The 115343-nt window shown below is 49.8% G+C and carries 103 protein-coding genes (2 of these 103 only partly in view); 49 read left to right on the top strand and 54 right to left on the bottom strand.

The genetic code is table 11. The features are described from left to right. A protein-coding gene (locus tag B2Q61_RS12790; RefSeq protein ID WP_290620372.1) for a carbamoyltransferase family protein crosses the window boundary here: on the bottom strand, nt 1–1260 show its 5' portion. 579 nt of this gene lie to the left of the window's left edge; the window shows 1260 of its 1839 coding nt (coding positions 1–1260); its start codon is at nt 1258–1260; its stop codon lies off the left edge, out of view. 148 nt (nt 1261–1408) lie between these two features. Here B2Q61_RS12790 and B2Q61_RS12785 point away from each other — a divergent pair, with 148 nt between their 5' ends. Together B2Q61_RS12785 and B2Q61_RS12780 are read left to right on the top strand one after the other, a co-directional pair. Continuing rightward, complete coding sequence (locus B2Q61_RS12785) at nt 1409–3220, top strand: tetratricopeptide repeat protein (protein WP_290620374.1); 1812 nt, start codon at nt 1409–1411, stop codon at nt 3218–3220. Between the two features lie 5 nt (nt 3221–3225). Beyond that, complete coding sequence (locus tag B2Q61_RS12780; protein WP_290620376.1) at nt 3226–4956, top strand: SGNH/GDSL hydrolase family protein; 1731 nt, start codon at nt 3226–3228, stop codon at nt 4954–4956. A 13-nt stretch (nt 4957–4969) separates the two neighbouring features. Here B2Q61_RS12780 and B2Q61_RS12775 read toward each other — a convergent pair whose 3' ends face one another. Then, a complete protein-coding gene (locus B2Q61_RS12775) occupies nt 4970–5311 on the bottom strand; it encodes a hypothetical protein (protein ID WP_290620377.1) in 342 nt (113 codons plus the stop codon). A 183-nt stretch (nt 5312–5494) separates the two neighbouring features. Here B2Q61_RS12775 and B2Q61_RS12770 point away from each other — a divergent pair, with 183 nt between their 5' ends. Then, nucleotides 5495–6523, top strand: a complete 1029-nt coding sequence (locus tag B2Q61_RS12770) for a tetratricopeptide repeat protein (protein ID WP_290620378.1) — start codon at nt 5495–5497, stop codon at nt 6521–6523. 45 nt (nt 6524–6568) lie between these two features. Here the strand turns inward: B2Q61_RS12770 and pulA are convergent, their stop codons facing one another. Then, nucleotides 6569–10555, bottom strand: coding sequence for a pullulanase-type alpha-1,6-glucosidase (pulA, locus tag B2Q61_RS12765; protein WP_290620380.1), 3987 nt, complete (start codon nt 10553–10555; stop codon nt 6569–6571). A 70-nt stretch (nt 10556–10625) separates the two neighbouring features. Then, a complete protein-coding gene (locus tag B2Q61_RS12760; RefSeq protein WP_290620382.1) occupies nt 10626–13484 on the bottom strand; it encodes a TonB-dependent receptor in 2859 nt (952 codons plus the stop codon). A gap of 330 nt (nt 13485–13814) precedes the next feature. Here B2Q61_RS12760 and B2Q61_RS12755 point away from each other — a divergent pair, with 330 nt between their 5' ends. Continuing rightward, a complete protein-coding gene (locus B2Q61_RS12755) occupies nt 13815–15242 on the top strand; it encodes a hypothetical protein (RefSeq protein ID WP_290620384.1) in 1428 nt (475 codons plus the stop codon). 28 nt (nt 15243–15270) lie between these two features. Here B2Q61_RS12755 and B2Q61_RS12750 read toward each other — a convergent pair whose 3' ends face one another. Together B2Q61_RS12750 and B2Q61_RS12745 are read right to left on the bottom strand one after the other, a co-directional pair. Further along, nucleotides 15271–16599: an APC family permease gene (locus B2Q61_RS12750; RefSeq protein WP_290620386.1), complete on the bottom strand. Its 1329-nt coding sequence runs from the start codon at nt 16597–16599 to the stop codon at nt 15271–15273. 77 nt (nt 16600–16676) lie between these two features. Beyond that, nucleotides 16677–17114, bottom strand: coding sequence for an OsmC family protein (locus B2Q61_RS12745; RefSeq protein WP_290620388.1), 438 nt, complete (start codon nt 17112–17114; stop codon nt 16677–16679). 326 nt (nt 17115–17440) lie between these two features. Between B2Q61_RS12745 and B2Q61_RS12740 the strand changes: the two genes are divergently transcribed. Next, entirely contained in the window at nt 17441–18724 is a 1284-nt protein-coding gene (locus B2Q61_RS12740) for a pectin acetylesterase-family hydrolase (RefSeq protein ID WP_290620390.1), read from the top strand. 58 nt (nt 18725–18782) lie between these two features. On the opposite strand, the gene B2Q61_RS12735 is transcribed toward B2Q61_RS12740, so the two are convergent. Together B2Q61_RS12735 and B2Q61_RS12730 are read right to left on the bottom strand one after the other, a co-directional pair. Next, on the bottom strand, nt 18783–20297 hold the full coding sequence (locus B2Q61_RS12735; protein ID WP_290620392.1) for a tryptophan halogenase family protein: 1515 nt from the start codon (nt 20295–20297) through the stop codon (nt 18783–18785). 160 nt (nt 20298–20457) lie between these two features. Beyond that, nucleotides 20458–23322: a TonB-dependent receptor gene (locus tag B2Q61_RS12730; RefSeq protein ID WP_290620394.1), complete on the bottom strand. Its 2865-nt coding sequence runs from the start codon at nt 23320–23322 to the stop codon at nt 20458–20460. A gap of 364 nt (nt 23323–23686) precedes the next feature. On the opposite strand from B2Q61_RS12730, the gene B2Q61_RS12725 reads away from it, so the two are divergent. Together B2Q61_RS12725 and malQ are read left to right on the top strand one after the other, a co-directional pair. Continuing rightward, a complete protein-coding gene (locus tag B2Q61_RS12725) occupies nt 23687–24208 on the top strand; it encodes a helix-turn-helix transcriptional regulator (protein WP_290620396.1) in 522 nt (173 codons plus the stop codon). Then, nucleotides 24195–26357 (top strand): 4-alpha-glucanotransferase, encoded by a 2163-nt coding sequence (gene malQ, locus B2Q61_RS12720; RefSeq protein WP_290620398.1) that lies wholly within the window; start codon nt 24195–24197, stop codon nt 26355–26357. Before B2Q61_RS12725 ends, malQ begins: the two co-directional genes overlap by 14 nt. Nucleotides 26358–26521: 164 nt before the next feature. Here the strand turns inward: malQ and B2Q61_RS12715 are convergent, their stop codons facing one another. The 5 genes from B2Q61_RS12715 to B2Q61_RS12695 form a co-directional block, all read right to left on the bottom strand. Continuing rightward, nucleotides 26522–26887: a DUF4870 domain-containing protein gene (locus B2Q61_RS12715; RefSeq protein ID WP_290620400.1), complete on the bottom strand. Its 366-nt coding sequence runs from the start codon at nt 26885–26887 to the stop codon at nt 26522–26524. Between the two features lie 127 nt (nt 26888–27014). Continuing rightward, nucleotides 27015–27419, bottom strand: a complete 405-nt coding sequence (locus tag B2Q61_RS12710) for a hypothetical protein (RefSeq protein ID WP_290620402.1) — start codon at nt 27417–27419, stop codon at nt 27015–27017. Nucleotides 27420–27608: 189 nt separating this feature from the next. Next, on the bottom strand, nt 27609–28100 hold the full coding sequence (locus B2Q61_RS12705) for a hypothetical protein (RefSeq protein ID WP_290620404.1): 492 nt from the start codon (nt 28098–28100) through the stop codon (nt 27609–27611). 735 nt (nt 28101–28835) lie between these two features. Further along, nucleotides 28836–31262 (bottom strand): alpha/beta hydrolase family protein, encoded by a 2427-nt coding sequence (locus tag B2Q61_RS12700; protein WP_290620406.1) that lies wholly within the window; start codon nt 31260–31262, stop codon nt 28836–28838. 107 nt (nt 31263–31369) lie between these two features. Beyond that, nucleotides 31370–33439, bottom strand: a complete 2070-nt coding sequence (locus tag B2Q61_RS12695) for a M13 family metallopeptidase (protein WP_290620408.1) — start codon at nt 33437–33439, stop codon at nt 31370–31372. 199 nt (nt 33440–33638) lie between these two features. Between B2Q61_RS12695 and B2Q61_RS12690 the strand changes: the two genes are divergently transcribed. The 4 genes from B2Q61_RS12690 to argA all read left to right on the top strand — a co-directional run bounded on the left by B2Q61_RS12690 (nt 33639) and on the right by argA (nt 37372). Continuing rightward, entirely contained in the window at nt 33639–34067 is a 429-nt protein-coding gene (locus B2Q61_RS12690; protein ID WP_290620410.1) for a DUF350 domain-containing protein, read from the top strand. Nucleotides 34068–34077: 10 nt separating this feature from the next. Continuing rightward, nucleotides 34078–34692 (top strand): DUF1190 domain-containing protein, encoded by a 615-nt coding sequence (locus tag B2Q61_RS12685; RefSeq protein ID WP_290620412.1) that lies wholly within the window; start codon nt 34078–34080, stop codon nt 34690–34692. 5 nt (nt 34693–34697) lie between these two features. Then, nucleotides 34698–35846 carry a glutathionylspermidine synthase family protein gene (locus tag B2Q61_RS12680; RefSeq protein ID WP_290620414.1) on the top strand — a complete coding sequence of 383 codons (1149 nt, stop codon included), beginning with the start codon at nt 34698–34700 and terminating at the stop codon, nt 35844–35846. 206 nt (nt 35847–36052) lie between these two features. Next, complete coding sequence (argA, locus tag B2Q61_RS12675) at nt 36053–37372, top strand: amino-acid N-acetyltransferase (RefSeq protein ID WP_290620416.1); 1320 nt, start codon at nt 36053–36055, stop codon at nt 37370–37372. Nucleotides 37373–37403: 31 nt separating this feature from the next. On the opposite strand, the gene B2Q61_RS12670 is transcribed toward argA, so the two are convergent. From B2Q61_RS12670 to B2Q61_RS12655, 4 genes are all read right to left on the bottom strand, one after another. Further along, the gene (locus B2Q61_RS12670; protein WP_290620418.1) at nt 37404–39314 is read right to left on the bottom strand and encodes a methyl-accepting chemotaxis protein; all 1911 of its coding nucleotides are present in this window, start codon (nt 39312–39314) and stop codon (nt 37404–37406) included. 89 nt (nt 39315–39403) lie between these two features. Beyond that, the gene (locus tag B2Q61_RS12665; protein ID WP_290620420.1) at nt 39404–40480 is read right to left on the bottom strand and encodes a glycerol-3-phosphate dehydrogenase/oxidase; all 1077 of its coding nucleotides are present in this window, start codon (nt 40478–40480) and stop codon (nt 39404–39406) included. 44 nt (nt 40481–40524) lie between these two features. Beyond that, a complete protein-coding gene (gene proB / locus B2Q61_RS12660) occupies nt 40525–41631 on the bottom strand; it encodes a glutamate 5-kinase (protein WP_290620422.1) in 1107 nt (368 codons plus the stop codon). 63 nt (nt 41632–41694) lie between these two features. After that, on the bottom strand, nt 41695–42207 hold the full coding sequence (locus B2Q61_RS12655) for a DUF4124 domain-containing protein (protein WP_290620867.1): 513 nt from the start codon (nt 42205–42207) through the stop codon (nt 41695–41697). A 224-nt stretch (nt 42208–42431) separates the two neighbouring features. On the opposite strand from B2Q61_RS12655, the gene B2Q61_RS12650 reads away from it, so the two are divergent. Continuing rightward, on the top strand, nt 42432–43064 hold the full coding sequence (locus B2Q61_RS12650) for an OmpA family protein (protein WP_290620424.1): 633 nt from the start codon (nt 42432–42434) through the stop codon (nt 43062–43064). 88 nt (nt 43065–43152) lie between these two features. Here the strand turns inward: B2Q61_RS12650 and B2Q61_RS12645 are convergent, their stop codons facing one another. From B2Q61_RS12645 to speE, 3 genes are all read right to left on the bottom strand, one after another. Beyond that, on the bottom strand, nt 43153–45738 hold the full coding sequence (locus B2Q61_RS12645; RefSeq protein ID WP_290620426.1) for a TonB-dependent receptor: 2586 nt from the start codon (nt 45736–45738) through the stop codon (nt 43153–43155). 313 nt (nt 45739–46051) lie between these two features. Continuing rightward, nucleotides 46052–46501 carry a DUF4124 domain-containing protein gene (locus B2Q61_RS12640; RefSeq protein ID WP_290620427.1) on the bottom strand — a complete coding sequence of 150 codons (450 nt, stop codon included), beginning with the start codon at nt 46499–46501 and terminating at the stop codon, nt 46052–46054. 124 nt (nt 46502–46625) lie between these two features. Then, the gene (speE, locus tag B2Q61_RS12635; protein WP_290620429.1) at nt 46626–47489 is read right to left on the bottom strand and encodes a polyamine aminopropyltransferase; all 864 of its coding nucleotides are present in this window, start codon (nt 47487–47489) and stop codon (nt 46626–46628) included. Between the two features lie 135 nt (nt 47490–47624). Between speE and speA the strand changes: the two genes are divergently transcribed. The 3 genes from speA to B2Q61_RS12620 all read left to right on the top strand — a co-directional run bounded on the left by speA (nt 47625) and on the right by B2Q61_RS12620 (nt 51464). Beyond that, on the top strand, nt 47625–49511 hold the full coding sequence (gene speA, locus B2Q61_RS12630; protein WP_290620431.1) for a biosynthetic arginine decarboxylase: 1887 nt from the start codon (nt 47625–47627) through the stop codon (nt 49509–49511). A 112-nt stretch (nt 49512–49623) separates the two neighbouring features. Next, nucleotides 49624–50517, top strand: coding sequence for an acyltransferase (locus tag B2Q61_RS12625; protein ID WP_290620433.1), 894 nt, complete (start codon nt 49624–49626; stop codon nt 50515–50517). Continuing rightward, nucleotides 50517–51464: an acyltransferase gene (locus B2Q61_RS12620; protein ID WP_290620435.1), complete on the top strand. Its 948-nt coding sequence runs from the start codon at nt 50517–50519 to the stop codon at nt 51462–51464. Before B2Q61_RS12625 ends, B2Q61_RS12620 begins: the two co-directional genes overlap by 1 nt. Here the strand turns inward: B2Q61_RS12620 and B2Q61_RS12615 are convergent. Next, nucleotides 51461–52663 carry a methyltransferase gene (locus tag B2Q61_RS12615; protein ID WP_290620436.1) on the bottom strand — a complete coding sequence of 401 codons (1203 nt, stop codon included), beginning with the start codon at nt 52661–52663 and terminating at the stop codon, nt 51461–51463. The two genes, B2Q61_RS12620 and B2Q61_RS12615, sit on opposite strands and share 4 nt — an antisense overlap. Further along, nucleotides 52663–53508 (bottom strand): tetratricopeptide repeat protein, encoded by an 846-nt coding sequence (locus tag B2Q61_RS12610; RefSeq protein ID WP_290620438.1) that lies wholly within the window; start codon nt 53506–53508, stop codon nt 52663–52665. Before B2Q61_RS12610 ends, B2Q61_RS12615 begins: the two co-directional genes overlap by 1 nt. Before the next feature lie 304 nt (nt 53509–53812). Between B2Q61_RS12610 and B2Q61_RS12605 the strand changes: the two genes are divergently transcribed. Next, entirely contained in the window at nt 53813–55552 is a 1740-nt protein-coding gene (locus B2Q61_RS12605) for an acetolactate synthase 3 large subunit (protein WP_290620440.1), read from the top strand. Between the two features lie 2 nt (nt 55553–55554). Then, nucleotides 55555–56046: an acetolactate synthase small subunit gene (gene ilvN, locus B2Q61_RS12600; RefSeq protein WP_290620442.1), complete on the top strand. Its 492-nt coding sequence runs from the start codon at nt 55555–55557 to the stop codon at nt 56044–56046. Nucleotides 56047–56051: 5 nt separating this feature from the next. Here ilvN and B2Q61_RS12595 read toward each other — a convergent pair whose 3' ends face one another. Further along, complete coding sequence (locus B2Q61_RS12595; protein WP_290620444.1) at nt 56052–57296, bottom strand: NRAMP family divalent metal transporter; 1245 nt, start codon at nt 57294–57296, stop codon at nt 56052–56054. A gap of 54 nt (nt 57297–57350) precedes the next feature. Here B2Q61_RS12595 and B2Q61_RS12590 point away from each other — a divergent pair, with 54 nt between their 5' ends. From B2Q61_RS12590 to B2Q61_RS12580, 3 genes are all read left to right on the top strand, one after another. Further along, nucleotides 57351–57665 carry a hypothetical protein gene (locus B2Q61_RS12590; protein WP_290620446.1) on the top strand — a complete coding sequence of 105 codons (315 nt, stop codon included), beginning with the start codon at nt 57351–57353 and terminating at the stop codon, nt 57663–57665. Nucleotides 57666–57667: 2 nt separating this feature from the next. Further along, nucleotides 57668–57916, top strand: coding sequence for a GNAT family N-acetyltransferase (locus B2Q61_RS12585; protein WP_290620448.1), 249 nt, complete (start codon nt 57668–57670; stop codon nt 57914–57916). 85 nt (nt 57917–58001) lie between these two features. Further along, nucleotides 58002–59930 carry an alpha/beta fold hydrolase gene (locus tag B2Q61_RS12580; protein WP_290620450.1) on the top strand — a complete coding sequence of 643 codons (1929 nt, stop codon included), beginning with the start codon at nt 58002–58004 and terminating at the stop codon, nt 59928–59930. A 75-nt stretch (nt 59931–60005) separates the two neighbouring features. Here the strand turns inward: B2Q61_RS12580 and B2Q61_RS12575 are convergent, their stop codons facing one another. Next, nucleotides 60006–60152, bottom strand: coding sequence for a lmo0937 family membrane protein (locus B2Q61_RS12575; protein WP_290620452.1), 147 nt, complete (start codon nt 60150–60152; stop codon nt 60006–60008). Between the two features lie 186 nt (nt 60153–60338). Here B2Q61_RS12575 and B2Q61_RS12570 point away from each other — a divergent pair, with 186 nt between their 5' ends. Continuing rightward, nucleotides 60339–61097, top strand: a complete 759-nt coding sequence (locus B2Q61_RS12570) for a Crp/Fnr family transcriptional regulator (RefSeq protein ID WP_414631483.1) — start codon at nt 60339–60341, stop codon at nt 61095–61097. 46 nt (nt 61098–61143) lie between these two features. Here the strand turns inward: B2Q61_RS12570 and B2Q61_RS12565 are convergent, their stop codons facing one another. The 6 genes from B2Q61_RS12565 to B2Q61_RS12540 form a co-directional block, all read right to left on the bottom strand. Then, complete coding sequence (locus B2Q61_RS12565) at nt 61144–61869, bottom strand: GGDEF domain-containing protein (protein WP_290620453.1); 726 nt, start codon at nt 61867–61869, stop codon at nt 61144–61146. Nucleotides 61870–61987: 118 nt separating this feature from the next. Further along, nucleotides 61988–62353 (bottom strand): hypothetical protein, encoded by a 366-nt coding sequence (locus tag B2Q61_RS12560; protein ID WP_290620455.1) that lies wholly within the window; start codon nt 62351–62353, stop codon nt 61988–61990. Between the two features lie 110 nt (nt 62354–62463). After that, nucleotides 62464–63426: an OmpA family protein gene (locus B2Q61_RS12555; RefSeq protein ID WP_290620457.1), complete on the bottom strand. Its 963-nt coding sequence runs from the start codon at nt 63424–63426 to the stop codon at nt 62464–62466. Next, a complete protein-coding gene (locus B2Q61_RS12550; protein ID WP_290620458.1) occupies nt 63423–63839 on the bottom strand; it encodes a DUF4398 domain-containing protein in 417 nt (138 codons plus the stop codon). Before B2Q61_RS12550 ends, B2Q61_RS12555 begins: the two co-directional genes overlap by 4 nt. A 117-nt stretch (nt 63840–63956) precedes the next feature. Further along, nucleotides 63957–64796 carry a BON domain-containing protein gene (locus B2Q61_RS12545; protein WP_290620460.1) on the bottom strand — a complete coding sequence of 280 codons (840 nt, stop codon included), beginning with the start codon at nt 64794–64796 and terminating at the stop codon, nt 63957–63959. An 11-nt stretch (nt 64797–64807) separates the two neighbouring features. Next, nucleotides 64808–64963 (bottom strand): hypothetical protein, encoded by a 156-nt coding sequence (locus tag B2Q61_RS12540; RefSeq protein ID WP_290620462.1) that lies wholly within the window; start codon nt 64961–64963, stop codon nt 64808–64810. A 12-nt stretch (nt 64964–64975) separates the two neighbouring features. Between B2Q61_RS12540 and B2Q61_RS12535 the strand changes: the two genes are divergently transcribed. From B2Q61_RS12535 to B2Q61_RS12515, 5 genes are all read left to right on the top strand, one after another. After that, a complete protein-coding gene (locus tag B2Q61_RS12535; protein WP_290620464.1) occupies nt 64976–66292 on the top strand; it encodes an APC family permease in 1317 nt (438 codons plus the stop codon). A 76-nt stretch (nt 66293–66368) separates the two neighbouring features. Then, nucleotides 66369–66941 (top strand): diguanylate cyclase, encoded by a 573-nt coding sequence (locus tag B2Q61_RS12530; RefSeq protein ID WP_290620466.1) that lies wholly within the window; start codon nt 66369–66371, stop codon nt 66939–66941. Continuing rightward, nucleotides 66938–68044, top strand: a complete 1107-nt coding sequence (locus B2Q61_RS12525; RefSeq protein WP_290620468.1) for a beta-ketoacyl-ACP synthase III — start codon at nt 66938–66940, stop codon at nt 68042–68044. Before B2Q61_RS12530 ends, B2Q61_RS12525 begins: the two co-directional genes overlap by 4 nt. Beyond that, nucleotides 68045–68731: an iron-containing redox enzyme family protein gene (locus B2Q61_RS12520; protein ID WP_290620470.1), complete on the top strand. Its 687-nt coding sequence runs from the start codon at nt 68045–68047 to the stop codon at nt 68729–68731. Beyond that, nucleotides 68721–69602 carry a DUF6999 family protein gene (locus tag B2Q61_RS12515; protein ID WP_290620472.1) on the top strand — a complete coding sequence of 294 codons (882 nt, stop codon included), beginning with the start codon at nt 68721–68723 and terminating at the stop codon, nt 69600–69602. The genes B2Q61_RS12520 and B2Q61_RS12515 overlap by 11 nt, the downstream gene beginning before the upstream one ends. Here the strand turns inward: B2Q61_RS12515 and yjjX are convergent. Next, nucleotides 69599–70111, bottom strand: coding sequence for an inosine/xanthosine triphosphatase (gene yjjX / locus B2Q61_RS12510; protein ID WP_290620474.1), 513 nt, complete (start codon nt 70109–70111; stop codon nt 69599–69601). The two genes, B2Q61_RS12515 and yjjX, sit on opposite strands and share 4 nt — an antisense overlap. A gap of 80 nt (nt 70112–70191) precedes the next feature. Next, the gene (locus tag B2Q61_RS12505; protein ID WP_290620476.1) at nt 70192–70815 is read right to left on the bottom strand and encodes a hypothetical protein; all 624 of its coding nucleotides are present in this window, start codon (nt 70813–70815) and stop codon (nt 70192–70194) included. Nucleotides 70816–71142: 327 nt separating this feature from the next. On the opposite strand from B2Q61_RS12505, the gene B2Q61_RS12500 reads away from it, so the two are divergent. The 7 genes from B2Q61_RS12500 to B2Q61_RS12470 all read left to right on the top strand — a co-directional run bounded on the left by B2Q61_RS12500 (nt 71143) and on the right by B2Q61_RS12470 (nt 76328). After that, nucleotides 71143–72183: an alpha/beta fold hydrolase gene (locus tag B2Q61_RS12500; protein WP_290620478.1), complete on the top strand. Its 1041-nt coding sequence runs from the start codon at nt 71143–71145 to the stop codon at nt 72181–72183. A 129-nt stretch (nt 72184–72312) separates the two neighbouring features. Then, on the top strand, nt 72313–73032 hold the full coding sequence (locus B2Q61_RS12495) for a HipA family kinase (protein WP_290620480.1): 720 nt from the start codon (nt 72313–72315) through the stop codon (nt 73030–73032). After that, the gene (locus tag B2Q61_RS12490; protein ID WP_290620482.1) at nt 73029–73865 is read left to right on the top strand and encodes a DUF3037 domain-containing protein; all 837 of its coding nucleotides are present in this window, start codon (nt 73029–73031) and stop codon (nt 73863–73865) included. The genes B2Q61_RS12495 and B2Q61_RS12490 overlap by 4 nt, the downstream gene beginning before the upstream one ends. A gap of 148 nt (nt 73866–74013) precedes the next feature. Then, nucleotides 74014–74547, top strand: coding sequence for a HEPN domain-containing protein (locus tag B2Q61_RS12485; protein ID WP_290620484.1), 534 nt, complete (start codon nt 74014–74016; stop codon nt 74545–74547). A gap of 48 nt (nt 74548–74595) precedes the next feature. Then, nucleotides 74596–75333, top strand: coding sequence for an Abi-alpha family protein (locus B2Q61_RS12480; protein WP_290620486.1), 738 nt, complete (start codon nt 74596–74598; stop codon nt 75331–75333). A 393-nt stretch (nt 75334–75726) separates the two neighbouring features. Next, nucleotides 75727–76152, top strand: a complete 426-nt coding sequence (locus tag B2Q61_RS12475; protein ID WP_290620488.1) for a hypothetical protein — start codon at nt 75727–75729, stop codon at nt 76150–76152. Between the two features lie 2 nt (nt 76153–76154). Beyond that, on the top strand, nt 76155–76328 hold the full coding sequence (locus B2Q61_RS12470; RefSeq protein WP_290620490.1) for a hypothetical protein: 174 nt from the start codon (nt 76155–76157) through the stop codon (nt 76326–76328). Here B2Q61_RS12470 and B2Q61_RS12465 read toward each other — a convergent pair. Beyond that, entirely contained in the window at nt 76278–76523 is a 246-nt protein-coding gene (locus B2Q61_RS12465) for a ribosome alternative rescue factor ArfA (RefSeq protein WP_290620492.1), read from the bottom strand. The genes B2Q61_RS12470 and B2Q61_RS12465 overlap by 51 nt on opposite strands. 119 nt (nt 76524–76642) lie before the next feature. On the opposite strand from B2Q61_RS12465, the gene B2Q61_RS12460 reads away from it, so the two are divergent. Both B2Q61_RS12460 and B2Q61_RS12455 read left to right on the top strand, forming a co-directional pair. After that, nucleotides 76643–77059: a nucleotidyltransferase substrate binding protein gene (locus B2Q61_RS12460; protein WP_290620494.1), complete on the top strand. Its 417-nt coding sequence runs from the start codon at nt 76643–76645 to the stop codon at nt 77057–77059. Next, nucleotides 77037–77375 (top strand): nucleotidyltransferase domain-containing protein, encoded by a 339-nt coding sequence (locus B2Q61_RS12455; RefSeq protein WP_290620496.1) that lies wholly within the window; start codon nt 77037–77039, stop codon nt 77373–77375. Before B2Q61_RS12460 ends, B2Q61_RS12455 begins: the two co-directional genes overlap by 23 nt. Here B2Q61_RS12455 and ilvA read toward each other — a convergent pair. The 4 genes from ilvA to ilvG form a co-directional block, all read right to left on the bottom strand. Continuing rightward, nucleotides 77351–78919: a threonine ammonia-lyase, biosynthetic gene (gene ilvA / locus B2Q61_RS12450; protein ID WP_290620498.1), complete on the bottom strand. Its 1569-nt coding sequence runs from the start codon at nt 78917–78919 to the stop codon at nt 77351–77353. The two genes, B2Q61_RS12455 and ilvA, sit on opposite strands and share 25 nt — an antisense overlap. 304 nt (nt 78920–79223) lie before the next feature. Continuing rightward, complete coding sequence (gene ilvD / locus B2Q61_RS12445) at nt 79224–81074, bottom strand: dihydroxy-acid dehydratase (protein ID WP_290620500.1); 1851 nt, start codon at nt 81072–81074, stop codon at nt 79224–79226. A 67-nt stretch (nt 81075–81141) separates the two neighbouring features. After that, entirely contained in the window at nt 81142–81396 is a 255-nt protein-coding gene (gene ilvM / locus B2Q61_RS12440; RefSeq protein ID WP_290620502.1) for an acetolactate synthase 2 small subunit, read from the bottom strand. Further along, nucleotides 81396–83045, bottom strand: coding sequence for an acetolactate synthase 2 catalytic subunit (gene ilvG, locus B2Q61_RS12435; RefSeq protein ID WP_290620504.1), 1650 nt, complete (start codon nt 83043–83045; stop codon nt 81396–81398). Before ilvG ends, ilvM begins: the two co-directional genes overlap by 1 nt. Before the next feature lie 542 nt (nt 83046–83587). Between ilvG and B2Q61_RS12430 the strand changes: the two genes are divergently transcribed. Then, the gene (locus tag B2Q61_RS12430; RefSeq protein WP_290620506.1) at nt 83588–83830 is read left to right on the top strand and encodes a DUF1289 domain-containing protein; all 243 of its coding nucleotides are present in this window, start codon (nt 83588–83590) and stop codon (nt 83828–83830) included. A 1-nt stretch (nt 83831) separates the two neighbouring features. Here B2Q61_RS12430 and B2Q61_RS12425 read toward each other — a convergent pair whose 3' ends face one another. Next, entirely contained in the window at nt 83832–84074 is a 243-nt protein-coding gene (locus B2Q61_RS12425; protein WP_290620508.1) for a GlsB/YeaQ/YmgE family stress response membrane protein, read from the bottom strand. A gap of 245 nt (nt 84075–84319) precedes the next feature. Between B2Q61_RS12425 and B2Q61_RS12420 the strand changes: the two genes are divergently transcribed. Together B2Q61_RS12420 and B2Q61_RS12415 are read left to right on the top strand one after the other, a co-directional pair. Beyond that, complete coding sequence (locus tag B2Q61_RS12420; RefSeq protein WP_290620510.1) at nt 84320–84802, top strand: DUF3015 family protein; 483 nt, start codon at nt 84320–84322, stop codon at nt 84800–84802. A gap of 50 nt (nt 84803–84852) precedes the next feature. Next, on the top strand, nt 84853–86712 hold the full coding sequence (locus B2Q61_RS12415) for a DUF4105 domain-containing protein (RefSeq protein ID WP_290620512.1): 1860 nt from the start codon (nt 84853–84855) through the stop codon (nt 86710–86712). A gap of 76 nt (nt 86713–86788) precedes the next feature. Here B2Q61_RS12415 and B2Q61_RS12410 read toward each other — a convergent pair whose 3' ends face one another. The 10 genes from B2Q61_RS12410 to B2Q61_RS12365 form a co-directional block, all read right to left on the bottom strand. Further along, nucleotides 86789–87409: an START domain-containing protein gene (locus B2Q61_RS12410; RefSeq protein WP_290620514.1), complete on the bottom strand. Its 621-nt coding sequence runs from the start codon at nt 87407–87409 to the stop codon at nt 86789–86791. Nucleotides 87410–87413: 4 nt separating this feature from the next. Beyond that, nucleotides 87414–88109, bottom strand: coding sequence for a 16S rRNA pseudouridine(516) synthase RsuA (rsuA, locus tag B2Q61_RS12405; RefSeq protein WP_290620516.1), 696 nt, complete (start codon nt 88107–88109; stop codon nt 87414–87416). Nucleotides 88110–88159: 50 nt separating this feature from the next. Then, complete coding sequence (gene cysQ / locus B2Q61_RS12400) at nt 88160–88945, bottom strand: 3'(2'),5'-bisphosphate nucleotidase CysQ (RefSeq protein WP_290620518.1); 786 nt, start codon at nt 88943–88945, stop codon at nt 88160–88162. 64 nt (nt 88946–89009) lie between these two features. Further along, nucleotides 89010–90431, bottom strand: a complete 1422-nt coding sequence (cysG, locus tag B2Q61_RS12395; protein WP_290620520.1) for a siroheme synthase CysG — start codon at nt 90429–90431, stop codon at nt 89010–89012. Between the two features lie 267 nt (nt 90432–90698). Further along, nucleotides 90699–92243, bottom strand: coding sequence for an alkyl hydroperoxide reductase subunit F (gene ahpF / locus B2Q61_RS12390; RefSeq protein ID WP_290620522.1), 1545 nt, complete (start codon nt 92241–92243; stop codon nt 90699–90701). Nucleotides 92244–92454: 211 nt separating this feature from the next. Further along, nucleotides 92455–93021: an alkyl hydroperoxide reductase subunit C gene (gene ahpC / locus B2Q61_RS12385; protein WP_290620524.1), complete on the bottom strand. Its 567-nt coding sequence runs from the start codon at nt 93019–93021 to the stop codon at nt 92455–92457. Nucleotides 93022–93277: 256 nt separating this feature from the next. Next, complete coding sequence (locus tag B2Q61_RS12380) at nt 93278–94528, bottom strand: mechanosensitive ion channel family protein (protein WP_290620526.1); 1251 nt, start codon at nt 94526–94528, stop codon at nt 93278–93280. Nucleotides 94529–94639: 111 nt separating this feature from the next. After that, nucleotides 94640–95407, bottom strand: a complete 768-nt coding sequence (locus tag B2Q61_RS12375; RefSeq protein ID WP_290620528.1) for a phosphoadenylyl-sulfate reductase — start codon at nt 95405–95407, stop codon at nt 94640–94642. A gap of 72 nt (nt 95408–95479) precedes the next feature. Next, complete coding sequence (gene cysI, locus B2Q61_RS12370; protein WP_290620530.1) at nt 95480–97198, bottom strand: assimilatory sulfite reductase (NADPH) hemoprotein subunit; 1719 nt, start codon at nt 97196–97198, stop codon at nt 95480–95482. Further along, on the bottom strand, nt 97198–99009 hold the full coding sequence (locus B2Q61_RS12365; RefSeq protein WP_290620532.1) for an assimilatory sulfite reductase (NADPH) flavoprotein subunit: 1812 nt from the start codon (nt 99007–99009) through the stop codon (nt 97198–97200). Before B2Q61_RS12365 ends, cysI begins: the two co-directional genes overlap by 1 nt. 321 nt (nt 99010–99330) lie before the next feature. Between B2Q61_RS12365 and B2Q61_RS12360 the strand changes: the two genes are divergently transcribed. Beyond that, nucleotides 99331–100137, top strand: a complete 807-nt coding sequence (locus B2Q61_RS12360) for a DUF2884 family protein (RefSeq protein ID WP_290620534.1) — start codon at nt 99331–99333, stop codon at nt 100135–100137. A gap of 69 nt (nt 100138–100206) precedes the next feature. Here the strand turns inward: B2Q61_RS12360 and B2Q61_RS12355 are convergent, their stop codons facing one another. The 4 genes from B2Q61_RS12355 to B2Q61_RS12340 are packed head-to-tail and all read right to left on the bottom strand — an operon-like array spanning nt 100207 to nt 105753. Then, nucleotides 100207–101178 (bottom strand): L-threonylcarbamoyladenylate synthase, encoded by a 972-nt coding sequence (locus tag B2Q61_RS12355; protein WP_290620536.1) that lies wholly within the window; start codon nt 101176–101178, stop codon nt 100207–100209. Then, the gene (locus tag B2Q61_RS12350) at nt 101175–101969 is read right to left on the bottom strand and encodes a DUF6671 family protein (protein WP_290620537.1); all 795 of its coding nucleotides are present in this window, start codon (nt 101967–101969) and stop codon (nt 101175–101177) included. Before B2Q61_RS12350 ends, B2Q61_RS12355 begins: the two co-directional genes overlap by 4 nt. Then, nucleotides 101966–104386 carry a DUF2309 domain-containing protein gene (locus B2Q61_RS12345; protein WP_290620539.1) on the bottom strand — a complete coding sequence of 807 codons (2421 nt, stop codon included), beginning with the start codon at nt 104384–104386 and terminating at the stop codon, nt 101966–101968. Before B2Q61_RS12345 ends, B2Q61_RS12350 begins: the two co-directional genes overlap by 4 nt. Then, nucleotides 104383–105753 (bottom strand): NADH-quinone oxidoreductase subunit L, encoded by a 1371-nt coding sequence (locus B2Q61_RS12340; protein WP_290620541.1) that lies wholly within the window; start codon nt 105751–105753, stop codon nt 104383–104385. The genes B2Q61_RS12345 and B2Q61_RS12340 overlap by 4 nt, the downstream gene beginning before the upstream one ends. Before the next feature lie 100 nt (nt 105754–105853). On the opposite strand from B2Q61_RS12340, the gene B2Q61_RS12335 reads away from it, so the two are divergent. The 4 genes from B2Q61_RS12335 to B2Q61_RS12320 all read left to right on the top strand — a co-directional run bounded on the left by B2Q61_RS12335 (nt 105854) and on the right by B2Q61_RS12320 (nt 109865). Continuing rightward, nucleotides 105854–106729 (top strand): LysR family transcriptional regulator, encoded by an 876-nt coding sequence (locus B2Q61_RS12335; protein ID WP_290620543.1) that lies wholly within the window; start codon nt 105854–105856, stop codon nt 106727–106729. 116 nt (nt 106730–106845) lie between these two features. Next, complete coding sequence (locus B2Q61_RS12330) at nt 106846–107907, top strand: M28 family peptidase (protein WP_290620546.1); 1062 nt, start codon at nt 106846–106848, stop codon at nt 107905–107907. Nucleotides 107908–108093: 186 nt separating this feature from the next. Next, nucleotides 108094–108918 (top strand): ABC transporter permease, encoded by an 825-nt coding sequence (locus B2Q61_RS12325; RefSeq protein ID WP_290620548.1) that lies wholly within the window; start codon nt 108094–108096, stop codon nt 108916–108918. Continuing rightward, nucleotides 108918–109865, top strand: coding sequence for an ABC transporter ATP-binding protein (locus B2Q61_RS12320; RefSeq protein ID WP_290620550.1), 948 nt, complete (start codon nt 108918–108920; stop codon nt 109863–109865). The genes B2Q61_RS12325 and B2Q61_RS12320 overlap by 1 nt, the downstream gene beginning before the upstream one ends. Nucleotides 109866–109867: 2 nt before the next feature. On the opposite strand, the gene B2Q61_RS12315 is transcribed toward B2Q61_RS12320, so the two are convergent. Next, on the bottom strand, nt 109868–111148 hold the full coding sequence (locus tag B2Q61_RS12315; RefSeq protein WP_290620552.1) for an MFS transporter: 1281 nt from the start codon (nt 111146–111148) through the stop codon (nt 109868–109870). A 145-nt stretch (nt 111149–111293) separates the two neighbouring features. Between B2Q61_RS12315 and B2Q61_RS12310 the strand changes: the two genes are divergently transcribed. The 6 genes from B2Q61_RS12310 to B2Q61_RS12285 all read left to right on the top strand — a co-directional run bounded on the left by B2Q61_RS12310 (nt 111294) and on the right by B2Q61_RS12285 (nt 114887). After that, nucleotides 111294–111740, top strand: a complete 447-nt coding sequence (locus tag B2Q61_RS12310) for an NfeD family protein (RefSeq protein WP_290620554.1) — start codon at nt 111294–111296, stop codon at nt 111738–111740. A gap of 27 nt (nt 111741–111767) precedes the next feature. Beyond that, nucleotides 111768–112706 carry an SPFH domain-containing protein gene (locus tag B2Q61_RS12305; RefSeq protein ID WP_290620556.1) on the top strand — a complete coding sequence of 313 codons (939 nt, stop codon included), beginning with the start codon at nt 111768–111770 and terminating at the stop codon, nt 112704–112706. A 23-nt stretch (nt 112707–112729) separates the two neighbouring features. Continuing rightward, entirely contained in the window at nt 112730–113083 is a 354-nt protein-coding gene (locus B2Q61_RS12300; protein ID WP_290620558.1) for a hypothetical protein, read from the top strand. 405 nt (nt 113084–113488) lie between these two features. Next, nucleotides 113489–114001, top strand: coding sequence for a hypothetical protein (locus B2Q61_RS12295; protein ID WP_290620560.1), 513 nt, complete (start codon nt 113489–113491; stop codon nt 113999–114001). Between the two features lie 3 nt (nt 114002–114004). Continuing rightward, on the top strand, nt 114005–114451 hold the full coding sequence (locus B2Q61_RS12290; RefSeq protein ID WP_290620562.1) for a hypothetical protein: 447 nt from the start codon (nt 114005–114007) through the stop codon (nt 114449–114451). 61 nt (nt 114452–114512) lie between these two features. Continuing rightward, on the top strand, nt 114513–114887 hold the full coding sequence (locus B2Q61_RS12285; protein WP_290620564.1) for an aspartate/glutamate racemase family protein: 375 nt from the start codon (nt 114513–114515) through the stop codon (nt 114885–114887). A 121-nt stretch (nt 114888–115008) separates the two neighbouring features. On the opposite strand, the gene B2Q61_RS12280 is transcribed toward B2Q61_RS12285, so the two are convergent. Beyond that, nucleotides 115009–115343, bottom strand: partial view of a helix-turn-helix domain-containing protein gene (locus B2Q61_RS12280; RefSeq protein ID WP_290620566.1) — the 3' portion only. 286 nt of this gene lie beyond the right edge of the window; only the last 335 of its 621 coding nucleotides appear in the window; its start codon lies off the right edge, out of view; the stop codon is at nt 115009–115011.

Genomic DNA, 115343 nt, shown 5'->3' with positions numbered 1-115343 from the left:
CTGAAACCAGCCCACTACCTGGCCTGCTGCCAGTAAACCCGCGGTGGTGTGATACAGCATATTGTCACTTAATTGCTGATATGGCACTTGTTGACTTGCAAGTAATCGACCTATTTCGGTATCGCTATAAGCCGGTCCCAAATAGCTACCCTGCATCTGATCATGCTGCTCATCTGCCGCTCTGCTCTGCTGAAAATACTGATGCCAGGCCAGCAGCGCAGCGCCCAATGCGCCACCAGCATCACCGGCTGCCGGCTGCACCCATATATCACTAAAGGGTCCATCCCGTAACAAGCGACCATTGGCCACACAATTCAGCGCCACGCCACCAGCCAGACACAGCTTTGTTGCTCCGGTTAAACGATGGGCATGATGGGCAATTTTCAGCACAATTTCTTCGGTAACCTGCTGCACCGAACGGGCTAAATCCAGATAAAACTGGCTGGGCGTTGCCTCAGCGCTTAAGGGCGGCACACCAAATAACTGTTCAAACTTGCGGTTTACCATGCGCGAGCCCACCGGATAGCTAAAATAGGCCATATTCAGGGCAAAGCTGCCGTCAGGTTTTACCTTAATCAGCTCTCGATAAATGGTTTCTACAAAACGTGGTTCGCCGTAAGGCGCCAGGCCCATTAGCTTATATTCACCGGAGTTAACTTTAAAACCACAGTAGTAAGTAAAGGCAGAATAGAGCAACCCCAGCGAATGCGGAAACTGCAATTCGAACAATGGAGTTAAGCTGGTGTCTTTACCGTGCCAGATAGTAGAGGTAGCCCACTCGCCAACCCCATCCAGACAGATAACAGCCGCGTTCTGATAGGGGCTGGGATAAAAGGCTGAGGCAGCATGTGCCTGATGATGCTGACTAAACAACAACTGTGGCAGTGTGGTTTTTCTATCCATACCTGCCAAAGTGCGAAGCTCGCGGCGCAGCACGGTTTTCAGATACAACTTTTCTTTTAACCATACCGGCATAGCGGTCAGAAAGGAGCGAAAACCCCGGGGCACATGGGCCAGATAGGTTTCCAGTAAACGCTCGAACTTTAACAGCGGTTTATCGTAAAACACTACGGCGCTTAAATCAGTCACCCCGATCCCGGCCTCGGCTAAACAATAGCGGATGGCATCGGCGGGAAACCCTGCATCGTGCTTTAACCGGCTAAAACGCTCCTGCTGGGCCGCAGCCACAATAACTCCGTCGGCCAGTAAACACGCCGCACTATCGTGGTAAAAACAGGAAATACCCAGAATATATTGCATAAGCCGGCTGTCGAGCAGCACCCATTATAAAATACTTATCTAAAGTAACCTTAATTGACAATTGCCGGTAGTTCAAATGCGCCAAAACTTGCTGCGCTTAAAAACATCGGTTACCGTCGTTGATATCCTGCCGCTGATTACTTAAGCAATGACCGATTATCCGCCCGTAACAGCTAACAAGACACTCACCCGTAAAAAAGTAGTGTTTTACAGTATTGCCCTGGCGTTACCCCTTATATTACTGCTGCTGGCAGAGTTACTGCTACGCCAGACCAGCCTGTATCAACGCTATCCGTTAGTGGTACCGGTACCAGCGATGGCAGGGTACCAGCAAGCCAACCCGGCCCTGATTAACCGCTATTTTGCCGCGCCTGAGCTGGCGCCGCAGGTTAGCCCCGACACCCAGTATTTTCAGGCCAGAAAAGCGCCGAACCAGCAGCGGATCATTTTTATTGGCGGCTCTTCAGCTGCCGGCTTTCCTTATGGCCGCTGGGGCGCACCGGCGGCCATGTTGCAACAACGCTTAAAACGATTGTATCCCGAACAGAATATTGAAGTTATTAACCTGGCTATGGCGGCAATAAACTCCTATACCCTGCTGGATATCAGTGATGAAGTCATTGCGCTTAAGCCTGATCTGGTGCTGGTATATGCTGGCCACAATGAGTTTTTAGGGGTAATGGGGGTAGGGTCTGCCTTTGCCGGTGAGTATAATCACGGCACTAAACTGCTGTATTTAAAGCTGCGTAAACTGGCATTATTTCAGGCGCTGCAACGTGTTTATATCAGCGTCAGCCCGCCTGCAAGCCTGCAACCAAACCGCACCATGATGGCCCAAATTGCCCGCCATACTGAAATTGGTAAAGACACGGCCCTGTTTAATGCTGGCATTGAACAGTTTCATGCCAACATGGGCCTGTTGCTGACAAAATATCAGGCTGCTGGCATTCCTGTTCTGCTTAGCACCGTTGCCAGTAACGAAGCCGACCAGCCGCCTTTTGTCTCGGCAAAGCCCGCACTGCCAAACCCGACTATCCCGCAACTGCAACAGGCACTGAATGCGGAATCCGATATTGCCAGCTGGCACTTTCAACTGGCCGGATTGTACCAGCAACGTGGTGACAAACAGCAGGCACTGGCCCACTATCAGCTGGCGCGCGAGCATGATTTGCTGCGCTTTCGGGCACCCGCGACCATCAACATAACCCTGAAGAAGTTAAGTAGCGATTTTAATCTCCCTTTGATAGACAGTGAGGCACTGCTGCGCCGGCACAGCCCTGATGGCATAATTGACAAGCAACTGATGCTGGAGCATCTGCACCCTAACCAGCTGGGCTATTTTTATCTGGCTGAAGCGTTTTTGCCCGAGTTGCAGCAACAACTGGGGCTGAACCAGGTTGAAACCGGTGTGATACCGCCCGCGCAAGCGCTGGCCGACATTCCCTTAACCGAAGTGGATCTGGCACTGGCACAATTTAAGGTGCGCCAGCTGACCGCCGATTATCCTTTTGTCGCATCACCACAACCGGTCAGCTTTGCACCTGACAGCAACCCCTTTATTGCACTGGCACGCGAGCGCAGCAATGGCTTAAGCTGGCTTAAGGCCAGTCAGCGGCTGGTTACCCTGTATCAGCAGCAGGGCCGGATTAGCGATGCCGCCAAAGTTGCGGCGTTATTAGCGGATGCGTTGCCTACCGAGAGTCATATGGCTTTTGTGGCTGGCCAATTGTATTTCGATAGCCAGCAACTGCCTCTGGCAGCCCATTATCAGCGCAAAGCCGTGGCCATCGCACCAGAGAATACCGACTATCGCTTAATGCTGGCCCGCAGTTATTATTACCAGCAACAGCTTAGGCGGGCGCTGGCAGAAGTAGAGCGGGTCCTGGCACAGCAGCCGCAGCACAAGGTGGCGTTGCGTCAGCAACAGCAATTACTTCAACAATTGGCAGCAGGAGACTAAGCCCGATGCGAATCTGGATATTTCGGGCCATTGCCCTGGCCTTACCACTACTGGTGGTAGTACTGGCAGAACTGGCGTTACGGGCAACCGGTGCCGGCAATAACTGGCCTTTATTTAAAACCAACCCGGCCAATCCGGCCTATCTGGTTAGCGAAACCGATATTGTTAAACGTTATTTTGCCAATAATACTCAGCTGCCTAGCGTTAAAATGGAGCCGGCATTTGTGCTGGCAGACAAGCCTGCTAACGCCATCCGGGTAGTGGTGCAAGGCGGTTCAACCGCTGCCGGTTATCCGTATGGCGCCGGAGCCTCACTGGCGGCGATGCTGGAGCAACGGCTAAGCCGCACTTTTAGCGGCCAACGGGTAGAAGTGGTTAATACTGCCTTAGCTGCTGTTAACAGCTATACCTTGCTGGACCTGGCCGATGAAATTATTGCCATTAAACCGGATGCGGTACTCATTTATGCTGGCCATAACGAATATCTGGGATTGCTCGGGGTGGGTTCACATTATCTGGCCGGACAAAGCCCTGGCGCTACCCGGCTGATGATCAGCTTGCGTAAATTACACAGCTTTCAGCTGATGGAGCAGTTGTATCAGCAGCTGAACCAACCGCTGCAGGGCGCCGATGAAAGCAGCCGCACCTTTATGGCCAGAGTGGCGCGGGATAAAGACATTGCGCTTGGCTCAGCACAGTTTCAGGCTGGCCTTAAGCAGTTTGACAGCAACCTCAGCCGGTTGCTGGCTAAGTATCAGCGGGCAGGCATTCCGGTGTATATCAGCACGCTGGTCAGCAATTTGGCCGGCCAGCCACCCTTTAACAGCAAACCGATCCCAGCCACAGCAAAACTACAGCTACAACAATTGGCAGAGGCCAATACCGAGGCGGGTACAGCAGACAGTAACGATGCCGCTTTGCTCTCGACGCTCAGCTCGCAGGCAGATGCAGAGCATTCAGCCGATTTTCATTATCAGCTGGCTCTGGTGCATCAGCAGCGCAACCAGCATCGGCAAGCTAACGCTCAGTTTTTGCTGGCAAAAGAACACGATCTATTGCGCTTTCGGGCACCCGAAGCCATTAACCAGCAGATCAGGCAGCTGGCAAGGCGCTACAACGCTACCCTGGTTGACAACGAAGCGGCTTTTATCGCTAATTCGCCTGACGGTGTAACCGGCAACAACCTGCTGTTGGAGCATGTGCATCCTAACGTGCAGGGTTATTTTTTACTGGCAGACAGTTTTTATAACGCGCTGGGTCGCAACCAGGCATTGGGCAGCTGGCACAAGCCGGTCCCCCCAGAAATTGCCTGGCAGGAAAGACCCATTACCCCAGCCGAAGAGCATGCAGGCTATTTGCGTATTTTACAGCTGAAAGCCGACTATCCGTTTAGCCCGCAGCCGCAGCAAGTGCAGTTCCCGCCAGCACAAACAGTACAGCAGCAGTGGGGCCAGGCATATGTCGCGGGCAAACTGGACTGGCTCAGCCTGCAAAATCGCAATGCACAGTATTATCACCAGCAGGGCGATGGCGATATGCTATTAAAAACCTTAAAAATCATCGCCGATGCACTACCACACGACGCCAACGCCAATCTGCAGGCCGCCCAAATATTACTAAAAGCTGGCCGGCACGGCGAAGCACAAAGTTACTTGCAGCGGGTTATGCTAACCCCAGCGCTGGCAGCTGACATCCAGCACCAGGTGCAGCAACTGCTAATAAGCATCGCCCAATAATAACCGGTATCAATTATTGCCTGCTTTTACTGTCATTGCTGTCAGCGTTTTCATTGGCAGAGGGCATGGCCACACATTCAAAGCCCCAGCCCCGCTGTTTTTCAACAAAGTTTGCGGCCTGCTGTTCACAGTATCCGGCCTCATTGCTGGCCCGCCACAGCACAGTGCCGGTACCGTCTTTGGTGTAATGCACTTCGCACGGCAGCTCACCGCCGTCAGGGTATACCACTTCAATCACCCGTACTGCATCACCCAGCTGGCAATGCATACTTTGCCCGGCTTGCTGTTGCGCCAGCAACTGCTGACTGGTTAACAACAACATCGTTACCACGCCACCCACTAACACCTGCTTCATTCAGCTTCTCCTAGTACAGTAAAACCTGCATTAGTATAGACCAGCTTTTTAATCAGTTAGAAAAATGTGAAGAGCGACACGCCGTCACTCGCTTAGTATTGCTGACATTGTAAGGCTGGGTTTTGAAAATCGGTAGTGGGAGTTGTATAGTACTAATCTGTGCATACCATTGCGGTGTTAATCTTGCCGAAGCGTCGCGTATTTATTTTCACCCTAATAACGATGCTATCTTCTTTTTATCTGACGGCAGATGCCAGTATTACAGCGACACTGGATGAAGCAGAAGATTATCTGACGGTAAACCCGGCTCAAACACTGCTGCTACTGGACAGCATCACAAAGCCTGCTGCCCTGGCACCTGAGCTGTTTATTCGCCATCAGGTATTAGTACTCAGAGCTGCAGTGCCGACCAATAAGATGGATCGGTTAATCAGAGCGCTGGACGACATTTTTGAGCATCACCAGCACCCTTACTTTAAAGAACAACTTACACCAATAACCAGTGCACTAGGCATTTGGCTCAGGCGCAACAACTACCTGAATGAAGCAATAAGCAGTTTAGAATGCTCTTACAAACATGCTAGTACTGACCGGCAGCGGTTAACGTTAGGCAACAGTATGGCACTGGTAGCCCGTCAGTTAAATGAAACCGAAAAGGCCCGCCTTTTATTTACCAGAGCCCGACTTTTAGCAGAGCAGACCGGTCAGATCAAGATACTGGCAATGACAGAAAATAATCTTGGTTTGCTTGCTCTCGAACAGGCTAATATCGCCCTCGCTGAGTCCCATTTTCGCACAGCATTAGGCCACTATCAGTCTAGCAGTGTGCGTGCCGGTCAAATATCGGCAGGTATCAACCTGTTATTTACATTCTTGGTTCAGGACGATTTAACCAGTTTTCAACGCCTATACAGCCCTACTGCCGCATTGACCCTTAGCTTTCCTAATAAAGAAAAACAGGCTTTGTTGTTTTGGCTGCATACCCGGTTTGAGCAACTGCAACAACAGCCGGTTAGTGACCAAATCCGGCAGCAATTGCTCGACTCATATCAGCAGATAGAAGATGCAAAAGTACAGATTTTGCTTCACCGTTACATGGCAACACCATTACAGGTAAATATTAGCATTGCAGAGCCAGCAGCCCGTCCAATCTTTGACCGACCCTGGTTCGGCAATGTTGTTCAATGTGTGTGGCCTCTGCCCGAAGCATAAAAAAAGCTGCAGACGGGCTGCAGCTTTTTTCATCAGTTTAGCAGTTTATTTCCTGGTCACCGTCAGCTCGGGTGTTTCTGTTAATGTGGCATCTAACAGGAAGTTATATACCGCGTTTTCGGCAAAGTTCATATTCAGATTGTCGTTGCTGCCCTGAATACGCAGTGGGGTGCCCTCGGATACTGTGGCACCGTCCGGCCCCGCCCCCATATTTACTGTGGCCCAGTCACTGGACGCGACTTTAAACTCATAGCTGCCGGCGTTGATACTGATATCGACGCTGTACTGGTTTGCTCCCAGGTACTGGAAGGCATCCGCTTCACCCCAGTCATTCATGCCACCCCGCAAGAACACCGTAGTGGCGCCGTAAGGCACATACTCGCTAACCGTTAGCGTAGGTGCTGCCGGATTTACTGCATTTAAGGTAAATACGTAAGCAGAGGTGCTTGGAATATTTAACAGCAGGTTATCGTTGCTTGGTGCAATGACGATAGGCGTATCAACTACAACCTGATTGCCCGCCGCACCCGCGCCCAGATTAACCGCAGACCAATCCCCTGAAGCCACCTTAAACTCATAACTACCGGCATTAATATTCAGGGTGGCACTATAAATACCCGCGCCAGCATAGTTAAAGGCATCGTTTTCGCCCCAGTCATTCATTCCACCGCGGACAAATATGGTTGTGGCTTCATACGGTGGAATATCCGGTGCACCTAAGGTGGCATCCGCGGCTAAGCCCGGGCCTTGCTCACCCATTTGCGCTTTAACAAATACCGCCATGCTGTAGGCCGGCACAGTAAAGGTTCCTTCATCGGTACCCGCGGTAAAGCTGGCCATACTGACATTAGTATCAACTGACGCCTGCTGTAGCGGGTGCAAGTCAAAACCGGTAGCAGTAGGCACAGTGTGTGACTGCTCCTGCGCGGTGCCGTTAACCATTACCACTAAGGCGTCATGCATCGGGTCTAAATCAGTCAGGCCGCTGCCATCATCAATCGACATCACAATCACACCCTGGGTCTGGTTGCTGCCAATATTATGAAAGCCTACCCGATCCATTACATCCTGGCCGGTGGTTAAGCGAAATAACGGGCTGCCACTGCGGATCGCCAGAAATTCAGCGAACACATCAGACGCAAACATAATGTCGGTGCTGCTAACCTGAGTTTGCGGGTTCAGGAATAACGTAGCAATACTGTCCCAGCTATCACGGTTCTTCTCGGCCAGTGGTAGGCCAACCGCCCAGTTGTTGGTTTGCATGGTGAAATCAACATAGTTAAACCAGTCGCCTGAGTCATAACTGTCGCGGTCCATCGATTTAGAGCGCAGGAAGTCACCACCCATTTGCAGGAATGGAATACCCTGGCTCATTAACGGCAAGGCTATCGCCATATTCTGCGCCCGCACCCTTTCAGTCACACTTAATGTCTGCGGTAAGCGGTTCTGCAGAATATCCCACAGGGTTTCATTATCATGTTTAGACACATAGTTGATAATATCGGCCGGGTCTTCAGCATAACCTGCAGCCTGACCATTCCAGTTGGCGCTGGACGCCGGGCCGGTAATATCCCGATAGTTTTTCAGCACATAATCTTTTAAGGTACCGGCTAAACTAATCCGGATAATATCCTGCTCGGCCAGGTTACCATCGTTATTAACGCCGCTGAAAATGGCCGCACTACGCACACCTTCCCGGATCCGGTCGTTAAAGGTGCCCACTTCGGTACCGGCCATATCCTGCTGCTTGGCCTGAGTAAATAAACGGTTATCTGCCACTTCACCAAAATTCCAGCCTTCACCATAAAAATAGGTATTGGCATCGACCGCCCGCACGGCGTCGCGCGCGGCTAACAGGTTATCTTTCGGATGATGGCCCATAATATCGAAGCGGAAGTCATTAAAGCCAAAATCGCGGGCTAAAATAACTAACGAGTCTTTAATAAACTTATCGAACATTTTGTGTTCAGTTGCGGTGTTTTCACAGCAGGTTGAGCGCTCAATCACGCCAGTGACTTCGTTATAACGGTGGTAGTAGCCCGGCACCAACTTATCAAATACCGAGTTATCAAACAGGCCAGAACTGCTGGTATGGTTATATACTACGTCCAGCGCTACCCGCAGGCCAATATCGTTTAACGCTTTAACCATCGCCCGTACTTCTTTAATCCGTACTGCACCTTCCGGATCAGAGGCATAGCTGCCTTCAACGGCAATAAAGTGATGCGGGTCATAACCCCAGTTAAAGCCGTCAATCCGGCGGATAGACTCAACCAGTGCCTGGGCATCATCACTGTAGGGCAGGTAGCCTTCCAGCAGCGATTGCAGGGTGGCGCTGTCGCTTGCCACACCACAGACCGGTGCATCTGCATTTAACGCACACAGCTGCGCAACCGTATCGGTTAAGTTAATCCGGCGGTTAGCCCGCTCTTCAATATTGGCCTGATCATTTAATGGCAGCACATGAAAATGAGTTAAACCATTGTCGGCCAGTTTTTTCAGGTGGCTTACCGGGGCAGACTCCATCTCAGTAAACGCCAGGTACTTACCACGGTTGGCGGCACTGGTACTGCTATCACGGATACTAAAATCACGGACATGCCCTTCGTAAATGACGCTATCTTCCGGGTTCGCTACCACCGGCACAGTGCGCTCGCTCCAGCCTTCAGGCGCCAGGTCAGCATCAGCCAGGTTAACGAACTGGCTGTAGCGGCCATTGGTCGACACACTGACTGAATAGGGGTCGGTGCTTTCAATGGTTTCTACTGCCCGGGTTAACGGGTGATATACCGTTATTTCATAACGATAGAATTTACGGTCTAGCGCACTTTCTGCACCACTGTAAGACCAGACACCGGTTTGTGCATCCAGGCTCATCGAATGGCTGGCGGCAACGGTTTTATCGCTGTTATACACTTTTAAGGTCATGCTGCGGGCAGTCGGGCCCCATACCGCAGCGGTGATATTGCCTTCGGCATAATGCACCCCTAAATCGGCGTTTAGCGCGCTGTTATCACCCGTGGTATACAAGGCATCCAGTACTTTAGCGACCTGCACATAACTGGCGGCAACCAGCTCACCGTCGCTGTTGTAAGCGGCCAGTGCCAGCTGATTTTTCGCCATGGCTTTCGCTTCATCTGCGGTAAAATCAGCACTAAAAGCGGCGGCGTTGGCCATATGTGGTACCAGCGCTTTTTGCTCGTCGCTCAACTCCGCCGGAGTTAACTCGATACTGCTGCCTTCCAGCTCATCATTATTATTCACAGCCAGATCAGCGTCAGCTGCATAGAAAAGTTTTATTTCGTTGGCGGTATCCGCAATTGCCGAATTCCAGATAAAGGTATTGGTGTCTAACCAGTGACCAGCGGCGCCCTGAATGCTGACGCCAAGTGATACCACCGGAAATTCGAAAACACTGTTTACACCAGAGAAAACCCAGTTCATCCGGCTAAAATCAGGGTCATCCTGTGACAACGGCATTCTCATATCTGCGCCCGGATCTTTACCGGCGTCATCAGTACCAATATGAATAATAAAATTACCGCAGGCGCCCTCAGTGCCGGCATAACCTGGTTTTAGTTCCAGTATCCAGTAAGCGCCATAATTTGTATCAACGCCGTCATGGATTAGGCCGTTAGCCCACGACTCGGCGATGGACGAGTCCTGATAAGCGTCACAGGCTTCATTGTTCCAGGTATGTAACCGGTAGCCGTTATAATTATCATCCGGTCGGTTGTAAAACAACACTGCCTGATTTTCTCCGGCAAACACCACCGGAACTGGCGCGTTGGGATCTTTACCCACGATGCAGCTGTCATTTGTCTCGTTGGGAAATTGTCCGGTAGGACATGATAGTGGTGGTGGATCGATACATTCAACGCCACTGGCATCGGGTATTTGCGGCACATTACAGGTTAATAATACTTCACCGGGCTCGGTTGAGTCGCCACAAGCAGCCAGTACACTTACCGTGATAGCAAGCGTACTTAGCCTGAGCAGACTTTTTATATTAAAAATCGTTGGCTTAAACATTATTCAGTTACTCCAGATTATTCTGTTTCCCGCCACATCAGGCTCAGCCTGCGGGTGACGTGATGCTGGGTTAAAACGAGTACACGGCGCCGACAAAGTACTGTCTGCCAAAAAACTGCAAGGTACCGGTCTGGGCCTTCTGGCCAAAATAACTTTTGGTTGGCTCGTCGGTCAGGTTATTCACCTGGAACAGCAGCTTAAGGTTGTCGTTAAACTCGTAACCAAATTGCATATCAACCACTAATTCACTGTCGAAGTTGGTGATCTGCTCATCTATACCTACCTGGCTTGAGACAAAGGGCGAACGGTAGCGGGCATTAACCCGCGCTTCCACGCCGTCATGCTCCCAGAACAGGGTGCCGTTAAAGACATTTTTTGACAGCCCTTCGAAGGTGGTGGTTATTGCTTCACCACCCAGGGTGTTGATCAGCTCTACTTCACTTTCGGTGTAGGAGTAACTGCCACTTACCCCAAGGCCCGACCAGAAATCCGGCAGGAAGTCGAACACATGGGTGTACGCCAGCTCGAGGCCACGGATATAGCCGCCACGGTCATTGTTTACCGCAGTGGAAAAGGCGCCATTAAAAGTAGTTCGCGGAATATCATCTTCATCAATAATGACGTCCGGCACGGCAAAACCAGCGCCGGCAAAATCAAACTCCTGAATGGTAAAATCATTTATAAAATTCTGAATATCTTTATAAAACAATGCTGCTACCACAGCGCCGCTGCCAAAATAATACTCGTAGGATAAATCGTACTGGTTGGCTTCAAATGGCCGCAGGAACGGGCTGTTTGAGCTGGAGCCGCTAATTTCGCCATCATCGCTGATATTAATAGAAGTATTGGACGCCAAACGGTTAATCGGTGGCCGTGAAATCACTTTCGCCGCCGCAAACCGCAGCTGGGTAGTGTCGGTCAGGCTTAAATTTAAGTTAATGCTAGGCAAATAATGAGTATATTTCTCGCCCAGAATGCCAGGGGCATACTGGTTATTGACCAGGCCGGCATCGTCGGTGATATTCTGGGCTCCGCGCAATTCGTCGCCGCCAACATGGGTTAAATCGGTGGCTGACTGATCGGTGGTTACCCGGCGTACCCCAACATTACCACTTAACGGTAAATCGAAAATTTCGGTATCGAGGTTGGCCATCAGATAGGCAGCCAGTACATCTTCATATACTTCACCACTTTGCAGCACCGACCAGCTGGTATCGACATTTGAGGTTGGGTCGCGGTTAATCACCCCAACATTACCGGCGCCCCAGGTTTGGACCGGCTGGGGCACCCCTTCCGGAAACCAGGCCGCTAATGCCTTATCCAGATCAATTGCCAGATAACTTGGATATTTGGCAAAATCACCCTTGAAATCCACTACTTTTGCCATATCTGCGGTTAAACGCAGCGGCGGTTGTGAATTTAAAAAGGCGCCATCGCTGCCATATTCAAATACGGAACGATCATTGCTGTAAGTGCGCTCTGAGTATCGCACCCCCACTTCAAACGAACGGACAATGGGTAAATCCAGGTCATAGCTTAAATCCAGTTTTACTGCACTGACTTCATCACTGTTTACAAAGGGGTAAATGCCGTATTTACTGACCATAACCCGGTCGATATCGGAGAACGCATCGGCCTGGTTAAAGCCAATACTGGGCAGGTCCATGCCGTTCAGTAAGTAGGAAATAGATACATTTGTATCCAGCTGGGGAGCTGCTACCGTCGCGTCTTCCGCCACCAGCGCCCACAACAAGCCATTTCTGAAGTCGCTGTTGGCAGTAGAGTGCGACACGTCGAACACCAGATTAGTACGATCGTTGATATCCCAGTCCGCAGCAATACCAAAACTTTTTACTTCGTCATAGTCACGGTTATCATCATTAACAATTTCTACCCGGGTAAAACTTTCCCGGCCCGGGCTGTTAGAACGGCTAACATTCGCACCAATTACTGAACGGTTATTTAGAACCGGATTAGCATAATTGGCCTGGTCGCCGCCAAATTTAACCCGTAAACCGCGGGCAAAAGATTCTTTGTCAAACTGAGAAATAAAGGCATCTGCTTTTAAACTAAAGGCATCATGCGGTTGCCACTCAATAGAGCCCAGATAGCCATTACGGGTTTCTTCACCGCCCAGATGCTGAATTTCGAAACCTTCGCTGATAAACTCGTTCTGTTCATCGCCGGCCACATCTTTCTGACCATTGTAGGCCAGGCCGATAAACTGAGTGGCAACACTGGGCTGATACAGCCGGGCATAGCCCAGTGCTAACCCTAAGGTGTTGTCCAGAAACTTACCCTGATAAGAAAAACTGAAGCGATGGCCGAAATCCTGGCCATCCGGCACTTCGTCTGCCCGGTCGTTAAACATGCCGCGCAGGTTAACGTTAAAGCTATGGTCTTTTTCATTCAGCAGTACACTGGCCGTTTTCAGCTCAACCGTACCGGCTACGCCGCCTTCAATTAACGACGCCTTTGGAGATTTATATACCGCTGCCGAATTAATTAACTCCGACGGATACTGGTCAAATTCGATATTGCGTTTACCGCTGGTCGAAACCTGCTCGCGGCCGTTTAAGGTGGAAAACACAAAACCACCCGACATACCCCGGATGTTAATTTCTGCTGCCTGTCCACCGGTACGCACTGCGGAAATACCGGGCAAGCGGGTAAGGGCATCAGCGATTGACACATCGGGCAAGGCCCCCAGATCATCGGCTGAGATGGTTTCAGATACCACATCGCCAAAGCGTTTGGTATCGAGCGAGCGGAACAAGCTGCTGGCAAAGCCCCGTACCTGTATTACTTCAACCTGCTGCTCTTCTGCAGCGGTGTCTTCGGTCGGCGGTTGTTGCTGAGCCACCGCCAACGAACTTAGCCCTGCTGTACTCACAGCAAGGCTAAGCAGACTAAGCTTAAACTTATTCATACTTTCGTCCCCGTTTTGTTTTTATTTTTAGTTGCGCTTTCCATGCTATTAAGGCCATCCGACCGGGCACGAAATAATGCAGCCATCATTGTTGTAGCTTAGTTATTAACCTATTTGGGGCAGCTGGCAATATGAATACGTATTCACAAGCGCTAAAATGGCGCAACATTGATCTGGCAATAGCCAAACTGGTGCAAGTCAGTTCTGGCTTTTCATTTTGGTTAACTCAGGCTATGTTTCAAAGCAAATGTCACGTAGCATGCGGCATAAATCTAATGTAACGTCGCAATAGATGCCCGTAACCCCTGCTGCAATAAAGGATGCTGTTCGTTGAAAAAATCCGCTAAAAGTTCGGTTATGGTGTACCGGCTGGAACGTTTACTGGAGGTATTATATTCCAGTAGCGCCAGTTGTTTTTTCCAGCGCAGCAAAGCGTTTTTCACCAGCTATCGCCAGCAACAAACGGTACTGACACAAGCTGAACAACGCTGGCAGCAGCTGCAACAAGACAGCAGCGCCAGCCAGACTCAGCGCCAGCAGGCCCGCCAGCATTACAGTGAATTACAGTATCAGGACGAAAAAGCCCGCTTAATGCGCTGGGCCGATTTACAGCTGCTTGCCGAACAGTTATTGCAATTGTCAGAAGGTGATAGCAACGGCGAGACACTGGCTTTCAGCGCGCGTTTACTCGGCTGCCTGCAAATTATGGTGCCTACCGCCAAACGCCAGCGCGAACTGGTGCAATTTGCGTACAAACCTTTATATCGGGCAGTGCTCAGCCTGCGTCTGCTTGACCATTTACTGGCCCAGCAGCTGCTGGACGAACCCGCCCTGGTTAGCCATTATCAGCTACGCAACCTGCAGGCTCCCGATGACTGCCCGTACCGGCAAAATGTGCAGTTACCCATTGTCATGGCCGTATTACTGCAGGACATTGGTTTGTTGCATCCTGAGGCGCTGGGCATTGTTCAGGGCGAACTGGCTCAGTTCGATTCTGATCGGCCATTAAATATTACAGAGCGCCAAAAGCTGCTTAAAATTAGCAGCGAAGCAAGTCTGGCATTACTGCAACAGGGCTTTGGCATAGCACCTTATATTGGCAACAACCGGACAGAGCGCGACCATTATCTGCTGGCTCAGCAGCAACGCTTGCAGTGGTTACGTCAGCTGTTGCAGTTAAATCCGGGCGACAAAACGCTGTTTGGCAGTCTGTTAAAAGTGCCGCAGGTGTATGCATCTATTGTCTTACCGGGCCGACAGCGTTTTAATTACGCGCTATTGCCAAAAGCTGCATTGTTGATGCGCGAAGGGGTAAGGCGTAATGAATATAACGGTTTGCTGGTAGACCAGTTACTGAGGATAACCGGCTTATTTCCACAAGGGTATGGTGTGGTATTTACGCCACTGGGTGACGATCAGCAACCGCAGGACCGCTACGAATTCGCGATAGTGAACGGCTTATACCCACAAAAACCTGAACAACCCAATTGCCGGGTGGTCAGCCGCCAGCAGCAGTATCGCAATACCGGTATCAACATCAGCCTGCAAACTGACTACAATCTGTACTTTAAAACCGCACGGGAACGGCTGGAGGTGCTACCCGAACACCGTTTAAAAGCCCTGCTCAACGCCCTGTATCAGGATGGTGAAGAACGCTATCTACGTAAACTGCTGCCCCGCTGCTGGCAGCCGGAGCAGTTTTTTCACGAGCCGGCGCACCAGAATTTATGGCAAAACGCCATACTGAAGCAAAATTAGTTTTTGCTTCAGTTACTTGTCATCAACACTAGGTATAATGTGGGTCATCATCATCTTTATGATGTAATTTCAGAAAATACTTTTCACCGACGAAGACTGCTGTCAGCCCGATTAGCGATGCCCAGATCACCAGCATGTCTGACTGCACCTTAACCCAGAGAAAGGCAACCAGCACTATCACATCAAGTACCATCGCTATGATCAGGACCGTCGCGTTTGCTGCAACGTCCCGGCGTAAATGTCTGAACACGCCCCAATGAATACCAATGTCCATTATGATATAGAAAATAGCACCAAGAGATGCTATGCGGCTGAGATCAAAAAAAATGGTCAGCAAAATGGCAATCACAATCGTATAAATCAAGGTATGGATCTGAATATCGCCCGGCAATTTAAAATGACGATGCGGCACCAATTGCATTTTGGTTAGCATCGCCAACATCCGTGAAACGGCGAATACGCTGGCGATCACCCCCGAGACCGTGGCAATAATTGCAAAACCTACGGTAAACCAGAGCCCATATTGACCAAAAGCTGGACGTGACGCCTCTGCCAGAGAGTAATCTTTGGCATGAACAATTTCTGCTATAGTCAGGTTTGCTCCCACTGCAAGGGACACTAGCACGTACAGTAACGTACAAATAGCGATGGCAATAATGATGGCCCGTCCCACATTTTTATGGGGGTTGCTAATCTCGCCTCCGCTATTAGTAATAGTAGTAAAGCCCTTATAACCAAGGATCCCTAACGCTACTGCGCCGAGAAAACTGCCGGCCGTTGTTTGTTCAGGAACGGCGGAGATGCTCTCAAAGCTCAGACCTGACGCCCAAAGCCCCCCAACTGCCAACACCGCCAGACCAGCAATCTTTATAAAAGCCGCAATAAACGATACCGACTGAATAAATTTATTGCTCAGCACATTAATACAGAATGCGAATACGAGCAGTGCAACGCCCAGAGCAGGCACCAACCATGGCATATCTTTAGCGTCAAACAGTTGTAGGGTATAGGTGCCAAAGGTTCGTGCTACCAAGCTTTCGTTAATAATCATCGAGAAATACATTAGCAAAGCAAGCGCGCCTGTCATCAGAGAGCGGCCATATGCCTTTTTTAAAAACATGGCAATGCCGCCCGCCGAAGGATATGCATTAGCAAGTTTGATATAAGAATAGGCACTAAAACTGGCAACGACAGCAGCCAGAATAAAGGCTAACGGAAACCAGCTACCGGCCAAATCGGCTATCTGGCCGGTCAGCGCAAATATGCCTGCGCCAATCATTACGCCGGTGCCCATCGAGACAGCCCCGATCAGGCTTAGGCTGCCTTTTTTGCTGCCATTTCCCTGCTCCTTCGTCATATCCTTGCACTCTTAATCATTTGTGTCTCGATGATATGCAAAGAGAAAATAACAGCTGGCAGGCAATCGCATCGTCGTTACTCTCCTTCGAACGACGTAATATCCAAGGTAGTATCGCAAGTTAACAGTTTAGATATCGGGCAGTTTAATTTGGCTTCTACCGCTGCCTTTTCAAAATCGCTGCCGTGCATACCTGGCACTTTAGCATCCAACTTTATTTCAGATTTAGTAATGGTAAAACCATCGCCGTCTTTTACCAGGGTAATTTCAACCTTAGACTCCAGAGTACCTTTGCTAAATCCCTTATCAGCCAAACCGAACGCCAGTGCCATGGTAAAACACGACGCGTGCGCTGCAGCAATTTGCTCCTCCGGATTGGTACCGGTTTTATTATCAAACCGGGTATTAAATCCATAGGGTTGGTCTTTTAACGCCCCTGATTGGGTTGAAACATGCCCTTTGCCGTCTTTGCCTAAGCCTTCATATTTTGCCGTTGCCCAATTGATAATGGCCATTTATTGCTCCTTCATTGTTATCGTTTGCACGCGGATGAGAAGCTAAGTTACACAATATTGCCTCTGTAATTCAGCAGGCTCATCTGTATAACGTCTCATTACTTGTTATAACCATAGGCAAGAAGCAAACATTGTTCCAGCTCATCCAGAGCCGCTGTCCATGGCAGCTTTGTGGATAAGCCGTGTGCTGAATTTATAAAGTCTTCACGCTGTGATGTAAAAATTGCCGGAAAACACAATTTATTTAACAAGTATTCTATATTTAGCCACAAGAGTGTTCTATCTTTTTTGTACTGGCAATTCTTAACATTGAAACGGACCCTCAAATGAAAAAATTACTATGGCTTGGTGCAGTACTGCTGTTAAGCACCATAACGGCTGATGCGCAAGCTAAACCTGCTGCGGCTGAATGGGAAATAATCCCGGTAGACACCCAAATGGAAATTACAGATGACCAGGGCACCATCAAAACCATTAATCCCAGCTGTGCTTTTGACACCGTGCTAAACCCAATCAACGGCGAACCCCTGGACAACGCGTTTCACTTTTACTTTAAACAAGGAAAAAGTAAAAATTTGTTAGTTTATTTTAATGGCGGAGGTGCATGCTGGAATGATGCAACCTGTGTGGCGTCACTGGCCCTGGCTGGTGTGCCCGCAGCACGCCCGGCTTATAACCCTTCGATATTAACCGATAATTCGCCGCTAAATGCCGGTGGAATATTTAACGATAGCGAGAAAGATAATCCGTTTAAAGACTGGAGTAAGGTATTTATTCCTTATTGCACCGGCGACATTCATGTCGGGTCGAGTGATGTTGTCTATCTCGATGTAGACGGCTCGATCACCGGTTATCCCGGCGCGCCGGTAACCGTTAAACACCGCGGTTCTGACAATTTTATGGCCGTTACAGCATGGTTAAAACAGCATTTTGATAAAAAAAAGCAGAAAAAGGTGAAAAAGCTATTAGTTACAGGCTCAAGCGCCGGTGGTTATGGCGCGACCTTACATTTTCCGCATTTGCAGGCCGCTTTTCCCAAAGCAGATAGCGCCTTATTTGCCGATGCGTCTTCAGCCGTTGTTACCCAGGGCTTTATCGATAGCGTGTTTGATTTTAATAAAGTGTGGAATGTTGAAGCAAACCTGCCATTGCTGTTTAGCGAAGGATTAACGACCTATTCTGCGCTGGGGTTTAACAATGAAATTTTCAGTCGATTAAGTGAAGCCTATCCAAACAGTCGATTCGCGCAATACACTACCCAACTCGATTGGGTGCAAGTACAGTTTTTAAAAATTATGGACCAAAACGATTTGGGTAACAGCAATCCGTTCACATGGGGAATAAACGAATATGACTATATGTATTTCGCCGAGTGGAATGCCAGAATGGAAGCCTCGTTAACCTTTTTGGCTGAGACAACAAACAACTATCAGCACTATATCGGTAGCGGCAATATCCACACTATTCTGACAGATGATTTTGCCACCCCAGAGGTACCACATCCGTTTTACCAGGAGCAAAGCGCCGCCAATGTGAAATTTACCAAATGGTTAGCGCGTTTTACAAAAAACGGTAAATTTAAACCACACAGCGTAAAGTATTCAGACTAAGTTGGAAAAGGCCAGCCATGCGCGGTTTCATTCCGCGCACGGTTGTTTTATTCGTTCGTTAACTGCGGCTAATCATGGTTTGAATAAAGGTATCATGATCAGGTAGTTTACCGAGCGGTTCTTGCTTAATCGCCTGAATATTGGCCAGCATATCGCGCAGCTTTTCGGCACTGAAATTATTGGCGATCGGATGATAATCTTTTGGCTCTATACCCTGGCCCAACATTACCTGCAGCCAGGAGCTTTCCAGGAATAAATCATTTTGATCCCTGAACAACTGACCATTGTCGGCAAAAATAGCCATTTTCTGGTGCAAACTGTCTGGTATCGCAAGTTGTTGCATATCACGCCAGAACTGGCTGTCATTGCGCTGATTAACGTGATAATGCAAAATCAGAAAGTCGCGAATTTGGGTATATTCCAGCTCGGATTGCCTGTTGTATTCGTTAATAGCACTCTGGCAAATGCCATTGTGCGGAAACAGCTGGATCAACCGCACCACGGCTGACTGGATCAAATGAATACTGGTCGATTCCAGTGGTTCTAGAAAACCGCTACTTAACCCCACCGCTATCACATTTCGCTGCCATTGCTGGCGACGACGGCCGGTTTTAAAACGCAGAAACTTCGGTTCGGCCAACGCTTTACGCTCTAAATTGGCCAGCAGTAAGTCACTGGCCTGCTCATCGCTATAATGGGCGCTGCTGTACACCAGGCCATTGCCGTTTCGATGCTGTAGCGGAATCCGCCACTGCCAGCCGGCACTGTGAGCAATTGCGCGGGTATAAGGTATGGTTTTTTCAAAGCGCTCTGATGGCACGGCTACCGCGCGATCGCAGGGTAAAAAGTGGCTCCAGTCATCATAGCCGGCATTCAGCTTGTCCTGAATAAGCAAACCGCGAAACCCCGAACAATCAATAAACAAATCGCCGCTAAGCTCGCGGCCATCGTCCAGCACCAGGCATTTTATATCGCCACTGGGGTGCTGAAATACCTGCTGTACTTTACCTTCATGACGCACCACCCCCATTTGCTCGCTAAGCTTTCTTAAGTAGCGAGCATAAAGACCGGCATCAAAGTGATAGGCATATGGCAGTTCTAAGATGCTGTCTTTGGCATTGATTGGCGCAAACTTACCCGCCATCGCGCACAGATAGTTTAAATCGTATTGCCATAAATCGGTTTTATCGCCTTGCTGACGGGCGCGCAGCCATAAATGATGAAAATGACAAAACGCCAGGCTTTTACCCGGCGCGCCAAAGGTATGGAAGTAGCCTTCACCCGGCACCCGCCAGTTATCAAATTTTATCGCCAGTTTAATGGTGGCTTTGGTTTCGCGTAAAAACTCGGCTTCGTTTATGCCCATCACATTATTAAACAACCGGATGGGTGGTATGGTGGCTTCTCCGACACCAACGGTGCCGATGTCTTCCGACTCCACCAATTCAATATCGACCGCAGTGGCCAGCACCTTTTTCAGCAACGCTGCAGCCATCCAGCCGGCAGTGCCGCCGCCTAAGACCACTACTTTTTTTACTGCACTTTTTACCACATCGTTTACTGCATTAATCATATTTCAGTACTCGAAAAAAAACCCGACCCTTAAACCAGGCCGGGCTTTTACCAGGGAGAACTTGCTCTGCCTGTAGCCGGCCTGTTATTAGTGTAACAGGCTCAGCCTAGCAGAATTATCAGAACTTACTTATCTGAGCTTAAGCATCAGAACTTAAGCATCAGAACTTGTAGTTCAGACCTAACATATAGTTAGTACCAAAGCTCTGGTACTCAGTAACCTGACGAACGTCAGCACCGTTGGTTTTTAAGGTTGGTTCATCAGTGATGTTCTGCACCTGGAACGTAACCCGCAGGCCGTCCAGCGCATCGATATTTGATTCACTGAAGTCGTAACCAATCTGGGCATCCCACAGCTCAGCACCGCGATCTTCTACGGTCGCCAGTGACAAACTCAGGCCACGGGTTTCACTTAAGAACTCGTCGCGCTTGGTGCCGGAAATCCGGAACTCAAAGCCTTTATACTCATAGTAAGCAGTTAAGGTATAGATTTCCTCTGACAAACCAGGTACCCGGCCACCGTCATCCAGTTTACCATCCATAAAGGTGGCGCTGGCGACAATACCAAACCCATCTAAGGCTTGATGGACAATTTCAAACGGTACACTGGCCTGGAATTCGTAACCACGAACAAAGCCCTGTAAACCATCGGTTACCTGCGATAAGCCGCCCACAAACAGCACTGGTGGTTGGTTGCCAGTCGCATCCGATGATTGGTGGAAGCCCGGAATATACACATCAGAAAAATCAGCAATTACGGTTTCATTGCGGTGCCAGTTTTTCAGATCTTTAAAGAAGAAGCTGGCAGCAAAGAAGCCATTATCGTGATAGTAATTCTCGTAAGCTAAATCAAACTGGTTTGCTTCCAGCGGTTTCAGCTTAGTGTTACCGGCATTACCACCCCATGGGCTGTTAGCAGGGTCATCACTTAAAATATTGCCATCATTGAACTGGAAGGTAACCTGCGCGTTAGGCCGTAAGTTATCCATCCGTGGCCGGCTGATAACTTTTGATACGGCAGTGCGGACGTACTGACGGTCTGCCACTTCGACACTAAGGTTTAACGATGGCAGAATATCGGTGTAATCATCGCTGTCACTAACCGGTGTGGCTACGGTAAAGCCCTGAGCATTACTGGTGGTACTGAAACCCTGGCCACTTTGCTTGGCATTAACCACCTGCACACCAAAATTACCCTGGACCATCATACCGGCTACTTCAGTGTTCATGTCAAACTTGGCAAATAAGGTGGTTAGCTCTTCACTAATCGCATAGGTATCACCAAAACGACCGTTCTCAAGTAAGGCCGCGTCGGTTTCAATGTAGTAACCGCTATTATATAAGCCTAAGCTGTCATAAGCCGTTACACCTTCAATACCGATAAAGCTTAAATCGGCCACACCCAATGGGTTAGGAATAGCCACATCGTCCGGCCAGCTCGGCGCCGTTAAAAAGGCACCATTGTTAATTTTGCTTTTGGTACGTTCCTGATACGCCACACCGGTTTCAACGCCGGTAATAATGCCCCAGTTTACAAAGCCATTAAATTGCAGCCGGATGCTGTCTAAATTTTCTTCAAACACTGGTTGGTTAACAAAACCGTCCTGCGCGGTATCAGGGCCGAAACCCGGGACACCCTGAAAGCGTGAAATTGGATTTAATGCACCACCCCAGGCTTGCGGCCCGGCTAAACGCATTAAGCTGGCATCGGTATAATCTACTGATGGCAGGGTTGGATGGTCACTGTACACGACGCCAGTGGACGTTAAATTCCACGAGCGGGCGGCTAGCGGGCGACCTGGCGTACCGGCACGACCCACACCAGAATAACTTTCTACGTCAGTAATGGTTTTTTCAACTTTACCGCTGGACATATCCAGCTGGGCAGTCCAGTCGTCGCTTAATTCATATTCCAGATTTAAGCCGAAGGTCATTAAGTCGGCTTCCTGGCTGCGCGCATCGTTACGCACTACCGAGTAAAAACCATCATAATAACCAGAGGTTACCAGGCCGTTTTCAACGCCGGTAATGGTGTAGTCACCAGTACCCCACTCAGCACCACCTTCTTCCAGACCACGACGGACGTCGTTTTCGGTAAAGTCGATATATAAAGCATCGAACTTTAAGGTCAGTTTGTCAGTCGGCGTATATTCAATGATGGCAGCGAACGAGTCGCGCTCCAGCATCGCTGAACGGGTAAATGAGTCGTGGCCACCTGAAACCACTGTGCCTTCCGGCACGGTTACGGTATCGGTAGCGCGGCGCGGATTAACAAAGCTGCCATCCGGGTTGCGGGCAAGGTTTACGTTTGCGAAACCCCATCCACGAAATTGTTCTTCCTGGCGCGGCGTTTCCATTGAGGATACGACCAGTGCAACGCCAACGGTATCGTCTAAAAACTTTTCAACAAAGTTTACTGAGAAGCGATGGCCGCTATTATCAAAATCAGGGTTACCTGATGATTTGCCGTTTTGTTCAAAGTTGGCATTAAACGTCAGGGTAGATTCAGCAGTTAATGGCCGCACTGTTTGCAAATCGATGGTACCGCCGATGCCCTGAGCCATGACGGTGGCATCCGGCGTTTTATAAACTACTGCGGTAGAGACAATTTCTGATGGGTATAAGTCGTATTCTACGCCACGGTTATCGCCCATGCCTAACAGTTCACGACCGTTTAACGAAGTGCCTACGTAGTTTTCATTAAAGCCACGTACCGACAAACCGCTGGTGCGGCCGTTACGACGCTCACCGGCCAGGCCTGGTAAGCGGGCCAGCGACTCAGCAATACTGGTGTCGGGTAGCTTACCGATGTCTTCTGCTGATAATACTTCTACCACTGAGCTTTCGCTCATTTTAATGGCTTGCGCTTTTTGCAGACTACCGCGATAACCGGTTACTGCAATAACTTCTATGCCATCTTCTTTTGCCTGTTCGCTGGCGTCAGTCGTTTGCTGAGCCACTGCGGCAGTGCTGGCGCCGGCTGCAATCAGCGCGACAGTCAGCATATTTAATTTAAAATTTTTCATTACCCTTATCCCCGGTGAGGTTGTTATTGTTCAGCAGTAAAGCATTCCAGACTTATCGCAAGCAGTGAAAACTTACTAACCAACTTTTACTATGGTCATTTATTAAACTTATTCGGGCCTAAGCTCAACATGAATACGTATTCATAAGCGACTTATTGCACAATGACAGGGCAAAGCGGTTACCGCGCGCACAAATTGGGTGCAGGCCTTGTACATAAAGCCACCAGCTAAACCGTGACTGGCTGACTTTGTTGCTGGCCACGTCAACAAACGTGCTTTCTGACACGCTTTTCCAGGCGTGCATTTCTGGCTATTTTCGCTGCATACGTATGCAGCATGTTTAACTATGGTCCAACGTTGATTTATGCTTGCACCAATTAATGGCAGCTACGAGCAAAGCCGGGTATTTTGCTTTGCTGCCAATCTGGAGCATTGCACAATGACTATCGTACACCATGGCTTGATGCGTTACCGTCTGTCAGATGAGGTTAGCAGTGGCCAGCGCCATTGTCAGTTATCGCTGTTAAAACAGCATATTTGCCGGCAGTTGCCACAGGTTCCGAGGTTAAACAACTGTGCCGGGGCACTGAATATCAGCAGCCGGTCATTGCAACGTTTTCTGCAGCGCCACCATACCTGCTTTCGTCAGCTGGTAAACGAATGCCGACACCAGTTGGCTAAGCAATACCTGCAGCAAAATATGCTAAATATTCAACAAATTGCTACCCAGCTCGGTTTTGAAGAACAAAGTAGTTTTCAAAAAGCATTTAAAAGCTGGCAAGGTTGCTCACCTGGTGTATATCGCCAGCGAAGCAGCACCACAATAAGCCGTTCTTATCCGGGGAATACCCTGGCCAGCCGACAGGTGATGTATGGAACCAATTAAGCAACTCGCAACGCTTGCGGGCCTGCAAGACCGTTATATTCATGCTCAGGGCCACACGCAACATATTGCGTTGGCCGATCAACAGGCCATTCTGACGGCTATGGGTTACGATTTAACAACTACCGAGGCGATAGCACGTCAGATCAGTGAGTTACAACAAAAGCCCTGGGCTGAGGTGGTGGCACCGGTACAGGTGATCGCGGCGCAGCAATCATTCAGCGTGCGGGTCCAGCAGCCCGCTGCCAGCGCCTGCAGCCACTGGCAGTGGCGGTTAGTTACCGAGCAGCAGCAAGAATTTTCGGGCCAGCTGCAGGTTGCCACCAGCGATATCATTGCTCGCCAACAACTGAATGAAACCACGTATCTGGCGTTTAATCTGCTGATTAATGTCGAGTTGCAACCGGGTTATCATCAGTTGACGCTAGTAACAGATGCCGCCTCCACTGCCACCCAACAACAGTATCAGCAACAACTTATTGTCAGTCCCAGTCGCTGTTTTCAGTTGCAAGACCAGGCGGTGTTACATAAAACCATGGGCCCGGCTATTCAGCTGTATGCGCTGCGGTCCAGCCGCAACTGGGGTATAGGTGATTTTGTTGATTTAAAAAACCTGGTGGCGCCATTAGCTGCCCTGGGCAACGACTTTATTGGTTTAAACCCGTTACACGCGTTGTACCCGGGCTTGCCTCAGGACTGCAGTCCTTACAGCCCCAACAGCCGCTTGTGGCTAAATACCTTGTATGTTGCGCTGGAACACAGCCCGGAATTTGCCGAAAGCGTCCAGGCGCAGCAGTTATTACAAAGTCAGCAATTTCAGAGCCGGTTACAGCGCTGTCGGGCTGCTGCCGATGTTGATTACCACGCGGTAAGCGCTCTGAAAGCAGAAATGGCCAGCTTGCTGTATCAGCATTTTAAACAGCATCATCTGAGCAGCAATAGCGAGCGGGCTCAACAGTTTCATCAATTTATTGAACAAAGTGATGCCAGCCTGGTTAATCTGGCGCGTTATCAGGTATTACAGGCCGAGCTGTTTCGCCGCAATATGCAGATGGCCTGCTGGCAAAACTTCCCGCCAGAATACCAAAATCCGCACAGCGACGCCGTGCAGCAATTTGCCACAGAACATCGCGATGCCATTGAGCAACAACTTTATTTGCAGTGGTTGGCCCAGCAACAACTGGCTGAAGTAAAAAAAGAATGTCAGCAACAAGGTATGGCCATTGGCCTGTATTGTGATGTTGCCGTAGGTGCGAACAGTAACAGTGCCGAGAGTTGGGGTGCACCGGAAGACTTTCTGATGCAACTGAGCGTAGGGGCACCGCCAGACATTATGGCACCTAAAGGCCAGAACTGGGGCTTGCTGGCGTATAATCCGGCGACATTACGCCAGAAAGCGTATCAACCTTTTATTCAGCTAATCCGCGCCAATATGCGTTATGCCGGCGCGCTGCGTCTCGACCACGTAATGGCGTTGTTGCGACTGTGGTGCTGCCCTCCTGGCGCAGACGCCACAGCCGGCGGCTATATAAGCATGCCCGCGCATGAGCTGTTTGCCATTTTGGCGCTGGAAAGCCAGCGTAATCATTGTGTGGTAATTGGCGAAGATTTAGGCACAGTGCCGGTTGAAATCAGCGCGTTAATGGCAAGCTATCAGGTTATGTCTTACCGGGTATTTATGCTGGAACAAAAAGCCGGCAGTTACCAGCATCGGGATCAAACATACCCGGCACTGGCACTGGCTACCGTTACCACTCACGATATGCCAACGCTGGTAGGCTACTGGCATGAACATGATTTGGCACTGCGCCATAAGCTGGATTTATTTCCCAGCGCAGATATTGCGGCTAATCTGGAGCAATTGCGTAAAGATGAAAAGCAGTTGCTCTGTCAGCAGCTGCAGCTGGAGCACGGCAATGTGCAGCAACTGGTGAGCAACAGTCATCTTTATCTGGCCGCCACCCCGGCCCGCTTAATGGCGTATCAGCTGGAAGATCTTATGCTGGTTGCCACCCCGGTTAATATTCCCGGCACCAGCAATGAATACCCTAACTGGCGGCGTAAACTGCCCCTTGAATTTGAGCAGGCGTTAGCCCAACACGAGGTGCGCCAACTGATAACGGCGATGGCAGAGCAGCGTCAGTCAACGTAAGGTTTAATAACAGCTCAATAAAATGAACAAGACCAGCAATCTACCCTCTGCTGGTCTTATTTTTAAATAGCACCCCGTTTAATTCGACGCCAACTATTCGGTAGTTATTGGCTGCTGCTAATTTACGTTGCAAAAAGCATGGGATGCGTAACGCTTATCCGGCACTATTTAAAGAACTTAATACTAAGCGGGTATTCCCAGGCTTCATTCTGGTTGGCTTTAACTGCACCAATAATGATGAAAATGATATTAATAATAATCAGCGCGAACAGCAGGAAAAAACCGACAATGACAAACATCAGAAAAATACTGACGACTAAATAAATTAACAGGCTCAGGATCCAATTGACAATATTCTTACCGTGCGCATCCACTTCAGCAAACTGATCTTTATTAGTCACCCACATTACAATTGGCAAAATAATGCCCGCACCCGGAATAATGAACCCGGCAAACTGCGCTAAATGCATCAGTAAACAAAACGCTTTTAAATCTACGCCCCAGGGCCGGTTAACTTGTTGATTTTCCATACTTGTGATTTCCAGTTATTTTTATATTTTAACCAGCTAGCGCTGGCCGATGGTCAGGCTTTGCTCCGCTGACTACTGCGGATTAGCAAAAATACCCTCTACTCCCTTCCTCTTTAGCCGTTCAATACTATTCAATAAATATCGCAATGCCATTTGCTGTCTGATAGTACTTAGTTACATTTCGAACATATTGCTGGGTGCCATTGCTCATCGGTACCTGGTCTGTTTCCACATCTTCTTTGAGCATGGTTAAAATAATACCATTAGCGCCAAGTGCGGCCGCCTCGGCTTTCAACGCCATTAATACGTCTGCTTTTTTATCAGTATTAGAAGGGATTGTTGAGGCGCCGCTGGTCGCCGTGACGGTAGCAATTTCTGTAAACTGTGCTGGCGGCTCGTTATATACCAGCACTTCTGCAGGGGTAATTGCGGGCCGGGCCTGGCCGGTTAATTGATGTGCAGAATTTGACGGGCTTGATGTACAACTGGTTAATAACACGCTGAGTAATATAAATGCCGATAATTTATACATAACTGATGTCTCCGGTAGTAGTGTTTAGTTGTTGCAGTTAGCTGTTTATACCTTTCACATCTGAATCCTTGTAAATGGCATTATGGTTATTGTAAATACTTTGAAGGTATCTAATAACCAAGGTTTGTTCAACTTATTTTAGGAACGCTATTGCGACATACGTTTTGCCGACGATAATTGTTTTTTGCGTTAAAACTGATAACCAACCTGCAAAAATCCATTAATTTTTTCATCGTATTTCGCGTTTGTTGCATGAGCAGAGATCCCGAAGTTAACACCAGGCTTATTGATGCCATTCATAAAATAGGTGTAACTGATGCCGGCTGCATAATATTTATTTTCATCAATCCTAAAAGTGTCGCCAGTTCTACTTACATAGGATTCATGACCGGCTTTCGTGACATACACACCTAAACCATGTTTGTTTGAACTCGCGTTAAACAGGTCGGTGACAATCCAACCGACCCCCCCGCCGCAAGTCGAACCATACCTGGAGCTATATTCCACACAGCCGACTGAGACATACTTCATATCGGTGTTCGATATAAGAGCAAAGTTTGCGCCGAGCCCACTGTAGGCCGCCCCCATTCCCACACCTACAGAATATTGTTTATCCGCTTCACTCTCGCTGGCAGCGGCTGACATAGCAATCAATGCGAGAAATAGTACTATTTTTTTCAAGATACATCCCTTAGTTAACTAATAATATAAAAGTAATCTACCCCCTATTAAGCGGGTAAAATTTTCGGCTGAAACGTTGCAGAAAGTAACAAACTAACGGGTCTAATTCTGTTTTGGTGCCTTGCTATCAAGTTACTTACCATTAAAACCCACAACGATAATTTCCAATATATACATAAATATTGCTTTTAAATTTAATTGCACAATAAGACAAATAAACCCTGATATTGGTCAGGAATGTACTCCGAAACTCCCTTTTTCTGCACTTTCCCTTCCTTATTCATAACGCTCAACTTTAGCGCAGTGGGTTGGCGTCGCAGCCAGCTCTTTTTACCGGCGATAATATTTTATTGTTATGGACGTGCTTATTGATTGCTCATTTCCCATAATGGGTGCGCTTTACCACCGACACACTTTCAAAACATGTAAATTACAATTAATGCTTGGTAAATGCGCTGAAGTTACCTTTTACGTTTCTTAAAATCAACATATTTATGTTGTGCTCTTGGGCACAACGTAGGGGAAAGCACGGCTTAAGCTTGCGATTTATTTTATTACCATTAATTAAGGTTAGACTGGTTTTATCCATTACTCATTTTGTGGCAAAAGGCAGCTTTTTAAGTTGGGGCTGCCAGCTTACAGTACGGCTTAATGCCGGGCGCGCGTAGTAAATGAAAAGGGGCTGCAATTGCAGCCCCTTTGTTAGGAGTAGTCAGTATCAGATTAATTGATGCGTTACTTTGCCTTGGCTGGCTCGGCATTTTTAACGAATTCATCTAGCCACTGCTGGGTTTCCCACAGCATATGCAGCACCGATTCGCGGGCGCGGTAGCCGTGCGATTCTAATGGCAGCATAACTAAACGGGTAGTACCGCCATGGCCTTTTACTGCCTGGTATAAGCGCTCGCTTTGCATCGGAAAAGTACCGGAGTTGTTGTCGTCGGTACCGTGGATCATCAGCAACGGTGTTTTCAATTTATCGGCATGAAAAAACGGTGACATGGCCAGGTACAGATCAGGGTCGTCCCATAAAGTACGCTGCTCACGCTGAAAACCAAAAGGCGTTAAGCTACGATTATAAGCGCCGCTTCTGGCAATACCTGCCTTAAATAAATTGGTATGGGCCAGCAGATTGGCGGTCATAAAAGCGCCATAGGAGTGGCCACCAATGGCTACCCGTTCAGGGTCGGTTACACCGCGACTTACCCCGGCCGCTATGGCCGCTTCGGCATTGAGTACCAGTTGCGCAATAAAGTTATCATTTGGCTCAATTTCACCTTCACCAACAATGGGCATAGTGGCGTTGTCCAGTACGGCATAACCCTGGGTAGCCAGAAACTGAGGCGTCCAGTAGCTGATGCGGTTAAAACGATACGGCGAGTCTGATACCTGGCCTGCCGCGGCGGCATTACGAAACTCGCGCGGGTATGCCCAGATAACTGTAGGCAACGGGCCATCACGTTTTGCATCGTAACCAGCAGGTAAAATCAGATTAGCGGACATCGGTACCCCGTCAGCGCGCTGGTAGTTAATCAGCTCGCGACTAATACCCAGGGTATGCGGCATCGGATGCGGGGTGTCGGTTAGTGCCGTTAACTCGCCACTTTGTAAATCGCGCAGATAAAAGTCAGCCGGCTCCGTCGGCGCTTCACGCTGGGTCAGCAATTTAGCGCCGGGCAAAAGGGTTATCGGGTATTCATAATACGGCGCCTCTGAGCGCCATAGCCGCTCGGTGTCGCCGCTTGCCAATTCATATTTATCGATAAAAGGCCGGTTTCCCTCTTCTGACGCGCCAACAGCGGTCAGGTAAATATGGCCATTTTCTAACCGCAGCAAACGCTGGCCATTGTCGGCCGTGGTCATTAACGGTCGGCCCGGATCAGCATAGCGGTCTTCGGTAGAGCGTTGCCACAGCAGTTTAGGTTCACTGCTGCCGTCAGGGCTGATTAACCACACTTTTTCCTGCCGTTCCTGCCACCAGCCTTCGTATACCAGGGCAGTATCTGCGTCGGCAGCCAGTAAATCTCGAAAACGAAACGCCATATCCAGTAATTTTACCGGTTCAGCGTTAAAGGGTGCAGCTAACTGCCATAACTGGTCACGAACGTCAGCCTTGTTAGCCGGATCACCGCCATCAGCCGCCTGCGCCCAGTGTAACGTGGCCGGCGCATCGGCCCGCCAGCTAACACTGCGCGGCCCGGTTTCTACCGCATCAAATGCGATGGGCAGGTTATCTGCTACCGGTTGTTCTGCTACCGTGTAGCTTACCTCGCCTCGTGGGTTCCACACTTCAATGTTGGTGGCAAAACGGTAGATGGGTACCGCGTAAGAGAATGGCGGTACTATGCGGGTAACGAGCAGGTGCTGATTATCTGGCGACAGGCTGAAGCGACGGATTAACGCCGGCTTACCGACCATGGTGACCTTGTTGCTCAGGCTTATTTTTACTAGCTGACTGGTAAAGTAATGGTTGAACAGCGCTTCATCATGCGTATCTTTTAATAAATCCTGATAGGTCCGTGCCGGTGCAGTGCGGCCACGGGCTTCAGTTACCACCGGTCCGGCTGGCACTTTGGCGGCAACAGGTGCCGCAGGACGCTTCGGATCTACTGCCAGCAGATAAATTGCATCACTGTTTGCTGCCCACTCCAGTTGGCCACCTTGCACGGCGTTTGGCTGTAGCTTGCCCCAGCGTTTGGCAGTGGCGTTTTTGGTATCAATCCGCCATAAACTGCTGGCGTTATCCTCTAACTGCACCACGGCGACATATCGGCTGTCTGGTGACCATTCTGCCGTGATAACTTTCAAGGTTGCTGGCAAACCTTTAATCTCGCGGCTGTTACCCGTGGCAATATCGATAAGGGTAACTCCGGCAATATAACGTGGCTGACTGGGGCCATTGTTTGCCGGGTTTATCCGCACGCCTGCTAAGCGATGCTGTGGCGCGGCTAAATCGGCCAGGCTGGGCAGCGCAGGAAACTGCAGGCTCAGTAGCGTAGTGCCGTCCGGGCTTAAGCTGGCACTGGGGGTTGGTGCGGCATCAACAATGGCCGTAATGTCGGCTACCGGCTGACGATAACCGGTAGCGACAGCACTGGCGTTCAGCTCAGTACATAGCACCATCAGCAACAAGCTGAGTGTTATAACTAAATGTTTTTTCACTGTATTATCCTTAAATTAAAGGTATGTATCACATTCGAAACTTACAGTATAGTCGGTAAAACCCCCAGGCCAGCAGCGCCAGCCAGGGGGTTAAAAGTGCTATCGGTTTACCAGATTTTTACCCGTACATCCTCTTCTCGGTACATGGCATCGCCTGGTTTTACGTCAAATGCCTGATAAAACTCTGGCATATTTGACAGTACCCCAAGCACCCGGTACATACCCGGTGAGTGGGGTCCGGTGATCACTTGCTGGCGCAGAGCTTCATCACGGAATTTAATCCGCCATACCTGTGCCCAGCCCATAAAGAAGCGCTGTTCAGGCGTAAAGCCATCGATAATAACTGGCGGCTGATCTTTAGTGGCGTTTTGATACGCCTTGTATGCAACAGTTAAGCCGCCTAAATCGGCAATATTTTCACCCAGACCCAGGGCACCCTGTAAGCGCAGATCGTCAATAGGGTTAAAATTGCTGTACTGATCGATCATCCGCTGCGCCCGCTCGCGGAACTGGTTTTCGTCGTCAGTTACCCACCAGTCACGCAAATTACCTTCACCATCAGAGCGACGGCCCTGATCATCAAAGCCATGGGTAAACTCATGACCAATTACCCCACCAATTGCTCCATAATTTACGGCATCATCGGCGTTAACGTTAAAGAACGGCGGTTGTAATATTGCGGCCGGGAACACTATTTCGTTCATAGTTGAGCTGTAATACGCATTTACCGTTTGCGGTGTCATGCCCCATTCATCGCGGTTGACCGGTTGCCCCAGACGATCAGTCATCCGTTGATATTCGCATTCCGCACTACGGCGCAGGTTACCGATTAAATCATCGGCAGCAATCGTGACGCAATCGTAATCGCGCCAGACATCCGGGTAGCCAATTTTGGTATTAAATTTGCCCAGTTTGGCCTGCGCTTCAACCTTGGTTTGCGGGCTCATCCACTCCAGATCGTTGATCGCTTCTTTAAAGGCAAGCCGCAGATTTTCAATCATTTCATCCATCCGCGCTTTTGCTTCTGGTTGAAAATGCCGTGCGACATACTCTTTGCCCACCATAAAGCCCAGAGTGCTTTCCACCGTGCTTACTGCACGTTTCTCGCGGCTACGCTGCTCTTGCAAACCACTTAACACCCGGCCATAGAAATCGAAGCTGGCATTGACAAAAGGTTCACTCAGGTTGTTAGCGTTCGCCCGTAGTAAATGAAATTTAAGGTATTGTTGCCACTGAGCCAGCGGTACCTCTGCCTGAATTTTGGCAAAAGCGCTAAAATAGCTCGGTTGGCGCACCACTATGTGCTCAATATCATTCAGATCGGCAGCATTTAGAAACGTCGTCCAGTCAAAGCCCGGCGCCAGTTCTGCCAGCTCTTTTTTACTTAATTTGTTGTAGGTGGCATTGCGGTCACGATTCTGGATCCGGCTCCACTGCGCCTTGGCCAGCTGAGTTTCAATGGCCAGAATATTGTCAGCCGCCTGCTCTGCGTTATCCCAACCCGCCAGCTGCCACAGCGTTTCAATAAAAGCTTCATACTGAGCCAGCAGTACCTTGCTGCGCTCATCATCTTTTAAATAATAGTCGCGATCTGGCATACCCAGTCCAGCCTGGCTGGCACCGGTAATATATTGGTCTGATTGGCGTTGATCCTGGCCTACATAGACCGCTAAGGGCGTACCAATCCGATAACGTTGGTTTTGCCCCCAGTACTGGCTTAACGCAGCGCTAGAGTCGATATTGTCAATTCGGCTGATCTCACTGCGCAGCGGGGTTAGCCCCAGCGAATTAATGCGCTCTTCATCAAGGTAGGATCGATACAAATCAGCCATTTTCTGGCTATCTGAACCTTGGGCGTGTCCGGTAGCTGCCAGCTCCTGAATAATTGCTAACACTTGTTTTTCGGCATTTTCTCTAAGCTCATCAAAACTGCCCCAGCGCGCTTTATCAGCCGGAATTTCAGTACCGGTAAGCCAGTTACCGTTAACGTAACGGAAAAAATCCTGCTGTGGCGCTACGGTGGTGTCCATGTTAGCCGGATCAATGCCTGAACTTAACGCAGGGGCCGCTTGTTCAAGCTGTGCTTGCTTAGCGTTAGTGGCAACCGGCTGGCCGTTACAGGCAGCCAAACCAAGCGATAAGGCTACGCCTAATGCCAGGGCAGATACTTTATTCATAGAGGTTCCTTGGGTGATAACTATTATTGTTGTAAATATCGCCAGAGTGTAAAAGCTCTGCCCCCGTTGTAAAGCAAGGCAGGTTAACCCGCCGCCAGGCTGCGACAAAATGTAAAGTCATTGGCCTAATACGGTTTTACTTGAATTACGCCGGCTTTTTGCGCAGGATCAGCGCTGGTATAGAATCGCAGGACTTGTTATGTCAGACAACCCCATGTTAAACACCGCATTAGGCTCTTTAGCGGGTATTCCATCCTTTTTAGCATATTTTGCGTTGGCAGTAGCGCTGCTGCTGGTATTTGTCCGGTTGTACACCTGGGTTACCCCGCATGATGAGTTTGCCCTTATCCGTGCTAATAACCCGGCCGCTGCCATTGCCTTTGCCGGTGCTCTGGTTGGCTTTGCCTGGCCACTTAGCAGCGCTATCACCCATTCAATGTCATTGTTAGATTGTGCCATCTGGGGGGGGGTGGCATTAGTGGTTCAGGTACTGACCTTTCTGCTTAGCAGTGCTGCCTTGAAACAGTTGCCACAACGTATTACGCAGGGTGAGTTAGCCGCCGGCATTTTCTCAGCTGGCTGTTCAGTTACGGTGGGTATGTTAAATGCCGCCTGTATGAGTTATTAAGGAGTAGCCGATGAAATTACGTCCCAGCAAACGCAGTCAGAAAGCTGCACTGATCTTTATGCTACCTGCCGCTGGCCTGGTACTAAATGGCTGCGCTGAAAAAGAGGTGACCGCCCAGGTATTCAGTACGCCAGATGAATGCGCGGCATTTTATAACCCGCCGGCCCAGTGCCAGGCAGCATTTGCTGAGGCAGAACAACTGCACCCCAAGGTGGCCCCCCGCTATGCCAATAAACAGGAATGCGAAGCTGATTTCGGCGCTGGCCAGTGTGAAACCGCTCCGGAACAACACCAGCAGGGCAGTTTTTTTATGCCAATGATGATGGGCTTTATGGCTGGCCAGATGTTAAACCGCGGCGGTTTGGCAGCAGGTTCAGGCCAGGCCACCAGTCAGCAAACGGCTGGCGCAACCGGCCGCAATACCGTGCCAACCCAACCACTGTATAAATCGCGTGACGATCGCAATACATTCCGCACCGCCACTAATACCGCAGTCGCCAGCCAGTCGGGTACCACTACTATCCGGCCTTCAGCAGTGCAACCAAAACCGGCAACCCTGGCCCGGCGTGGTGGTTTTGGCGCGCAGGCAGCACAGCGTAGCGCTAATCGCAGCTACGGAGGCTGAATTAAGTGAAACGACACAGTATTGCGCCGCGTCCGGGCTGGCAAGACTTTGCCAGCAGCGTTGGCTTTGAATTTCATACCATCGATAATGAACGATACTGGGATGAAAGTGCTTACTACCAGTTTAGTCTTGCGCAAATAGAACAGGATTTAGAAGCGCCAACAGAAGAACTGCACCAGATGGCACTGGACCTGGTGCCCGATATTCTGGCTGACGAACGATTACTAAGACAACTCGCCATTCCTGAGCGGTTCTGGGACTTTATTGCTAATAGCTGGCGCAATGGTGAACCTCACTTATATGGTCGGATGGACTTCAGTTATAACGGTACTGGCCCGGCAAAATTGCTGGAGCTGAACTACGACACCCCTACCTCATTATTTGAAACCGGTTTCTTTCAATGGGTCTGGCTGGAAGATCAGCTGATGCGAGGTCAGTTACCGCAAGGCGCTGATCAGTTTAACTCGGTACAGGACAAACTGGAGCAGGCTTTCGCCCAGCTGCCGCTGGCCCAGCCGTTTTATTTTAGCAGCGTGACCGAGAGCATCGAAGATAAAGGCACCGTTGACTACCTGATGGATATTGCGTTGCAGGCTGGCCTGGATTGTCGTTACATTCAGTTGGAACAATTAGGCGATATCGAAGGGCAGCTGGTAGATATGGCTGGCTTTGCGGTAAATGGTCTGTTTAAGCTATACCCTTGGGAATTTATGCTGCAGGAAGATTTTGCCAGCACCATTTTAACCAGCAAAACCCAGTGGCTGGAGCCGATTTGGAAGCTATTGTTGTCTAATAAAGGCATTTTGCCGCTGCTATGGCAAAAATATCAGGGCCATCCTAATTTATTGCCAGCCTTCTTTGCCGACAACAGTCAGGTTGAGCCCGGTTGGGTTAAAAAACCGTTATTCTCGCGTGAGGGCGCCAATATTGAGCTGGTGACCGCCAGTGGCCAGCGCTTAACTGAAGACGGTCCTTACACCGACAGCGGCTATATTCGTCAGGCGCTGGCACCGCTGCCAAAATTTGGCGACAGCTACACCTTAATTGGGAGCTGGGTGGTTGGCGATAGTGCAGCCGGTATTTGCATCCGTGAAGACAACAGCCTGATCACCAAAGACAGTTCACGCTTTTTGCCACATATTATCCTCGACTAATCGCCGCTTGCGCCAAAAATGGGTCAGAGTGATTTTAAAACGCCTGAGCCTGAAGCTAAGAATATATATGCTAAAAAAGTGGATAAAAATACACTTTCAACCTAAAATGCTGATTTTGCTGTCAGTAAATTTGGCTTTTTGTCATCTTGCTGCCATCTTTAATAACAAATACTGTTAATTTTTAAGTAAAAGGAAGTCCCTTACCCGTGCGCACTACTGAACTTGTCTCCGGTTTTCGCCAGTCTGCTCCTTATGTTAATGCTCACCGTGGTAAAACCTTCGTGGTAATGCTGGGCGGCGAAGCGATTACTCAAGGTGGTTTTCGCAGTATTATTAATGATGTTGCCCTGCTTAACAGTCTCGGTATTAAAATTGTGTTGGTGTATGGCGCCAGGCCACAAATTAATCAGGCGCTGGGACAAGCCGGGCTTGAACCGACCTATCACAACCGGGTCCGGGTAACCGATGACGACTCATTTAAACTGATTAAACAGGTAGCCGGCGCACTGCAGCTGGATATTACCGCCCGTTTGTCGATGAGTTTAAGTAACACTCCCATGCAGGGAGCCCAAATAAACGTGGTAAGCGGTAACTTTGTTATTGCTCAGCCATTAGGTGTTGATGAAGGTGTTGATTATCACCATAGTGGTAAAGTTCGGCGCATAGACGTCGCCGGCATTAAGCGGCAGCTGGAGCACAATGGCATTGTGCTCATGGGGCCGATAGCGGCCTCGGTGACCGGTGAAAGCTTTAACTTAACAGCCGAAGACATTGCCACTCAGGTGGCGATAAAGCTCAAAGCCGACAAAATGATTGGTTTTAGCGAAGTGGGCGGCATTACCGATGACGACGGCGAGATTATTGCCGAATTAATGCCCAATGATGCTGAAACAACTCTGCAGATGCTGGCTCAGAACAATAGTGCCTGCCCGGGAACCCTGGCTTTTTTGCATGCCGCCATAACCGCCACCCGTGGTGGCGTGCCACGCTGCCACCTGGTTAGTTACGACGAAGATGGCGCACTGCTGCAGGAATTGTTCTCCCGCGATGGTATCGGTACCCAGATTGTTACCGAATCAGCGGAAAAGCTGCGCCGGGCAACGATAAGAGATATTGGCGGTATTTTAGATTTAATCAGGCCGCTGGAGCAACAGGGGTTGCTGGTACGCCGCTCCCGTGAACAGCTGGAAATGGAAATTGACTACTTTACCTTAATTGAGCGCGATGGCCTGGTGATCGGCTGCGCAGCGTTGTATCCGTTTATTGATGAAAATGTTGGCGAATTTGCCTGCCTGGCGGTGCACCCCGATTACCGCGATGCCGATCGGGGCTATTTGCTGTTAAAGCATATTATTCAGCAGGCACGGCAGCGCCGCTATGACAAAGTATTCGCCCTGACTACCCGCAGCATTCACTGGTTTTTAGAGCAGGGCTTTGAATTGGTAACGGTAGATGACTTACCCAGCCAAAAAAAGCAGCTGTATAATTATCAGCGCCGTTCAAAAATCCTGGCGCTGACCCTGTAAAACCGCGACACCACCTTGCGTTAAAAAACGACTACACAATAAACCGGTCTATCAGCCGGTTTAATTCAACTGACAGCTGACGTAACTGCACACTGAACTCGGCCAGCGTGGTAGCAGAACTGGTGCTGTCATCTACCAGCTGCGCCACACTGTGCACGCTTTGTCCCAAATGCTGTACTACCGCCGCTTGCTCGTCGGTAGCGGTTGCCACTTGCCGGTTCAGCTGATCCAGCTCACGAATACCATCGACGATATGTTGTAACTCAGCAGTTGCCTGCACCATTGCCTGGGCACTCTCACTGGCTTGTTGCTTGCCTTGCTCGGCCGCATTTACTGCCTGCTGTGACTCACTGTTCAACTGATTAATCATTTGTTGAATCTCGTCGGTAGCACTTGCTGCCCGCTGGGCCAGTTGCCGCACTTCATCCGCCACCACCGCGAAACCCCGGCCATGCTCCCCGGCCCTTGCTGCTTCGATAGCCGCATTTAACGCCAGCAAGTTGGTTTGCTCTGAAATAGCGCGGATAACATTAAGAATGCCGCCGATCTTGTCACTGTTTTTAGCGAGGGTCGCCACTACTGCCGCGATATGGTCGACTTCCAGGGTAAGTTTTTGCAGGCTCTGGCTGGTGTTACCTATCACTTCAAGCCCGCGGCTGGCATTTTGGTTGGTATGTTCCGCGGTATCGGCTGCTTTAGCAGCATTACCTGCTACGGCACTGATGGTGTTAGACAGCTGTTCAATTGCGGTAGCAATCCCGCTTAACCTGTCGCGCTGCTCCTGCGCCAGATCCCGGTTATTATCAGCACTACTATTAACCTGCACGGCCGACTGCTGCAATTGCTCACTTTGTTGATGCAGCTGGGTGATCAGACCATGAATTTTCGCCACAAAATTGTTAAATCCAGAACCTATCTGGCGCACTTCCAGGGCACCATCGGCTGGCAACCGCTGGCGTAAATCACCTTCGCCCTCACCAATGTTCTGCAGCGTTTCCGCAACCGAATGCAAACGACGGGTGAGGGAGCTGGCCAGTAACCAGGCCAGTAAGCCTGCAAACAGCGTGGCCGCCAAGCCGGTTAACAGTAACGTATTGCGCAGTTGTTGCACCGGGGCCAGCACTTCAGTCAGCGGTACCTGGGCAACCACCGACCAGACAGTGCCCTGCACCGGCACACTGACCAGCAGTAAATCGTCGGTGACCTGAGTGTGTAATGCCTTTCCTGATACTAATTGTCCTGTTACGCCGCTGCCGTATAACTGCGTCATCGTTTGCTGGCCAATCAGACTGGTATCGGGGTGGATCACGATATTGCCATCACCATCGGCCAGATAGGCCTGACCCGTGTCGGCGATACGCAGCCCGCGGAGATAATCGACCATTTGTTGCAGCGATACGGCAATCCCTGACAAACCACGCCCGTTCAGTTGCTGATAGTTAACAAACATCCTTACCTTGCCACCAGGTTCGGTAAACAAGCTGACGTTGGTGGCGGCTGCGGAGTCCCTGAAAGCAAAAAACCAACCGTCTTCCTGCTGATTAAGTACCCTTAAAAAACCATCCTGATTCCAGTACCGGCCGGTTTGCCGGTCTGCCCATGACGCGGCATCAAGACCAAGCTGATTTTTAACATTACGAATTTGCTGCAGCAGTAATGCTTCTTCCTGCGGAGGAAAGCCCTGTTCTGCCCACTGTAAAATATAGGGGTTCTCTGCCAGCTGTCGGGTAGCCATCGTCATCTTGCTTACCTGCGCCTCCAGGGTCTCGCCTATCTGTCCTACTACGGCAGGCATTTCATGCTGCAGCATCCGGTTGACCACCAGCTGCTTCGCTTGACGATAAGCCAGAACGCCACTTAGTACTGAACTGACTAGTATTAACAGCACCAGTACCAGCACAAATTGCTGTTTTACCGCCATTTTGTTAAATGATGAAAACATGCCTACCTCTTAACGGCTATTTTAGTGACCAAAATCATACTTAATTTAAATGACAATGCGAGTTTTTATCGCGAAATATTATCGCAATACTACTTGGTTTCGCTTTTAGCAACCGCTAGCCTAACCTGCTTTGCCAGGGCACGGGCGGTAGTCCACTTGCCGCCCGATACCGTCAGCAATTGCCCCTGCCAGTTGAGCCGATACTCGCGGCTCGCTTTGCTGGCATTAGCACTGCCACCCAGCAATGGCCGCACGCCGGCAAAGTCAGCCAGCACGCTGTTCTGGTCTGCTGCAGGCTGAAAATAATGGTTATACACAGCTAACAAATAGTCTCGCTCGGCGTCTGAGCAGGTAATGGGGTCGCTTAATTGCTGCCTGACCTCGGTAGTACCCAGTAAGGTATTACCCTGATACGGTAATACGAATACGATACGCGTCTCGCCGGGCACCTCCAGCATATGGCCATAGCGACTGTTTGCCGGCAGCAGCAAATGGCTGCCGCGAACTAAATCGAGCGGTAGCTGCGCTAAATCTGACTGCTTTAGCAACTGCTGGCTCCAGGGGCCCGCGACATTGATCACCCGGTCAAAGGATTGCCAACCATTGTCCAGCAATACCTTGCCACCCGTATCAACCTGCAGTACATCAGTATATTCGCAAATTTGCACACCGGCTTTAGTACATTGCGCGGCCATCCATAGCCCCAATTTCTGGTCGTCCATCTGGCCATCAAAAAAAAGATAGGCACCTGTCAGCCCTTCAGCTTTTAAATGTGCGGAGCATCGTAACGTCTGCGACGCCGTTAGCCAGCGGTGACGGCCAATACCTTTGCGTCCGGCAAACGTATCATACAGCCACAATCCAATTTTTAGTTGCCAGCGTTTTCGCTGCGAATCATGATAAATAGGATAAAGAATGGGCAGTCGGCGGGTAAGTTGCGGGGCTTTTTTAAGCCACCAGCGCCGTTCCTGCAGGGCCTCCCGCACCAACCGGAACTCACCCTGCTCCAGATAGCGTAAACCGCCATGCAGTAACTTAGACGATGCGCTACTGGTTGCCGCCATAAGTCTGTCTCGTTCAAACAAGGTGACCTGATGGCCCGCCAGCGCCAATTGCCAGGCACTGGATAAACCGTTAATGCCCCCCCCTACAATCGCCAGCTTCATTAGCATTCCTTTTATTCGGGTAACGTTAATCAGTACGCAGCTGGTTAGCTTAACAGCACTAAATCGTTGCGGTGTACTACCTCTTCACTGGGGCAATAGCCGAGTATAGTGGCGATCTGGCTACTGTGCAGCCCCAGTATTTTGGTTAGTTCGTGCGAGCTGTACTGGCTAATGCCCTTTGCCAACGCCTGCTGTTCTGGACCAGTGATCAGTAGCGCATCGCCTTTGTCAAAACTGCCGGTACAACTTACAATACCGCTGGCCAGCAACGAAGCGCCATGTTGCTGCAACGCCGCACAGGCGCCGGCATCAACTTGCACCGCCCCGCACTGTTTCAGGCTGTTTAACAGCCAGTGCTTTTTGGCACTAAGCCGCTCCAGCTGCCGGACAAAGCGGGTACCCGTTGGCTCGCCAGCAAGAAGTCGTGCAAAACTGTTGGCATCCTGACCATTGATTATCAGGGTGTCGATTCCGGCTCTCGTCGCTTTATCGGCGGCTTGTATTTTTGTCAGCATACCACCGGTACCAATAGCATGATGGCTGCCACCGGCCATGGCATAGATCGTCTTGGTGATCTGAGTCACTTCAGCAATATGCTGCGCATCAGCAACCAGCCTGGGGTTCGCCGTATATAAACCATCAATATCAGAGCAGATTAGCAGGGCATCGGCATCTACCACTATTGCAACCAGCGCGGCCAGGTTGTCGTTGTCACCCACTTTTAATTCCGCCGTCGCCACTGAGTCGTTTTCATTAACAATGGGTAATACCTGATTGGCCAGCAAGGTACGCAACGTATTATCAATATTCAGGTAACGGCGACGGTCTTGCAGATCATCATGGGTTAGCAGTATCTGGGCACAATCAAAGTCGAATAGCTGGCTCCAGCTGGCCATCATCCGGCTTTGGCCTACCGCAGCCATTGCTTGTTTAATATTGATTGGCAAAGGGTGTTGCTTCGCAACAATGGCATTGCGTCCGGCAGCGACACTGCCGGAGGAGACCAGCACCACCTCTATTTCGGCCAGCCGGCACTGTGCAATAAAATGGGCAATAGTTAACAGATAGCGGGTAGAACAACCCTGAGCAGAGGGCGCAATTAATGCACTGCCTACTTTGATAACAATACGACGCCAGGACGAAAAAGCCATAAACCACTCCCGTTTAACCCTGGCAGCAGCTTACGATTTAGGCGTCTACATGTCTATTTTTATTTAGTTGCGCGCTACAGCAACGTTACACTCACCGGCAGTCAGATGGGTAAAATTACCATACGCCGCGATGATAAGCTCTTGTTCAGTGTGATGCCGTACGCGCCAACTCACCTGGCCGCTGCCAAAAGCCGGATGATCAATCACAAAGTTACCTGTTTGTTGGCGGATATTATAATTAAAGGTATCCTGGCGTTGCCCTTGCTGAATGTGCTGAGTCATCTGATGTTTGGCGAATATCCAGGTTTTACTTAGCGATTCATCCCGGTAGACGGTGCCGTCCAGCACTTTAGAGGTTCCCAGCTCACACCAGCTACCCTCTAACAAAGGTATCCGCTCGCGCTCTTTCTGCTCACCGAACAGCATATCAATCTGGGCCTGATCACCTGAAACACAAGGTGCCCCCTGAAATACCACACTGCCATCTGCTGCAGTACATTTAAAGACGTTGGCGTGTGCGACCTGAGCAAGCCCCAAAATAAAAAACAAACAAAAACAACGAATTATTATTATCATCACAGTTTATCCCGACTGTCTAAGGTGCTGGCAGCCATTCTTGCTACCAAAAAACTTAGCTACCTTACCCAAAAAAGCAGCGAAAGGGAATTCCATTTACAAAAAATCTACATGACCTGTTTTGGAAGATAGTAACCAGGCCTATACACTTAAGTAAATGATTAAGTTCAGCAGCAATTCAGAGAACAGTGTTAAGCTCAGTACATCATTATGAGGAGCCCAATATGAAGTTTATGTCTTTTGCTGTTACGACCCTTGTTGCCAGCCTGATCTTAGCCGGCTGTGCTAATCAGTCTAATGCCACCAGAGGAGCCGCTATTGGTGCTGTTGCCGGTGCTATTGCCGGAAAAGCTACGGGTAATCATAAAGATAAACGCCTGGTGATCGGAGCCGCTGTAGGCGCCCTGGCAGGTGCCGCCGTTGGCAGCTACATGGATAATCAGGAAAAAGCCATGCGCGAAGAGCTAAGCGGCTCAGGAGTGAAAGTAATCCGCGATGGCGACATTTTAAAATTAGAAATTCCAGCCCAGCTTACTTTTGATATTAACCGGTCAGATATTAAAGCAAACTTGTATCCGGTATTTAATGATATAGCTAAAGTACTTCGCGATTATGAAAAAACCATGTTGGTCATTGCCGGTCATACTGATGATACCGGCCCCTATCAATATAATATGAATTTATCGATGGCCCGTGCCGATGCCGTTAAAAACTATTTGATGGCGCAAAACGTGCAGTCTGTCAGACTGGAAACTCAGGGCTACGGCCCAAATTATCCGGCAGTACCGAATACTTCAGATGCTAACCGAGCGCAAAACCGTCGGGTAGAGATCCATATCGAACCTATTGTTGAATAAAAATCAACCTATTAAGTTAAAGTAGCAATTAACTTAAATTAATCAAAAACAGCGCCAACAGGCGCTGTTTTTTTATTAGTTACGCTGATTAAAAGCGATAACTGATTTTTCCGTATACAAACTGCCCACGTGGATTATGCACCCGCGACGCATAGCCGTATAAGTCGGCATCACCATCACCTATTGCAAACGGCGGATCTTCATCCAGTGCATTATTCATACCCAGCACAAACTGCGTGCTATCGTTCAGGTTATAGCGCAGCTGCACATCTAACAGCATTTGTGCACTAATCGAGCGTGTTGATGTACTTTCAACATCACTTGGTGCTGCATAGTCTTCAAACTCACCAATGTAGCTTAAGCTGGTTACGACCCCCCAATCACCATGACTCCAGTCTGCTGCAGCTAACCAACGATGTTGCGGATAATTATATTCGCCCGCGTAATCAATGCCATTTTTCTCGAACTTACTGATATATGACCAGTCCAGATTAAAGCGAACTTGCCCCATATCCTGCAACGCTAACCGGTATGAAGTAGACAGATCTATGCCTGTTGCCTCCTGCGAGCTGATGTTGACATAACTGTTAAATAAGCGGGACAACTCACCCAGGGTTTGGCCTGGCAGGGGGTCTAAGCGAACGCAAATGCTACTGTTCTGGTTATTACATTCGGCGTTATAGACATTCTGAAAATTATTTTTGTCGATTTTATTGTCCTGCGTAATGCTCCAGACATCAGCTGTGACATCAAATTCATCATTTACCTGCCAGACAAAGCCAAGATTAAATGTTTCAGATTCTTCTGGTTGCAACCCTTCAGCGCCAACAAACACAATAGTGTAGTCGGTTGCTGCGCAGGCTGGATTGCTCGGATCAATCGTTGGACAGCGAAAGGTGTCTGTGAAAAATACCGATTCCTGAGATGGCCCCAAGCCAATTTGAGCCAATGAAGGGGCGCGAAAGCCCTGCCCGAATGAGGCACGCAGGGTAAAGTTTTCCAGCGGCCGCCATTTCATACTTAATTGCGGGTTGGTGGTAGAGCCAAAATCGCTGTAGTGGTCATAGCGACCGGCGACAGTAAATTCAAGCTCATCAGATAGCGGAACTAATAATTCAACATAAGCCGCATATTGATCGCGTTGTGCTTGCGCCGAAACCGACTCAGTACCGAAAATAAGACCGCGCTGAAACTGATCATCCGGCTGGTCAAAGGCATCTTCTTCCCGGTACTCAACGCCAGCAGCAAACGAGACCATTTGTTGCCCCAGTTCAAACGCTTCACCGCTGATACTGGCATCGTATGCGGTAATATGAGACTCACCACGCCGAACTAACGAGGTCGTAATGGCGTCAATCACTTCTGGCGAATTAATGGTGCCACCAAATGGATTATAGTTGCCTAAGTTAATTTGCTCTTGCAGAAAATCAGTGCGCACCCAGCCCTGTTGCTTGCTGCCGGTTTGCATCGATTCACTGCGGCCTTTCTGGGCAGAAATATCCCAGTCCCATTTCTGCAATTGCCCGCGCAACCCCACGACAAGTCGTAATGAATCAGACTCTATATCCCACGTCCGCGGTCCGGCATCTACCGTACGAAAGCGGTTTATCGCAATATCTTCATTAAAAGGGTTATCTGGATGCGAAGCAGGAACTGTTAATCCGGCATCGCCATCTAGTGGAGTTGCCGCCCCTGCTGCCTGGGAACGGTTATGCTGAACCGCTAATTCGATATAGCCTTCCAAATCATTGCCAAGGCTCTGACTCCCCAGAAAAATTGCACCCACCCGCTCTGCGGCAGGAACCACCATACCAAAAGGACCATAATCAAATACACAGGTTTGACCGAATGCTCTTTCAGCCGGGCAACCCGGGTCGATACGGGTTTCACCATTTACAATGAAGTTGCCCGGGAAACCACGGGAAGAGCGTAAATCCAAACCACCGTAGGGTTCCTGATTTGCCGTGCCAAAGCGGCCCATCTCTGCCCCGGTAATCACGGTGTTTTTAAAATAATCCAGAATTAGGGTTGCGTTGGCATCATCTGTCTCAGCGCCCCATACCAGACTTGCTGAGGTTTCATCATAGGATGGCCCGGTCGTGCCACCATGACTGACACTGAGTTCAGCACCATCAAAGTCTTTGCGTAAGATAATATTAACCACCCCAGCCACAGCGTCTGAGCCATACACAGCAGACGCACCATCTTTAAGTATTTCAATCCGTTCAATCGCGGCAACCGGAATAGAATTAATATCGACAAAGGAGTTGGCAATATTTTCAGCAAAAGCACTGACTGCAACCCGCCGGCCATTGATCAGCACCAGGGTCGCATCTGAACCAAAGCCTCGTAAGCTGATAGCCGCGCCACCATTAGCGGTTGAATCCTGGTTATTGCCGCGGGTAGAAAATGTACCAGTACCAGCAACCGGTGTCCTTTCCAGTAGTTGCTGCAGGTTGGAGAAACCCGATTTTGCAATTTCATCACGGCTGATAATATCAATTGGCGCGGCGCCTTCCAAATCATTACGTTTGATTCGTGAGCCGGTTACTTCAATTCGCTCAACCTGAGGTGCAGTTGCGTCCGTTGAGCTCTGCTGAGCGAAACTGGCACAGCTAAAACCGGTAGAACTGACTGCCAGCGCACAAAGTGAATATTTAAATAGCGTATTCATATGCTTCCTTTTTTATTTGTGTTAGTACTGCCGCATAGACAGCCACAAATGTGTAGCATAGAAACCACCCCTTTCACATTTGGATTACAAATAATTACAAATGATATTGCCAGGTGAATTTTATTTATATTTTACCGGAGATGATTTCGACGGGTTAGCGTAACTGAGTGTTAGGGCTGGCCTAATCTGGCTGGTTAAATATGGATATCGGCGAACAGGGTGGGCTATTGTGCGGCAGGTTGCAGCCATAAAACAGACCAAAGATAAAAGCCCGCTATCTAGCGGGCTTTTGGTAATTGCGGTTTTGGATTAATTACTGATTTTGGGCGTATTGCCGTTCAAGCGATACTGCCTGAGCCTGCAAGCCTCTTAAAGTAGCACGCTCTGTACTGATACGCTCAGCGTAACGTTGCTCGGTTCGCTCAATCTTCTGAGCAATGGCTGCCACTTCTTCTGCCCGCGGGAAACTGCGTCGTAACTTATACTGTTCGGCTTTAAGCTCTTCGAGTAACAGCGTTTTTTCCTGCTCAAGCTTAGCTATCTGAAACTCGACAAACCGGCTTTTACGTTTCACGGCGTCAACCTGCTGTTTAAATTCACCAGGTGTACCTGACAAGGCCGTACCCACCGGCCGCATATCTACTGCTTCAGCATCCTTGGCACATGGAAACTGGCTAAATTCAACAACGCCGTTAGTTTCACATTTATACACCGTCGCTTGCGCTGAAAACGCCCCAAAAAACAATAACGACAAGTATCTCATATTACTTCACCCTTTTTATGAGCAATAAATGTACAAAATGCTTGCCAATTTAGCAAGCCTTCTCTGAGAATTATTTTGTGCCATTCACTCGCCGCAAACTAGTTGATCGGGCTTACACCTTTCTTTAGCTGGCTTCCAGCGCTTTTCTCATAAAGTTTGGCAGGGCGCTGGCTGCTTTATGAATATCAACATTGTAATATTCTGTATTAAAAGGAGCCTGTTGCGCATCCGCTTCACGAAAACCATTGAACGCTGCGCCTTTGCGTGCCAGGGTGCAGGTCCACCAACCGGAAGGATATACCATCTGCGGAAAGTTCAGGGTCTGTAGCGCCGCAAAACCGGCATCGCTCATCGCCTGCCGCATCGCCGATAACAATGGCATATGAATTAACGGTGACTCACTTTGCTGCACCAGAATACCACCAGCGCGCAAGGCTTGCAGGCAGCTGGCATAAAATGCCCGGTTAAACAGCCCTTCGCCGGGGCCTATCGGATCGGTCGAGTCAACAATAATAACATCCACTGATTCTGCTTTTGCATCCCGCATAAACTGAATACCATCGGCAAATTGTAATGTGGCACGAGGGTCATTATTTGATTCGCATAGTTCCGGGAAGTACTTTTCAGCCATCCGGGTAACCTGCTCATCGATATCAATTTGCGTAACCGTTTCTACGCCGGGGTGTTTTAACACTTCGCGCAAGGTACCACAGTCGCCACCGCCGATAATCACCACGTTTTTCGGATTAGGGTGGGTAAATAATACCGGGTGACTCAGCATTTCATGATACAAAAAGTTGTCACGGCTACTGAGCATGATCACGTCGTCAATTACCATTAAATTACCGAAATGACTGGTTTCATACATGGCAATTTTCTGAAACGGCGACTGTACTTCATCCAGCTTTTTGGTAATGGCCAGGCCAAATACGCTGCCGCTGTCGGCAAAAACCTCAGTTAACCACTTTTTGTCATCGAATACTGACATCTTTATTCCCCTTCTACGTATAGGTCACGTATTTTGCCTGTATGAGCGACAACAAACAAATTTTTATCGTTTTTTGCTGCAGCATAGCGGCATAGGCTTTACACTATCTGACAGAGAAATATTTAAGGAATCGTAATGGCTGATTGGGGTATTGAAAAAGCACGTTCAATTTATAACGTTGCCGTCTGGAGTGAAGGCTATTTTGATGTTGATCAGAAAGGGAATTTAATTGCCTATCCGGATCAGGATCATAGCAAAGCGGGAATCAGTTTTCCTGAGCTGACTAACCGCTTTAAAGAAGAAGGCCTGACACTGCCGGTGCTGGTGCGCTTTACCGATATATTGCAGCACCGGGTTGATACCCTGATCACGTCATTTAAGAATGCCAAGGCCGAAAAAGAATACCAGGGGCAGTACACTGCCGTTTATCCGATTAAAGTAAACCAGCAGTTTTCTGTCGTTAAACGTTTAATAAGCCATGAAAGTGGCAAAGTAGGCCTGGAAGCAGGCAGTAAACCTGAGCTAATGGCCATTTTAGGGGTTACCGAAAAACCGTTGCAGATTGTCTGTAATGGGTATAAAGACAGCGAATTTTTGCGCCTGGCGACCATTGGCCAGATGATGGGCCATACCGTCTATGTGGTGGTTGAAAAGCTGTCTGAATTAAAAACCCTGTTGCGCGAAATAGATAACTTAGGTGCAGCGCCGCGTATTGGCATCCGGATCCGTTTAAACTCAGTGGGTAAAGGTAAATGGCAAAACACCGGTGGTGAAAAAGGCAAATTTGGTTTAACGGCTACCCAGGTTCTGCAGGCAATTGACGTGCTGCGGGCGGCAGGCAAGCTGGATTTGCTTCAGCTGGTGCACTTTCATATCGGTTCGCAAATTGCCAACATTCGCGATATTCATAACGCAATTCGTGAATGTGCCCGGCATTACGCCGAATTACGAACCCTGGGCGTCCCCATCACCACCGTTGATGTCGGTGGTGGCTTAGGTGTCGATTACGAAGGCTCGAAATCCCGCTCTGCGTGTTCGATGAACTACACCATGATGGAATATGCCCGCAATGTGGTGAACGGTTTAAAAGAAGTATGTGACGAGTATGACCTGCCACACCCGAATATTATAACCGAGTCTGGCCGGGCGATGACTGCGCATCATGCGGTATTGGTAACTGATGCCATTGATATCGAAAGGGCGCCCGGTTTAGTCAATTTGCCTGAGCCCAGCGACGATGCACCTACGGTTATTTTAGGGTTATGGGAGGCCTACCAGAATGTGACGCCACGTTCGGCGGTTGAGGCTTATCATGATGCTATTCACTATTTCACCGATGCCCATGCCCAATACGTGCACGGCTTGCTCACTCTGCAAGACTGGTCATTGCTGGAACAAATTTACTTTGCCACCATTAACAAAGTAAGAGCTAACTTAGATTTATCCGCTCGCTCGCACCGGGCTATTCACGACGAACTGAATGAAAAACTGGCCGATAAATTATTCGTTAACTTTTCACTGTTCCAGTCAATGCCCGACGCCTGGGGTATTGACCAGCTGTTCCCGGTCATGCCGCTCGAGCGGATGCTGGAGCCGCTGGACCACAGAGCCATTATTCAGGATATAACCTGTGATTCTGATGGCCAGTTAAAAAGTTATGCTGACGGCAACGGTATCGAATCAAGCCTGCCGCTACCGGTATATAAAGAAGACGAGCAGTATTTACTGGGCATGTTTATGGTAGGCGCCTATCAGGAAATCCTTGGTGATTTACACAACCTGTTTGGCGACACCGACTCAGTGCATGTTGAACTGAATGATAACGGTGGTTACAAGCTGACCAATATTATCAAGGGCGACACGGTAGCTGATGTACTGCGCTATGTGCAGTTTGACGCCGCTAAACTGCTAACGTCATATAGCAACCAGTTGGCTAAACTGGACATGAGTACCGATCAGAAAGAAGCGTTGCTGGATGAACTTAAATCCGGCGTTTATGGTTATACCTATTTCGAAGATTAAGCTAGAATAGCCACTGATCGGACAAGTACAGAGCAGCCAGGGGCTGCTCTGTACTTGTCTTAAGCTTATTTCCTGTTGCCTGCGATGGCAACACTAAATAACCAGGTGCGCTATGTTTTCGTTTCTACCTAAACCCGTTGTCGGCACAATATCGGTATTATTATATTTCTTAAATACCTTGTTCTGGTTTGTACCGGTCACCCTGCTGGCAGTGCTGAAATTGCCACCGATTAAACGCTGGCAAAGCTGGATGACTTATCTGCTGGATGCCTGTGCCGTGGCATGGATCAGCGTCAACAACTTTACCACCCGTTTATTTACCCGCATTCGCTGGAACGTACAGGGGTTGGAGCAATTATCACGTAAAGACTGGTATCTGCTGCTAGCCAACCATCAATCATGGGCTGATATTCTGGTGTTACAGAATATTTTTAACCGCAAAATTCCGTTTATAAAATTCTTTCTGAAAAAAGAGCTGATTTATGTGCCGTTGCTGGGTATTTGCTGGTGGGCGCTGGATTTCCCATTTATGAAACGTTATAGCAAGAACTTTTTGCTGAGAAACCCGCAGTTGCAGGGCAAAGATATCGAAACTACCCGCAAGGCCTGTGTTAAGTTTCAGTTTAAACCCACTACCATTATGAATTTTGTAGAAGGCACCCGCTTTACCAAAGCTAAACATGACATCCAGCAATCACCCTTTGCGCGCTTGCTAAAACCAAAAGCCGGTGGCGTAGCATTTGTACTTGGCGCCATGGGCGATCAGCTGCATAAAATGCTCAATGTTACCATTTATTATCCACAGGGCATTCCCAGTTTCTGGGATTATATTTCGGGTAAGGTTCGTGATATAACAGTCCACATTAACGTGCTGCCAATCAGCAGTGATTTGGTTGGCGATTATAACGACCCGGTCTACCGTGAGCAGTTTCAGCTCTGGGTAAACCAGCTATGGCAGCAGAAAGATCGGGAGTTGGCCGCATTGGCAGATAAAGGAGTAAGCTGATGTTAAGTTTTTTACCGGGTTGGTTACTGCTACCGTTCAGTTTTACGGGTTTTGCGCTAAATCTGGCATTCTGGGGCATCGTGGTCACTCCATTGGGCATCCTGAAACTGTTGCTGCCATTTAAGCCTGTGCACCGGCTGCTGGCGACGGCTGGCCGTGGCTGTTTTCGAGGCTGGACCCAAGTTAATACCGGCCTGATCAATTTATTTAACGCCGTTGACTGGCAAATAAGTGGCGAACAGGCTCTGGACCGGGAAAGCTGGTACTTGCTGATCAGCAACCATAAAAGCTGGCTGGATATTCCGGTAGTCAGCGGCTTTGCCCATAAACTTATTCCTGAGCCCAAGTTTTTCTTAAAAGATCAGTTAAAATGGATACCATTTTTAGGAACGGGCTGCTGGGCGCTGGATATGCCGTATATGAAGCGCTACAGTGCGGCCACGCTGGCAAAGCAACCGCATTTAAAAGGCAAAGATATTGAAACTACCCGAAAATCCTGTGCCAAATTTTTAACGGTGCCAACGACCATTATAAATTTTGTTGAAGGCAGCCGCTGTACCGAGCAAAAACGCCTGGCAAAAAGTAGTCCTTTTCAATACTTACTGCCCCCCAAAGCCGGCGGTATTGCCTTTACCCTGGCCAGTATGGGCGAACAGTTTAATGCAATTTTAGATGTCACCCTAATTTACCCGGATAATCAGCAGCATGTTGCATTAGACATGCTGATGGGACGGTTAAAACGTATTGTTATTCAGGCCGATGTGCTGGCAGTAGACGAGCAGGTGATTGGCGATTACTTCAATGATCCGATGTTCCGCGAGCGCTTCCAGCTGTGGTTAAATCAGCGCTGGCATGGCAAAGATCAACATATTCAGGCGTTTTACCAGCAAGAGCAGCAAACTGTTACCGAACAGCAACTGGCCTGCCGGGCAGGACCGCAGCTTTAATGTCGTTCAGCCTGCAACAGCAGGTTGCGCGGTGTGACCTGATAGTCACAAAATGCAGCCAGCCTAACCTGATAGCCATGCTGTTCTAAAAATAATGCCCGATCCAGCACCAGCCACAGTTCCAGTGGCCGCCGGTATAAATGCCTGACCAGTTCAATCCGTCGCACCAGCGCGGCATGCGCTGCACCTTGCTGCAAATAATGTTGCCAGTCTGGTACTGCTGGCAGCGGCAGCTGATGCTGCTCCGCCGCCCAGCGGCCAAATTCCGCAAAGTCGCCACTGAACCAGTGCTTGGCAACGGACGACAACGGTCGGTAGTCAGTCTCACCGGTAAGATCAGCGCGCAGCGCCTGATAGGCCAGACGCCACTGCACTTCGGTATGCCGCAGTTTTTCAATCCGGGCGCCGGCGGTTACCTGACCCTGCACCGCCAGTTTTAAATCATGCTGGCTTAATCGCAGATCCTGTTGCTGCGCCAAAGCTGATAGCGGCTGATACTGCGCATCAACAATTAAATGATAACAGCAGGGCACAATATTCAATTGCTGGCTACCGGTCGCAACCGCGTGCTGCAACAGCTGGATATGCAGCTGACCACAGGCATGCAGCGCCAGCACTTGCTGCTGCGGTGCCAGCACAGAGCTGCCCTGAACTGTCAGCACGTCAGCATGAACAAAACGTTGCGGGATCTGAAACTGACTAGCCAGCGCGCTGCCATCAGCACAGAGCTGCTGTTGCCATTCAATACTGGTTACTGGCCGGTTAAACTGCCAGGCCAGCAACCGGCCCAGATGGCCTTTTCCGGCACACCATTCCAGCATTGGCAGCTTGCTGGCCGGCAACTGGCGGGCAAAAGCGTCAATCTGCTGCAGCTTACGTCCGGCAATGCCATTAGTCAGCCAGAACGGCACCGGCTTTAATTCGGTCGCTGGCAATACGTTGTCCGCTGCGTTCAGATAATTTTCCAGCTGAAATAAGCCGTTAAAAAGCTCGCCGAAATGCTGTTGCTGCAGCGCAGAGCTCTGGTCAATACCTGCCAGCTCTTGCTCTGGCAGCGCCAGCAATTTCTCTGCCAGCGCCGGGTTATGCCAGGGCAATTGCTGGCAGGCAAAAGGCACCAACTGCCAGTATTGCCGGTATTGCTGAAGCACCGCGTTACACGCGATAAAAGCCTGCTGCAGCGAAGCCGGGCTAGTCACTAGTACAACAAACTGTAAAGCTTGCGCCGATATTGACTGGCAACGGCATCTCCCTTGGGCAATGCTGCCAGAATATCCAGAAACAGTTTTTTGCTATCACCGTAATTGAGGTCCTGCTGTAAAATTCCCAGCAACAGCGCCAGCGCTTCTTCGCTGCGCTGTGCAGCCTGGTATTGTACTGCCAGCTGCTCTTTAATACTGTTGTCATCAGGTTTGGCCGCCAGCTGCTGCTCCAGGGCACGAATTTCCGGGGTATCAGCCGCTTCCATCGCCAACTCCAGTTTAGCAACAACCGCTTTGTAAACGCTGTCCTGATCGGCCAGCTTTACCTCTGCCAGTAAAGCTTGTGCCTGCGGCAGCTGACCTAAACTCACCGCGGTATCCGCCAGCCAGACTTTCAGCTCAGCCCGCTGTGGTGCTAAATCCAGCGCCTGTTTAAATAATGGATACGCTTCAGCCGGGTTTTGCTCTGCCAGAAACTGCTGTGCCCGGGCAATCAGTTCATCCTCCGGCTTAGGTAGATAAGGCTGTAAGCGGGCCAATATTGCTTGTTCAGTTTCAACACCGGCAAAGCCATCTACCGGACGGCCATCTTTAATCAGCATGACGGTGGGCAATGACTGCACACCAAATTGCATGGCTAAGTCTTGCTGCTGGTCACAATCTACTCGTGCCAACAACAATTGCTTGGGGTACTGTTGAACGATCGCCTTTAAAATGGGGGTTAGCTGCTGACAACCTTCACTGCGTGCTGAATGAAACTGAAACAGTACCAGTTGGGTGTTTGATTGCTCCAGCACTTCACGGGCATTTTGGAGAGTGACTTCTACAATGGGGCTTTGCATAACTGACAGGTCCTGTATTTCGCCATAATGGCCTAACTATGTGGCCGGTTGCGCTATTTTACAAGCACTGCAAGGGATGGCGCAAATTCGAAAAAACCATCGACATTGGCGCTGAGATCCCGTAAGTTGTTATAGCGTTCAGATAATACGACTTCAAAAGAAGCAACAACAAGAGCGCCATAGTTTACAACCCGTCCATGTAGCAAACAGGCGGTACCATACGCGTACTGCAGATTATTGAGCCGATGCTGGTTATGCAGCGTTGGCCACTCGCTTTTGCTATAAAAAACTATGAGACAACACCATGACAAGCCAAACAAAACAAACCGAGATGTTATCGGGTGCCGCTATGGTTATCCGGGCGCTGGCCGATGAAGGAGTAGAGTATCTTTATGGCTATCCGGGTGGCGCCGTACTGCATATTTATGATGCATTATTTCAGCAAACCAAGGTAAAGCATGTGCTGGTGCGCCACGAGCAGGCGGCAACCCACATGGCCGATGCCTATGCCCGGGCCAGTGGCAAAGCCGGGGTGGTACTGGTGACTTCAGGCCCCGGCGCCACTAACGCAGTAACCGGCATTGCTACCGCTTATATGGATTCTATTCCGATGGTGGTGTTAACCGGCCAGGTGATGAGCCATTTAATCGGTGATGATGCCTTTCAGGAAACCGATATGCTCGGTATTTCGCGACCGATTTGTAAACACAATATGTCGGTGCGCCGGCCACAAGATATCCCGGCTATTATAAAAAAAGCCTTCTATATCGCCCAGAGCGGCCGGCCCGGGCCGGTGGTGATTGATATTCCGAAAGATATGACCATTCCCAGCCAGACTTTCGCATACCACTATCCCAGTGAAGTAAAACTGCGCTCTTATCAGCCAAAACTAAAAGGCCATAGCGGCCAGATTAAAAAGGCTGTTACGGCGCTGCTCGCGGCGAAAAAACCAATTTTGTACGCTGGTGGCGGGGTAATAATGGGTGGCGCCTCGCATGAACTGACCGAACTGGCGCAATTACTGAATTTGCCGGTAACCAATACGCTGATGGGCCTGGGCTGCTACCCGGCCAGCGATAAGCAATTTATCGGCATGCTGGGCATGCATGGCAGCTTTGAAGCCAACCAGACCATGCACCACGCCGATCTTATATTGGCTGTCGGCGCCCGCTTTGACGATCGGGTGACCAACAACACCAAAAAATTCTGTCCCGATGCCACTATTATCCATATTGATATCGACCCGGCCAGCATCAGTAAAACCATCAATGCCCATATTCCGATTGTCGGCCTGGTGCAGCCGGTGCTGACTGAAATGCTGGAGCTGCTAAAGCAAAAGAAAAAGAAATTGGACGCCAGCGCGATGAAAAAATGGTGGCAGCAAATTGAGGAATGGCGCGCCGTGCATGGCGGCCGCTACGACGATGCTGCGCCGTTACTGAAACCGCAATATGTTATTGAGCAGCTAAGTAAAATTACCCACGGCAATGCTTATGTCTGTAGTGATGTTGGCCAGCACCAGATGTTTGCTGCCCAGTACTATGGCTTTAATAAACCCAACCGCTGGATCAACTCCGGTGGCCTTGGCACCATGGGCTTTGGCCTGCCGGCGGCGATGGGGGTGAAACTGAACTACCCGGACGCCGATGTAGTCTGTGTGACCGGCGAGGGCTCTATTCAAATGAATATTCAGGAATTATCGACCTGCAAGCAGTATGGCTTGGGGGTCAAAATCATCAACCTGAACAACGGTTATTTAGGCATGGTTAAGCAGTGGCAGGATATGAATTACGAGTCACGCTATGCCAGCTCGTATATGGATTCCCTGCCCGATTTTGTCAAACTGGCTGAAGCCTACGGCCATGTCGGCATTAGGGTAACCGAACCTGAGCAGCTTATTCCGGCGCTGGAGCGAGCCTTTGCCCTGAAAGACAGGCTGGTGTTTCTGGATATTCATATTGACCCGAAAGAACACGTTTATCCGATGCAGATCCCGGGTGGCTCGATGAATGACATGTTCTTAAGCAAGACAGAGAGGACCTAACCATGCGCCATATTATTTCTGTATTGCTGGAGAACGAATCCGGCGCGCTGGCCCGCTTAGTCGGCTTATTTGCCCAGCGCGGTTACAACATTGATTCATTGACCGTAGCGCCCACTGAAGATGCCACCTTATCGCGCTTAACTCTGGTAACCCATGGCAATGATCAGGTGATTGAGCAAATTACCAAGCAGTTGCACAAACTGATTGAAGTGGTAAAACTGACCGACTTAAATGATGCACCGCATCTGGAACGAGAGCTGATGCTGATAAAAGTCAAAGCCAGTGGCGCGACACGCGATGAAGTAAAACGCTGTGCTGATATTTTCCGCGGCCAGATTATTGATGTTACCGCCAGCACCTACACGGTGCAGTTAGTTGGTACCAGCGATAAACTGGATGCCTTTATTCAGGCACTAGCCGGCACCGCTATTTTAGAAGTGGTGCGCAGCGGGGTTTCAGGGATTGCCCGCGGCGAGAAAACCCTGGCGTTGTAAGCAGGTTATAAAAAGCCACCAAACCAGGTCAGAAATAAGAGGGCAAAGCCTGTCAGATAAATCAGGCCTGCCCAGCTTAATAATTTCAGCGGCCAGCTTAAACCATTGGCACCTTTGCCGGCCATCAAACTGTAATTTAACCAGGCAAATACCGGTGTGGTTAAAAATGCCAGGGTCATGGCAAAGGTCAGCAAAGGCCCCAGCGCAGCGCTGAAAAACAAAATCAGCGCCATACCACTGGCTGCCTGCGCCAGCAACCAGATATTCTGACTATGATGATTAGCCGGCTGTTGCCAGCCTAGTAAGGTAAAAGATTCATTTAAGGTGCGGGCATAGCCATCCAGTACGGTCAGGGTAGTTCCAAACATACATAAAAACGCAATAAGCGCCACCAGCGGCCTTGCCCAGTCGCCTATTGTGCTGGCGTACATGCCAATCAGCTGCTGGGCAAAAGCGGCGCCGGCCAGCGCGATGTCCTGCTCGGAGCCGTATTGCACCAGGGCGCCAAGACTGACAAACACCAGCGCCAGTGCAGCGGTTAACCAGTAGCCCAGATTAAAATCAAATAATCCCTGCTGACGACTGATGCTTTGTTGGCGCAGCTTGGCTTTGAGCCACAATGAGCTTATGGCAGAAATTTCAATTGGCGCCGGCATCCAGCCCATTAGCGCTACCAGAAAGCCAAGAGTCACCAGCTGCCACGGCGACGGCCCGACAAAATCAGCCGGCGCATTGGCACCATTGGCGGCGGCAATAACGGCTGCAGCTACCGTCGTTACCGTCAGCAACACCATGATCAGCTTGGCGACGTTATCCAGTGCCCGGTAATGGCCCAGCAGTAAAATCGCCAGGCACAGCACCAGAATAAGGGCACATAGCAGCGGCACGGCCACCGGCCATGGCAGGGCGTAATGCAACAGGCTGGCCGTTAGCAGTAACACACCGGCGGTATTCACCACAGCAGCAATAATATTCAGGCCGATAAAGCTGTAAAAATAGGCCTTACCCTTGCGCTGATAACCCTGCAGCAAGCTTTCGTTATGCTCGAGGGTATACTGCACGCCAAAGCGGAAAAACGGATATTTTAAAATATTTACTAATAAGATAAGCCAGATAAGCTGCCAGCCAAATAACGCACCCGCCTGAGTAGACGCCACCAGATGCGAGCCGCCAATCGCCGCGGTTGCCATTAAAATACCCGGGCCTAATGCCTGCACCCGACCACGCCATCCTTGTTGCTCAGCTTGCATAGTCTACACTGCTTATTGTTATTTGTTGGTGGCTAGCTTAGCCTAAGCATATTAATGATGCAGCAACAGTTTTACTGTGCTGATAAACAGATAAAAGGTAACGGCATGCAGGATGAACAGCTTGATCAGGCCATGATATTTGAAGTGGTTGAAAACCAGTTGGCCGACAACTACCCCACTGAAGTCAAGGCCACCTTGATGCGCCTGCGCATGACGGGTAACAGTTATGATGATGCAATTGCACTAATCGCCTGTGCTTTGGCGCCGGAAATGGTCGATGTAATTGAACATCAGCAAAGTTTTAATCTGGCACGCTATGTCAGCCATTTAAATTTGCTGCCGCAAACCCCGTGGCTGGAGGAGGAGTAAGCATGACAAGTGACGAAATCATTCATCAGGCCTGGAACCAACGTTTCGTGCTGGCCGGAGATGGCGAGCAAGCGCAACTGGATTATCAGCTGGCCGGTAATACCATTAATTTTACCCATACTTTTGTACCGCCTGAATTGCGGGGCCAGGGTTTAGCTGAAAAATTGGTGCGCCACGGCCTGGCATGGGCAAGAGCCCAGGATTTGACCATTCATGCCAGTTGCTGGTATGTAAAGAAGTTTTTGAAATAGCCACATATTGGCTGGCAAAACTCAGGTAACCCATCACAGGTAAGGCAGTCGTGATCACTTATATCAACATTAAAAAGGAAAATGTATGCTATCTCGCCTTTGTTTTACTCTGTTTGCTTTGTTCATCAGCGCCCTGTTAGCCGGTTGTAATAATACCACTGATACAACCTCACCAGCCGGCCACAACAACGTATCTCAAAATACGTCAACGAATGTGCCGCAGTACAGCGCCGAGCAATTTTTTGCTACTAAAACGTATTTTGGTAATGATATTAATCATGATAACAGCGCCATACTGGTGGCGTCGGATGAAACAGGGGTGTTTAACCTGTATCGGGTCAGTATGGATGGCAAAAACTGGCAACCGTTAACCCAGTCCACCACCGACCCGGCCTTTCCGGTCAGCTGGTTCCCCAATGATGACCGGCTGCTGTATACCGCAGATCAGGGCGGCAATGAGCTAAATCATGTTTATCTGCGTGAAGTCGACGGCACTGTGCGCGATCTGACTCCCGGTGATAAGCTGAAGGCCTATTTTGCCGGCTGGCACAACGACGGCAGTTTTTACATTGCTACCAATGAGCGCGATCCGCGTTTTTTCGATCTTTATCATTACAACAGCAAAGACTACAGCCGCAAGCGGGTCTATCAGAATGACGATGGTTATAGCATCAGTAATGTCAGCAAAGATGGTCGCTATCTGGCGCTGAGCAAAGAGCGCAATAATGCCGATAACAACCTGTTTCTGGTTGACCTTGGTAGCGCCACTCCCAAGCCGGTATTAATTACTGAACATCAGGGCAATATTTCGCATCAGATTTATGGCTTCACCCCGGACAGTAAAGCATTACTGTTTGGCGCTGATGGTAAAAGTGAGTTTGTGGCAGCCTACAGCTACAACCTGCAAAGCGGCGCAACCTCGGCGTACAGTACCGCTGATTGGGATATCAGTTTTATTTACTTCAGTGACGACAAACGCTACCGGGTGCAAGGCATTAATGCCGATGCGTCCACCGTTATCAGTATTACCGATCTGAAAAATGACAAAGCCTTGCAGCTGCCCGACCTGCCGGCGGGTGACTTACGCGGCGTCAGCTTTTCTGACGACAGTAAATACATGAGCTTTTATTTAAATGCCGATAACAGCCCGTCTAATTTATATGTCTGGCAGCTGGGCAGCCCACAGGCCAAACGGTTAACACAGGCACTGGACAGCAGTATTAACGAGCAACATCTGGTGCAAAGCCAGGTAGTACGCTTTAACAGCTTCGATGATGTCACCATACCGGCGTTGCTGTATAAGCCGCATCAGGCCGATCCCAATGCTAAGGTACCGGCATTAGTCTGGATCCACGGCGGCCCGGGTGGGCAGTCGCGTACCGGTTACAACCCGATGATCCAGCATCTGGTTAATCATGGTTATGCGGTGTTATCAGTTAATAACCGGGGTTCTTCAGGCTATGGTAAAACCTTTTATCATCTGGATGACTTACGCCATGGCGAAGATGACTTACAGGATATTGTGTACGGCAAAAAATATCTGCAAAACCTCGATTGGGTGGCGGGCGAACGTATTGGCGTAATTGGTGGCAGTTACGGCGGCTACCTGACGATGGCGGCAATGGCCTTTACCGATGAGTTTGAGGCTGGCATTAATATCTTCGGGGTAACCAACTGGGTTCGCACCCTGGAAAGCATTCCACCTTGGTGGGAGTCATTTCGTGAATCCCTTTATGCTGAGCTTGGCGATCCGGCAGTAGATGGTGAGCGGCTGCGCCGGATATCGCCGGTATTTCATGGTGACAAAGTGCAAAAGCCGGTACTGGTAGTACAAGGCGCCAACGACCCGCGGGTACTGCAGGTGGAAAGCGATGAAATGGTCGAGGCCATTCGCGCTAACGACGTACCGGTTGAATATGTGTTATTTGATGATGAAGGTCATGGCTTTTTGAAAAAGAGCAACCGGATTAAAGCGCAGCAAGCCTATCTGGCGTTTTTAAAGCAGTATTTGTAATTCGGAAGTACCTTAAAATACTGATAATAAACAGGCCGTTTGTATAACGGCCTGTTTGTTTTTCAACATTGGGCTTCAGATTCTGCGGCCTTTAATCAGCCTGATGGCAACCACCACCAGGGCGACAACCAGTAAAATATGGATAAACCCGCCCATGGTGTAAGACGACACCAGGCCAAGCGCCCATAAAATAATCAGCAATACAATGATGGTTTCTAACATAACGTTTCCCTGTTAATTGTCCAAAGAGCATTACTATACAGGGCGATTAATCAATCATATGTGCGCTATCTAACATAGGGCATTACCTTTTTCAGCAGCGATGAGCTATATGTGCGACAACGTACAGAGTTAACAACTTATTCAACTATACTGTTGAGCTAAAATCACGCCGACAAGGACGACGTAATGCCCCAACCTGTTTCAAAGCTGCACGCTGCTGCCACTGAACATCAACCGACGGATAATGATTTGCTGAATACGTTGTCCTCAGAAGTGCAGCAACGGCTGTTTCCCCACCTGGAACTGGTGGCAATGCCGCTGGGCAAGGTGCTTTATGAGTCCGGCGATGTGTTGCGTTATGTTTATTTTCCCACCGATAGTATTGTTTCGTTGCTCTATGTCATGGAAAACGGCTCGTCTGCAGAAATATCAGTAGTGGGCCATGATGGCTTAATTGGTATCGCGCTGTTTATGGGCGGCGAAAGCACCACAAGCCGGGCCCTGGTGCAAAGTGCCGGCTACGGTTATTGTTTGCTGGGCCAGCGAATGAAAGATGAGTTTAACCGCCATGGCGAGTTGCTGACCTTAATGTTGCGCTATTCGCAGGCGCTAATCACCCAAATGGCCCAAACCGCAGTATGTAACCGCCACCACAGTATTGAGCAACAGCTATGTCGCTGGTTGTTGCTGTCGCTGGACCGGTTAAAAGACAACCACCTGGTGATGACCCAGGAACTGATTGCCAACATGCTGGGGGTTCGCCGTGAAGGAGTAACTGAAGCGGCAGGACATCTGCATAAACAAGGCGTTATTGACTACAGCCGTGGTCATATCACTGTTACCTGCCGCGCCAAGCTGGAAAAACTTTGCTGCGAATGCTATGCCGTGGTGAAAAAAGAAACTGATCGCCTGCTACCCTCTTATAGGGCTGCGAGCAAACCATAACGAAGCCTGCTAAAAGTAACATTAATTGCTACTGGAAAAAAAGATATTAACCGATGCGACGTTTGCTGTGCTGTTTATCGCGATACATCGCTGCATCGGCACAGCCAATCAGCTCGCTGACGGTAGCAGCATCTCGCGGAAATACCGATATGCCAATGCTGGCAGACAGCCAGACACTTCTATTGCCCAGCTGATAGGGCTCAGCCAGAATGTGCTGTAATTTATCAGCGAAAGCGCTGATATCCTCATCGCTTTTTATATCAGTCAGCAACAGTAAAAACTCGTCGCCGCCATGCCGGCTTACCGCATCACTATCACGAACGGCGGCTTTTAGCCTGGCACTGACTTGCTGCAGCACCTTGTCCCCGGCTTCATGACCATATTGATCATTTACCGGCTTAAAATTATTTAAATCAATAAATAACAACGCAAACTGACTCTGCTGACGTTTCGCCATGCTAAATGCATAACCTATCCGGTCCAGCATCGCACTGCGGTTCAGGGTTAGCGTTAACGCATCATACTGATTATTCAGCTTTGCCTGATGCAGCTGCACCTGGGTATGGGTATTTAATATGCCGGCCTGTTGCAAGGCCTGTGATAACTGCTGGTTAGCATGCTGCAATTTATGTTGCTGTTTATCCCAGCTATTACGCTGCAATAGAAACTCACAGCGCAGCTGCACCAGCTCAGCATGCTGGGCATTATAGTTAATTTGCAGCACAACATTCCTGAGCAGCTGCGATTCAACATGCTCAGGTTCTTCTAACATAAGCTTGCTCCGTTAACTGTCCAAAGAGCTCGACTATACAGTGTCACTGCTATTCAGTGTGTGCGCTGCCACACACAGGGTTGTAATAAAGTAACCCCTGGACAATATGACAACCATATTAGCTGACATCCTCTTCCTGGTTGCGGTTACGACGGCTTAACCACCAGCTTAAAAGTACGCCGCCGGCGACGGCAATACCCACCGCCAGTAGGGGCCGGTTTCTTATTGTGCTGCGACTGCCGGCAACCAGCTGCTGTTGCAGATGATGCAGCTGCTCGCCTTTATGAGATAAAGCATCAGCAGCCACGTGAGCGCCATCTGCCATTCTGTCAACAGCATGCGATGCTCTGCCAGACATCCTTCTGAACGCGGGTGCGGCTCTGTCTGTTACGTTATCGATTGCGTTGTGTAAACTGCCTCTGGCAGTTTTTAAGCCACGGCGAACGGCATGCTGATTAATATTCTGCTTAGTAAAGTATTCCATAATACCTCCGTTAGTAACTGGTGAAGTTAGCCTTAGCAACGTTGCCGGAATATTCAGTATAGTCTATCTGTGCTGACCGGCTGCGCCATCACAGCCAAAACCGCCAAAGACTACTGTGTTGGGTTTAAAATCGTCACTTCAACCCGTCTGTTTTGCGCTCGTCCTTCTGAAGTATTGTTACTGGCCAGTGGCATGTCGAGACCATTGCCAATTGTACTGAGCCTGCTGCCAGCAACCCCCTGCATCACCAGAAACTCTTTAACCGCGTCGGCCCGGCGCTGCGATAACAGCTGATTAAATGCTGCAGTACCCACATTGTCGGTATGCCCGGCAATCAACGCTGTCCGCTCTGGCTGGGCCGTTAAAAAACCGGCAAGCTTCAGTAAATGGTTACTGCTGGATGCTTTAAGTTCTGCCTGGCCGGTACTAAACAGCATGTCACCCAGGGTAACCACCAGGCCGAGCTCAGTCGGCCTGGCATTAAGCTCAGCAATCTGAGCCCGCAAATCGGCCGCGGTTGCTACTGACTGTTCCGCTTGCTGCCGGGCAGCACGAACATCATCCCGTGCCCGGGCAGCTTCGGTTAGCGCTTGATCTTTCTGGCCGTCAGCCTGCAAGCTTTGCTCGCGGGCCTGCTCAGCTTCACTGCGGGCAGCCATTGCTTCCTGACGGGCGACACTGGCATCGGCGCGGGCAGTGGCCGCCTCGCGGGTGCGGGCATTTAATCTTACATCATCACGTTGCTGAGTTAAGGCGGTTCGCTGTGCTTCTAACAGCCGGGTTTGAGCCAGGCTGCGAGCTATTGCCACTTTGCGCTCTGCCACTATCAGCCGGTATGAGGTCAGCTTGTTATCTGGATCAGGTTGTTCGGTCAGTCTGACCGCCTGCTCAGCCTCTTTAATAGCCAGCGGCGCTTGTTGCGCCAGCTGTGGGTCAGCCTGTAACTGGTTTAGTTGCAGGCGCAGCTCTGCCGAGCCAGCCGGCGCCTTGGGTGCCGAGGCACAACCGACAGCAAAAACGGTGGCTAACGCTACGCTCAGAACGTTTTTAACTAAGGGTTTAATTTGGTTCATGGTTTGACTCCCGACAGGTTACGCTGCGCTTCCTGGGTTAATGCCTGAATGCCTTGCTGCATATCCTGATTAATTGCTCTGGCTTTCAGCAATTCTGCATTGGCCATGGCCAGGTTGGCACTGAGTTGAGCCTGCACAGCCAGTCGCTCTGCCTGCAGCATATCTTTTGCTAACATGGCAGCGCGTGCGGCGGCTAGCTCGGTGCGGGCAGTACTTAGTTCAGTACTGGTGAAGCGATTAACCTGTGCCTGCTCGGCACTGGCAATGGCTTGCTCTGCTGTCAACAGCTGGGCAGTTGGGGCTTGAGGGGCAGTAGCACAGGCAGCCAGTAATACTGAGGTACTGACCAGCACGAGATAGTGGGCCTGGCGATATAAAGACGATGTTTTCACTGAAAAAATGCGGGTATTCATGTGCAGATCCTGCTGGTAAAGGGCTGCAGCAAGGCGCCCAAACTTACGGCTGAGGGTGATCGGATTGCACCGCAGCCATTGTGCAAAGTTGCACCCTAGCTGTAGCGACTTAGCAACTTAGTAAATAAGCTGTTTTGAAGAGACGCTTTTTACACCACGGATATTTTGCGCCAGTTCAATAGCCAGCGCCTGTTCTGCACCACTGTCGACCTTGCCGGAGAGCGTAACAATGCCGTTGTCGGTATTAACGGAGATATCGGCACCTGCCACATTACTGGAATACATATAGGTAGATTTCACTTTGGTGGTGATCCAGCTATCCGCAATAACGGTGCCTTTGTCCGCATCGTTTTTATCGGCGTTTTTACCTTTCGCTGGTTTATCACTTACCTTTAGATTGTTGGCAACCGAACGTACACCATCGGTGTTTTTCGCCAGTTTTTCAGCCTGCTGTTTTGCCTGCTTGGTTGCCACCGTGCCACTTAGCTCAACCTTGCCGGCATTGGTTTCGACTTTGGTATCCATCCCTTCAGTGTGTTTGCTCCATAACAGCTTCGATTTGACCGCAGCAGTGATAGTGGCATCATCCACCACATCGCCATAGCCACGGCTGCTGCGGTCTGGTTGTTGATAATCTGCATTCACTTTTATCTGGTTATCGACATCATCAATGCCGCTGACGCCGGCCGCAATGGCACCGGCCAGATCTTTGTGGACATCTTCTTCTACATTGCCGCTAAGGGTGGCTTTACCATCTACTACCGTCACGCTGAGATTATTAGATCTCAGATAAGGGCTAAGGGTATAGGTAGTCCAGATCTGTGCTTCCTGGCGGGCATTAACAACAGGCCCGCTCAGATCTTTCGCGGTCATTTTGTCACTGGCAATAACGGCTGTGCTGCTAAGCGCCAGCGTGATAGCACCAGCAAGCAGTAACTTCGGTGTTAACGTTTTCATTTTTTAATCCTTTACATTGTGCTGAAACATAAGGTGGCCACCGGAATGGTACACACGGCTAACACACTGTAGCGCGCTATTAAAGGCTTATCGGTGCGCTGGCGCGCATAGTAAACAAAGCCGTGCAGCAAGGGTTTATTCATTTTATAGTAGGGGCTTACCCACATTGGATAACTGCTATGCCTGATCTGAAAACCGCTGTCACTGGCAATACCCTGCCCCGTCACCTGGGCTTATTCGGGCTATGGTTGCTGGTGGTGAATGGCTTAATTGGTGCCGGTATTTTCGGTTTGCCAGGTGGCGCCGCAAAACTGGCCGGCGAATACAGTCCGTTAATTTATTTGTTTTGTGCGCTGCTAATTCTGCCCATTTTGCTCTGCATGGCGGAGCTCGCCAGTTATTTTCGCGGTAGTGGCGGCCCGGTGCGATATGGCACGGCAGCATTTGGCCCTTTTATCGGCTTTCAAGCCGGTTGGTTATATTACATTGCCCGTTTAGTGTCGTTTGCTGCTAACAGTGTGTTGTTAGTCGACAGTATCGGTTACTTCTGGCCAGCGGCAATAGCAGGTTTTAACCGTGTGATGTTACTGGCAGCCATTATTGTCAGCCTTACTCTGATTAATGTCGTAGGTTCGTTGCGGGCCATGCGCTCGCTGGCGCTGCTTACCGTTATCAAGTTTGCGGTACTGCTGCTGTTGGTTGTTGCCGGCGCCAGCTTATTGGGCACCAAGCTACTGCCCGATTTTAACCCATTAACGGTATTTAACAGCCCCTACGATATTGGGGCGGCGACCTTACTACTGATTTATGCTTTTGTTGGCTTTGAATCAGTAGTGGTACCCGCCGGTGAGGCAAAAAACCCGGCGCGGGATATGCCAAGGGCGCTGATCCTGGGCCTACTGCTGGTTACCCTACTATACATTGGCATTCAACTGGTCAGTGTTGCTGCCGTGACAGATATCGCCAATTCCAGCAGCCCGTTACTGGATGTCGCCGCCGCCCTGTTTGGCCCTGCCGGCGCCATGGTATTGATGCTGGGCGTAGTTGCCTCTGTGGCGGCTAATTTGCTCGGTGCAATATTTTCCACGCCCCGCGCCAGCTTCGCACTGGCCGAAGACGGCAGCCTGCCGCGCTGGTTTGGGGCGGTACAGCCGCATTTTTTAACCCCGGCTAACTCTATTATGTTTTTTGGCGTACTGGCATTGATGCTTGCGCTGTATGGCTCATTTTTATGGCTGGCTGCGGCGACGGTGGTATCACGTTTATTATTATACGGGCTTACCTGCGCTGCTGTGCCCGTGCTGCGGCCCAAACTGGCTGTCAGCAACAGTTTTGTGCTGCCACTGGGCTATACCATTCCGCTGCTGGGCCTTGCTGCCTGTGGCTGGCTGGCGCTGCAGGTCAGTTTATCGTCGGTGATCGCCACAGCACTTTTTGTATTACTCGGCACGGCGCTATATTTTCTGGCCCGCTGGCAAGCCGGCCCCGGAAATTAATCAACCCAGAAAATAATCTACAAGTTGTTAACCTTAGGATATAGTACCCTGCTCAATAACCAGCAACAGGAGTGCGGTGTTGCAAACCAGTCAGTTATTAATTCAGCTTATGCTGTATGTGTTTTTACCGCTGTGGGGTATTGCCGGTTTTATTGACTGGTGCTGCCACCGCGCAACCCGCATTGAATACACTTCAGGCCTGCGTGAATCGCTTATTCACTCGTTAATGGGTATTCAGATGGCAGTGCCTATTCTGTTATGCCTGCTGTTTCAGGTTAATGTGCTGATTATGCTGATTTGCATTGTTGCCTGGCTGGCACATGAGGCCGTGGCGCATTACGACGTGCATTACGCGGCGCCCAAACGCCATATCAGCGTCTGGGAAATGCATGCGCATAACTATCTGGCTACCTTGCCCATGTATATGTTGTTGTTGATCATCGTCATTAATTACCCGGTATTTATTAAGCTGATAAGTTTTGCCTGGCAGGGTGAGTTTTACCTGCAACGAATGCCCTATGCTCATGGCGGTGATACTTACCTGCCTTACTATCTGGGTTTTATGGCCGTAGTTTGCGTGCTGCCGTATCTGGAAGAAAACCTACGCTGTTTATTTACTGCGTTAAAGCATCCGCAGGTAAAACTATGAGCGTGTTTATTACCAGTAGCGGTCACTTTTTACCGGGGCCGCCGATAAGCAATGATCAGATGGAGCCACTGCTGGGTTTAGTGCACGGCAAACCCAGTCGTTTAAAGCGGCGTATTTTGCAGTCAAACGGCATTAAAACCCGCCACTACGCTATAGATGCCAACCATAACACCATCATTTCTAATGCCGGCATGGCAGCGAAAGCGGCCGAGCATTGCTTAAGCAGCAGCTTTCTGGGTAAACGACAGATAAAAATGCTCAGCGCCGCCACCAGCCAGGGCGATGTGGTGTTGCCCGGTTTTGGTTCGATGCTGCAGGCCGAGCTTGGCCTGAGTGATATTGAATTGCACAGCAGCCATGGCATTTGTTCCAGCAGCATGATGGCGTTAAAAGCCGCCTATACCAATTTGCTGGCTGGCGAACAAACCAATGCCTTAGTGGTAGCCAGTGAGCTGACATCGCGTTTATTTAAAGCCAGTCGCTACGAAGCGGCTGGTACCGCGCTGGATTTTAACGCCGAGTTTCTGCGCTGGATGTTGTCTGACGGCGCCGGTGCCCTGCTACTGGAAACTCAGCCGCGGGGCAGCTGTTTCCGGGTGGATTGGATCCGCAGTTTTTCCCATGCCGATGCCTACCCGGTTTGTATGAGTGTGGGCTATCCTGGCGACAATAGTGAGCAACGCAGCTGGCAGGATTATGCCACCTACGCCGAAGCCGAAGCGGCTGGGGCACTGCTAATTCGGCAGGATGTGCGATTGCTGGAAAATATCGTTAAGCTCGGAGTCGATGGCTATTTGCGCTTAATCAGTGAGGGTCGGGTGCAACCAGACAAAGTCGACCATGTATTGTGCCATTACTCGTCACATTATTTTCGCGGTAAAATTTTCGATATGATGCAGCGCGCCGGGGTCGGTATTGCTGATCATAAGTGGTACAGCAATCTGTATCAGCGTGGTAATACCGGCTGCGCCTCTATCTTTATTATGCTGGACGAGTTTCGTCGCACCCAGCAATATAAAACCGGCGATACCATTTTATGTATGGTGCCGGAGAGTGGCCGCTTTAATAATGCTTATATGCAACTGACTGTGGTGGAAGCCTGAATGACTGAGCAAGTATTAAGCCCGCAGGGCCAACAATGTTTACAGGCGCTAATGCGGGTGTGGTTTGAGTTTGAACGCCAGCTCGGTCGGGTACCGCTGTTGCAGCGCTTAGATCGGGGCCAGTTCAGCAAAGCTGATTATTGTCAGCTGCTACTAAACTGGCGTCAGCAGGTGATTGAAGGCTCGCGCTGGATCAGCCGCTGCGCCTCCAGCTTTGACCGCGACTACAGCGATGTGCGCTCGGTCATTATCGGCCACGCCCGCGAAGAGCACCGTGATTATGAAATGCTGGAGCAAGACTATGTTGCCGCGGGCGGAAAATTGGCGGATATTCAAAACGCAGTGCGCAATATTGGTACCGAAGCGTTACATGGTTTTTTAATGTACCGGGCCAGCCAGAGCAACCCGGTCGATTTAGTCGGCGCGATGTGGATTATTGAGGGCCTCGGCCAGAAAATGGCCCGCGACTGGGCAGCTCAGATAGACAAAGCCACCGGCGGTGATGGAAGTTTTACCCGTTTTATGCGCTATCATGGCGCTAATGATGATGATCATCTGCAAAAATTGTATCAGCTGCTCGACCGGCTGTGTCAAAGCCCAGCGCAACTTGCGGCAATAGTTCGCACCGCCCGGGTTACCGCCAGGCTGTATTGCCTACAACTAGAAGAAGTGGATCATGAGTATTAATGACAGCAGTAAAAGTAACGCTGAGCCAAGTGCCTTTTTAAAAGCCATCGCTAATGATAACTCGCTACCCATTGAGCAAGCGGCGCTGGATCTCTGGTCAAAAGATTTACAAAATCCGTTACGCTGGGGTGTACGGCCATTGCTGCAGTTTATTTTTGCGATTTTGCTGCATATTGTCTGGTTTTTTAAACGACTGCCATTGCCACAATTTAGCGCCCACACCAGCTTACAAAAACTAATTTGCTGGTTCTGCACTCACTTTGTCAGCAGGGAAGCGAATTTACTGATCCTGCGCCACTATGCCACTGAGTCCAATGTATTAAATTTTCTGGCGGCGAACAGCCCGGCTGGCGACTTTACGCCGGTAAACCTGTATCCAAAAAGCATAAGCGAGATGCAGCAGGCCAGCTTTGTCGAGCATGATCAGGAGCTGTTCCGCTTATTCGCTGAGCTGGGCAGCTGGCACCATCCGACAGAGCCGCTAAAAACGGAGGAACTTAACTGGCAGCACTGGCAACCGGTTGCTATGGAACAGTTTCAGCTAACAGAAAAACGCAGCCAATGGCTCGATTTTGAAAGTGCCCATGCCCTGTTTATGTGTTTATTCTGTTTACTGCTAACCCGCGAGCAATACCGCGATGCCATTAATGGTTTTAATCTGGACCAGTCTATCGCTATCCGGATTGGCGACTTAGTGGGCGAGCCAAAACTGGCCGAAATGGCCTACAACAAATACCCGCATTATTTGGTCGGGCCCTGGAATTTAGGCCAGCGCTTTTTAATGCACGGTTTTTTTACCGAACAGCTGTACGCTTATCTGGAAAAACGCCGCCTGGCAGATCACAGCCAGCCTGAACCGGTAGCAGTTTAAAAGCGCTCTGGGTTTAAAAACGGGATCAGCGCCAGGCTTAGCGCTTGCTGATACACCCTGGCCCGACTTAACTGGTTATGGGTAAGCAAGCCAATAGCGCCGCCGACTTGTTTAATGTTAGTAGTGCCAAATAGTTGGTCCATCGCATCGCCCAGCTGCACGCCCTCTGCCAGCAGATGCAGCGCTGCCGGGGGCAACATCAGGCTGGCCGAACGCGCCTTGCCAAGCTTGCCTTTGTGCTCAATCAGCATCCAGGCAAAGGTCATATCAATATCCAGGCCGGCTTCTATCGCCACATAATAATCAGCAGCGGTTTGCAGTTTCAGCGCCTGTAAGCGGTTCTGCGCACCCAGCAAGGTTTCAGCACTGGTTAGCGGCTGCTCTGCCACACCCGAGGCCACCGCAAAGCCAGTTACCGTAAAAGCCTGCTTGGGAAAGTTGCTTTGAAAACACTGTTTCACCGCATTAATTTTGGCCGGGTTGGCCGAGGCAACTGCAATAGTCCACATAATAAAAATACGTTTTGCTTAAGATAGCCATTATGTAACATGCCAGTGTGGCAGGTTCAAGCCTGCCAGGCAACCGCAGCTTAGTTCTTCATATTTTGATAAAGGTAAGGATGGCGCTGTCTGTGGCGCTGAAATAAAAAACGTCGCAGCGCATCACGATTAGGTTTAGTGGCAGTAATTTTCGCAGCCAAAGTCTGGTTGTGCAGCCTGACGGGTTCCATTCCTAACTGCAGCAACTGCCCATCTGGCAGATGCAAAGTCAATTCGGGGTTGCGGCTCATTTGCTTCACACTATCAACCGAATTTAATTTTAATGCCATGCCAGTGCTGGACAACGACAGCAACTCAATCTTACCCGGCAGATCGTCACTACTTATATTTAGTTCATCCAGTTCGGTTGAACGCCAGCTACGCTGCTTACCAACATATTCAACCACCTCAGGAATACCCAAAACCGGGTTAAACTGGCCAGATTCATCCAGGGTCATCTCAAGTGGAAACCATAACTTATAGTTGCCGACTTCGGCCAACAAAGTAAGTTTGGCCTGGCCAAGCAAGGGGGCTATCAGTTCTGGCACTTCTGTGATAACTGAAATAGTATGACTGGCACCGCCCTGTCCCGCAGAAGCAATGGTGATATTGTCTGCAAATAATTCCGCAATATAACCGCGCTCTTCTTTGCTAAGTACTGGATCCTTTTCCATCTGGCTCACATTGAGCATTCATAAAAGTTCCATAAATATAACATGTGCTGAAGTTTTGCGCAATTTATCAAAAACAAAACTTGCGTAATCATTCAGGTTGAACTACGCCCCTGCATTTCATTTATTGATGGCCATCTCACAGCTCTGAGCTTTAGCGTTAAATCTGCGCATCAGGAATTGCAACAGCAACGACATACCCATCTTTAGCAACAGTTCACCGCTTACTATCGGCGTTGTGTCTGTTGCTGACAGAAGAGGTCAGTAAATTGAACTATGGTAGATAGCTGGGATGCCCGTTTAAGCAGAGCTAATTAACAGGAGTTTGGTTTGAAAAACTGCACCTTATTATTAAGTTTTACCGCCTTATTATTTGTTTTCAGTGCCTGGCCGGTTAGTGGCGCTGAGCCAGAGACGAGTGGGCAGCCTGTGTATGGCCCGCAGCTGGAAGACTTTGCTTATCCTTATCCGGTAAAATACTTTACCGCTAATAGTCAGCAACAACAGCTGGAAATGGCCTATCTAGATGTGCCAGCCAAGGCAGGTACTGCTAATGGCCAAACCATGGTGTTAATGCACGGCAAAAACTTTTGCGCCGCCACCTGGGAAGGCAGTATTAAAGCCCTGAGCGCCGCCGGCTATCGGGTTATTGCCCCGGATCAAATTGGTTTTTGTAAATCAGCTAAGCCCAGGCAGTATCAGTTTAGCTTTCATCAGTTAGCCGCCAATACCAGGGCATTGCTGGATAAGCTGAAAATTGCTGATGTAACGGTAATGGGCCACTCAATGGGTGGCATGCTGGCTACCCGGTTTGCCTTGCAGTATCCAGATATGACCAACACTCTGGTGATGGTGAACCCGATCGGCCTGGAAGACTGGAAAGCGCTTGGTGTACCGTATCGGACGATAGATGAATGGTATCAGCGGGCGCTAAATACCTCTGCCGACGGCATTCGCAACTACCAGCGCAATACCTATTATGCCGGCCAATGGCGTGATGAATTTGAGCCCTGGGTGCAAATGCAGGCTGGTATGTTCCGCGGCGAAGGCCGCGAACAAGTCGCCTGGAATTCAGCCCTTACCGCCGATATGATTTTTACCCAGCCGGTAGTTTACGAATTCCCGCAACTTAAAATGCCGGTAATATTGTTGATTGGCGATCAGGACAACACCGCTATCGGTAAAGATGCCGCCCCAAAAGAACTGCAGCCAAAATTAGGCAACTATGCCAAACTCGGCCCGGCAGCCGCAGCTGCCATTCCCAACGCTCAGCTGATCCGCTTTGCCGACTTAGGCCACTCGCCGCATATTCAGACCCCCGAGCGTTTTCATCAGGCGTTGTTGCAAGCGCTGGTAGCGGAAACGCAATAAATCAGCGGGCCTCCTTAACTGACCTCGTTTGGCTAAAACTCAAACCACTTGCTATAGCTACACTAACTGACTAAGTTAAAAGCTGTTTTTTAGTCCAGGAATTCAGAATAATTAGCATGGAGGGTTCCGGTGCTTGAAGTGATCGAAATTCAGCAAAAAGCCAGTCAGGGTAGAACTGAACCCTATTTATGTCGTTTATCTGACGACAAGCGTTATTACATAAAGGGACCACAGGCTGGGACTAAAGGTCTGATCAATGAAGCAGTTTGTGCATTTCTGGGTAGAGCTTTACAGTTAAGTTTGCCACCGCATTGCTGCGCTTTCTTGCCACAAGCTATACTGCGCTTTGACGAAGCGGCCAGCCGTGTTTTAGGCGCAAGTGATAGCATGGTATTTGCTTCAGAACTGATACCTGACTTGCTAGAAGTAACACCTACAAGTGTGCTTAACATGCCAGCCCATTACGCCCGTGATCTTTTTCTGTTTGATTACTGGATTAGAAATGAAGACCGCACCATGACCGAAAACGGCGGCAACCCGAACTTATTTTACCAGCCGGCCTCCAATCAATATGTGGTGCTGGACCATAACCTTGCGTTTGACAGCAGCTATAATTTTAATAGTAATGCGAATGTCCACTTAGCTTACAATGTCTGGTTCAGTGATCAACATGATGCGCTTTGGCGCACGCATTACAGCGCGAAACTAGCGATTGCGTTGCAAGGGCTTGCCCAGTATGCTGCGACTTTACCGGCCGCATGGTTGGAAGAAGCGCCGGGACATCTGGCAGAAATAAACGACGTACTATCTTTGTTTAACAGCGATGAATTTTGGGAGGTACTGATATGAAAACACTTTATCAGTATGCAATTGTACGGTTTTTACCGCATGTTGAGACGGGCGAGTTTGCTAACGTCGGCATAGTACTGTGCGCTCCTGAATTAGGTTTATTCGATTTTCGACTGGCACCTGGCCGCTTTGCCCGCGTTACCGAGTTTTTTGAAGATCTTGAAGGCAAACTTTACAAAGCGACGCTGCAAACGGTAGAGCAAGAGTTGCAGCGGTTACAAACCTATGTAACACGTCTTACACCAAAAGAGCTAGCACAGCAGATGCAGGAAGTAGTTCGGCCAAGAGAAACGCTGGTGCGCTACTCAGAGCTGCGCTCTTTATATCTGGAACAAAAACCTGCAGCTGTTATTGAGCAGTTATTTGAGCGCCTGGTGCATCGTACCTTCATTACCGAAGAGTATCAGGAAAGCCTGATGGTTAAGGTAATCCGTCAGCAGTTAAGAGATGAAAAACTTACGCATTTTAAGCAGCAGAAAATTCACGACAAATTTGCTGAATTTACTCTGCCGCTGGTGGCGAAAACCAACGACGTTTTCGTGATCAGGCCACTCGCCTTTCGCCAGCAAACGGCTATTCGTTTATTTGATCACGCCGAGCAATGGCTTGGCCGGTTCCGGCGTTTGGTAAACCACAATGTACTGCAAAAAGACAATATTTTGTTGCCATTACAAGCTCCTTGCCGCAACGACAAGAATTTACTTGGAGCCTTTAAAGAAATAGAGCGCGATCTGACAGCCTTTGGTGTACAAACACTAGATCACCACAACAAGGCCGGCATCAGCCGCTTTGCCAAACAGGCTTTAGTGTCAGACAACTTCACCCTGCAATAATCCCATACTAAGCAGGCTCCGAATTCCGGGGTCTGCTGCATCTTACTAACATCTGTACCAAAAAATGCTTTGAATTATTTCTTACTTCGCTTAGGTTAAGGTAATTACACAATAAAGGACTACCTGCCTGCAGTAGTAAAAGGAAGTTATGACCAGCCGAGCTTATGCCATTTTTGAAACCGGAATGCAGGATGTCACCAAGCTGATTCAGCTGTTTGACAATCTTGAATCCCAAGAACACCGTCAGCAATATGAAGTGCTGAAACGTGCAGCTTTAGTCATGACCGCCGCAGCGTGGGAGACCTATATTGAAGCCTTTGCTGTAGAGCAGGTTGAAGCAAAACTTGCCCTGTCTGATGACGAGTATACAGCCGCGTATATCCGCCGAAGGCTTGACCATGAGATCAACCGCCTACACAACCCCACCTCTGATAAAGTCAAAAAGCTTTTTCTCGAATTTTTAGATGTGGATATCACTGAGTCGTGGAGGTGGAATAACTATTCGCCAAAAGAAGCTCGTGAGCGGTTAAATAAATGGCTGAAAATGCGGGGGGATGCAGTGCATCAAGTTTGTCAAAGCAACGACCCAAAAAATGCACATTTGATAAAGCGGGATGATCTGGATAAGGCAGTAAGGTTTTTTACAGATTTGGTGAGAGTGAATCAATCGATATTTACTTAGCTAAGTGGACTAAAATCACAAAAAATACTTTATGTATTGAGGTTACCAATGATTGAAGATCCATCTAAAGAGACAATTCTGGCTGTCAGTGATGCAGTGAAAGAAACTGCTGTCGCTACTCAAGTTGCCGTTCAGGCAGCGGAAAAAGCCGGTGGCTTTTTAGCGAGAGTTTTAGGTGATGCGCCTGAAAATCTGATGGGTGTGCTGTCCGACAAAATAAGGTTCTGGAGATGGGAGCGGCAACTACGTTTAATAGATAAAGTAGATGAGATTATAAAGCTAAGAAATCTGTCTGGACTTACTCGTCCCGTACCGCCAAAATTTGCTATCCCTTTGATTGAACAGGCGACAATGGAATCTGAAGATGCAATTCAAGATCTTTGGGTCAACCTACTCGCAAATGCGATGACTCCAGATCGGGAAAGTGCCAAGACTTCATATATAGAGATACTTAAGCAATTAGATCCAATAGATGTTGCAGTTTTAAACAACATCTATCGGAATTACGTACGCTCAGTTACCGCAGGTAAACTCTCTGAATCAGATTCACCTAGTAGGTTAGGCTTCAGCGGAGATGACATCATGAAATATCATGGATTAAATAGAAGGAAGTATGAAGCGGTTATCGATAATTTACTGCGAGTTAGGTGTGTTACATTTCTTCGTCTCTCTGGCTCCGATATCACCATAGATGGAGCATCAATAATTACGGATAAAGGGTACGATTCAATTTGCCTGACGAGCCTTGGAAAATACTTTGTTATTGAGTGTACCTCTAATAGTTAAATCCCACTTAAATTTTTATAAAAAAGAACTTTCAATAGATTAGAATATATTTATCGCGGATTTCCTGCACAGCCTGCAACTTACCTTGCTCGCTGTCGCGCAGGCCATTCTCTATCGCCTGACGCACATATATCTGCTCCATCAGGTCGTCCCAGGTAGCACCAGCAGGGAGTTAGTCTATCAGTTTGTGCACGTCATCTTTTTTACGCGGATTGGCATAGGTATATCTCCGTTAAATCTGAAATTTTTGGCTGGATACCGCTAAAAAATAATTAAAAGCTCAATCCAACCCACCAAAATAAACACTAAATAAACAATTTACCCAATATATTTTACATTTATAACTAATGGAGTATAGTTACTGGCTTCAGAATCCCACTCTAAGGATAGAAAATGCATACACCCATTCAATTTTTTATGGTGGTACCAGAAGACCTTTTTCGATTAGGCAGGAAGACCACGGCCAAACTTGATTACATTCGCCCTACGCCCCCCAGGGATGAGAAAGAAGATACCTGGGATGTTAAAGTTTATAACAAAGATGGTGTAAGTTTTGTCGATAGCAAATCAGGTGGTTTATCCTTGTTTAACTATCGCAACCCAAAATTCGGTAACCTGTGGTGGAAAATTCCTGCAAGTACAAAACTACCGAGCGGCCTGCATATATCCTTAGACAAAGGCGGCAAAGAAGGTAAGTTTCACTTCACTATTCGACCTTTGCAAGATATGCCGTACTATCTGTATATTGAAAAGCTGAAACAACTGGAATCTGCCGCAATTCCAAGCTTTTTAAGCCCCCCTAAATCCGAGGTAAGTTAGCTATGTTCTCAAATGTAGAATTACGTCATATCCGTTTATGCCTGGTCAGACAAATAGCTGCTGGCCGCGCTGAACTGCTAAAACTGGATGAAGACAGTGACGAATATATGGAAAAGGCGAATGATTTAATGGTGCTGGATAGCATTATCGCCAAGATTGACCGCGAGCAGAGTTGAGCAGAAATTCGGTGTGCAGTTCTCCAAAACACTGAGAGCGCAATCTTTTGAATTACGCCCTTTGCGGTTGTATGACCCTTTGCCTTTTTTCGCCTTAACCACTCTGGTTTGAAACAACTTACTGGTAACTAAGGCCTTAATCGCATTATCGCGGATTTCGCCGCGGCCATGCTCGGCTGCCGCTGGTTTACTCATTTATCTTCTCCTGTTTAAAAAACGCGCAAAGTTTAACTGTGCGCCGCAAGAAACACCAGCGGTTGTTGTTGCGGAGCTTCCACTCTACAATAAGCCCAGCACCATCATCAGGATACTGCATGAATACCGATATTCGCTGGCAACAACGGCTGGCAAACTTCACTAAAGCGCTGGCTGAACTGAGTGAGGCAGTTGCGCTTACAAAGCAGCGGCCGCTTACTAAACTGGAGCAACAGGGTTTAATTCAGGCTTTTGAGTACAACTACGAATTGGCGTGGAACTGCATCAAAGATTTTTATCAGTTTCAGGGTGAAACCGATATTCAGGGTTCGCGCGATGCCATCAGGCTGGCGTTTAACCGTGGTTTAATCAGCGATGGTGAGTTGTGGATGAATATGATTAAAAGCCGGGCGTTAACCTCTCATACTTATAATCAGGATACGGCAAATGCCGTCGCCGATGATGTATTGAAGCGATACTATCCTGCCTTTATCGAACTACATCAGGTATTAAATGACCAGCACAGTGCCGGCTGACGTTTATGGGCTCAGCCAGCAGGCATTGCAGCAAATTAAGCAGTGTCTTGCATCGTTTTCAGCAATTGAACAAGCCATACTGTATGGCTCACGGGCTCTTGGTTCTTTTCGTCCTGGTTCCGATATTGATATGGTTATTATTGGCCAGCAATTTAGCCACCAAAATCTGTTGCAGCTACTGACAGCACTGGATGATTTGTTACTACCTTACAACTTCGATATCAGCCGGATCCAAGACATCGAAAACAAAGATTTACTGTCGCATATAGCACGGGTTGGTAAAGTCATTTATCAACCCGTGGTTAAAAACGTCTGATAACTGCGGTTATTGCTGACTTGCTGGTACTGATAGCCCAGCTTATCTAAATGGCCGGCAATATCGCTGTGTTGCGCCACTTCAAAACCGGCCAGTACATCGCCGGTGGCGGCACCGTGGTTGCGGTAGTGAAATAGGGTAATGTTCCAGTGCTCGCCAAGAGTGTTTAAAAAATTCATTAAAGCGCCCGGGTATTCCGGAAAATTAAACTGATACACCTGCTCGGATAACTGCCGTGGTGGCATGCCGCCGACCATATGCCGCACATGCAGCTTGGCCAGTTCGTCGTCAGACAAATCCTGATAATCATAACCGGCGTCGCTCAGCAACTTGGTCACGGTATCTAATTCCTGCTGGCCGTGGCGTAGCTTAATGCCAACAAAAATATGGGCTTTATTATCGCTGGCATAACGGTAGTTAAATTCAGTGATGGCCCGCCCACCCAGGGTCTGGCAAAAACGGCGGAAACTGCCTTTTTCTTCCGGAATAGTCACAGCGAATACCGCTTCTTTTTTCTCGCCCAGCTCACAGCGCTCTGACACATAACGCAGCGTATCAAAATTTAAATTGGCACCACTTAACACCGCCGCAAACTGCTGCGGTTTAGCTAAAGTGCTGTTAGTTAACTGCTGGCTGTATTTCTTCAGCCCTGCCAACGCCAGCGCACCAGCAGGTTCGGCTACAGCGCGTAAATCGTCAAAAATATCTTTAATTGCGGCGCAAATTTCATCGCTGCTAACCGTCACTACCTCATCACAAAAGCGCTTGGCCAGATTAAAATTTTCAGTACCAATCCGCTTTACCGCCACGCCATCGGCAAATAAGCCTACCCGCGCCAGGGTAACTGGCTCGCCGGCCGCCATCGCCGCTTTTAAACAGGCCGCATCTTCAGGCTCTACCCCTATTACCCGCACATTGGGCTGAATAGCTTTAATATATACCGCCATGCCGGCCATTAATCCGCCGCCGCCAACCGGAATAAACACGGCATTGAGCTGGTTGTGCTGACTTAACAGCTCTTTGGCGACCGTGCCCTGGCCGGCGATAACATCGCTATCGTCAAACGGCGGAATATAAAGAGCGCCTTCGGTATTGGCCAGCTTAATGGCATAGCTGTTGGCTTCATCGAACGCCGTGCCATGCAATACCACATTGCCGCCCAATGCCCTTACTGCGGCGATTTTTATTTCCGGGGTAGTAATTGGCATCACAATAGTAGCCTTTAGCTGCAGCTTGCTGGCTGATAACGCCACGCCCTGGGCGTGGTTACCGGCTGAGGCACATACCACGCTGGCATCGGGGCTTTGCAATTTTACTTTGTGCAGTTTATGAAAAGCTCCGCGCAGTTTAAACGAATACACCGGCTGCTTATCTTCACGTTTAAGCAGCACATTATGGCCCAGGCGCTGGCTCAATTTCGGCATCGGGTCCAGTGGCGTTTCAACAGCGGCCTGGTATACCGGCGACAGCAGAATTTCGCGCAGATACTGCTGCATCACATCGTTATCTGTCTGCTCTGGTTGGACAATTGCCAGGTTATTCATTGTTGCTCCACTGCTATATTTTTTGCTTGTGCCAACCGACACACTTAAGTTTCAAGCGAAGGCAGGTTACAACTAAGCGGGGCGTCTCCAGCAAGGATGCTGGAGAGGAGCTTATAGGGATATATTTACGGCGTCCCCGCGTGTTGTTACCTGTTGTAGCCTTCAACTCATATTTAAACTCAGCGCCAAGGAAATACTTTCTTCGCCGCCTTCAAGGATCACATCCCTGTGCCCTTTCAGCCTCCGCGGCATCCCTGCCGCTGCTACGAAAGTACACCTTGTCCCTTCGTCTAAAGTCTTGCTGTTACTCTTCAAGTTTCGACAAATCTCTTACCGCGCCTTTATCAGCACTACTGGCCAGCAGCGCATAGGCTTTTAATGCAGAACTGACCACCCGCTGCCGGTTCTGTGGCTTCCAGCCTTGTTTACCTTTGGCATCCATCTGGGCATGGCGCTTTGCCAGCTCTTCATCACTAATCGCTATGCCAATTTTGCGCTGTGGAATATCAATTTCAATGGTGTCGCCTTCCTGCACCAGCGCGATAGCACCGCCACTGGCCGCTTCCGGTGATACATGGCCTATCGACAAGCCCGAGGTACCGCCGGAAAAGCGGCCGTCAGTGATTAAAGCGCACGCTTTACCCAGGCCCATCGATTTTAAATAACTGGTCGGGTACAGCATTTCCTGCATACCCGGGCCACCTTTCGGGCCTTCGTAGCGAATAATCACCGCATCGCCTGCTACTACCTTGCCTTTTAAAATGGCCTCTACTGCATCATCCTGGCTTTCAAACACCCGAGCGCGGCCGCTAAATACCAAGTTCTCTGGCTCTACCCCGGCGGTTTTAACAATACAGCCCTGCGGCGCCAGGTTACCAAACAGCACTGCCAGGCCACCGTCTTGCGAATAAGCGTGCTCTTTACTGCGGATACAACCGTCTACCCGGTCGTCATCCACCGACGGGTAGCGGCAGTTTTGCGAAAACGCCTGAGTCGTGCGGATACCCGCCGGGCCCGCTGCATAGAAATCCTGCACCTGTTTTGACGGGCTGGCTTTTAAATCCCACTGCTCCAGCACTGCCCCCAGCGAACTGCCGGCCACATGCGGCGTGTTGGGGTTTAACAAGCCGGCACGGTTCAGCTCGGCTAAAATGCCGATAACGCCACCGGCACGATGAACATCTTCCATATGGTATTTCTGGGTTGAAGGCGCCACCTTGCATAAGTGCGGCACAATGCGCGATAAACGGTCGATATCGGCCATGGTAAAATCAACTTCTGCTTCAATCGCCGCGGCCAGCAAATGCAGTACCGTATTGGTGGAGCCGCCCATCGCGATATCCAGCATCATGGCATTTTCGAAAGCGGTTTTATTGCCGATACTGCGCGGTAAGGCGCTGGCATCATCGTTTTTATACCAGCGGTTACACAGATCCATAATTCTGAAACCGGCCTGGACAAACAGCTCTTTGCGATCAGCATGAGTGGCCAGTAATGAGCCATTACCCGGCTGACCTAAGCCTAACGCTTCCACCAGACAGTTCATTGAATTAGCCGTAAACATTCCTGAGCAGCTACCGCAAGTCGGACAGGCGCTACGCTCAATCTGTTCACTGTCGCTGTCAGACACTTTAGGGTCGGCCGCCGAAACCATGGCATCCACTAAATCCAGCTTGATGATCTGATCTGATAATTTGGTTTTCCCAGCCTCCATCGGCCCGCCGGAAATAAAAATGGCCGGTACATTTAAGCGCATGGCGGCCATCAGCATGCCCGGGGTAATTTTGTCGCAGTTAGAAATACAGACCATCGCATCAGCGCAGTGGGCATTAACCATATACTCGACCGAGTCGGCAATCAGCTCACGCGAGGGCAGACTGTACAACATGCCACCATGACCCATGGCAATACCATCGTCTACCGCTATCGTGTTGAATTCTTTAGCGATACCACCGGCTTCTTCGATACTTTTTGCCACCAGCTTGCCTAAATCACGCAGGTGAACATGGCCTGGCACAAACTCACAGAACGAGTTCACCACAGCAATAATCGGCTTGCCAAAATCGGTATCTTTAACGCCGGTGGCACGCCACAGCGCCCGGGCGCCTGCCATATTGCGGCCTTCGGTAACAGTGGCAGATCGTAACTTTGGCATTGTGGTACTCCGTTATTCAAAAATAGGGTATTGAGCATAGCTAACCAGCGCTGCTCCAGCTAAAAATTCAGGCGCGCAGCGCTGCAATATCGGCACTGGCCAGCTGTAAATCGCGTACGTCATACAGTTTATGCAACTGACTGGTCAGTAAATGAATCGGCTTGTCGCTGCTAACCGTTAAGGTGATCGACAAGCCGGCCTTTTCTGCCAGCGGGGTCAGTTCCAGGCCGGCCAGCTGATAGCCGCGATAGCGGGCTACCTGTAATAAACGTTCAACTACGCTAGCTTCATTATTGGCAGTGATATTCAGGGTATGGTTCATCAGTTGCTCTCCATGATCATATCTTCATTCGCGGCACCCGGCGGTACTAATGGCCAGACGTTATCTTTTTCATCAATTCTTACATGCAGTAAATAGGGGCCGGGCCAGGTAAACATGGCTTCCAGCGCGCTTTCTACTTCATCTTTGCGGGTAATACAGTGGCCCGGTATGGCAAAAGCGGCAGCCAGTGCGACAAAATCGGGGTTGTCAGATAAATCGGTTTCGCTGTAGCGCTCGTTAAAAAACAGCTGCTGCCACTGCTTTACCATGCCCAGGCGCTGGTTATCGATAATGACGATTTTCACCGGCAGCCTGAAGCGTTTAATGGTGCCCAGTTCCTGCACATTCATCATAAAAGAGCCATCGCCTGACACGGCAATTACCGTGTCCTGGGGCCGGGCTAATTTAGCGCCTATCGCTGCCGGCAAACCAAAACCCATGGTACCCAGGCCACCACTGGATAAATGATTACGCGGATGGCTGAACCGCATATGCTGCGCTACCCACATCTGGTGCTGCCCGACGTCGCAGCAGACGACGCTGTTGTCCGGCATCCGCTCGCTTAACTGCTTTAACAGCAGCGGCGCATAAATACGCTCGCCCGGATGATCATAGCGCCAGCCGTGTTGCAACTTTAAGCTGCTGCAATGGGCTAACCAGTCGCTGCAATCGGTGCTGCTGGCAATCGCCGGCAGAATTTGCCGCATATCACCCAGAAACGACACCTCAGCAAAACGTACTTTGTTAATTTCGGCCGGGTCGATATCGACATGAATCACCTTAGCGTTAGGCGCAAATTTTTGCAGGTTGCCGGTTACCCGATCATCAAAACGGGCGCCTAAACACACTAATAAGTCGCACTGCTGTACGGCAAGATTCGCCGCCTGGGTGCCATGCATGCCCAGCATGCCTAAGTAATAAGGGTTGTCTTTGGCTACCGAGCCCATGCCTTTTAACGTAGTAACAGATGGCATCGGGCACTGGGTTAAAAAGTCCTGCAGCTGCGGCATGGCCCCTGCCATATGCACGCCACCACCGATATAAGCCATCGGCTTGCTGGCATTGGCAATTAGCTGGCGGGCCGGGCCACTTTGCGCTAAAGAGGTATTTAGCGCGCGGCTTTGTGGCGAGGCAGCATCACTCGGTTCAGCAGCCGCGGCTAACTGCACATCTTTCGGGATATCAACCAGTACCGGGCCGGGACGGCCGGAGCGGGCAATAGCAAAGGCTTCGTTTAACGTGGCAGCCAGCTCATCGGCGCTGCGCACCATAAAGCTGTGTTTGGTAACGCTTAAACTTAAGCCCAGTACATCGATTTCCTGAAACGCATCGGTACCCATTACTGCCTGCGACACCTGACCGGTAATCGCCACCAGCGGCACCGAATCCAGCATGGCATCGGCCAGTGAGGTAATTAAATTGGTGGCACCGGGGCCGGAGGTCGCCAGGCATACCCCAACCTTACCCGAGCTGCGGGCATAGCCTATGGCCGAAAACGCACCGCCCTGCTCGTGCCGGCACAGGTAGTGTTTCACCGGGCTGGCATAAATTGCATCGTAAATAGGCATAATAGCGCCGCCGGGATAACCAAAAATGGTATCCACCCCCTGCTGCTGCAACACTTTTAATACCAACTCTGCGCCATTCATTCTAAACCTCTTGCTACCCGTTATTTTTCACATGCCCTGAAACGACAAAACCCCCGGTCCTTGCGGAGCGGGGGTTTTGTTGGATTTCGCCTTAAGCTACTTTATTTTTCCAAAACACCGCCCCCGCGGAGATTAATAATCACCACGACCACGAGGACAATAATGTTCAGAACAGCAGCTAAACGCATAATTTGATTCTTACTTATTTACTTGGTTGAATTCGTTTTTATTTTGGGCGCCATATTTCAGCGCTATTGCCTATTACAAATAGCCGTCTATCAGTCTGAAGTCAACCACTTTTTATGATCTGTGAAAAAATAATCAGTTGCGGCTGTGTAGGCTTTAAACCTGTTTGCCCACGACGACACGCCGTGAATACATCCCTGTAGGCTCGTTTCCGCCCGTCCGGGGCTTCAACGGTTGTCTTAGGGCAAACTGGTTTACGCTGGCGACTTAAGAGTAAATCGAAGAAGCAACCTATTTGCACCTTTAGCCTGCCACAACGTACACTAAGTATATTCAGCAGCCAGCGCAGTAGCACTATGGATCAGCTAGAGCTATTCGACATCCCTAACCCCTGTATCGGGGTGTGCCAGAGCAACAACCGGGGTTATTGCCTGGGTTGCCTGCGCTCGCGGGACGAACGTTTTAACTGGCACCAGAAGCCCGCTGCCGAGCGGGCGCATATTCTGAAACTGCTAAGCCAGCGCCGGGCCAGACTGAATACTAAAACAAGAAAAGACCAGGATCTGCCAGAGCAAGGTGAATCACTGGATTTGTTCTGAATTAACTTTTTTTAATTAAACTCACTACATAAATCAGCACTATCGCCCCGACGGTCGCGGTAATCAGCGAGCCAATAAAGCCAAATGACGCCAGGCCGATTAAGCGAAACAAAAAACCGCCGATAAAAGCACCGACAATACCCACCAGCATATTGCCTAACAAGCCAAAGCCTTTACCTTTCATAATATTGCCGGCAATCCAGCCCGCCAGCGCACCAATAATTAGAAATGCAATAAAGTTCATCGTAGTTCCTTAACATGAAGATTCCGAATTAACCTGAAATGAGCATAGACCAAAAAAGCCTGGTTAAGAAGATACTTTTAATGTTGAGCTAAGCAGTTGATTTCTTAAGTCCCATTAACAAATGTTGATATATATTTTCATAAATTTTTTTAAGCTCTGGATTTTCCATTAGAGAAACGGTATATATTACGCGCCTCAATTAGACGAGGCGAATCATAATATAAAAATAAACCAAAGGAATTGAAATGAAATATAGCGCTATCGCAGCACTTACTGTGTCTATGGTTTTGTCTGTATCTGCTTATGCAGATAAAGCTGTTGGTTCAGGTCCTAATCCATTTTCGGATTGTGGTATTGGTGCCGCTTTATTTCCAGAACATAAAGTTTTGGCAGTAACGTCAAACGTAATCTGGGATATTGGTACTACTGCTGTAACCTCGGCTACCGCAAGTCCTGAAACATGCTCAGGAAAAAATGTTGATGCTGCCGCATTTATCTTAAACTCTTATGACAGTATCATCGAAGATACAGCTCGTGGCGAAGGTGAACATTTAGCCGCGTTGATGAACATCCTTGAAGTAGCACCTGCTAAACAAGCACAAGTCATTGATGACGTTCGCAATCAAATGAGTCTGCATATTGCCGATGAATCTTATAACGCCGCCGATAAGCGTGAAAAATCACAACAATATTATTTCACTGTTATTAGTGCTGTAACCTCTGCATAATGTAAAAGCAGAATAGGAAGCTTTCTTCCTATTCTGTCTTGAGTCTATTCATGAATCGATTGATATTACTCTGCTGCCTTGCTTTTTTTTGCAATCTTATTCAGGCATCTACCTTTACTGCTACCCCCGAACTTGAACAAATTGCCGCTTCAACCACCTGGAAAAAACTGCTTGTTTACTCTGATAATGGCCAAAGCTATATCCAATCGGAACACTTTTTTTTATCAAAAAGTGGGAATAGCGATCCATTAAGCGAATTGCTGGCGACCTTAGCTGCCTTTTCAACCCCTGTAGATAAAGAATCCCCGGAAGCACATCCACAATGTAAGTTTGCGGGGCGTTTTAACTGGCTGAAACAACAAATTGCTATCAGTGAGTTTGGTATCAAAGAAATTAATTGTCTTAATTTTAATCAGTTTCTCAGGCAGCAGGACGTCAATTCAATTAGTGTAATTTTCGCCACCGGCTTCCTTGGCAACCCAGCCTCTTACTATGGTCACTTATTACTGAAGTTAAATACAGGTAATACAAGCAATCAACAGAATATGCTGCAGGATACCGCAATAAACTATGGCGCTGATGTGCCCGCAGACGAGAATATGGCGCTGTATGTCATTAAGGGTATTATTGGACAATATGATGCGTCATTTACCCAACAAAAGTATTTTTACCATGCTGAAAATTATGGCGAATCTGAACTGCGGGATCTGTGGGAATATGAACTGGCCCTGGACCAGCAGGATATAACCTTGCTACTGGGACATATATGGGAGTTACTTGACGCGGATTATCAATACTATTTCTTTAACCGTAATTGTGCTTTTCATATGGGCGAGTTATTGCAGCTGTTGTTAGACGCTAAGGTGACAGACAGCAGGCGCCTTTGGATAACTCCGCAATCCATTATGCAGAATTTGTCTGCTACCACCTATAAAAACAAGCCATTGGTTAAAGAAATCAGATACCATCCGTCCAGACAAAGCCGGCTATATCAACGCTTTTCGCTTCTTGATCGCCAACAAAAAAACAAGTTGTTTAGCCTGGTTAACCAACCAGAGCTATTGGCGGATCCCGATTTAGCTGCATTTAAATTAACTGAGCAACAGCAAATAGTTGATACGCTAATCGATTATTTCCAATTTATGCGTAAAGAAAGTGCCGGATTATCGGATCAAAATAACAACCACTATAAACAGTCGGTACTACTGCGTTATCGGCTACCAGCCGGACAATCGGCTGACAGGTTTAATGCCGATTCCCAACCTCATTTAGGCAGAAAACCAAGTTATTCCTCAATTCAGATTGTGCACTCCGATCATGAAAATTATGGCCAGCTCCAGCTACGCCCTGCCTATTATGATGCGCTTGATGCTTCTAACAGTCATGTCAGATTTTCAGCCTTGAGTATGGGAGAGTTGCTTCTGGGATTCACGAATACCAAACTATTTCTAAAAGATTTATCGCTACTGAAAATTGAAAATATCAGCGCAAACTATACCGGCCTGCCCGGCGACCAGAACTACTCCTGGTACCTGGATATCGGAGCAACCCAGGCAAAGATCGGCTGCGTTGATTGTGAAGCCTTTAAAGCAAACACAGGCATAGGTTATGGCTTCGAGGCTCTGTCAGCTTTTAATATTTCTGGCTTTGTTGGCGCAGGTTATCTCAGCAACACATTAGAGAGCGCAGGAAGCTACTTCAGCACAAAGCTTATTTCAACCTGGTACATCTCGGAGCAATTTTCATCCCGCTTTGAACTGGAGCGGCGATTTTTCAGCGGCGGTCTGAGCGACCATTTGGCAAAGTTAAATGTCCGCTATGCCGTTTCTCAGGATTCGGATTTTCGTATCTCCGTTAATAAAGATAAAAATTCAACTGAACTTGGCTTAATTTTGGGCTGGTACTGGTAATATCGGCTTAACAAGCCTAATGAAAATAACTGAGACGTTTTAAATGTTTTAAATGTTTTAATTGGTATGCTTGTGGTTACTGATACTGTGCCAATACCTCGGGCAAGCGTTCAAAAGTTTTAAACATCGACTTTAGTGCCACTTTGTCAGCAAGAAAATGCGGCAAGCTACCGGCCGGGTCGGCCTGGCCCTGATAGCGGATAAACAGTTTACCATCGGGCTGCGGGGTTAAGGTCCAGCGTGCCTGCACCTGTTGCATCCGGATATAGCCGTCTATCTCAGGATATTTATCGCCAAGGTCCTGCACATCCAGTATCAGCTCACCGCTCGTTTCGTCTGTTGTCCAGACCGAGCGGGTTACCATATCGCGGTCTGAAACCGGCCAGGAGGCTTTAAAAAAAGTGTGGACGATATAGGTTGCCGGATCGGGGTGACTGAGCAGCTCAGCTTTGTCGGCATTGGGGACCCATTTATCGATATTGCCGGTATCTTCCAGTAAATGGATAAAAGCGCCTGTGTCAGAATTAACTTCTGTTTGGGCTTTAATTTCCAGTACGTTGGCTGTTTTACGGCGGTACTCTACCCTGACTCCGCTTTCCGCTTTATAAAGCTGCCAGTCGTGGTCCTGCGCTACCGTAGCCACACTTAAAAATGCGCTGACACCTAAAAACATCAGGCATGCTATCAGCCGGCGCATTACTTTATCCCTGTAGCAGCGCTAATTCAGCGGTTGTCAAAGCCCGGTACTCTCCCTCGGCCAAATCTGCCGGCAACTGCAAACCGCCGATTTTTTCGCGGTGCAGTTGCTCTACCTTATTACCAATAGCGGCAAACATCCGTTTAACCTGATGATAACGGCCTTCATGAATGGTCAGCAGGGCTTCGGACTCGGCAACGATTTCCAGCTCAGCCGGCAAGGTAGGATCTTTTTCGCCGCGTAGCATTACGCCCTCGGCAAACAGGCTGGCCACATCATCGCTGATTGGGTCGGCAGTCCATACCCGGTAGGTTTTGGCAATATGATGCTTGGGTGAGCTTATCCGGTGTGACCACTTACCATCATCGGTTAGCAGTAGCAGGCCCGTGGTGTCTAAATCAAGCCGGCCAACGGTATGCAAGCGCTCAACTAAGGGCTCATCCAGTAAGTTAAACACAATGGGGTGCTCGGGGTCGTCATTGGCGCAGAGAAACCCGGCTGGTTTATGCAATATCAGATAACGCAGGCCAATGATCGCCAGCGGCTGGCCATCCATTACCACTTTATCGCCACTGTTAACCTGCAACGCCGCCTGTTTAACCAGCTCGCCGTTAATCGTCACCAGTTTCTGGCGGATAACTTTGCCGGCCTGGCTGCGGGTCAGGCCGGTACAATCACATATATATTTATCTAAACGCATAACACTAGCCACCTGTAAATAAGGTGACTAGTGTACCCTACCGGCAAAAATTAGTCGCCTGTTGCCGGGACGAGTGCCGAGACCATAAAATTCGGATTCAGCAGCTGCTCGCGCTGATACACCTTGCTACTGATACCATCGAAACTAACGGTAGCGCCGGCCTCGGTAGCAACAATATGGCCAGCGCCGGTGTCCCAGGCCATGGTGGGGCCAAAGCGCGGATACACATCGGCGGTGCCATCGGCCACCAGACAAAACTTCAGCGAGCTGCCAACCGGCACCATTTCATGCTGCGTAAACTGCGCCAGATAGCCGGCTAAATCGGGGCTCGGATGGCTACGACTGCCCACCACTTTTACCAATTGATCGCGGCTGGCCTGGTTTACCTTTATCGGCCTGACACCAGCGGCGTGCTTTAAAAAAGCACCTTCGCCTTTGGCCGCGTAATAGGTTTTGGCCAGTACCGGCGCATGCACTACACCCAGCACCGGCTCGCCGTTATCTATCAGCGCGATATTTACGGTAAATTCGCCATTACGTTTAATAAACTCTTTGGTGCCATCCAGCGGGTCGACCAGCCAGTAACGCTGCCAGTTTTTCCGGATATCCCAGCTGATATCGGCCGCTTCTTCAGACAAAATGGGCAAATCCGGGGTTAGTTTTGTCAGTTCAGCCACGATCAGTTTATGCGCAGCTAAATCGGCTGCCGTTAACGGTGAGTCATCGCTTTTAGCGCTGATATTAAAATCAGCCTGGTCACGGCCGTAAATGGCTAAAATGGCCAAACCGGCCTGTTCGGCAATCTGAATAATGGCCGGCAATAAGGTTGCTGTCATAGGGTCGTCCTTGAAAGTTGTCAGAAAATAATGGCGAAAAATCCGTCTGGCAAGCTTACCAGAATTAGCGCAGCCGGGTTAGCGGCTGGGCAAAAACTGCTGTTTGCGGCCGGGCGCCAAACCAGTGCAGCTGCTGTTGTAAACTGACCACTTCACCAATAATCAGCAGCGCCGGCGATTTTACCTGCTCGTTGTCAATCTGCGCGGCCAGTTCACTCAGTTGTGTGGTAATAATCCGCTGCTCCAGCCGGGTACCGTTTTCAATAATCGCTACCGGGGTGGTTGCCGCACGGCCGGCGCTTATCAGCTGCTGCTGGATATGAGCCGCTTTCATCAGCCCCATATAAATCACTACTGTCTGGTTAGGGGTGCTCATACTCTGCCAGTCAGGCTCAGTGCCGTCTTTACGACAGTGGCCGGTAACAAACTGCACGCTTTGCGCATGATCGCGATGGGTTAGCGGGATACCGGCATAAGCGGCGCAGCCGGCGGCGGCAGTAACGCCCGGAACCACCTGAAAGGCAATATTATGGGCCAGCAACGCCTGAATTTCTTCGCCGCCGCGGCCAAAAATAAAGGGGTCGCCGCCTTTTAAGCGGCAGATTTTTTTACCGGCCAGGGCTAAATCAATCAAAATCTGATTGGTATCCTGCTGCGCTACCGAATGCGCGCCGGCTTTTTTACCGACACAAATCAGTTCGGCATCACGACGCACTAATTGCATAATTTCCGGCGACACCAGATAGTCGTATACCACCACATCAGCTTGCTGCATTAACTGCAGCGCTTTTAAGGTTAACAGCTCCGGATCGCCGGGGCCGGCGCCTACCACATAGACTTCACCGGCCAGTTGCTGCGGCTCTGCCAATAGCGCACTCAGCCGCTGTTCCGCCTGCGGCAGCTGATTAGCCTGCACATCGCGCACCACATCGGAGTTAAATACCTTTTCCCAGAACTGGCGCCGGGCAGCAAAACCGCTAATTTTGGCCTTTACCTGATCGCGAAAGCGGCCTACCAGCTGCGCCAGTGGCCCTAAATGCTGGGGTAATAAGGTTTCCAGCTTTTCGCGCAGGCGCCGCGCCAGCACCGGTGCGGTGCCAAAACTGGAGATGGCAATAATAATCGGGTTACGGTCAATAATAGACGGGAAAATAAAACCACATTTGGGCTGATCATCCACGGTGTTTACCAGCATATTGCGCGCTGTTGCTGCGTCATACACCGCGCCATTAACGCTGTCATTATCGGTGGCGGCAATCACCAGTGATTTGCCGTCTAATAATTCAGGGCTAAAATAACCGCTAATAAGCTCGGCTTTACCCTGCTGCTGCCAGTCAATAAATTCCGGAGCAAATTCAGGCGATACCACATAAAGCTTAGCGCCGGCACTTAGCAGGGTGCCGGCTTTACGCAACGCCACCGAACCGCCGCCGACGATAAGCACCGGTTTATCGGTTAATTTAACGAATAAAGGAAGATATTGCACCGCGGCTCCGCAAGCTGAAATCGTCAGCTGATAATGCTGCTTAGCATAGCGCCACATGCATATTTAGCAAAATAGCTTATCGCGCTCAGATATAACCAAAAGCTATTAATAACTTAAGACTTATAATCAGCGGCTCAAGCCTTTGTTGATCCACTGCATTGATAGCAAAAAAAAGCGGTAACCGAAGTTACCGCTAAAGAGGGATGAGAGAGGTATCCCGTTTTGCAAAAGCGTTGCTGCTACCGGCCATTGATGCCGGCTCAGATATTAATGGCGGATCAGATAGTCAAACGCACCCAGCGAGGCGTTGGCACCGGCGCCCATGGCAATAATAATTTGCTTATAAGGCACGGTAGTGGCATCGCCGGCTGCAAATACGCCTGGTACTGAGGTCTGGCCGCGCTCGTCGACAATAATCTCACCACGTGGCGATAATTCCAGCGCCCCGCGCAACCATTCGGTATTAGGCACCAGACCAATCTGGACAAAAATACCCGCCAACTCAACATGATGCGACTCACCGGTTTTGCGGTCGGTATAATTAATACCGTTTACCCGGTTACCGTCACCGGTTACTTCGGTGCTTTGCGCTTCAGTAATAATGGTAATATTGCCCATTGAATTGGCTTTTTTCACCAGCACCGCATCGGCCCGCAGCGTGGCGGCAAATTCCAGTACCGTAACATGCTCGACAATACCGGCTAAGTCGATTGCCGCTTCAATGCCGGAGTTACCACCACCGATAACGGCCACTTTTTTGCCTTTAAACAGCGGACCATCACAGTGCGGACAGTACGCCACACCTTTACCGCGATATTCCTGCTCGCCCGGTACGTTCATTTCTCTCCAGCGCGCACCCGGCGCCAGAATTAAGGTTTTACTGCGTAACATCGCGCCGTTCGCCAGCTCCAGCTCAACCTTGTCGGTTTTACTCAGCTTAACTGCGCGCTGGTTATTCATAATATCCACGTCGTATTCACGGACATGGGCTTCTAACGCATTTACCAGCTTCGGGCCTTCGGTGTATTTAACCGAAATAAAGTTTTCAATGCCGACGGTGTCAGCCACCTGGCCACCAAAACGCTCAGCTAAAATACCGGTATTCAGACCTTTCCGGGCGGCATACACGGCAGCAGAAGCACCAGCCGGGCCACCGCCGACGACTAATACATCAAACTCGGCTTTACTTTTCAGCGCCTCAGCCTGGCGTTTTTCAGCGTTAACGTCGATTTTCTGGATAATTTTCTCCAGGGTAATCGCCCCCTGCGAAAATAACTCGCCGTTTAAAAATACCGATGGCACCGCCATCACGTTGCGCTCGCTGACTTCGTCCTGGAACATGGCGCCGTCAATCATCACGTTGGTAATGTTCGGGTTAGTGGCGGCCATAATATTCAGCGCCTGCACCACTTCCGGACAGGTCTGGCAGCTTAGTGAGATATAGGTTTCAAATTCGAACTTACCGGGTAACTGGCGAATTTGTTCGATGGTATCGGCTTCCACCTTTATCGGGTGGCCACCGGAATGCAGTAATGCCAGCACTAACGAGGTAAATTCATGGCCCAGAGGCACACCGGCAAAGGTAATGTGAGTATCTTTAGCTACCGAGCGCACCAGCATCGCGGGTTTACGCTCCATAGCAGCATCGTCGCGACGCAACGATACTAAATCTGATAAACCGGCTATGTCATTAGCCAGTTGTTCTACTTCAGTGGCTTTGGCGCTATCGTCTAAAGATACCACCAGCTCAACTTCTGTTTTCAGGTTCTGCAAATAAGTTTTAAGCGTTTGCTTCAGGTTAGTATCTAACATAAAAACTCCAGAAAAATTAAGACGATAAAAAATCAGCGTAACAAAGCCTCAGCCTGAACTTACAGGCTGTCAGCATTTAATCCGGGATAGTCCGGGCAGGCATGGCCTGCCCGGGTTCCAAACCGTAGTCTGGCAGAGAGAAGCTGAGTACAGCTTCTTAACAGGGGCTGTAATCAGTTCTCACTGCAGATAACTGCAGATGTTGCACTGCTTAGATTTTACCAACCAGGTCCAGTGAAGGCGCTAAAGTCGCTTCACCCGGAGTCCATTTAGCCGGACATACTTCGCCGTCATGGTTAGCAACGTACTGAGCAGCCTGTACTTTACGGAACAATTCGCCAGCAGAGCGACCGATACCTAAGTCGTGAATTTCAGCTACTTTGATTTCGCCTTCCGGATTGATTACGAAAGTACCGCGCAGTGCCAGGCCATCTTCTTCAATCATTACGCCGAAGTTACGGGTAATGGCACCAGTCGGGTCGCCGATCATCGGGTAATTGATTTTCTTGATGGTTTCAGACGCATCGTGCCACGCTTTGTGGGTGAAGTGAGTGTCAGTTGATACTGAGTATACTTCAACACCAATCTCCTGGAACTTCGCGTAGAAATCAGCTAAATCGCCTAATTCAGTCGGGCAAACGAACGTAAAGTCAGCCGGGTAAAAACATACAACAGCCCACTTGCCCAGTACGTCTTGCTCAGTTACCGGTACAAATTTGCCCTGATGAAATGCAGTGGCTTTGAATGGCTTAATCTTAGTATTGATAATTGAAGACATTGTCTTGCTCCCTTCGGTTAATAAATAGGTTGGTAAATTTCCGCGTTCTCAATAACGGCTATCTTAGCCAGTCATCATAAGTTTTTAAAACGAATTAAATTAATCACTCTAATCGTTTTTATAAATTAAAAGCTTAAAGCGTTACTAATATTTGTGGTTAGCGCTTAGATTACCTGACAGCACAGCCCTGTAGATGAGGACAAGGCGCTGAATTCTCAAGCGCCTTGTCCTATTAACCATTCATTTAAGCCAGCTATCAGTCGTCCTGACGGCTCAGCTGAATAGCCCGGATATCCATGCCGCTTGGGTGTTGATAAACCCGCAGGCCAAATTCCGGCAAAATGGCCAGTAAGTGATCGAAGATATCAGACTGAATACCTTCATATGCCAGCCAGGCCGTGGTATTGGTAAAGCAGTAGATTTCCAGCGGCAGGCCGTCGGCGCCGGGCGCCAGCTGACGGGCCATTAGCGTCATGTGCTGATGCACCCCGGGGTGGCTGGCCAGATAGCGCTGCACGTAAGCGCGAAAAGTCCCTATGTTGGTAATACGCCGGGTATTAACCGGCTCCTGGCCTCGTTCAGCCAGCTCACTGTTCCAGCTATCAATTTCCTTTTGTTTTTCAGAGAGATAATCCTGCAGCAAACTGAAGCGGGTTAAATGCTTACGCTCGTCTGCATCCAGAAAATGGACGCTTTGCTGATCCAGCATCAGGCTGCGCTTAATCCGCCGCCCGCCCGATTGCTGCATACCCCGCCAGTTTTTAAAGGCATCGGTCATAAAACGCCGGGTGGGGATAGTGGTGATGGTTTTATCCCAGTTCTGTACTTTTACCGTATGCAGTGCAATATCAATCACGTCGCCGTCGGCATTCAGCTGCGGCATTTCCACCCAGTCACCGACCCGGATCACATCATTGGAGGATATCTGCACGCTGGCCACCAACGATAAAATGGTATCCTGAAAAATCAGCATTAATACGGCGGCCATCGCACCAAGGCCGGATAACAGAATAAGCGGCGAGCGGTCTACCAGCGCGGCAATCATTAAAATAAGGGCGATAGTAAACACCACTATTTTTAATACCTGCACATAGCCCTTAATTGGCTTGGTCTTAGCATCAGGGCCCTGTTCATAAATGGCATTAATCAGGGTCAGGATATTGGCTATCGCCAGGGCAATGGTCAGTACCACAAAGGCATTGCAGACATTGACTACAATGGTGCTGACAGTTTCAGACACGCCGTCGATTAAGGTAATACCTTTGGAAATGATCAGCGCCGGTACAATATTGGCCAGCCTGGCGATAAAAGCAGAATGCTGAATAACCTGATGCTGGCCATAAACACTGGCCCGCAACGCGCGGAAAATACCACGGATCAGCACTTTTTTAACAATGAAATTGCTTAGCCAGGCAACCAGTAGCAGCAAGCCGAGACTGAGCCATAGTCTGGTTTCAGGGTGCTGCTCCAGCCAGCTCTGGAACGCACTAAAGTCAAATTCCCACATGTATCAACCCATTCCCTGTTTGACGTGATTAACGAGAGACACTGCCGGTGCAGCAGTAATGTCAGCTGGCGTTATTATGCCCCGTTAAACCAGTTTTGCAACCCGCAACAATCAGATGCCGTCGCCATCCATATGCAGGCCACACTCGCGGCCAAAGCCGTTAAAGCGGGTGTCTTCTTCGCTCATGCCCGGCTCAAACTTCACAGTGGAATGGGTGTCACCCACCGACAAATAACCTTGCTCCCATAACGGGTGGTACGGCAGGTTATGCTGTTTTAAGTAGTAGAAGACGTCTTTATTGCTCCAGTCGATAATTGGCTGAATTTTAACCACGCCACGACTGATTTCGACAATATCTTTATCCGCCCGGGTACTGCTCTGACTGCGGCGCAAGCCGGTAAACCAGCTACCCACTTGCAGTTCGCGCAGTGCCCGTTGCATTGGCTCGACTTTATTCAGCTGATTGTAGTGTTTGGTTCCTTCGGCGGTCAGCCACTGCTCACCATAGCGCGCCAGCTGCCAGTTGGCCGATAAGGCAGCGCGGTATACCTGTAAATTCAGACCCAGCTGTCCGGTTAACTGATCAATAAACTGATAGGTTTCCGGAAATAAATAGCCGGTATCGGTCAGCACCACCGGGATATCCGGCCGCTGTACGGTCACCAGATGCAACATCACCGCCGCCTGGATGCCAAAGCTGGAACTGAGCATAGGCTGCTCCGGCAGGTTGCTAAGCGCCCAGCGCACCCGCTCACTGGCGCTCAGCGGGCTTAGCAGATGATTAATCTCTGCCAGCCAGGCCTGCTGGGTTGCGCTGTCCTGTTGCAGTATCTGCCGGTAATCGGTCGTTATACTGTCAATCATGCGGTTTGCTACCATTGATATTCCTGCAATTTTGTTCTGCAATCTCATTCTGCAATAGTTAAATCAGTTAGCTGTTTGCCGTTTTGTTCAGGCATGAAAGTCGGTCTTCGACACTTTCACTTCTGCCACCACGCCGCTGCGAATCACAAAATCACCAAAGCATTCGCCATTGTTTCGCTCTTTCGCCCAGCGGCCGATTAACTTATCCAGCTCGCTGAGAATTTGCGTTTCACCGACATTATCTAAATACAGCTTTGGAATGCGGGTGCCGATTTTATTGCCACCCAGATAGACGTTGTATTTGCCCGGTGCCCGGCCCACTAAGCCTACTTCGGCCAGCATGGCACGGCCACAGCCATTCGGGCAGCCGGTTACCCGCAGCACAATATGGTCGTCATCAACCTGATGTTTACACAGCAAGGCTTCTACTTTCGTTACCAGTTCAGGTAAGTAACGCTCGGCTTCTGCCATTGCCAGCGGACAGGTGGGAAAAGAAACACAGGCCATTGAATTTTTGCGCTGCTCACTATGGTCATCATCAATTAAGCCATGGTCGCGGGCCAGTTGCTCAATTAACGCTTTTTGCTCTGGCGGCACTCCGGCAACAATCAGGTTCTGATTGGCGGTCATCCGGAAATCCCCCTGATGCACACTGGCGATGGCTGCCAGACCGGTTTTCAGCGGTTTACCCGGAAAATCCAGCACCCGGCCATTTTCAATAAATAAGGTTAAATGGTGTTTACCATCAATGCCCGCTACCCAGCCAAAGCGATCGCCGCGCGTGGTAAATTCAAACGGTTTGGCTGGCGCAAAAGGTACGCCTACCCGCTGTTCCACTTCGGCTTTAAAGGTATCTACGCCAATCCGGTCGATGGTGTATTTGGTTTTGGCATTTTTGCGGTTAACCCTGTCGCCATAATCGCGCTGCACCGTAACCACATGCTCAGCAACCTTTAACGTATGCTCCAGACTGATAAAGCCCAGTACTTCAGCTTTACGCGGGTAGGTAGAGTTATCGCCGAAGGTCATCGCCAGCCCGCCGCCGACCAGCACATTAAAACCAGTCAGCTTGCCGTTCTCGGCAATAGCAACAAAGTTCAGATCATTGGCATGCACATCAATGTCGTTATGTGGTGGGATCACCACCGTGGTTTTAAACTTACGTGGCAAGTAGTTCTCGCCCAGCACCGGCTCGGTTTCGGTAGTTTCGACTTTTTCTTCATCCAGCCAGATTTCCGCATAGGCGCGGGTTTTCGGCAGTAAGTGCTCGCTTATCTTCACCGCCCACTGATAGGCCTGCTGATGCAGCTCTGATTCCACCGGGTTAGAGGTACACAGCACATTGCGGTTAACATCGCCGGCAGTAGCAATCGAGTCGATACCGATGCTGTTTAAAAACTGATGCATTGGTTTAATATGCGGTTTTAACACCCCATGAAACTGAAAGGTCTGACGGGTGGTTAAGCGGATACTGCCATACAGGGTCTTATCAGCGGCGAACTGATCGATTGCCAGCCACTGCTTTGGCGTAATAATGCCACCTGGCATCCGCGCCCGCAGCATCACATTGTGCAGCGGTTCCAGCTTCTGCGCTGCCCGTTCCGCCCGGATATCGCGGTCATCCTGCTGATACATGCCATGAAAACGCACCAGCATAAAGTTATCGCCGGTAAAGCCACCGGTGATTTCATCGCTTAAATCCTGCTCGATGGTGCCGCGCAGCTGTTTACTTTCGGCCTTTAACCGCTCGTTGTCAGATAATTTGCCGCTGACCTGCAGCTCGGGTTTAATCGGATATTGGCTCATTAGTACACATCCTTCTGGTAACGCTTGGCTACCCGTAATTCATCTAAATATTGCTGGGCCTGTTCGGCGTTTTTGCCACCCTGTTGCTGCACTATCTCGAGCAGCGCCTGATGGACGTCTTTCGCCATCCGGTTAGCATCACCACAAATATAGACATGGGCACCCTGTTCCAGCCACTGGAATACTTCAGCGGCGTGTTTTAATAACTTATGCTGCACATAAACTTTTTCTGCACTGTCGCGGCTGAATGCCACATCCAGCTTACTCAGCAACCCTTGCTTTAAATAACCCTGCAGCTCAGTCTGATATAAGAAGTCCTGGGTAAAATGTGGATTGCCAAAAAACAGCCAGTTTTTGCCAGTCGCGCCGCGGGCATCACGCTCCTGCAAAAAGGCGCGGAACGGGGCAATACCGGTACCGGGGCCAACCATAATAACAGGCGTGTCGTCATCGGCCGGTAAGCGGAAATTGTTATTCTGCTCAACAAATACCCGCACCTTATCGCCCTCGGCCAGGCGTTCGGCCAGATAACCCGAAGCACCGCCATAATGCGGCTGACCAAAGGCATCGTAACGCACCACAGCCACGGTTAAGTGCACTTCGTCCTCGACTTCCGCCTGGGAGGAGGCGATAGAGTATAATCGTGGCTGCTGTTTGCGCAGGGCATCGACTAACTGCTGGGCATTGATGGCAGTTGTGGTTACCGGGTAATCACGGACGATATCGATAATCTGGCGTAACGCCAGATAAGAGCGTAAAGCGGTTTTATCAGCGGCCAGTTGCTGCAACGCAGCATTGCCAGTGGCAGCAGCATATTTCTCGACAAACGCCGGGTAAGACTGGGTTAACTCCAGCTGGCCGGTCAGGGCCTCAGCCAGGCTTACACTCTGATTTGCCAGATTTACCTGCGCCGCACCTTCCAGGCCGGTCAGGCTTAGCAATTCTGCCACTATGACCGGGTCGTTTTCAAAATACACGCCCAGCGCATCGCCCGGCAAATAGGTTAAGCCAGAGCCTTCCAGTGAAATTTCAATATGGCGGACATCTTTGGCTGAGTCGCGGCCGGTAATTTTCTGATTAGTGTATAACTCAGCGGCAAAGGGCTGCTGCTTGTTGTACTGGCTTGCCGCTGCTGCTGGCGCCTGACCTGGCCAGTTAATCACCTGGGCTGACGGTGCACTGGCAAACTCCGGCTCTACCACACTGATTAACGCATTATTCCAGCTGGTGGCAGCGGCGTCGTAATCTACATCCAGATCAGCCCTCGCTTGCAAGCGCTGGCCACCCAATTCGGCCAGCCGCTCATCAAAATCGGCAGCCGTTTTACAGAAAAACTCGTAGCTGGTATCACCCAGCCCCAGCACGGCAAACTTCAGCTGCGGTACTTGCGGTGCTTTTTTGCTGAATAAAAAGTTATAAAAACTGACCGCATTCTCCGGTGGCTCACCCTCACCATACGTCGAGGTAACAATAATCAGATACTGCTCATTTTTCAGCTGAGTGCTTTTATAATCGGCTAAATCCACCACCTTGGCGGCAATGTTCTTCGCCTTGGCCAGACTGGCCAGTGCTGCTGCCACATGGCGGGCATTCCCGGTTTGCGAGCCATACACTATGGTCAGCGTTGCACTGCTTGCGGTTGCTGTGGCAGGCGCTACAGCCTGACCGCCCGCAAGTTGGGCACTGGCCGCCAGATAACCACTGACCCAGGCTTGCTGAATCGGGCTCAGCTGACTGACCAGCCCCTGTAATTGCTGCACCTGCTGCTCTGACAACGGACTGGCCTGCGCCACTAATGAAGATAAAAGCATAAAAACACCTGTATAAACTTTATAACTTCATTTTAGCCGTCCAAACGTATGCCGGTAAAAGAATGGATCTCTCTGCGTTATTCCAAATAGTAATTAAAAGCACATTTACCGACCAGAAACGGCCAGGTTATAGCGCTGTCTGTGTTGCTCTGCCAAGCGCTGGTGGCTGAGAATTTCGCTAAAAAATAGCCAAAAACGCTAACCCGCAAAATCTTTGGAGCGTGCAATTAAAATTTAATTCATGATAAACAATAACTTAAAAACTGGCATTAGCCTTGCCTTATCAGGTTGTCATTAAGAACCACAACAAGGATCACGATTATGAAAAGCTCACTTTTAGCCAGTGCCGTTGTACTTAGCAGCCTCAGCCTGAATGCCATGGCACATCAGAATAACCACTGTAATATTGAATTTGACAAAGATTTAGTGATTAACCGCAGCAGCGTGCAGTTGCAGGATGATGGCGCCACGCTGTGGCAGATCAGCAATGATGGTCAGTTAACCCTGAATGGCAAAGCGGTAACCGTCAATAATGATACCCGTTTGCTGCTGCGCGACTATCAGGCAGGTATTCGCAGCCAGACCGTTGCAACGGTAGCACTGGTGGAAGATGCGCTTATTATGGCCAGCGAAGCCCTGACCACCGTGGTTAGCGAGCTGAGTGGTAAAACACTGGACGAATATCCGGCGATGCAACAGGCGTTAGCTAAAATCAGTGACGCTGCCAACCAGGTTGTGGTGCAGGACGGGGATAATACCTACCTGTATGGCAGCCGGCTAGAAAACATTGATCAGGCATTCGGTCCCGAGTTTGAGCAGGCGATTGAAGAAGCCGTCAGCCAGTCTATGGGCAGTATTATGATGCTGGTAGGTAAAGCGATGACCAGCGGAGAGGGCAGCTTTAAGCAGCGGATGGAAGCCTTTGGCCAGAAAATGGAAAAATTTGGTGAAAATCTGGAAGCGAAGATGGACATCAAAGCCGCTGCCTTAGAACAGCGTGGCGAAGCCATCTGCGCCCAGGTTACCAAACTGGACACCCTGGAAACGCGGATCCAGCAGCAAATACCCGCGATGCAACAATACGATTTATTTAAAAACGGCGACAGCACAGTAAGCATTAGCCGCTAACCTGGTAACTCCCAACCACAACCTTTAGCGCAGGGGCTTTGCCTGCGCTTTTTTTATGCTGCCTCGCTATCACAAGTTACAACTTGCCCGTTTTAACCGGTCATGTACTGCATGCCAGTTATCATGTTCTGGTGGTAATTCACACCAGATAACTTCTGCTGCTGACTGATCAGCGCTAAATAACGTCTGATACAGCTGCCGTCCAAAACTTACCGGCTCTGCCGGCATAGCAAAGGAGGTGACCAGCCGATTAACCGCAATATCACTGTAATGCAGTAATGCGACCGGTTGTTGCAGCCCGGCCAGTTTTAACCTGAGCTCGGCAGTGGGGTAACAGTACAATATGTTATCCGGCTGATAATGGGCGTCGACATTACCTGGTACTGCAATATTGTGTTGCCGGGGCTGCGCCACACTTTCGCCCAGCACCGCCGCAATCTGGGCACCAGTGATGGGGCCAGCCCGGACGATAACCGGCTTATCCCCGGTCAGGTCAACAATGGTTGACTCCAACCCATACTGACAATCGCCGCCATCCAGCACCGCGGGTATTTTACCTTCCATGCCCGCCAGTACCTGACGAGCTGAGGTTGGGCTCAGCTTTTTATAGGGATTGGCAGAGGGCGCAGCCACACTTAGCTGGTACTGCTGCAGCAAGCCAAGCAACGCCGGATGTGACGGCATTCGTAAGCCAATGGTGTCTAAGCCGCCGGTGACCACTGAACTGACATGATCGGCCTTATGCAGCAATAAAGTAAGCGGGCCGGGCCAGAAGGCTTCTGCCAGCGCAAATGCGCTGTTACTGACATTTTTTGCCCACTGGCCGATAGCCGCTATATCCGGCACATGCACAATCAACGGATGATTGGCCGGTCGCCCTTTGGCGGCAAAGATAGCCCTGACAGCATCAGGGTTGGATGCATCTGCGGCCAGACCATAGACTGTCTCTGTCGGCACGGCGACCAACCGGCCATTTTGCAGTAAATCAGCACATAGCGTAATGTCAGCAGCGGACTCTGCGTTAAGTAATAACGTATTCAAGGGTTACATTCCTGACAATATTGTTGACTGGCGTGACGGGCAGCGACCGGCTCTGTTGCAGTATATCCGCAGCGCTGACAAACTGCCTGGCGCGCGCTGGTCAGACTGGTGGCAACGCCGCAGGCTTCGCATGGCAAACCCGGCAGAGCCTTATCCGGCCAGAAGCCGGGAGTAGCACATTGCGGGCATACACACTGTAAACGCCGGGCTAAATCGTCAGCGGCCTGTTGAATGTGTAAGCGCCGCTGCGGACTGAGATGGGCACGTAAATCATAGCTGAGCGTCACTTCACAGCGGGATAACCGCAGCAACGCCAGATTGTGCGCCTGCGCCGCTGTCAGGGCTTTTTTCAGATAATCACCCTGCTGCAGCACCAGATGCTGGTTGGGTTCAACATCAGCCAGCGCCCGCTGCAGCGACTCAGCATCAGCCAGCAGCCATTGCTGCGCCAGTGAGGGCCCGTAAAAGCGGCCGGTTACCGCCCAGCCTGCTGCCACATTGACACAACAGATCAGCTCCAGATTATAAGTACCAATGCCAAAAGGGCCGACAGAGAAGCTGCCTTCGCTGCCGATGCCGATATTCAGTCCGGATAAGTCAGCGGCCAGCGCGGCTTTTCGAAAGGCACATTCCTGCGCTGTCATAAAACGGGACTGGCCGCCGGCAAAACTACCGAGGGTATCGGTATCAAAACTGGCAATTTCAGTCAGCTGCCAGCCAAACTGACTGAGAGCCGGCGCAATCAGCCGAGCTTTATCATGCCGGGTCAACACAGCAACTGCTTGCTTCATACTGTCACCTGTTGCCAGCGGGCTTGCTGCCACTGATGCAGGGTACCGTCGGAGTCCAGCTGATAGAGCCAGAGCCACTGATTGTTTACCAGAGCCGCCACGTCGTCCGAACGCTTTATAACGTCGGCAATAGCCTGTTGCGGTGCCGCAATAATCACACTCAGACGAACCGGCTGATGACGCAGCCGGGTGCCATCATGCACCGATTGCCAGCTTAAACCAGTACGTAAATCACCGCCATTGCCTTCAAACACGCCGATATGACCGGCCACAACATTGTGCAGCAATTTATTACCACTGCCATATTTATCAGGTGCCACCACTGAGGCGTAATATTGCATATTGATCCAGTTAGTGACGACCATAGGCGCGGTCATAATGGTATGCAGCAGGCTGAAATCCGCATCGTGCTCAGCATTGTAATCATGTAAAAAGCAACGCCCCTGTAAATTCAGCGTTTTAGTCAGGGTACGCGGCGCCACGATAAAAGCAGCATTGTTGGCCAGCCCCCACTCCGGCCGAAGCTGGGCCCAGTCGCGACTGCGCAGCTTAAAAAACCAGCGTAGCGCCGAAGCTTGCGCCGGGGCTTCAGCAAACTGGCTGGCCCGTTGCTCTCTGGCCTTTTTGCCGGCCTCTGCTAACCAGTGCAGCCAGTCAGCCTCAACCGGGGGCTGAAACACTTGTAATGTGTCGGTTGTGGTCTGATGCATTGCGGCATAGAAACGGGTATCTGCCGGGATTGCCAGGTCGTGCCGGCATGCAAGCTCAGCGCGCACCTCGCTGTTATTAAGAATTTGCGCTAACACCTTAACATTGACCTCACCGGTCTGGCCGCCACAGGCACCACAATCAAGCGCCGCTGCCTGCGGGTTATTGCAGGTCTCACTGCCATGTCCCACCAGTAGCACTGTTGCTGCCAGTGTGCCGCCAAGGCCCATCGCCGGCAAAATCGCTGCTGCCAGTTGTGCTTGCTCAGCAACACTGAGTGGCTGCTGATCCTTGCTCAGTTGCCATTGGCCGTCGTCCAGATAGCGGTTCATGGCGTGAGGAGCTTTGGTACGGAAAAACGCCCGCTTTAGCAAACTGAGTAGCTTAGTGGCACCGGCAGCTTCCACCATACCCAGGCTGGATGAGGCCAGGTCAAAGCTTTGTTTCCAGCCCAATGCGGGCTGGCGCGGCAACGTGGTTTTTTCCGGCCGGATTTGACTGACTTGCAGCACCGGCGCCAGCAGTCCGGGCAACTGCGGTCTGCTTAGCTTACTGTCAGCAGCTTTATAGGCAATAGGCAGGCCGAAAAAGCCGGCAAATCCCAGGGTTTGGATACCTGCATTCTGCTGTTCCAGCACCCGGCGCATCGGCTCTGAACGGACATCAATACAAAAGGCAGCCTGCAGCACCGGCCTGGCTGGCGTTGCAACAGGTTGTCTGGCAGCCTGTTGCAGTTGCCCGAACAATGGCAGCTGCACGCTGAACTCCAGAGCCCGTTGCCAGACCTGGCGGATAGTCAGCTGGGTTTGAGTGCTTAGCAGCATGGCTGAATATTGCCTGCTCTGCTGCTTTAACGCAGTAATAATATGATCATGTGCGGCATTGTGACGCTTGCTGTGCTGCCACAATACCCAGTCCCAGCCCAGCAGCATATACAGTAACTGACAGACGGCATTGTGACTCTGCTGCTTGTTCAGCTGCTGTTGCCAGTCGAGCCATGCCTGCCAGCCCGCCCAGCCAGAGAGGCTTTGCAGCAGATTTTCTAAATAGGCCAGCTTTGCCTGCTCGTCTGCACACCAGCTCTCCAGCCAGCACTCCAGCTGCTGTAAAAGTGCAGAGGGCTCTACTGGCAACGTTGCAAACAGCGTAGTTAAATTAATCCCACTCAGTACCTGTAACCCTTTATCCTGGCGGACAACACTAAGCCAGCTTTGATAGCTATGCTGATTGCTTGCTGCCGCAACGCTGAACCGCTCCGGATACTGATAATACAAGCCCATAAACTGGCTGAGTTGCTGCTGTATCAGCTGCGGCCAGGGCAATGCAGACTGGCGGTGCGTTTGTTCTGACAACAGTTGCGCCAGCGATTGCCAGTGGCGTAAATCATCTGGCTGCGACAAGACCGCTACCGCTTCATCAACTGTTATTTGCAGCTCTGCTTCGTGCAATGCCTGCTGCAAATGCGCCGGTTGTATTTGTTGCTGCCACTGAGCCAGATACCAGTCAGCGGTCATCAGACAACTGGTCCCCGCCAACAGCTGTTGTTCAGCGCACACGTCAGCAAAATGATGTTGGCGTTTCGGCCACCAGGGATTGACGGCTATCATCTGATCCAGTGGCCAGGCAGGGGCTATCTGGCTGGCTGCCTGCTCAACCAGTGACTGTAGCTTGCTGCCGGTTTGCTGCGCTAACATACTGACTGCATTCATTTCAGGCACTCCGCTTGTGACAGCTTGCTGGCTTTGGCAGCCGTTTTATTATGATAGGGCCAGATTTTTAACGTGACCCGGGTGGCCCACTCATCAAGATAACCGCCGGCGTTTAGCCAGATAAACACCCGATTAACGGCGCGGTGCCGGCTGTGATAGCGCAGCAGCACAGCCATAACAAACAGACCGGCGAAAACCAGGCTGGTAAAAATATCTGCCAGCATCGATAACACGCCGGTAGTGGGCGCAATGTTCTGCAACAGATACTTACCAATACAATACAGCGCCAGCAACCCAACGCCATAAGCCACGGCCAGTATTAGCCGCAGTGGCCGGCGGCTGTCAGCCCGCGTTAACGAGGGCATTAGCAACACGGTAACGGCCAGCACCAGCAATACGGCACTGCTCAGACTGGCAAGCGGCACTATCTGATGCGCCGGCCATACCAGCAATGATGCTGCCAGCAGCGCAATTAGCCAGTGTCTGGTATCCGGTTCGGTTTGTTCAGCCAGCTGAGCCGCCAGATAATGATTGACTGCATTGCCGCTGTGCAGGAAGGCATAAGCCTTGTAACAGGAGTGCGCTAACAGGTGCAGTAACGCCAGCGTATAAAGGCCCAGCGCAATTTCTACCAGCATCAGCCCCATCTGCGCGATCGTCGACCATGCCAGCCGCACTTTTATACTGATCCGGGTCGTCATAATCAGCGCCGCCAATACAGTACTGATTAACGCAGTAACCAGCAGCAACACGGCTGCAGGCGGGCTCAGCTTTAGCAACGGCGAAAATATCAGCAGTAAAATACCGCCCAGGTTAATGATCCCGGCATGCAGCAGCGCTGATACCGGCGTAGGGGCTTCCACTACCTGGATCAGCCAGCCATGCAGTGGTAACTGCGCACATTTAATTAATGCCACCAGCACCAGCAGCACAGTAGCGACATGACCGACCAGGCTAAGGCTGGCTTGCTGCCCACTGGCCTGACTGATAAGGCTGCTGATATCAGCCGTCCCAAACTCGACATACAACAGGATAAACGCCACTGCCAGCAGTATTTCACCGGCGCGGGCACTTAATGCTTTTTTATGGGCAGCTAACTGGGCACGGGGACGCTCGGGATAAAATAATAACAGCTGCTGCAAACTCAGACTAATCCAGCACCAGCCTAGCCAGAACAACAGCAGGTGGTTACTTAACAGGGTAAAAATCGTGGCTGTCAGCGTCAGGGCTAAGGCCCGCATAAACCGCAGTTTGTCCGGTTCACCGGCTAATGCTGTTGCGCTGTAACGCCAGATCACCACAGCCAGCAGCGCTACCAGCGCCAGTAAAACCAGCTTTAAGGACGAGATAGCCAGTAACGAATTCATCGCTCACCTTTTGGTTTAAATTAACTGGCGCTATTGTCCACAGTGAATTAGCATTAGTAAAATACATAATAAATCATAATTCGTTCACTAAAAGAGAACTATGAGCCGGTTAAACTATCATCATCTGTATTATTTCTGGCAGGTAGCCAGGGGTACAAGTCTGACGGAAACAGCACAGCGGCTGCATATTTCGCAATCAGCGCTGTCATCCCAAATCAAGCAGTTAGAGCAAAGTATGCAAGTGCAGCTGTTCCGGCGTGAAAACCGCCGGCTGGTGCTGACAGACAGTGGCTATCAGACGCTGAAGTATGCCGAAGATATTTTCAGCCGCGGCGCTGAGCTTGAGCAGCTGCTGTTGCAGGGCATGCAACCGCAGCACAGTCCGATCCGGATTGGCACCTTATCGACCATGTCACGCAACTTTATTGAAAGCTTTATTACGCCACTGCTGAGCAAAAGCAATACCCGCTACAGTTTGCTGTCAATGGATCAGACCATGCTGTTAAATGCCCTGGCCCAGCATCAGCTTGATTTGGCTTTAAGCAATATTGCCGTGCAGGGTAACGACAATCAGTTATGGCAGTGCCGGCTGCTGGCCAGGCAACCTGTCGCTGTCATTGGCCCGCCGGGCAAACAACTTACTGATAATTTAAGCGATTACAAAGGTCAGCGCTGGGTGCTGCCGCCGGTACAAAGCCCGGTGCGCACCGCGTTTGATGCGCTGGCAGCGCAGTATCAGTTGCAACCTGACATTGTCGCTGAAGCAGACGATATGGCGATGCTGCGCTTACTGGCTCGCGACAGTGGTGCATTGGCCGTTATTCCCGAAGTGGTGGTAAAAGACGAATTACAAAGCGGCCGGCTGGATAAATATCTGACCCTGCCGCAGATATACGAAAACTTTTACATTATCACCACCCAGCGTGAGCTGGTGCATCCGCAGCTGAACCTGCTATTGCAGGCCTTTTCAGCCTGAGCAGCACCCGGTTTAACCAACCGCAAATTAAAATGGGTCAGAGTGATTTATTTCAGCGGCTGGCGGCAGTAATTTGCTAAGCTGGGCGTCATGAGTTTTAGCTGTAAGGAATTTGAATGTCGGTTAAGAAAAGGCTGTATCTGGCGGGCGCCGCCGCCTTGGTTATAATCGCTATTTTGCTGTATACCCTGGCCTGGCCGGCCTGGCAACAGCAGTTAACCGGGCAGGAGAGTGCCCGGCTGGCGCAGTTACAGGCAGCGGCAAAACCGGCTGCAACACAACAGCGGTTAGACCATCAGCAGCTGCTGGCCGATCTGAACTGGCTGGCTCACCCGGATCGGCAGGGCCGAAAACCGGGTACCCCTGGTAGCATTGAAGCGCGCAGCTGGCTGGCCCGGCAATTTGCTGAAATTGGCTTGCAGCCTGCCGGCACTGACGGCTATTTACAGCCTTTTCATGTGGAGCAACACTTTGTATTCAGCCGCTGGTTACGGGGCAAGAGTGCCACAGTGCCGGCAGCAGAAAATGCAGCTAATGTGCTGGGGCTGCTGCCTGGTTTAAACCCCCAGTTAAAACCGATAGTACTGACTGCCCATTATGACCACCTGGGCCTGGAACACGGTGAGGTATTTGCCGGTGCCGACGATAATGCTTCTGGCGTTGCCACCCTGCTTGGCCTGGCCCGTTATTTCAGCGAACACCCGCTTGCCCATCCGCTGCTGTTTGTGGCGCTGGATGCCGAGGAAGGCGGCCTGCAGGGCGCGGTGGCGTTGTTTAAACATCAGCTGTTACAACCGGAGCAGCTCGCCTTTAACGTTAATATGGATATGCTCAGTCGCGACACCGATCAGTTGCTGTTTGCCGTAGGCAGCTACCAGCAACCCTGGCTGACCCCGCTGTTACAAACCCTGCAACAGCAAAGTGCCGTAAAAATCATCGCTGGTCACGACCGCCCCTGGTACCGGGCTGGCAATACCCAGGACTGGACCTTAAGCTCAGATCACGGCATCTTTTATCAGCAGCAGGTGCCTTTTATTTATTTTGGCGTGGCCGACCATGACGACTATCACTCGGTGCGAGATACCGCAGAGAAAGTCGATCCGGATTTTTATGCCCAAGTTAGTGAAACCATTCTAAGCTTTATTCAGCTACTGGATCAGCAGCTTAAGCAACATTGATCCGCCAGCTGTTAACAGCCGATAAAGTAGTGAAAACAACCACTTTATCGGCTGATACTACCAACAGCAGCACTGACAACTCAGCGCAGAAACCCTAAGGCATTGAAATATAACAATTAAAAACATGGCACTCTTTGTGCAAAATCACGGATAGCAAAACAGAACAAATAATAAAAGGAAGTGTTTATGTCGATGATGTTATTACTGCGCCAAATTAGGCTGTTCAGCCAGGTCGAATTATCGCGGCTGTGGCTGACCCGCCGTGGCCTGATGACTCTGGCAGCCACTGCGGTGGTCTGGTTTTTCTTACTGCGCTACGCTATTGCCCCGGCCAGCGAAATTTTGCAGGAACCCAATTTTCAAAAGTCTTTAACTGCAATGTTTGGCATGCTGGGCCTGCACCAACTGTTAAACTGGCCGGCGCCGGAGCTGACTCTGTACTGGATGCTGAGCCTGATTTTACTGCCAATTTTATGTCTGGCGTTTACCGCCAACCAGTTATCAGGCGACGCAGCCCGCGGTACGTTGCGCTTTATCAGCCTGCGCAGCAGCCGCACCGCCATTGTGCTTGGCCGCTTCTGTGGCCAGTTGGTAGTGCAGCTGTGTTTAATTTTGTTATCACTTAGCGCAACGCTGATTATCAGCGCGGTGCGCCAGGGTAGCATCAGCTGGCAGGCCATTGAAGCGGCATTGTTAATCAGCTGCCATCTGCTGATTGTGTTAATGCCCTTTACTGCACTGATGACGGTATTCTCTGCCTGGGCCCGCTCATCACGGTTGGCACTCAGTTTAGCCATTGTTAGTCTGGGCCTAGTATTTGGTTTGCTTAGCTGGCTTATTTATCATCAGCCCGACGCCGCATTTTTACTGAAATATATGCCCGGTGCGCAAATATGGCAGCTTATTCCGGCCCAGGGTTGGCAAAGTCTGCAACTGGCCGCCTTACCATTAGCCCAGACTGCTGTTTTACTGCTGATTGCCCAGCAAATTTTAAGCCGGAGAGCCTTGTAATGACTAATCCAATTATCAAAGTGGACCAGCTGGTTAAAAGCTACGGCCGGCATAGAGTACTGAACAATATCAGCTTTGAAATCAATAAAGGCGAAACCGTGGCACTGATAGGCCAGAATGGCGCCGGTAAAACTACCTTATTCAGTTTGCTGTGTGGTTACCTGAAAGCCGATAGCGGCAGCATGCAGTTACTGGGTGAGCAACCGGGCAGTCAGGCTTTATTTGGTAAGGTAGCAGCGCTGCCACAGGATGCTCAGCTGGATCCGGCCTTCAGTATTGGCGAGCAACTAAGCTTTTATGGCAAATTGCAGGGTTTAACTACAAGGGCAGCCCGGGCAGAAACCGAACGGGTGCTGGCGCTGGTTGATTTGGCCGGGCATTATCACACCAAGGCCGGTGCGCTAAGCCATGGTATGCGCAAGCGGGCCTGTATGGCGCAGGCTTTTATCGGCTCGCCGGCCCTTATTTTACTGGATGAACCGACTGCCGGGCTGGATCCAGCCAATGCCTTGCATATCCGGGAACTTATCAGCGATCTAAGCCAGCACGCCAGTTTTTTAATCAGCTCACATAATATTTTTGAGCTGGAGCGGCTTTGCAACAAGGTGTTGTACCTGCAGGATGGTCAGTTGCAGCAGCATCATGCCCAGCCAAATGAAAGCACCGCCCATTTAAGCCTGCAGCTGGCAACCGGCAATGGAGCCGCTGCAGCAGACGCGGATGAAGTATGCCAGCAACTGCGCCAATTGGCCGGGGTAAAAGAGGTGACAGCCGGCCGTAACCAGGAGTATCAGGTGAGCTATCAGCCACAGGTGGTAGATGACTTTGATATCCGGCTGCTGCAATGTCTGGCCGCTAATGGCTGGCAGTACAAACAGCTAAGCAAAGGCAAAAGCCTGGAGCAGCAGCTGTTTGCCCGCAAGCAAGCGGCAACAGTATTATCCTGATATCAGGCTTCAGGCAGTTTTATTGCATACAGCAAACCCGCCAGGCAACTGGCGGCGAAAAACCATAACACCGCCACTAATGACCACCAGGCCAGCAGGCTGCTGATGCCGCCCACCACTAATAGCAACACACCAATAATCGTATTACTGACCGAGACATAATCGGTGCGCTGATTGCCTGATGCCATGTCGAGCAAATAGGTTTTGCGGCCCACCCGCACCCCGGCATGGCCAACGCTTAACAGCAGGAACAACAGCAGATAACCATACAGTGGCAGCTCGCCAATAACCATTTGCACTGCCGCCAACACAGCGCAGCCCGCCAGCGCTAGCGTAGCGGCAATAATCATTACCTGGCGGCTGCTGCGATCAGCCAGCCGGCCCCAGAATACTGCACTTAGCGCACTGGCTAAACTGGTGCAAATTAAAAACCAGGCCAGCGTCTGGCCATTGCCATGCTGTTGCTGGGCCAGCAGTACCAGAAAGGGCGATACCAACGCCGACCCCAGCAATAAGCCGCGACAAATAACAAACTGGCGAAACTGCTTATCGGTTTGCAGTAAACCCAGGTTTTGCCAGGCCCGCTGCAGCGCATTTGCCCCGCCGTCAGTCTCGCCAGGCTGCTCCTGCACCTGACTGAAGATAACAGCAGCACTTAGCCACAGCATTGCTGCAGCCACCAGCAACACAACATACACCAACAGATTGTCAGGCTCCTCCCGCAGTAACCACAGCGACACCAATAAGGTAAGGACACCGGACGCCGTGCCGGCAATGCCGGTAAGCTGGCCGCGCTGGCCTTTGGGCACGGTTTTGCCTTTTACATCTTTCATCGCGACCGAACAAAGGCCACGGCCCAGACTAAACACCAGCAGTAAGCCAATAATGGCCGAACCAGCCGCTGCGCCCGTCCAGTAATTAACGGCAAGCGCCATTGCCAGTACGCAGCTGCCCTGAACAATACTGCCGGCAATCCAGAAGGTTTTCCGAATGGCGTAGCGGCGTACCCAGGCACCGATCAGCAGTTGCGGCAACATTGAACCCGATTCGCGAATAGGTACCAGCCAGGCTACCATTGCCGCCGGCGCCCCAACCACATTCATCAGCCAGGTAAGCACAGTTTTCGGGCTGGTCAGTAAGTCTCCCAGGCTTAGCAGCAACTGGCTAAGCAGTACCAGCACAAAATTTTTCGGCACCCGGGTACAAGCACTGTCCGGAATATCCCGGCAGGCGCGGGCGTCTTCCTCGTTCACCAGTAATTCGTATATTTTTCGCTCGGCCATAACCCTGCTTCTTTTGTTATTTCTGAACCCTTGCCACCGTCATAGTTTATTACAAATGAAACGGCAGCAAGCTATTAAATTGATTGACCCTTTTATCTAACATCAGTTACTGTTTGTGGCTCAATTTCTTATACAGGATAAAGCTATGAGTGTCGCAATGATTTGGATCATCGTTGGCGTGCTGTTAATTCTGTCAGAATTGCTGGCAACCAGTATAGTTGCGGTGTTTCTGGGCATCGGTGCCATTGTTGTTGGCATATTATTGCAACTTGGCTGGATAGAAACCGCCACCATGCAGTACCTGATTTTCGGCATTGTCAGCCTGGCCTTATTACTGCTGGCCCGCGGCCACTTTAAGCGCTGGTTTACCGGCTATGTCGCCGACAGTGGCGAGCAACCCAGCCGGCTGAAAGACGACATTGGCAACCGGGTTATTGTACTCAATGATTTTACCCAGGGCGCTGGCCGGGTGGTATTAAATGGCGTGCAATGGGACGCCCGTTCCAATGAGCCATTAAAAGCAGGTGAAGTGGCCTGGGTCATTGCCAATGAAGGCATTCATTTAATTGTATCGGCGCAACAGCCAGTTTAATTGTTAGTTTAAAAGGGAATAACAACGATGGAACCAATAAATATTGAAACGATACTGACGCTGGGCTTTGCCGTCGCGGTAGTAATTACCATTATCAAAACCGCCCGGGTAGTGCCACAAAAATCAAATTTTGTCATTGAGCGGCTGGGTAAATATTCGCGCACCCTTGATTCGGGCTTTCATATTCTTATTCCGTTTATCGACAAAGTGGCCTACACCCATAGCTTAAAAGAAGAAGTGATTGATGTAGAACGCCAGACCTGTGTTACCAAAGACAATATTCAGGTCGGTATTAACGGCGTGCTGTATTTACAGGTTGTCGACCCGCACAAAGCCAGTTACGGCATTAACGATTACCGTTATGCCGCCTCGCAACTGGCACAAACCACGATGCGCTCTGTCATCGGCCAGACTGATTTGGATAAAACCTTTGAAGAGCGGGCTAAAATAAACGAAGAAGTGGTAAAAGCGCTGGATGAAGCTGCCTCGCCATGGGGTATTAAAGTACTCCGTTATGAAATTTCCGATATCGAATTACCGCTAAGCATTAAAGATGCGTTAGAGCAGCAAATGCGCGCCGAGCGGGAACGCCGCGCCGCCATTGCTAAATCGGAAGGTGAACGCCAGGCGATGATTAACGTGTCAGAAGGCCAGAAACAGGAAGTGATTAACCTGTCTGAAGGTGACAAGATGCGCCAAATTAATGAAGCAGAAGGTCGCGCCCGGGAAATTGAACTGGTGGCGATTGCCACCGCAGAAGGTATCCGCCAGATAGCTGAGGCCATTAACCACCCCGGTGGTCAGGAAGCGGTTAGCCTGCGGGTAGCCGAGCAATATGTAAAAGAGTTCGGTAATCTGGCAAAAACCAATAACACCATGATAGTACCGGCCGAACTGGCCAATATTGGTGGCGCGGTAGCGGGCTTAACCGAAATACTGAAAATAGCCCGGCCGGGTGCTAAATGAGGCCATAACCAAAGGAGTATTTTATGGCAAACCAACAGGATTTTAATGAAGCGCTGCTCAAGCTGGCAATTTTAATGTACCGCGTTGACGGCAAAATACGCTTAAATGAGCAGGAACTGGTAGATGATATTGCCGACAGTTTAGACTGGAGCGGCGTAAACAGCATTACCGCCGTGCAAAGCCAGGCCATGGCTGATGTACGCCAGGCCATCAGCAGCAATAAAGTAGAAGCTTATGTAACCGGGCTGAAAAGCGCCTTAATGTTTAATAAGCAACAGGCACTGGATACCGCTAAGCAAATTATGCAAAGCGATGGTGAAGAAGCCATCCAGGAACGCCGGCTGTATGACCTGCTTCGCCAGTCAGTGCTGGTGTAACCTGCCAGGTTGTGTTTAGAGCGAAAGCCAGCATAATGCTGGCTTTTTTATTTAGATCGATGCGTCAAATAATGTTGGAATATTCAAGCTCAATATTCACCGATAAATTCAAGTTTGTTGTAATTATCTATACAGCAAGCAAGGCAAAGATCACCATATCGTACATTTCAACCTCTCTAATTAATGAATGGATGAAGCTTCATTCTTCTATAGTGAGGGGTTAATTATTTATCCCTCTGAAACATTCAACTATATCAATTAGATAATTGTTAATTACGGTCTTTATAGCTCATCAAGACAATTCGCAGATTTTCGTGATAAAAGAAAAATAATCATAATGTTTCATGAATGTTGATCACCTTATGTATTTACGTTAATTTAATGGCAATTCAATGGAGATGAAACATGCAACACTACGACAAGGTTAAAAGCCGCTTACTCAATATACTGCGTCAACTCAATAAAAACTCTACTATTTCTGAAATGGAGCGAGTTGAAATTGCTACTTTCGCTGATTTCTTCTCAAGCAAAGCGTTAAGTTCTGGCGCCATTAATCAGATATTGCGCCAAAGACCAATAGCTATGATGTACCGCGATAATCTTATATATGACTTACGAACTCTGATGGTTGAAGGCGTACTGAAAGAAGTCCTGCAAACTGTTAGTGGCGTAGAGGGATTTGCTATTGATGGCGTTAGCCAAATTGCCGACAAAGGCGGCAGCCAAATGGGGCGGCACGGTACTCAACTTAAAAATCTGGGGGTGGCAGGTCAAATATTCTCTACTGGTAAATCGCTAAAAACCATGACTGACGTATTCACTCCCATTGAAGCCTTTATGATGGATCAGCTAAGTTTTGATATGTGGCGGGTGAAACTAGAAGCTAAGATGGTTCAACGGATAAAAAGAGCAGGTTAATTTATGTTAAAGAAGATTTTGTGTCCTGTTTCGTTGGCACTGTCAGTATTTGCCTGTAACGGAGTGGAAATTGAAAAAAAATTAATTAACAACATCGTTCCTTCTGAAATATGCACCGAAAGGGCTGCCTTTGACGGAGAGACCACGGTTATATTTTCTGAATGTGAGCACTACGAATTCATAAATCAATATACCGTAACAGATGCGATGAGCATGGCTGATTTCAGTGAGTTCATTGCTAATTACAAGCTCGGGTCTGAGTATGAAACTACACTTGAGCAGGAGTTGTTGCGCCACTTTGACGCAATGATTTCACCATTCGACCCTGATACGAAAGTAAGCCAACACGATAATTTGATATTATTTCAATCGAAGAGTCATCTCGCGTTATTTCAGCGTAATGATAACCATTGGTTACTTACCAAGGCGGTATTGCCACAGGCTGACTAATTAGTGTTAAAAAAAGAAAAGCCAGGGCAGTGCTGGCTTTGCTAATTTTAACGCAACTACCATGAAAACAATTGGCTTGCTGGGCGGTATGAGTTGGGAGTCGACCATTCCTTACTACGGCATAATAAATGAAACGGTGAAACAGCAGCTTGGTGGTCTGCACTCGGCTAAAGTTATTCTGTATAGCGTTAATTTTGCCGAAGTTGAGCAGATGCAATGCGCTGGCGACTGGCAGGCTGCCGGCCAGTTGCTGGCAGAGTCAAGAGAACAGTATCGCCAGATCATTGGCCAGCTTATCGACCAGGGTGCCGAGGCTATTATTCTCGGCTGCACTGAAATCTCTTTGCTGGTATCCCAACAGGACTCTGTCGCGCCCCTGTTTGATACCACCGGCATCCATGCCCGCAGCACCGCTGAACTGGCGTTGCGGTCATAGTGGTTTAGGTCAATAAAGTCATTACAAATTGGATCTGAACCTTAACATCGCTGGCAGAATAGCAATCAGCTAGCAGACCCAAGCCAGCGTAAGGCTGGCTTTATAGTTATACGAATAGTAGCTATTTAGCACTGACCGCAATATTAACCAATAAACTGCCCGCCTTTTCAAACTGAATACTTACCCCATCAGTCAGGGCTCTTGTTACTGTTGTATCAATGTCATTAGGAATTAGACTTTCGCCACTTGCACTTTTTAGGGTAACGTCGAGGGTGACGCCTGCACTGGTGTTTTTGGGGTGAATCGCGAGGATAAAGTTGTTAGGTAAACTTAGCTCAGCACCTCTACCTACTGTGACCAGATACTGCAGATTGGCTTCATTGACGTCACCAGTTGCTTGGTGCTCGGCGCGATAATCAACATTCAATGCAATAGTTTCCGCTGATGCCAGTGTAA

Source organism: Arsukibacterium sp. UBA5043 (assembly GCA_002415085.1).
Lineage (GTDB): Bacteria > Pseudomonadota > Gammaproteobacteria > Enterobacterales > Alteromonadaceae > Alishewanella.
This window is presented reverse-complemented; position numbering and strand designations above follow the sequence as displayed.

Coding starts and splice junctions, on each gene's coding strand:
- B2Q61_RS12785 (WP_290620374.1), top strand. CDS start 1,409: ATGACCGATTATCCGCCCGTAACAGCTAACAAGACACTCACCCGTAAA.
- B2Q61_RS12780 (WP_290620376.1), top strand. CDS start 3,226: ATGCGAATCTGGATATTTCGGGCCATTGCCCTGGCCTTACCACTACTG.
- B2Q61_RS12775 (WP_290620377.1), bottom strand. CDS start 5,311: ATGAAGCAGGTGTTAGTGGGTGGCGTGGTAACGATGTTGTTGTTAACC.
- pulA (WP_290620380.1), bottom strand. CDS start 10,555: ATGTTTAAGCCAACGATTTTTAATATAAAAAGTCTGCTCAGGCTAAGT.
- B2Q61_RS12760 (WP_290620382.1), bottom strand. CDS start 13,484: ATGAATAAGTTTAAGCTTAGTCTGCTTAGCCTTGCTGTGAGTACAGCA.
- B2Q61_RS12750 (WP_290620386.1), bottom strand. CDS start 16,599: ATGACGAAGGAGCAGGGAAATGGCAGCAAAAAAGGCAGCCTAAGCCTG.
- B2Q61_RS12745 (WP_290620388.1), bottom strand. CDS start 17,114: ATGGCCATTATCAATTGGGCAACGGCAAAATATGAAGGCTTAGGCAAA.
- B2Q61_RS12740 (WP_290620390.1), top strand. CDS start 17,441: ATGAAAAAATTACTATGGCTTGGTGCAGTACTGCTGTTAAGCACCATA.
- B2Q61_RS12735 (WP_290620392.1), bottom strand. CDS start 20,297: ATGATTAATGCAGTAAACGATGTGGTAAAAAGTGCAGTAAAAAAAGTA.
- B2Q61_RS12730 (WP_290620394.1), bottom strand. CDS start 23,322: ATGAAAAATTTTAAATTAAATATGCTGACTGTCGCGCTGATTGCAGCC.
- B2Q61_RS12725 (WP_290620396.1), top strand. CDS start 23,687: ATGCTTGCACCAATTAATGGCAGCTACGAGCAAAGCCGGGTATTTTGC.
- malQ (WP_290620398.1), top strand. CDS start 24,195: ATGGAACCAATTAAGCAACTCGCAACGCTTGCGGGCCTGCAAGACCGT.
- B2Q61_RS12715 (WP_290620400.1), bottom strand. CDS start 26,887: ATGGAAAATCAACAAGTTAACCGGCCCTGGGGCGTAGATTTAAAAGCG.
- B2Q61_RS12710 (WP_290620402.1), bottom strand. CDS start 27,419: ATGTATAAATTATCGGCATTTATATTACTCAGCGTGTTATTAACCAGT.
- B2Q61_RS12695 (WP_290620408.1), bottom strand. CDS start 33,439: ATGAATAAAGTATCTGCCCTGGCATTAGGCGTAGCCTTATCGCTTGGT.
- B2Q61_RS12690 (WP_290620410.1), top strand. CDS start 33,639: ATGTCAGACAACCCCATGTTAAACACCGCATTAGGCTCTTTAGCGGGT.
- B2Q61_RS12685 (WP_290620412.1), top strand. CDS start 34,078: ATGAAATTACGTCCCAGCAAACGCAGTCAGAAAGCTGCACTGATCTTT.
- B2Q61_RS12670 (WP_290620418.1), bottom strand. CDS start 39,314: ATGTTTTCATCATTTAACAAAATGGCGGTAAAACAGCAATTTGTGCTG.
- B2Q61_RS12665 (WP_290620420.1), bottom strand. CDS start 40,480: ATGAAGCTGGCGATTGTAGGGGGGGGCATTAACGGTTTATCCAGTGCC.
- proB (WP_290620422.1), bottom strand. CDS start 41,631: ATGGCTTTTTCGTCCTGGCGTCGTATTGTTATCAAAGTAGGCAGTGCA.
- B2Q61_RS12655 (WP_290620867.1), bottom strand. CDS start 42,207: ATGATAATAATAATTCGTTGTTTTTGTTTGTTTTTTATTTTGGGGCTT.
- B2Q61_RS12650 (WP_290620424.1), top strand. CDS start 42,432: ATGAAGTTTATGTCTTTTGCTGTTACGACCCTTGTTGCCAGCCTGATC.
- B2Q61_RS12645 (WP_290620426.1), bottom strand. CDS start 45,738: ATGAATACGCTATTTAAATATTCACTTTGTGCGCTGGCAGTCAGTTCT.
- B2Q61_RS12640 (WP_290620427.1), bottom strand. CDS start 46,501: ATGAGATACTTGTCGTTATTGTTTTTTGGGGCGTTTTCAGCGCAAGCG.
- speE (WP_290620429.1), bottom strand. CDS start 47,489: ATGTCAGTATTCGATGACAAAAAGTGGTTAACTGAGGTTTTTGCCGAC.
- speA (WP_290620431.1), top strand. CDS start 47,625: ATGGCTGATTGGGGTATTGAAAAAGCACGTTCAATTTATAACGTTGCC.
- B2Q61_RS12625 (WP_290620433.1), top strand. CDS start 49,624: ATGTTTTCGTTTCTACCTAAACCCGTTGTCGGCACAATATCGGTATTA.
- B2Q61_RS12620 (WP_290620435.1), top strand. CDS start 50,517: ATGTTAAGTTTTTTACCGGGTTGGTTACTGCTACCGTTCAGTTTTACG.
- B2Q61_RS12610 (WP_290620438.1), bottom strand. CDS start 53,508: ATGCAAAGCCCCATTGTAGAAGTCACTCTCCAAAATGCCCGTGAAGTG.
- B2Q61_RS12605 (WP_290620440.1), top strand. CDS start 53,813: ATGACAAGCCAAACAAAACAAACCGAGATGTTATCGGGTGCCGCTATG.
- ilvN (WP_290620442.1), top strand. CDS start 55,555: ATGCGCCATATTATTTCTGTATTGCTGGAGAACGAATCCGGCGCGCTG.
- B2Q61_RS12595 (WP_290620444.1), bottom strand. CDS start 57,296: ATGCAAGCTGAGCAACAAGGATGGCGTGGTCGGGTGCAGGCATTAGGC.
- B2Q61_RS12590 (WP_290620446.1), top strand. CDS start 57,351: ATGATGCAGCAACAGTTTTACTGTGCTGATAAACAGATAAAAGGTAAC.
- B2Q61_RS12585 (WP_290620448.1), top strand. CDS start 57,668: ATGACAAGTGACGAAATCATTCATCAGGCCTGGAACCAACGTTTCGTG.
- B2Q61_RS12580 (WP_290620450.1), top strand. CDS start 58,002: ATGCTATCTCGCCTTTGTTTTACTCTGTTTGCTTTGTTCATCAGCGCC.
- B2Q61_RS12575 (WP_290620452.1), bottom strand. CDS start 60,152: ATGTTAGAAACCATCATTGTATTGCTGATTATTTTATGGGCGCTTGGC.
- B2Q61_RS12570 (WP_414631483.1), top strand. CDS start 60,339: ATGCCCCAACCTGTTTCAAAGCTGCACGCTGCTGCCACTGAACATCAA.
- B2Q61_RS12565 (WP_290620453.1), bottom strand. CDS start 61,869: ATGTTAGAAGAACCTGAGCATGTTGAATCGCAGCTGCTCAGGAATGTT.
- B2Q61_RS12560 (WP_290620455.1), bottom strand. CDS start 62,353: ATGGAATACTTTACTAAGCAGAATATTAATCAGCATGCCGTTCGCCGT.
- B2Q61_RS12555 (WP_290620457.1), bottom strand. CDS start 63,426: ATGAACCAAATTAAACCCTTAGTTAAAAACGTTCTGAGCGTAGCGTTA.
- B2Q61_RS12550 (WP_290620458.1), bottom strand. CDS start 63,839: ATGAATACCCGCATTTTTTCAGTGAAAACATCGTCTTTATATCGCCAG.
- B2Q61_RS12545 (WP_290620460.1), bottom strand. CDS start 64,796: ATGAAAACGTTAACACCGAAGTTACTGCTTGCTGGTGCTATCACGCTG.
- B2Q61_RS12540 (WP_290620462.1), bottom strand. CDS start 64,963: ATGTGGGTAAGCCCCTACTATAAAATGAATAAACCCTTGCTGCACGGC.
- B2Q61_RS12535 (WP_290620464.1), top strand. CDS start 64,976: ATGCCTGATCTGAAAACCGCTGTCACTGGCAATACCCTGCCCCGTCAC.
- B2Q61_RS12525 (WP_290620468.1), top strand. CDS start 66,938: ATGAGCGTGTTTATTACCAGTAGCGGTCACTTTTTACCGGGGCCGCCG.
- B2Q61_RS12520 (WP_290620470.1), top strand. CDS start 68,045: ATGACTGAGCAAGTATTAAGCCCGCAGGGCCAACAATGTTTACAGGCG.
- B2Q61_RS12515 (WP_290620472.1), top strand. CDS start 68,721: ATGAGTATTAATGACAGCAGTAAAAGTAACGCTGAGCCAAGTGCCTTT.
- yjjX (WP_290620474.1), bottom strand. CDS start 70,111: ATGTGGACTATTGCAGTTGCCTCGGCCAACCCGGCCAAAATTAATGCG.
- B2Q61_RS12505 (WP_290620476.1), bottom strand. CDS start 70,815: ATGGAAAAGGATCCAGTACTTAGCAAAGAAGAGCGCGGTTATATTGCG.
- B2Q61_RS12490 (WP_290620482.1), top strand. CDS start 73,029: ATGAAAACACTTTATCAGTATGCAATTGTACGGTTTTTACCGCATGTT.
- B2Q61_RS12485 (WP_290620484.1), top strand. CDS start 74,014: ATGACCAGCCGAGCTTATGCCATTTTTGAAACCGGAATGCAGGATGTC.
- B2Q61_RS12480 (WP_290620486.1), top strand. CDS start 74,596: ATGATTGAAGATCCATCTAAAGAGACAATTCTGGCTGTCAGTGATGCA.
- B2Q61_RS12475 (WP_290620488.1), top strand. CDS start 75,727: ATGCATACACCCATTCAATTTTTTATGGTGGTACCAGAAGACCTTTTT.
- B2Q61_RS12470 (WP_290620490.1), top strand. CDS start 76,155: ATGTTCTCAAATGTAGAATTACGTCATATCCGTTTATGCCTGGTCAGA.
- B2Q61_RS12465 (WP_290620492.1), bottom strand. CDS start 76,523: ATGAGTAAACCAGCGGCAGCCGAGCATGGCCGCGGCGAAATCCGCGAT.
- B2Q61_RS12460 (WP_290620494.1), top strand. CDS start 76,643: ATGAATACCGATATTCGCTGGCAACAACGGCTGGCAAACTTCACTAAA.
- B2Q61_RS12455 (WP_290620496.1), top strand. CDS start 77,037: ATGACCAGCACAGTGCCGGCTGACGTTTATGGGCTCAGCCAGCAGGCA.
- ilvA (WP_290620498.1), bottom strand. CDS start 78,919: ATGAATAACCTGGCAATTGTCCAACCAGAGCAGACAGATAACGATGTG.
- ilvD (WP_290620500.1), bottom strand. CDS start 81,074: ATGCCAAAGTTACGATCTGCCACTGTTACCGAAGGCCGCAATATGGCA.
- ilvM (WP_290620502.1), bottom strand. CDS start 81,396: ATGAACCATACCCTGAATATCACTGCCAATAATGAAGCTAGCGTAGTT.
- ilvG (WP_290620504.1), bottom strand. CDS start 83,045: ATGAATGGCGCAGAGTTGGTATTAAAAGTGTTGCAGCAGCAGGGGGTG.
- B2Q61_RS12430 (WP_290620506.1), top strand. CDS start 83,588: ATGGATCAGCTAGAGCTATTCGACATCCCTAACCCCTGTATCGGGGTG.
- B2Q61_RS12425 (WP_290620508.1), bottom strand. CDS start 84,074: ATGAACTTTATTGCATTTCTAATTATTGGTGCGCTGGCGGGCTGGATT.
- B2Q61_RS12420 (WP_290620510.1), top strand. CDS start 84,320: ATGAAATATAGCGCTATCGCAGCACTTACTGTGTCTATGGTTTTGTCT.
- B2Q61_RS12415 (WP_290620512.1), top strand. CDS start 84,853: ATGAATCGATTGATATTACTCTGCTGCCTTGCTTTTTTTTGCAATCTT.
- B2Q61_RS12410 (WP_290620514.1), bottom strand. CDS start 87,409: ATGCGCCGGCTGATAGCATGCCTGATGTTTTTAGGTGTCAGCGCATTT.
- rsuA (WP_290620516.1), bottom strand. CDS start 88,109: ATGCGTTTAGATAAATATATATGTGATTGTACCGGCCTGACCCGCAGC.
- cysQ (WP_290620518.1), bottom strand. CDS start 88,945: ATGACAGCAACCTTATTGCCGGCCATTATTCAGATTGCCGAACAGGCC.
- ahpF (WP_290620522.1), bottom strand. CDS start 92,243: ATGTTAGATACTAACCTGAAGCAAACGCTTAAAACTTATTTGCAGAAC.
- ahpC (WP_290620524.1), bottom strand. CDS start 93,021: ATGTCTTCAATTATCAATACTAAGATTAAGCCATTCAAAGCCACTGCA.
- B2Q61_RS12380 (WP_290620526.1), bottom strand. CDS start 94,528: ATGTGGGAATTTGACTTTAGTGCGTTCCAGAGCTGGCTGGAGCAGCAC.
- B2Q61_RS12375 (WP_290620528.1), bottom strand. CDS start 95,407: ATGGTAGCAAACCGCATGATTGACAGTATAACGACCGATTACCGGCAG.
- cysI (WP_290620530.1), bottom strand. CDS start 97,198: ATGAGCCAATATCCGATTAAACCCGAGCTGCAGGTCAGCGGCAAATTA.
- B2Q61_RS12365 (WP_290620532.1), bottom strand. CDS start 99,009: ATGCTTTTATCTTCATTAGTGGCGCAGGCCAGTCCGTTGTCAGAGCAG.
- B2Q61_RS12360 (WP_290620534.1), top strand. CDS start 99,331: ATGAAAAGCTCACTTTTAGCCAGTGCCGTTGTACTTAGCAGCCTCAGC.
- B2Q61_RS12350 (WP_290620537.1), bottom strand. CDS start 101,969: ATGAAGCAAGCAGTTGCTGTGTTGACCCGGCATGATAAAGCTCGGCTG.
- B2Q61_RS12345 (WP_290620539.1), bottom strand. CDS start 104,386: ATGAATGCAGTCAGTATGTTAGCGCAGCAAACCGGCAGCAAGCTACAG.
- B2Q61_RS12340 (WP_290620541.1), bottom strand. CDS start 105,753: ATGAATTCGTTACTGGCTATCTCGTCCTTAAAGCTGGTTTTACTGGCG.
- B2Q61_RS12335 (WP_290620543.1), top strand. CDS start 105,854: ATGAGCCGGTTAAACTATCATCATCTGTATTATTTCTGGCAGGTAGCC.
- B2Q61_RS12330 (WP_290620546.1), top strand. CDS start 106,846: ATGTCGGTTAAGAAAAGGCTGTATCTGGCGGGCGCCGCCGCCTTGGTT.
- B2Q61_RS12325 (WP_290620548.1), top strand. CDS start 108,094: ATGTCGATGATGTTATTACTGCGCCAAATTAGGCTGTTCAGCCAGGTC.
- B2Q61_RS12320 (WP_290620550.1), top strand. CDS start 108,918: ATGACTAATCCAATTATCAAAGTGGACCAGCTGGTTAAAAGCTACGGC.
- B2Q61_RS12315 (WP_290620552.1), bottom strand. CDS start 111,148: ATGGCCGAGCGAAAAATATACGAATTACTGGTGAACGAGGAAGACGCC.
- B2Q61_RS12310 (WP_290620554.1), top strand. CDS start 111,294: ATGAGTGTCGCAATGATTTGGATCATCGTTGGCGTGCTGTTAATTCTG.
- B2Q61_RS12305 (WP_290620556.1), top strand. CDS start 111,768: ATGGAACCAATAAATATTGAAACGATACTGACGCTGGGCTTTGCCGTC.
- B2Q61_RS12300 (WP_290620558.1), top strand. CDS start 112,730: ATGGCAAACCAACAGGATTTTAATGAAGCGCTGCTCAAGCTGGCAATT.
- B2Q61_RS12295 (WP_290620560.1), top strand. CDS start 113,489: ATGCAACACTACGACAAGGTTAAAAGCCGCTTACTCAATATACTGCGT.
- B2Q61_RS12290 (WP_290620562.1), top strand. CDS start 114,005: ATGTTAAAGAAGATTTTGTGTCCTGTTTCGTTGGCACTGTCAGTATTT.
- B2Q61_RS12285 (WP_290620564.1), top strand. CDS start 114,513: ATGAAAACAATTGGCTTGCTGGGCGGTATGAGTTGGGAGTCGACCATT.